We start from the raw sequence: 115045 nt of genomic DNA on the forward strand, positions 1-115045 counted from the left end.
TCACGCCGTCGATGACCTGGCACGATCATTCCAACGAGACCTCGGAGCCGATGTTCTGGCTCGATGGTCTCGATATCCCAATGGTGCAATTCTTCGATGCTTCGTTTGCTGAAGGGTCGAACGAGGACCAGCAGAAGATCTCCAAGCCTACCGGCGACAGTTTTGCGCGCTACGGCCACAATCTGCTGCCGGTCGACGAGAAGCGCAAATCCAAGACCTCGCCGATCTTCAACTATCCCTACAGCTACACCCGCGAGGCGCTGGAGCGCGCCAAGACGCGCGACGAATGGGACGCCTGCCACGGGCTGAAACTGAAATTCTCCAATCCCGAGACAGGCGATTTCGCGATGCCGACCATCGGCACCTTCATCCAGCTATTGCCGAAGGGTTTCAAGACCGCGCGCTACCGCTCGACCGATGCCACCGTGTTCGCCGCGATCGAAGGCAAAGGCCGCACCCGGATCGGCGATCAGACCTTCGAGTGGGGCGCGCGCGATCTGTTCGTGGTGCCGAGCTGGCACTGGGTCACGCACGAGGCGGATGTTGATTCAGTGCTGTTCAGTTTTTCGGATCGCCCGGTGCAGCAGAAGATCGACCTGTTCCGCGAAGACCGCGGCAATGCGTGAGGTTGTTGTCGTCCCTGCGAACGCAGGGACCCATAACCACCGGCTTTCATTGTTGCGAACGGCGTCTGCTATATCGGCTCATTGACAAATCACGCGGTATGGGTCCCTGCGTTCGCAGGGACGACAGCTCTACCGCCAGTGTAACAACCGCGCTTCCAGCACATTGATCGCCTTGCCCACCGCAAGCCCGAACAGCGACAGGATCACGACGCCGGCGAGGAGCTGATCGGTCTGCATCAGATTGCCGGCCTGCAGCACGTAGGCGCCGATGCCGAATTGCGCGCCGATCATTTCCGCGCTCACCACCAATAGCAGCGCCACCGACGCCGTAATGCGGAATCCCGCAAGAATCGAGGGCAGCGCGCCGGGCCAGATCACTCTGATGACGATGGCATGGAACGGCACGTTAAAACTCTGCGCCATTCGGATCAGGTTACGCGGTACCGCGTCGACGCCGCTATAGACCGAAATCGCCGTGGAGAAGAACACCCCTAACGCAATGGTCGCGATCTTCGGCTCTTCGCCGATCCCGAGCCAGAGGATCAGGAGCGGCAGCAGCGCGATCTTTGGGATCGGAAACAGCGCGGAAATAAATGTGATGCCGACGCCGCGCGCCAGCGTCGAGAGGCCGATTGCAAAACCGACGATCACGCCGGCCACCGTGCCGATCAGCCAGCCTGAGCCGATGCGAACGACCGAAGCGGAAACATGCTGCCAGAGTGCGCCACTGACGGCGAGCTTGTAGATCGCAACCGCAATCGCTGATGGCGCCGGCAGGAACAGCGGATTGACCCAGCCGGCGCTGCCGGCGAGTTGCCAGAACGCGATCACCAGCGCCAGCGCGATCCACCCGGAAGCGCGGCCACCGCCTGGCATAAAACCCGCGCCGCGGAAGGCGACCGGCCGCGGAACGCTCCCGTCCTGCCGGGTATCCTGCGAGGGCGCGCGCTCAAGCATTTTGAACCTCGCGCTCGGCATCGATCGCCTCCTCGCGGATCAGCGACCACAACTGGTTCTGCAACGTCAGCAACTTGCCGCGGGCGTCGATGCCGCCGCGTTCGGCACGCGTCATCGGGATGCTCACGACCTCGCGCACGCGGCCGGGCCGGCGCGACAGCACCACCACACGGTCGGCAAGCCGCACCGCCTCTTCCAGATTATGCGTAACGTAGACCGCGCCCATCGCGCCATCGGCCAGCAGGCGAACGAAATCCTCCATCAGCAATTCGCGGGTCTGAGAATCCAGCGCCGACAGCGGCTCGTCCATCAGAAGAATCGCCGGCCGCACCGCAAGCGCCCGCGCGATGCCGACGCGCTGGCGCATGCCGCCGGACAATTGCTTCGGATAGGCGCCGCGAAAATCAGACAGGCCGGTGCGGCGCAGCGCGTCATCGACGACGGCCTGGCGCGCGGCGGCATCGAGGGCGGTATGAACCAGCGGAAACGCGACATTTGCTTCCACCGTGCACCACGGCAGCAGCGCAAAGTCCTGGAACACGAAGGTCAGCGGATTGAGACTGTTGTCCGGTGGCGCGCCGCGCAGCTCTGCCCGCCCCTCGCTCGGCCGCAACAGTCCGCCCAGGATCGACAGCAACGTGCTCTTGCCGCAGCCGGAAGGCCCCACGATCGCGACCACCTCGCCGGAGGCGACGGTGAAGGAGACGTCATCGAGCACGTCGAGGCCGCCGAAGCGGTGACTGATATGATCGGCGATCAGGTCCATGAGGTTCTCTCTTTCGAGCCTTGCACCGCTGCGCACCCTCTCCCGCTTGCGGGGAGGGCTGGGGTGGGGGGTGTTTCCGCATAGAGGGTGTCGCCGAGTGGATAGAATTCCCTCACCCGCAAGCGGGAGAGGTAAGAACTCCCATCAATCCGCCTTCACATATTCCTTCGCGATGATCGCATCCGCCGCAAATCCCTTGTCGACAAAGCCCTGCTCCTGCAGCCACGCGATCTGGTTGTCGACGTTCTTGACGTCGAGCTTGCCGTCAGGATCGATATAGGCGCAATTGCCGACCACCTGCTCGACCGGCAGATTGGTGTATTTGGCGATGATCTCGAGTAGCGGTTTTGTCTTGTCGCTGATCTCGGCCTTGCCGTCCTTCACGGAGGCCAGGATCACGTCGTGATACTCGCGGTCAGCGCGCACCAGCGCGCCCAGCAGCTTCGTCACCAGCACCTTGTTGGCAAGCGTCTTCGGTGAAGCAAACACCGCGCCTAACTGCCACGGCGTCTCATCGCCGACCCAGCCGAGAAACTTGGCGCCACCGGAATCCACCAGCGCCCGTGCGGTCGAGATCGGCAGCAAGGCCGCATCGACGGTTTCGCCCTTCAACGCGGCGGCGGCATTGGACAGCGACTGCAGCGGCATCACCTTTACGTCGGCGAGTTTGAAGCCGTATTTGTCGGCGAGCAGTCCCAGCGAATAGTGAAAGCTGGAGCCGACTTGAGTGACCGCAATGCGCTTGCCGGCGAGATCCTTCGGCGTCTTCAGCCCCGCGGCATAGGCGTTGTTGCTGGCGAAATAGCCGATCAAGGGATAGCCGGCCTTCTCGCGGCTCATGCCGCCGATCACCTTCAGCGTGCCCTTGCCGGCGAGATTATAGAGCCCGGCGGTGAACGCGGTGATGCCGAAATCGACGTCGCCGGACGTGGTCGCCACCGCGATCGGCTGCGCCGCATCAAAGAATTTCAGCTCGATGTCGAGCCCGGCCTCGCGGAAATAGCCCTTGTCCTGCGCGATGAACACCGGCGCCGAGGATGACAGCCGCAGTACGCCGATTTTCGCCTTCAGCGCATCATCGGCCCGTGCGATCCCGCCCGCCGCCATCGCCAACAGGCCCGCCAGCGCGAGCCGCGCAAACTTCATCATCCGGTTTCCTCCGCGTCTTGTTATTTGCATGCTATCCACTCGGATCGTCCCTGCGAACGCAGGGACCCATAACCACAGGGCTCGGCAATAGCAAAAGCCGTCCACCCAATTGCCCAAAGCAAGGCCGCGGCGTATGGGTCCCTGCGTTCGCAGGGACGACATAAACATATTCATCCTCCGGAGTGCACGGCTTCATAATCCCTCGGGCACCGCCTGATCCCGCCCGATGAACGCGCCCTGTTGTTTTAGCATCTGTTGCAACTTTTCAACTGCAATGTCGCGCGGAATCGTATTGCCTGATAGCGCCAATACCGCGGCGAGACCGGCCGCCTCCCCCATCGCAAAGCAGGCGCCGGAGACCCGCGCCGCCGACTGGCCCTCATGGGTCATCGAGGCGCAGCGCCCGGCCATCAGCAGATTGTCTATGCCCTCAGGCACCAGCATGCGATACGGCAATTCGTTGAAGCCGCGCGATTCCGGGATCGGCGGAAACTTGAAGACGACATCGCCGGCGACATGCTGCTCCATCGGCCAGCCATTGACGCCGATGGAATCCTCGAACGAGGCGCAGCCGAGCACATCCTCGCCCGACAGCATATAGCCGCCGACCACCCGGCGCGTCTCGCGGATGCCGAGCTGCGGCGGCAGGTCGACGATGTAGGATTTTTCGAAGCCGGGCACGGTGCGCAGGAATTCGAACGCCTGTACGGCCTGACGGCGGCCTTCGATCTCGCCGCGTGTCATCTGGTCGGGGTCGATGCCGCTGACCGCCGTGCCGTCCTCGCGCGCGAGCTGGGTAAAATTCACCCGCCACTCGATGCCGGAACGCTGCGGCCGCACGATCGCGGACTTGCGCGGAAAACGATGCGTGCCCGCGGCTTCGGCCTTTTCCATCAGCGCCGGAATCGTCCGCCACGCCTCGCCCGCCCTTTCCGGATCGATGCCGTTGAGGCGCAGCATCATCGATGGGTAAAGCATACTGCCGGCATTGTCGCCAACTTCGAAAGGTGCGCCCGCCCAGGCCGCGAGATCGCCGTCGCCTGAGCAATCGATGAATATGCCCGCGCGCACCGCCTGACGCCCCGCCTTGGTTTCCACCATCAGCGCGTGGATGCGCTTCTCATCATCCATCACCACACCGGCGCCAAGTGCGTGAAAGAGGATATCGACCTTATGCGCGGCCAATAGATCGTCGGCCGCGATCTTGTAGGCCGCGGTGTCATAGGCCTGCGCAAAAATCTTGCCGAGGATCAGATGCGGCGCATTGAGCCCATCGAGCCGGTCGATCCGCGCGAGCAGGTCGGACGCAATCCCCTGCACCACCCGGCGCATCTCGCCATGCACGTTGGCATGCAGTCCGCAAAAATTGGTCACTCCGGCGGCGGTGCCCATGCCGCCGAGAAAGCCGTAGCGTTCGATCAGAAGCGTGCGGCGGCCTGCGCGCGCAGCGGCCACGGCGGCCGCGATGCCGGCGGGCCCGCCACCGAGGACGGCAACATCATATTCGCCATAGACTGGCACCCGGCGCGCAGGTTCTTCGATCGTTTTCGCCGACACTGGTCGCCTTCCGTCCCTGTTTCTCGTTGCCGGCACTATGAATTGACACGTAACGGACTACAATCCGGCAAATTGCGCGATCAGCTTTCTCGAATCGTGAAAAGTGGATGGATACGCTCACCAATCTCCAGGCCTTTTTGGCCTCCGCCGAGGCCGGCGGCTTTTCGGCCGCGGCCCGCAAGCTCAATGTTTCGACCTCGGTCGTGTCGAAGCGAGTCACGCAGCTCGAGGACCAGATCGGCATCGCGCTGTTCCGCCGCTCGACCCGCCAGTTGCGATTGACGGAAGCGGGGCAGCGATATCTGCATCGCGCGCGCGGCGTGGTGGCCGATGCCAGCGACCTTCTCGCGCGCATGGGCGAGAAGGATCGCGACCTCGTCGATCACCTTCGCATCAAGGCCCCCACCTCGCTCACAATCGCCCGGCTTGCCGATGCATTCAGCGCCTTCCAGACGCAAAATCCGCGGCTGAAGCTTGAAATCGTGCTGATCGACCGACCGGTCGATCCGGTGACGGAAGGATTTGATATCGCCATCGGCGCGTTCCCGCATTCTTTCGGCGGCGTCGTTGACGAGCCGCTCTGCTCGCTCAAGCGGCTGCTATGCGCCTCGCCCGCCTATCTCGCAGCCCATGGCGTGCCCCAGCACCCGCGCGAACTGGTCGATCATCATTGCCTGAGCTTTCTCCCCACCGGATCAGAATGGACGTTCGACGGGCCGCGTGGCCGAACCAGCATCCAGGTGCGCCCGCTGTTGAGCTCAAACGAAGGCCATGTGCTGGTGAAAAGTGCGATCGCAGGCAACGGCATTGCCTTGATCTCGCACTATCTCGTGGCCGATGCGCTGCGCAGCGGCACATTGCAGGCGGTGCTGCCGGATTTTGTGATTCCCGAACTGTGGGTCAAGGCAGCCATTCCCGAGCGGCGGGTGAATGCCGCAGCCGTGCAGGCGCTGCTGCAGCATTTGAGACGCGCGCTCTCGCCGGCGCTGTAAGACGCGGGAGGCGCTTACGTTCCGACCTGCAGCGGCGAAGTGAGCTTGCGCAGCGCCGCGATCACCGAGAGCGCGGTGATGCGGCCGGTCTTCGGATTTTCCGAGGGGATGTTCTCGATCGACATCGTGAACGAGGCCGAGTCGGATTCGACCCTGATCTGGTGGCAGTTCCGCGTCACCGCCGGATCGGCCCAGATCTCGATCGTCGTGCGATCGGGCCCGATGCCGGCCAGCGACAACGCCGCCACCACGTTCACATTGGCGGGAAAGGCGGCGGCCGCATCGCGCGCCGAGCCCTTGAAGACACGCAGCGCGGATGTCAGGCCCTCCATGGAGATCCCGTTCTCGACGAGATAAGGCGCGCCGGCGAGACCTCGGGGCGGCTTGCGCGTGACCATCTGCACCGAATGGATAATGCCTTCGGCGGCGGCCGAAACCGCATCAAATCCGATCAAGGCGCCGGTCGGCACGATGATCTGGCCGCCATGCGCCCGGGCCAGATCGACGAGATCGGGACGCGGCAACAGTGCGCTGGCGCTCAGCACCATCACCTGCTTGCCGGCGGTTAGCATCGGCCGGCAGATATGGTCGAGAATTTCAGCCGGGGCGCATTCGACAACGAGGTCGGCATGATCCGGCAGCTCATCGAGCGAGATCAGCGGGCAGGAAATGCGTTCGCGATCGAACCATGCTCGCGCCTTCGCCTGATCCCTCGTCGCGATCGCCGTGAGCGAAAGGCCCGGCATCCCCTGCGCAAGCTTGCGCGCCACCGTTCGGCCGATCTCGCCCAGTCCGGCAATGGCGATGCGTTTGGATGGCAAGCTGTGGCGCTCCTGTGATCGCGTCGTCATTCACGTTCTCGATCCTGGGCCGCATGGAATACGCCGAGGATCAGCACCTCGTCAGGATCGGCCGTTCCGGTTTGATAGACAATAATATAGGGTAAGCCGCGTACTACCCACTCATGGGTACCAGGTACACGACCGGCATGTCCCATGCGCGGAAATTCCGCCAATCGCTCGGCGGCCAAACGGATGCGGCCGACCACCTGCGTGGCTGCAGCAGGATTGCGATCTCTGATATAGCTATAAATCGCGGCAATATGTTCCCGCGCTTCCGAGGTGAAGCGCAAGCTTACAGGCCGCATGACTTCCAAAGCGCCGCCATCTGCTCATCGGTTGCGAGCTTTCCTCGACCTTCGCGGATATCGCGCTGGATGCGGGCGACCTCTTCGGCTTGAGCATCAGTCAAACGATAGCGGCTCGCGTCCTGCCGCTCCATTTCAAGCAAGACTTCCGCCGCGTCCTCCTGGCGCTCCTTGGGCCAGTGGCGGACGCGCTCCATGAGCGTCTCAAGGTCCTTCGCTGTCATGGCTCCAATATAGCAAACTCTTCCGCATCTGCCACTGTTGTTCAGATGGGTAATGAAACAGCTATTTTGCCGTCGCCCCCCATCTCGCCGCCCGCTTCTCCGCAAACGACGCGAGCCCCTCCGACGCTTCCGCCGTCTGACGCCGCGCCGAGTGCATTTTCACCAGCCGCGCGTAGGCCTCGTCGTCGACGCCCATGCCGCCGAACGAGCTCTCCATCGCCAGCCGCTTGGTTTCGGCCAGCGCTTCGGGACCGTTGGCGAGCAGTTGCTCGACCACCTTCGCGCCTGCCATTTCCAGCTCCGCCAGTGGCACCACCTCATGCACCAGCCCGATGCGGCGGGCCTCTTCCGCGCCGAACCGTTCGCCGGTCAGCGCATAGCGGCGGACCTGGCGGACGCCGATGGCGTCGCAGAGTTGCGGAATGATGATCGCCGCCGTCAGGCCCCAGCGCACTTCGGTAATCGAGAACAGCGCATTGTCGGCGGCGATCACGACGTCGCAGGCCGAGATCACGCCGGTGCCGCCGCCGAAACAGCCGCCCTGCACCAGCGCGACCGTCGGGATCGGCAGCGTATTCAACCGCTGCACGGCCTCGAACGTCGCGCGCGACACCGCCTCGTTCTCATCGGCCGATTTCGGCCGCACGCCGTTGATCCATTTCAGGTCGGCGCCGGCCTGAAAATGCTTGCCATTGCCCTTGAGCACGACGACGCGAAGATTTTGCTTCCTGCCGAGATCATCCATCGCCGCGAGCACGCCGCCGATCAGTCCGCCATCATAGGCGTTGTTCACCTCGGGGCGATTGAGCGTGACCGTTGCGACGCCGCGCGCGTCGAGATTCCACAAAACCGGATCGGCAGTCATTCGGCGGCCCTCTGTTCGGCATGTCGTTTATGCCGAACCATAGGCCGGGATCGCAGGCGTTGTCACCGCCGACGATCTATCGGCGGCTGCGCCGCTGCATCATGTCTGCCCTGTTGGCAACGGACGTCCGCCGCGGTCCGATCGCCTCGAACTGGGCCTTCTGCTCGTCGTTCAACGTCGCATAGAATCCATCGAGGAAGGTGCGCACCTGCTTGACCGCCTGCAGCATGACGTCGAGCCGCTTGCCTGCCGCCGCAAGCCGCGCGGACGGCGTGGCGGCTTCCTCGGGCCGGCACGATGCGCTCAGCATCTCGCTGGCTTTGGCGCCCGCGTCCTGCAGGGCCGTGAGCTTGGCGCGCTGCGCATCCGTCGGATGCAGCCGCGCCTCGATCTCCTCGGTCGGCCATCGCAGGCTAGACGATTGCGTGACGTCGCAGGCCCGCGTCAATGACCTTCTGCCGCGCCGCTCGGCTTTCCTTTCCTGCTCCTCGGCGACCGCGTTCAGCCGCGCCTTCTGCTCGTCATTCAGAAGAGCATAGAACTTGTCGAGCGCCGGCTGCACGGTCGCGACGCCCGCGATCATCGCCTCGATGCGCTGTTGCATCGAAGCGAGCCGGCCAGACGCTGTCAGCGAAATCGAAGTCGGGCACGCCGCCTTGATCTTTTGCGCCGATGTCACCGACGCATTGGCGAGATCGTCGAGCGCCACGCGTTGGGTCTCGGTGGGCTCGATCACCTGTGCGATCAGGTCGATCGGCAGGCCAGCAATTTCACGGCTGTCGTCACCGCAGAATTGCGCCAGCCGGTCGTCACCGGAAGAGCCACGCGGCGGCAAATAGCCGGCCAAGCCTTCGTAATCATAGGGTCCGAAGAGGCCGGCATAGATGTCGTCATAGCCATAGTGCCAGAACGGCGCGCCGACGCCCGGTCCCCACAGCGTATAGTCGTAGATATCGTTGTAGGCGAAAGGCCAGAACAGCGGCCCGACCCAGCCATATCCGCCATTGCCGTGCTGCCACCAGCCACCGCCCCGGGGCCGGCCATATTGCCAGCCCGCCAGCGCCGCGCCCGCGGTCAGGCTGGCGCGGGCGGCGGGATTTCTCAGGACGGCAGTGCTGCGAGCGAGCGCACGCGCGTTCATCGCGCGGCCGCCGGCCGCGGCGCGGTTGATGCGAGGAGCGTGGAACGAGCGGAAACGCGCCGCTCTGCCGTGGAAATGGCCGCCGCCATGATGGCGCGCCCCGAAATGTTTGTGGCCATGACCGCCGCCATGATGTCCATGCCCGCCACCACGACCGCCGCCATGGCCGCCTTTCGCGACGGCATATCCGGCCGCCGACAGCGCGGTCGCGAGAACAATGATGGCAATTCCCAGCCCGAGTTTTGACATGGCACGCCCCACCATCGTTGCGTCACGAACCCTAACGCGCGTTGATGAACGCCAGTGGAACAGCAAGGTTCCCTCTGGCCGGGGCCGCGCGATCGCGCAACCCACCCTGTCGAACCGAGCCGGTTGCGCCCGAACAAGGCTTGTGAAAACTAGCAACGGCATTCCTTCCCCTCCCAGCAGGATTTTCCATCCATGCGGATTTGTGTTTTCGGTGCGGGCGCGGTCGGCAGCCATTTTGCGGTGCGGCTCGCACTGGCAGGACATGACGTTTCCTGCGTGATGCGGGGAGCGCATCTGGATGCCGTGAAAGCCAGCGGGCTGACGCTGCGGGTTGGAGATGGCGAGTTCGAGGCGAAGGTCAGCGCATCCAGTGATCCCGCCGCGCTGGGCCGGCAGGACGTCGTGATTTGCACGTTGAAAGCGACAGGCCTCTCCAGCCTCGCCACCGGGCTGCAGCCGCTGCTCGGCAGTGACACCGCCGTGGTGTTCGCGCAGAACGGCATTCCCTGGTGGTACGATATCGGGCTCTCGCCAAGCCATCCGCCGGTGCCGGATCTGGCCTTCCTCGATCCCGGCGGACGCCTGCGTGCGGCGATCCCGAGAGAGCGCATCGTCGGGGGCGTGGTGTTCTCATCGAATGAAGTCATCGCGCCGGGCGTGGTCGCAAACCTGTCGCCCGAGCGCAATCGGCTCCTGATCGGCGAGTGCGACGACCGCGCCAGCGAGCGCGTCGCGAAGCTGCGCGCAGCGCTGAACGCAGCTTCGATCGACTCACCCGAGGTCACGCAGATCAGGGAGACGATCTGGTCCAAACTCCTGACCAACATGTCGATGTCGGTGCTGTGTTTGCTGACCGGGCAGACTGCGCGCGCCGTACGCGACGATCCTGATCTCGCCGACATCGTGCCGCGCCTGCTCGACGAGGCCAACAGCGTGGCGCAACGCTGCTTTCCACAAGTCAAGCGCGTGACGCGATCCGGCCCCGCGCCCGACCACAAGCCGTCGATCCTGCAGGATTACGAACTCGGCCGCGCCATGGAGATCGACGTTTTGGTCCGCGCGCCCGCCGCCTTCGCCCGCGCCGCCGGACTTTCGACACCGATGCTCGACATGATGGCCGCGCTCGCGATCCGACAGGCGCGCGACAAGGGGCTCTACAAGACTTGAGAACAGCAAGTGGAAACCGCATCATGCATGTCAAAGACAAGGTCTGCGTCGTCACGGGAGCCGCGAGCGGCATCGGCGAGGCGGTGGCGCGCGCCTATGCGGAGGCCGGCGCGCGTGGCGTCGTGGTCGCCGACCTCAAAACCTCGCGCGAGAAGCTCGCCAAGGTCGCGGGCGACATCGACGGGCTGGCGATCACGGCCGACGTCGGGCTGGAGGAAGACATCAAGGCACTGATCGCGGCGGCCGAGGACAAGTATGGCCCGGTCGACGTGTTCTTCTCCAACGCCGGGCTCTCGCGCAAGGGCCAGGAGACCGCGTCTGACGCCGACTGGGAGGTGAGCTGGCGCGTCCATGTCATGAGCCATGTGTTCGCGGCCCGCGCGCTGGTGCCCGGCATGCTCGCACGCGGCTCCGGCTATCTCCTCAACACTGCTTCCGCCGCGGGCCTTCTGGCGTCGCTGAACTCGATGCCTTACGGCGTCACCAAGAACGCCGCGGTGGCGCTCGCCGAGCATCTCGCCATTCAGTATGGCGACCGCGGCATCCGCGTCTCTGTGCTGTGCCCGCAATCGGTGCAGACCGGAATGACAACGCCCGGCCCCAGCGCCGCGCGGATCGACGGCGTGTTGCAGCCACCGGAGGTGGCGCGCATGGTGATCGAGGCGATGGCGGAAGAACGCTTCCTCATCCTGTCGCACCCGCAGGTCGCCGAATACATCCAGCGCAAGGCCTCCAACCGCGACCGCTGGCTCGCCGGCATGCGCCGGCTACGCGACAAGATCTACGGCGCGCCGCAACAATAGCGTTTTCGAGCGAAGTGGGTTCCGGTTCGCGTAAAGAAAACGCGTCAAAATAAAGAATCTAGGGCTTCGGTTCGATTGGATCAGAACCGAAGCTCTAGCCTGAGGCTTTCGGCGCGAACGGCTGCAATATTCCGGTGTAATTTTTAACGACCGGCGACGCATACGAGCCGCGCCGGGAGGTCGTCAGCTTCAAACCAGCCAGCGCCTCGGCCTGCTTGACCGCTGCCGCCACACCGTCGACGACCGGCACGCCGAACTTCCGCGACAGTTTTTTGCGCGAGATCGGCCATGCCCGCACAGCCGAGCACGACCGCCTCGGCGCCCTTCTCGAGCGCACGGGCAATCTCGGCTTCAAGCTTGGCTTCCGCGCCGGAACCCGGCTTTTCGAGATCGAGCACCGCGACGTCGCAAGCGGTGACCTGCACCCTCTCCGCAAAACCATAGCGGCGCACCAGTTCTTCGAGCGGCACGATCGAGCGCGGCAGTGTGGTGACGATCGCGATGCGTTTTGCGATTTGACCAGCCGTTATCAGGGCGGCCTCGCAAATACCGACCACCGGAAAGGGCGCGGCGGTGCGGGCCGCATCGAGCCCGGTGTCGTCGAAGCAGGCGATGATGCCAGCGTCAGCATCCCGTGCATTCATCAGCGCCTGGATCAGGCCGGGCACGGCAAACGCCTCGTCGTAATAGCCTTCGATCGAAACCGGCCCCATCGCCGAGGTCACAGCGGATATTTCGGTGCCTGCAGCGGCTGCAGCGCGCGGCGGCGCCGATCGTTTCCGTCATCGAAGCAGTCGTGTTCGGGTTGACGATCAGGATTTTTGTCATGACGTATCGTAGCCAGGATGATGCGCAGCGCAACTCCCCCGTCGTCCCGGCCTTGAGCCGGGACCCATACGCCGCGGCCAGCGGAAAGTGCATGAAGGGAGACGGCTTCTTTCAACAACGCACAGTCGGGGTTATGGGCCCCTGCGTTCGCAGGGACGACACCGGAGAGATTAACGCACGACCTCGTCTACCCATGCCGCAAACGCATCCAGCGCCTCGTCCATCACCTCGCGATCGTTCCGCCCCGAACTCTTCAGCACATGGAAAGAATGATCGGCGCCATCAAGCAAATGCAGCGCCGCGCGCGATCCCAGGCTCTTCACGACCGGCTCGAGCAGACTCAATTCCGCCAGCGCGTCGCGCGTGCCTTGTAAGAACAGCATCGGGGCTGTGACGTCGGCGAGATGCCTAGCCCGTTCGCTGGAAGGTTTTCCAGCCGGATGCAGCGGAAAACCGAGAAACACCAACCCGCGAACGCCCGGCAACGGCGAAACCGCCTGCGCCTGCGACGTCATCCGCCCGCCAAACGATCGGCCGCCCGCGACCAGTGGCAGCGAGGCAAAGCGTCGCCCGGCTTCCGCCACGGCCGCTCGCACCGTTGCTTGCGCAACCGCAGGCGGATCGGGCCGCTTGCCGCCTTTTTCCATGTAGGGAAACTGATAGCGCAGCGTCGCAATGCCGCGCTCGGCAAGGCCTGTGGCAACCGTCTCCATCGACTTGTGTGTCATGCCCGCGCCGGCCCCGTGCGCAAACACGTAACAGGCACGGGGATGTGGCGGCTGCACCAATAGCCCCGAAACGGCCTCGCCGGGGTCGTTCTCGAGTCTCAAGCGTTCCGCCGCTTCTGCCGTCATGTGATCTGTCCGACACTTTTCTGCATGATGGAGACTCTATACTGGAAAACGCCCGGCGAATAATGACCGGCGCGGACCGCATCCCACGGCTCAAGGATTTGGATTCATGGACAGACCTACGGCGCCACTATAAGGTGGCATCATATTCAACCGCACGCCGAGGGTGATTCGCCTTGCGGCGTTTTTTGATAACAGACCGATATTGCGCGCCACGGGCGCGGTTTTAGCGAGGGCAGGCCATGCGGGGCAAAAGGATTGCGAAAATTGTGATCGCGCTGGCGGTCGTCGGCATCGGTTACGCCGCCGTCAAGGACGACATCGCCAAGCTCTGGCAGGATCTTCACGTCAAGATCGTGGAGCATCCGACACCGAAGAAAACCGTCTGGCTCGACCAGGGCATTCCTAAGGAAAAGCTGAGCTGGTTCTATCACGCCGATCAGGGAACGCGGACCTTCGGCTTTCCCTACGAATGGTTCATGGCGCTGGAGCAGCCGACGATTTCGTGGCTGCCGTTCACCAAGGTCGGCCTCTTCAGCGACCCCTCCTATCTCGACCACTACGGTTTCATTGCGGACACCATCATCCCCGGCAAGGAGGCGCTTCCGATCGGATTCGCGAAAGGCGGCCCGATGCTCGACCCGACCGGCGCGCCGTGGAAGAACCCGCGCAACAAGAAGGATATGACCGGCGTCGGCCTGACCTGCGCGGCCTGCCACACCGGCAGCTTCACCTACAAGGACACCGCCGTCGTCATCGACGGCGGCCCGGCGCTCACCAACCTCTTCGCGATGAAGCAGGGCATGGGCATCTCGCTGTTGCTCACGCGCTACTGGCCTGGGCGGTTCGACCGGTTCGCCGAGCGCATCCTTGGTTCGGACTCCACCGTCGACGACCGCGAGACGCTGAAGAACCAGCTCGACCAGGTCCTTGCCCAATACAAGCAGGTCAAGAATCTGGAAGAACGCGTTGCCTCCCAGAGCATCGTGGAAGGATACGGACGGCTCGACGCACTCAACCGGATCGGCAACCAGGTGTTTTCGATCGACCTGAAGAAGCCGGAGAACTATGCCGGCTCGTCCGCGCCGGTGCATTTTCCGCGGATATGGAACACGCCGTGGTTCGACTGGGTGCAGTACAACGGCTCGATCATGCAGCCGATGGTGCGCAACGCCGGCGAGGCGCTTGGCGTATCGGCGGAGCTCAATCTGACCGAACCGTCAAAGGGTCTGTACAAATCGAGCGTCGACCTGAAGTCGCTCGACGAAATGGAGCAGATGATCAAGGGCAAGAAGCCGCCGAACGCGAAGGACGGATTCTCGGGCCTGAAATCCCCGAAATGGCCGGGCGACATCCTGCCGCCGATCGACCAGAAGCTGGCCGACAAGGGCGCCGAACTCTACAAGACCCATTGCCAGGAATGTCACCGGCCGCCGGTGACGAGCGAGGCGTTCTACGATTTCAACAACAAGGACTGGTGGACCAAGAACGAGGCGGGCGAGGCTATCCTCAAGGTCGAGAACGTTCCGATCTCGCACATCGGAACCGATCCCGCGCAGGCGGCGGACATGATGGCCCGCACGGTCGCGGTTCCCGACCACCTCGGAATCAAAAGCAGCGGTTTTGCGTTCGCACTCGGCGAACTCGTCGAGAAGACCGTCAACACCATCTTCGATCAGCAGAAGCCGCCTGTGAGCGCTCCGGAGCGGAAACGGATGGATGGCTACATGCCGAACGAACTCCGGGGCGAACTGGCCTACAAGGTCCGTCCGCTGAACGGCGTGTGGGCGACGCCACCCTATCTGCACAACGGCTCAGTGCCGACCATCGACGATCTGCTCGGCGACCCGGAAAAGCGGCCGACGAAATTCTATCTCGGCAGCCGCGAATACGACCCCGTGAAGCTCGGTTACAAGACCGACCCGATCGCCAATGGATTCGAATTCGATACATCCATTCGCGGCAACTCGAACAGGGGGCACGAATTCAGGAAGGACTACGACAAGAACAAGGAAATCAAGGGCGTGATCGGACCGGCGCTGTCGGCCGACGATCGAAAGGCGCTGATCGAATACCTCAAGACGCTCTGAGTCATTCGAGCTGAGTCATTCGAGCGCCTTCGCGGCCGGGCTTCGCCCGGCCGTCGCCACCTGCGCGCCGGCCCGCCGCGTCGGAATCTGCCGCGTCGGAATCTAACGGCTGGCCACCAGCCGCAAATGCGGCTTGATCGTTTCCTCAAGCTCGGTCCTGAGCTGGTGCACGCGCGGATCACCCGAGCGCGCCGCGCACAGCTAATATTGGTTGACCGAGCGCGCCAGTGCACGCCGCTCGTCGGCGGTCCGCGTCACTTCCGGGCTGGACAGTTTCAGCACCATCCCGCCGAGTTGCACGAGCATTTCGTCGAGCGCCCGATCCATTCCGGCAATTTGATCCATCGCACCACTCCCTCTGGAAGGAGTAATGATCGGCGCGCCCGGCCGTTCCCAGCGCGCGATCGGTTAGGGATAACCAGAAGTAAACGGACCACGATTCTATCGACGCCGCCCGCACATCGGCTTGAAGGAATCATTATCAATTGAAGGATGCGGGCTCCGGCCTGCTCTGGAAAACGCCGTAATTGCGGCGGCCGCGCCCGTTACCTATGCTGCCGTCCTGTTCCGCATGAGGCCCGCATGATTCCGCCGCTTGATCCCGTCGTCGCCCAGATCATTCCGCTGCTGCCGTTGCGCGATCCCGCGACGATGACACCGCAGAGCGCGCGCGATGCGCTCCGCGCATTGGCAGCCTCGCGCGCGGCAGTTCCGCCGCCTCCGGTGATGAGCACGGAAGACATCAAGGTGAAAGGCGCGGCCGGATTCCTTGCGGCGCGGGTCTATCGGAACTCGAACGAAAAATCGCCGACGGTCGTGTTCTTTCACGGCGGCGGCTGGGTTGCAGGCGATCTCGAAACCCATGACCGGCAGGCGCGCTGGCTCGCGATCGAGACCGGCGCCGTCGTCGTCTCGGTCGATTACCGCCGCCCGCCCGAGGTGTGCTTTCCCGGCGCCTTCGAGGATGCCTTCACGGCCACGCAGGACGTCATCGCCCGCATCGCCGAATTCGGCGGCGATGCCGCGCGCGTCGGCGTCGCCGGCGACAGCGCGGGCGGCAATCTGGCCGCCACCACCGCGATCGCCTGCCGCGACGCCGGCATCAGGCTATCAGCGCAGTTGCTGGTCTATCCCGTCACCGACGTTGCCGGAAATTTCGCGGACGCGACCGAAAACGCCCGCTTCCCCTCGCGCAGCGAGAACGCAGAAGGCTATTTCCTCACCCGCGCCACCATGGAATGGTTTTGCGGCCATTACCTCGAAGACAAAGCCCACGGCACCGACTGGCGCGTCTCGCCGCTCCGCGCCAGGGACCTTGCAGGCGTGGCGCCGGCGATCGTCTGCACCGCGTGGTTCGATCCGCTCCGCGACGAAGGCAAGGCCTACGCCGATGCGCTGAAGGCCGCCGGCGTGCCGGTCAGCCATTACGACGGCCTCGGCCTGATCCACGGCTATTTCGGCCTCGGCGAGGCGTCGGAGACCGCGAAGCGAGAAGCACAGCGGGCGCGGGCGGATTTCAAGGCGCTGCTGGAAGCGTGCGTCTAGCGAGGCGTTGCGCTATCCGGTCGAAGGAGCACTCACGCTGCGTTGTGGTCGTGCGTGCTGGCGATCCCGGGAAGACTCGAACTTCCGACCTACGGTTTAGGAAACCGTCGCTCTATCCGGCTGAGCTACGGGACCGCGGACCCGCATGGCAAGGCAGGTGCTTGGGACGCTTCATAGCAAAGCAGGCGCGGCATCGCCAGCCCCTCCGGGCCGCCCCGCTTTGGGCCCCGCAAAGGGATTCCCGCGTCGATCCAAGACCAAAAAGGAGCCGCCCGCCGACGGCTCCAGTTGCGGCTTTTCTGCCCCGTGTACCGCCGTTACCTTGTTTGCGGCCATACCTCTTCAACATACGGCTGATTCGACCTCTCGCACGTGGCCCGGGGAGCGACACAGTCGAAGAAACCCGACGCCACACCGCATCCTCAAGTCATGCCGAAACTTCCCCCGAATGCCGTGGAACGTTCGCGCATGCGTTCTGTTCTAGGGAAACACGTCGACTTTCCGAGGAGGACAAAATGCAGAAACTCCTAGCCGCGGCTCTTTTGAGCGCCGCCGTCTTCAGTGCTCCCGCCTATGCGCAGACCGCGCAAACGGCTCAGCCCGCCGCCCCCGCCGCGACGGCCGGCTCGCAGGAAAAGATGGAGCTCAAGGGGAACTGGCGCGCGTCCAAGCTCATGGGCCTCGACGTCTATAATGACGGCAATGAAAAGCTCGGCGAGATCAACGAGCTGATTCTCGACAAGGAGGGCAAGGTCAATGCGGTCGTGATCGGCGTCGGCGGCATCCTGGGCGTCGGCGAGCACGACATCGCCGTTTCCATGGACAAGCTCAAATTCGTCGAGGAGCCGGTCCGCACCAGCTCGACGGCGCCCGGAGCGACTACAGGCACGCAGCGCGAGACCACGACCGGCGCGGCCACGACAGGCACGGCACGCAGCGGCGATGCGAACGATTGGATGCCCGATCACGCCGTGATGAGCGGCACCAAGGAGCAGCTCAAGGCAATGCCGCAGTTCAAATATTCAGACTAGAACTGAGGCACCGGGATGACCGCGTGCGAATCGAAGGTCACGAGAAACGTCGCACCGTCGGGCGCGCGACAACGGTTCACTCTTGCGTCTTACCGCCGCGGAGCTCAGTGGTCGTCATGCGCTGTGGAGAAGATGGTTGATCGGAAGCAAATTAAGCTTCGGTCGTCCTCGCCGTGCGGCGCGTCGCTTTGCTGTTGTACACGATCGGTGGAACGGTTGATTTGCGAGCTTTTGGAATTCAGCTGCTGCCGGAATCTCCAGTTGCACTTGTAAGCCCTGCTATGGCGCGCACAGGGCGTCCCTTGTGCGTACTTGGCTCCCTGCCTTAAATTAACATTCAACCTGGACCACTCAGCGGCGCTGATCAATTCGGCTTGAACTTAACCTTAACAGAAGGGCCGTCGTTTGTATAAGAGTCAAAACAGTTGCGAGAGCCCAGCTTGCAGGAAATATTTTTGCAAAAGGTCTTTTGAAACGATTCCCGTGCCCGGGTTGTTTTAAGCCGCGTAGGCCTTCCGTTCAGCTTAGTAATATCACAACATCGTAAGCTAGATTCGCTGACTCTAACGCACTGCGGTCCTGGATCCCCGGCTTCCACATTGTAAATGCTACATGTTACCAGTGGCGTCCGCCCATCAAAATAATCATCCGGCATACCACCACAACCAGGCTTTACAGCTTTCAAACGGACCTTATACTTTTCTTCAAAGCCCTTTAATAGTTTGACAAAGCATGTCGACATAGCGTCTTGAGTGTCGCTATCAGAACACTTCCAAATAGCGACATCTGAAAGACATCTCGCTCGCTCCCGTCCATTAGTGTACTTGGCGCAAACATCGATCGCTGATGCATGGACGCTCCAGATGCAGCTACTTACAAAACCGACCATGCTGAGGCGAGCATATTTGCGAAGCATGGCTTCCTGCCTCCTTACCGACGATTTCAATCGTGGATCCCGCTTTAGTTCCCAGTCCGGACGCGCCGCTAAGGATGTTTTTAATTCTTTTCCATTTCTCGAGCTCGTCTTTCCAGTATATTGATCTGATTGCGAGCAGCCCCTTCTTTCATCCCGCAATGAGCAGAGTCCCGGATTGATTTGAGCCCATTTGGCTCAGTGAAGCAACGGGACGGGCGCGGAGCCCCCGGTGCAGCGCAGCGTCCCGTCCCGTTGCGTGTCGGGGGCGCCGCGATCAGCGTCAGCGGCCGGCGTGAGGTTGCCAAGGCCGCTGTGCGGTCGGACAGTGTTGTAGTGGTCTTTCCAGAGCGACAGGGCCTCTCGGGCATGCGCGAGAGAGTTGAAAAGCGTTTCGTTCAGCAGCTCATCACGCAGGCGGCCGTTGAAGCTCTCGATGAAGGCATTCTGCTGCGGCTTGCTCGATGTCCGCTATGCCCGATAGCGACCAAATTCTGCAGCGCAGCGAAATGACGCTATGGGGTCAGAAGCGGCCGTGAGCAACTGCAACAATTCCCGCGCAACGGCATCGTTCGTAACCTGAAGTCTCGGCCCCTTCCATCTGCACGGAGAGCTGGGTTAGATTTGGCGAGCTGTTAGCGGGGTACCGAATCCGATCATTGCGCCCGCCGATAGCATAAGTACCGCAAAATTCTCACGCCTGGAACGCGGCTTATAAGATGACGCAGCTAATTAAAGTTGCTCGTTGGAGCGATGGCGTCCGGCTCAATGTTGTATTTGTTCATGGGTTGGGGGGCACGCGTACGGTACTTGGCGACGTGGTGCAGATAGCAGCGCGTTTTGGCCGACGTGGCTCGCGCGGGACATTCCAGGGTTGGCTGCCTGGACACTCGACTACGAGGCGCCTCCAACGAACTGGTTTGGCACGGCCATGCCGATTCAAGACCGCGCCAAAAATGTATTGGAGTGCCTTCTTGGTCGCCGCGAATTGAGAGGCACGCCACTCGTTTTCGTGTGCCACAGCTTGGGCGGCCTGGTGGTGAAACAGTTCCTGCGGGCCGCTGACGGACGGCGCGCATATAGCGCGGAAACGCAATCCCTTCTCGATTCGGTAAAGGGAGTCGTCTTCCTGGCGACGCCTCATACGGGATCGATGCAGGCTACGCTGCTCGATAAGTTGCGGCTGATCGCCTGGCCCTCTGCATCGACACTAGATCTTGTAAGGAACAACGCCAATCTGCGTGACCTCAACGTTTGGTACCGGAACTGGTCAGGTTCCATTCGTCACAAGGTCTTCTATGAAAAGAAAGGAACCACGGCCGGTGTCATCGTTGGAGACGATAGTAGCGATCCCGGATTACTGCACGTAGACCCGGTCGGCATCGACGCGGATCATCTGGATATCTGCAAGCCTGCCGACTTCAGCAATCTGGTCTACATCCGAACTCGGGATTTCATTGTCGATGAGATCGTTCCAGATGTCGGTTTGAGTGCGGGCTATGGCACATTTCAAGCCTCTGATCTACCCACATTGCCTCATTCACGATCGAGCAAGTTCGCACCAATCGCGCTGCGACTGGCGATTATCTCTATCGTGGGCCTACTCTTCTTTAAGGGAATCGAGGCCCTCCTCTTTCCACCGGATGTTTTGGGCGCAGCAACCATTGAACAGATTACGGCTGCTGTTCGAGCCAAATCGCCAACATTGACCCAGCAACAGAGCGACCGGTTCATTGAAGTGCTTAAGGAAACACGCGGCGAGCCGACTTTTAAGAGTGCTGTCGAAGCAGCTAAGAAGGGCGACACCCGCGTTGCAGAGGGGATTTGGCGCCAAATCTATGAAAACCGGGAAAAGGAGGAGAATAAATCACGGCAAGAGCGAGCTGCTGCGGCGCGCAATGTCGCGGCCAGCGCTATTGCCAACAACAATGCGGAAGGGCTGCTGTGGTATGAAAGAGCGACCAGGCTTGATCCTGATAACATGGCCGGTTGGCTTGGGCTCGGCAATGCCGCCATGGTGGGGGAACCCTACAAGACGCTTATGAGGCATTTCAGCACTTCCTTGAGCTCGCTCGTCGTGCCGGAAACGAAAGCGACATAGCTCTCGGCTTGACGGGGCTCGGCGACGTGCTGGTGATGCAGGGCAAGCTCGACGAAGCACTCAAGCGCTATCGGGATAGCCTCGGCATTCGTGAGCGCCTGGCCGCCCCTGACCGCACCAATACCGGTCGGCAGCGCGATCTTTCCGTGTCATACGAGAGAATCGGTATCGTCTTAGTAGCGCAAGGCAAGCTCGACGAAGCACTCAAGAGCTACCAGGAGGGCCTCGCTATTGCCGAACAACTTGTCGTCTCTGATCGCAGCAACACCGCTTGGCGGCGGGATCTCGCGGTGTCCTATGATAGCATCGGCGATGTGCTGGTTGATCAGGGCAAGCTCGAGGAGGCGCTCAAGCGGTACGTGAATAGTCTCGCCATCAAGGAGAGTCTCGTCGCCTCGGATCGCGCCAATATGGGGTGGCAGAGCGATCTCGCGCTGTCGAACGAAAGGGTCGGCGACGTGCTGGTGGATCAGGGCAAGCTCGACGAAGCGCTCAAGAGCTACCGGAATAGCGTCGCCATTCGTGAGCGCCTGGCCGCCTCCGATCGCAGCAATATCGGCTGGCAGAGCGCTCTCTCGCTGCCCTACCAGAAGGTCGGCGATGTGCTGTTGGCGCAAGGCAAGCTCGACGAGGCACTTAAGAGCTACGGAGATAGCCTCGCCATTCGTGAGCGCCTCGCCGCCTCCGATCGCAACAATACCAACTGGCAGCGTGCTCTCTCAGTGTCATATGACAAGGTCGGCAGTGTGCTGGTGGCTCGAGGCAAGCTCGACGAGGCACTCAAGAACTATCAGGATAACGTCGTCATCTTCGAGCGCCTCGCCGCCTCCGATCGCAGTAATTCCGGTTGGCAGCGCGATCTCGCGGTGTCGTTAAACAAGGTTGGCGACGTGCTGGTGGATCAGGGCAAGCTCGACGAAGCGCTCAAGAGCTACCGGAATAGCCTCGCCATTCGCGAGCGCCTCGCCAGCTCCGATCGCAGTAATGCCGGTTGGCAGCGCGATCTCTCGGGGTCGTACCATAGGATAGGCAATGTGCTGGTGGCTCAGGGCAAGCTCGACGAGGCCCTCAAGAGCTACGGGGCTAGCTTCGCCATTATTGATCGCTTGGCCGATTCAGATCGCAGCAATACCGCTTGGCAACACGACTTGTCCGTTAGTTACGCGAAATTGGCTTCGGTGCATAATAAGGCTGGCAACGTGAGCCGAGCCTTGATGGCGTTGCGCAGTGGACGAGACATCATTGCGACGCTCATCGGACAAGGCTTCGTACAATGGAAGGGCGACCTCGCCTGGTTCGACAAAGAGATCGCCGCACTTAAAGGACGAACCCAAGAAGCGGAGAAAAATTGAATCGCTTACTGTCAGTGCGTTGGAGCAATTGCGCCGATATCAGCATCAACGCTGCTGCGTTGATGCGGTGGTGAGCGAAGAATGCAGGGTTAGTGAGGGAGGCAATCGTGTTTTGCAAGTTTGTCAGCTTAGCGACACGCGGTTGCGTACTAAGTTGCTTATTGGGCGCCCATGCTTCAGCAACCGATGTTTGTAGCAAGTATACCGGCGGCCAGCGAATCGCGTGCCTTAATGATGTTGGAGCTTGGGAATGCTCTGACAGCGATAATCAAAAGGCCATGTCCGCCTGTTTTGTCGGCTTGCTAAGGGCCTTTGAAGACAAGTACAAGGTCCGCTTGCGGGCGATAAAGCCTGGTTGTTTCGGCATGGATGATCGTTTTATCGACGGACGGACGCGCCTGGCAGGATGCCTCGTCTACAATACGGGAGAGGGCGAACCAGGTGAGGAGTGTGTTAGGGTCACCGCGTCTACCTTACGATGTTGTGATTTGGCTCAGACTTACGACAAAAATGGAAAACGCCGTTCAGGAGAATCGTTTCGAAGGACGTTTTGTAAGAATGTCTCTTGCGAGCTGGGATCTCGGAACTGCCGGGGCGATTACACGACGGTTAAGTTTCGACCGAGCTAGGCCGTGGTGGTCGTGCTCGTCGTCTTACTCGTAACGTTCGTCCCCGTGGTGACTGCGGACGCGTCGATGGGCGATATTTGAGCCGCATCGTGCAGCGTCATAACAGCGAGGTCGTACATTCTCGCACCGGTAAACGTTATCTGGAATGTGCCGGAGGTCGAGACGCAAGATATGAATAGAACTATCCGCCTTGGCCCGACGTACCGTTGAATTGGGTGAACGTCGCGAGACCCACTCCGTTTTGCGTAGCAGTCGGAAGACTATAGTCGTTTTGTCTGACTATAACGAGCAACTTATTCGAACCGCCGGAGGGCACGGTGTACGTAAATGAATCGGAGCTCGCGGTCCCTGAGTGCTGCGTTAAGTTGAGCGTATCTAAAGGGTTGGATAGGTACCCCCAGCAGATGAGGTAGCTTCGGAAGCAAGTTCTCCGTCAACTGAAGAAAGGAAGTATGGCGAATTACCGTAGAGCTCCTGTGATCCAGTTTTGTTAAGCCGTTCGATATACGGGATGGATAAGACCACCCAAAGCCGACTATACTGTCCAGCGTGCGTTGACCTGTGTAGTCGAGCGAGACGTCTGGCTGCAACCGTTGCGCCCCGGAGGAAGATCGAGCGAAATACGTTGCGCGAATGCTTCCGATCCGCCGATTTTTGGTATCTCAGTCTGATCCGAATAGACGTTGGAGTTGGGGACCGTGGGCGAGCCGCCACCCACCAAACGCAGCGAATGCCGGCTGAATCGGCATGAGCACCATGAGTGCAAGAATGAAAAGCGAAATTGCTTTCGATTGGACTGACCCGAGCTTCCAACGAGAATCTTTCACAAATAATAACTTCACGGACACCAGCACAATAACATGCGCGACAACTGTGCAGCCGCGCTTGAAATCGTCATTGTGGATAGTCGGCCTCGCCTCTTGGATGATGTTTGCGTCACATCTAGCGAAGTAACGACAGGCCTTTTTTATTCTGCCGGACTACTTGCTGTAAAAACTCTTTGCCTTGTCATGCTCTTTAAGATTCGATGGGCGATAGTCTTCGTATCGGTCATAGTTCAACACTCTACCTGCCTGCAATCTTTCTAGGACCGAAGGGTGAAGAGGGTAATCATTTTCGAGGCGCCGACTACTCCGTTTTGCATACTTGAACACGCTACTGCGGGTCTCATCGTGTTGGGGGCCGGTGGGATCGGGGTATAAGTGCAGAGAGGAAGCATCATATTTTAAGCCCACGGCTACGGCTGCGTCGAGCATCCACTTCAACGAGATATCCGAGAGACGAGACTCGCTTTCTTTATAGCTGCCTCCGATATCCGCGTGATTTCCTGGGAACCACAACTGCTCAAACCATTGTGGTTCAGAGTCCTTCCAGACCCCCGGTTCGCCCCATTGCACTCGTTGAAACGATTCTCTCGCCTCGTCGATTGAAAGCGCGTGTCGCGCGAAATTGACGTTCTTGTTGAGGGTTCGATCGTAAAAAATCATGCGGGTTTCGGTGAGGTGCAGCGTCTCATACCAAGGGTAGCCAGGCAGATCGAACGCGACTCGGATTCGCGTGAGGAAGTTCGCAAAATAGCCAATTACGCCGATGGCAACGGTTAAGCTAGCGAACCACAGCCACCATGATGTGGCAATTTCAAAGAAGTAGGAGAGCCCCCACCAGATGAGTAGGCTCAATAACGCAGTTAGGACGGGCGCCAAGGCGATCAATCCGACTAACGCGATCGGGTTCGACAACGAGGCGACCGTATCGAAGACGCCGACGAAGTACGGGTAGACGTTCGGCTCCTCGCCGTTCGCTGAACCGTACTGTTCGCGGAATCGCTTCGCGATGGCCTCTCGTTGATCGAGCAGTTCAAGTTGCCGTTTGGATGCCTGCGCCTTTTCCCAAGAACTAGTGTGTTGATAGACTTTGCGAACCGCCTCCCTCGCGATTTTCTTCGACGATGCTTCGTCGTGCAAGAGTGGAGATCCGTCCTTCATTTGCGTAGGAATTCCGCATTTGCATAACGTCGCCGCAAGACACCGGATGGTGTAGGCGCCACGACTGAAGCCAAACAGGAATATCCGATCACCTGGACGCCAAAGACGAACGATGGCTGCGTAACAGTCGATGATATTGCCTGTGAGGCCAAGTCCCAAGGCTTGGCTGACCAAGTTGTAGAATCGGGTCCAAAGTGACGCGAGCCACCCACTACCCGGTGGTAAAGTCCCAATACCCGGATCGTAGAAGGCGACCTGTTCCGCTGGATTGACGCATAGGTCAGGGCCGCACCGTGTCGCTCGGTATAACTTGTAGATATTGCTGCGATCTTCATCGACCAACACTCCGCCACGCTGGCCTGTCCCGTCCGAGTAGATGACGATATTCCGGGTGCCCATACTGCTCGCCCTCACAGCCATCGGTTGCGCAAGCAATGTAACTGATTCGTCGGATTGTGGTCTGGTTTGCGTTGCCCAACGTCAAAGCATTTCTGCTCCAAGGCATCGGCTTGTCAGATGAATTCGTTCCGAGATCGGCAAGGCAGTGGCAGCGCTGTCGATGGCAGAGCCGCTTGAATAGTATGACGCCAACGCGAAGGACAACCTGCCTCGATAAAAGCCTTGGCGGAAGTCCGGCACGGGGCGACCCGGGAGGGGTGGTGCTACCCGCACGTCCAAGCGATCATCGTGGCCATCGATCAGTACGCGGAAGCTGCCACCGGCAACCGCAACTACTTCCTCAACAAGCGTCAGAGTACTGGATGACGCTGCGCGACGCACCCTGCGAGCGATTACTTCTCGCTCACGCAAACAACTTTAAAGACCTGGTAAGGGCACTTGGCCGTCGGTCTGGTTTCTACATGGATTATTCGATATCCTAACTTCACGTCGCCATCGGGCTTGTGAACAGTACAGATGTTTTGTGCCACGACTTCCTGAGTAGAATCGCAAGTGTAATAGCCGTCAATTGGCTGTGACGGACAATTGTCCTTGAATTGACCGATGCAGATTTTATGGTCAGCCAGTGCCGGGGATCCAGCAACAAAGCTCGCAGCGATAACTAAAGCACCGCACCGACGCACTTGCTCGTCCCTCGCACGTGCAAAATATTAAACTACAACTACGGTCCGATAAATGCAATAGTCGCTAGAATGGTGACGTTTGAGCTTCGATCGATAGGTTAGAACGCGCATGACCGCAGGCAATTTTCCGAGAAATGGGCGGACGAAATCATGTGTCGCTTGCGGCGCATTGATGCCTGAAGCGGCCACTAAATGCACAAAATGCAACAGCTATCAGAATTGGCATAATCGACTCACGATCAGCACTACGGTGCTCGCGCTTCTCACTGCTCTCGTATCGGTCATTGGGGCCACCATTCCGAATTTGTGGAGTTGGTACAAGTCTGGAAACTCGCATGTCGTCGTCTCTTTTGCACATGATGACAATCAAGGGGGGTTCTCTCTGGCAGCAACAAATGACGGCGACCGGATAGGTTCTATTGCCAGCGTAACTGTCGAATTCGTCGTGAAGGAAAAACCGTACTCAATCGCCGCCACGCTCGATCAAAGGGCGAATCCGAGCGTTGAGCCCGGCAAGAGCCAAAAAATCAGATACGAGTTGGATGTTGGAACAGAGCTCGTTGCGTACTCTCCTAAGGATGTGGTCGGAGAGTGTTTGCTGAAGGTCGAAGTCCGTGAATTTGCGGGGACCAGAAGCCCAACGCTTCGCAGGAAATGTACCGAGCTTCGCCCACTCGATTTTGGCCTGAAGTGAAGGATTATTCGAGATGCGCGATAACTTCATAGTAGCGCTGACAAGTGTGCTTGTAGCGTCGTCCATTCATAGCGCGCCCGTTGTTGCGCAAACGGTCCGCGTTTGCGTCGGACAGTATGAGAGCAGGTGCCCTCCTCATGACCTTTACTTGGGTTGCGGAGCCGATGTGGAAGGAAAAGCACGCGAGATTTGCAAATCTCGTAGTAGCCCGAGCCAGCCAGATTTCAATATTGTGAGAGGATCGGACGTTCCGGGAAATCGATGCGGCTACGCGTCGATCCTTGTTATCTGCAGAGGCGACAACCCTAATGCACCGCCCAGATAATTAAGGCTTCATCCCGCAGGAACTACTACGATACGCGATCGATTTCTCGTGCCCCGTGAATAGCCGGGAACGAGGCGCAAAGTGAGACTGCCCACTCAGCGCAGGCGGCGATATGGGTATTGCACCCATTCGCCAATCGCCCAGACGACGGCACCGGCCCTTCGGGCGATGCCGCGGCATTCAAAGCTTGGCTTACACAGATCAGTCAAAGCACCGCTAAAAGCGGCCAGCGAGGGCGGTGGTCTATTCGGAATTGGTGACGTTTAAGTAAGTGAGCCGAAAAGGCGACGCTTACGGCAATTTCAAACGCCTTAGGAACTTGAAAGGCTGTGTTCGGCCGATCACAATACGACCGAACAACCACGCGATGTCACAATCCGACGTCTATCGTACAGAGACATGCGGGACTACTAACGCCTGGACTTCTTGCCCATCTTTTTTGATGATTTTGTCGAGCCCTTCTTGGCAGATTTCTTCGGCGTTGCTTTCTTTGCGGTTTTTTGGCCACCTTCTTTGCGGTCTTCTAAGCGGTTTTTGGAGCCTTAGCAGCCTTCGCCGCGGTCTTCGCTGCCTTCTTGACCGATTTAGGAACGCGCTTGGCAACGGCCTTTTTTGGCCTTTTTCACTGCGGTCTCGGCAAGCTTTCCCGCCTCTTGCGCTGCGAGGTCCGCCATCTGGTCGATGATAGGCTTGTTTCCTCAGAGGTATCGTTGCCTTGACCATTAGTAACTTGCTTCTCGGTATCCATGACCGCCTCCGGGGTTGAGACTCTGCAATGCAATACCGCTTTTCGCTTCAACTGCGCCCTGGCATTGGGGGCAGGCGTCCCAGCTGGCGGTCGAGACGTCGGGCTTGGCGATCAAGGTCGCGATTACCGGCGCTAGCTATGCGAGTGTTGAGGGAGTGCGAAATTGACCCTGTCCTTTTCAACTCATTCAATTTACTCCGGATTTACTTGGATCCCAGATCCGGCCGGGTCTCTTGCCTAAGTCCCATTCCCACTACAAGGAATTCCTAGACCTCAGGGGTGACGGCCGGGTCGTGCTCTACAAGAGGGCCGACCATCAGAATCCAAAATGGACAGTCCGGCTTAAGATCCCGACCGTCGAAGGCTTCGTCGTCAAATCCGCCAAAACCACCGACGACTTTGAGGCACGAAGGTTTGCGGAGGACCTGTACTACCGGCTAGAGGGCAAAGCTCGGAGGGGTGAGCCCATCAACTCACCAACTTTCCGAAGGGTCTTTACCGAGTGGGCAAAGGTACCAGTGGCTGAACAGGTGGTTCGATCGGCTAGGTATGTGAACGGCAACGTCAGGCGGGTCGAGATTTGGGCGCTCCAGTACTTCGCTGACATTACCATCGACAAAGTCACCGAAGCCATGTTGGCGGACTACGTGGACTGGAGGCTCTCGCAGCCTAGACGACCTGCCATAGTAACGCTCAAGAACGAACGGACGGCGATACGCCAGCTGCTTAGGTTCGCCAAACGGCGCGGGTATATCTCCGAGGTGCCCGAGTTCGCCATCAAGTCGGGCAAGAACAACGCCCGTCCCGATATCCCGGAGGTCGAATGGAATAGGCTGGTCCGCTTCCTGCCCGGATACGTCGACCGAACTCAGGACAGGCGACGGCAGAGGGAGAGGTTTTACCTAGTCCTCTACATCCTGATCATGGGTAATACCGGCATCCGGATTGGAGAAGCCCGGAAACTCAAGTGGAGGGATGCCTCGACCACCAGAACCCTCACCGACGAGGTCAGGGCGATATTGTCGGTTCGGGGCAAAACCGGAGAACGGGAGGTGGTCTGTAACCGCGGTGTCGAGCGTTACTTGGATGAGCTGCGGTCATTCCGGACCGAGGAGTTGGGACATTCCCCGTCCGACCAGGAATGCGTCTTCTGTCATCCGTCTGGGGCACCTGTCGGGTCGTTTAAGGGGGCTTCCAGAGGGCCCTGAAGGAAGCCGGCGTCTTGTTTGCATCGGACGGGAAGAAGCGTGTCCCCTACTCGCTCAGACACACCTACGCCACCATAAGGATATCCGAGGGAGTAAGTGTCTTTCAGCTGGCCGCCAACATGGGTACATCAGTCGAGATGCTAGAGGACTTCTACGGCAAGAAGCGAATGCGGGATCCGAAGATGGCGACCGAGGTTACGAAGGATCGGAGACGCGAACGCATCTCTTGAAGTTGACAAGCCATGGCCTTTTTACTCGGTAAAAACCACGAGCTTGAGCCAAGGCTGCCCTTTGCGATCCAGTTGGGGCCGACTGATGTTTTTCCTGCTCAAGTATGCAGAAGCATCATCAATTTTGCTAAGCGTTCAGCCGAGCCGTCCTTGGAAGGCCAACCGGGTCAATGCTTTGCCGAAACTGATGATAGAAGAGATCTATCATCGGTCGGCCGGGGATGGCCGAAGTGAGAAGGATAAACCAGCGTTTATGTTTGACGGCTTGCTTACCCTTGCCGCGAATCCCAGGTGTGCACGCAACAGAACGCGGCACCAGACTGGAGCGGTGGAGTGCTTGCTGCATGGCGCTGATTCTCCCAAATCAAAGCGCCAGACATCCACAAACTGCATCAAAGGTGAGTCAGAGCCAAATTTGAACACCAATTGACAGATAAGAAGACACACAGGCCGTTAAGCGTGGACGACGGAGTCACCGACGACAAGATTATGGTCGCGCGGTTGCAGTGGGGGAGAGCTGGTGGGGTACTTGTGGGGTCCCGCCTTCCACAGGGGGCCTGCGCACTTGTTTATTGCTCGGCAGGCTTGGCGCCCTCAGGGTACGTCAAGGATGTGAGGGAGATGAGGCGATCGAGCATGTCCCTCAGATATTCTCCCGAGATAAGATGATAGCTCCTGGCATCGCCCTCCTGGAAGGGCGCCTCTCCATCGGGCCATTGTGACGGAGGCGGCATCCGCACTTGCTCGCTGTCCATCGTGCCGTCGAGGTATCCTTCCTTGCCGGCCCAATTCTCGATTTCCCCCTTACCGCCGTGATATGCTTGGTAGACCACAGCACCTGGGTCGGCGATGAGAAGGCCTCTCCCCACGATGCCGTGCGCCACGACGAAATGACCGGCCGGCGCGCCGATACCGACGATCACTGGCCCCAACTCGAGCATCGTCCGGATGAGCTCCATCCAACCTCCTTCGGGCCGGCTCGTCACGTAGTGAGCCTTCGGTGGCGACGGATCTATGACATTGCCTCCTTCTCTCCGCTCGAACTCCCCTGTCTTCAGGTAATGCGCGGCGACTGAGTAGATCTTGCGGAAGTGGATCCTGCCTTCGGGGGTCAGCTCCACTTTCCCGGGTGGGTCGGCCTCGGGCCAGAATGCCTCTGCCATCCGCAGCGGATACCAGCTCGGGTCGATGGCGCTATCGGGCTTGGTAGGGAACGGGATGCTTCCCGCCGTACAGTCCTCCGCGAACCAGCGGAGAATAATTGCGGCCGTCGACGCATTGCACCCGTTTGCGCGCCAGTCCAGCATCCGCCCTGTCTTGGGCCCGCCGATCCGCTCATGCGCCCATCGTCCGTCGTATTGGGCTAGCAACCGCACCGGTGGATCGAGATATATGTCATCGCCATCCATGGTGGCGAGCGACGCAGTCGTTTCGATCTCAGGCATGGGTCTCTCCTTGCGCCAGCGTGGCGCTCGACGTCGGCGATCACCGGCCGTGAATTAAGCGCTCGCGGACGTGATAGCGGATAAGATTAGGGTCAAAGGTCTTCACGACGACTTTTGCGGGCTGCGTCACGATCCTCACCACGGATCCTTCGGGGACGGAGGTTCTGGCTGAGGGCGACACGTCCAGCACCTTGAATGCCTCCCCTGGTTCGACGCTGGCCTGGACCTGCTCCGGCACCAGACCAACGCCAACGACGGCCGCGTTGCACTCGTCCCAGTTCTTGCAGCCGGAAAGGTCCGGCACGGCGACCAGCTTTGCCCCCTTCGTCTCCGGAAGAGCCGGTAGCGATGCCTTCGGATAATCCGAGCCGATATTCTTGGCGTAGATCTTCGGGAATGCCGCTTGCTCGGGCGAGCGAAGGGCGGTGCGCGCGCACTCGGCGACCAGCTCGAGGTCGGCCTGAAAGTCGTCCAAGGCCTTCTGCAGCCCGTTCGGATCGGCACCGCGGATGAAGTCAAATCGGCTTTGGTTGTCGAGGATGTACTCGAGCAGGTTTACCTTATCGAGGTTACGGCTGCGTGCCTTGGAGCAGGCGACGAGAACGTCCTGCGCGTGCTCCAGGTCGGCCGAATTCGGCGGCAGCGGCCCCTGCGCGATCGCGATCGGCGCCAGCGTGACGAAGTAAGGCACGGCGAATTTGTCGGGTTCGGTGTTGAAGCTATCGAGGAAGCGGTTCGCATTGTCGAGCAGCTGCAGCGGATTGGTCAGGTCGGCGATTTTCAGATCGATCGGCCCCCCTTCATGATACATATCGATGTAGGTCGAGCTTTTGTATTTCTTCTGCATCTCGGAGAATTTCGCCTTGATGTCCGCTGAAAACAGGCCGTAGGACCCTTTCAGCTCCGCCGCGATGTCCAGCGATTCCTCGGAGGACTGTGTCTCCATGCGCATCGTTCCGACAAAGAGTCCGCCGCGGCCGATGCCGCGCACAAACATGTTGCCGTAGCGCGCCTTGAAAGACGCGGGGTTGCTCACCAAATCCCGCGCGTCCTGGCTAAGGACCGGCTCGTCGATCGAGAGGAATGCAAGGTCGACGCGCGTCGAGACCAGCATGAACAGCGAGTTGCTCTGGACCTTCTGCTTCTTGGCATAAGAGAGGCGGGCCGATACCTTCGGGCCGAAGGAGCCGGACCCGTAGCTCGCCTCGGCATCGATCCCGAGCGCTCTTTCTAGCTCTTCCGTCGATTGAATGCGCTGAACGTCGAAAGCGACGGTCGCGCCGGCGGCGCGTTGCACCGAAGCTTCAGCACCAGTAACCACTCGCCCCATCGGACTGCCCGTTGCGAGATCGGCGCCTACTCCGAAGGCGTAGCCAGGCAGGAAGGGCACAGTAACTTGACCGATTGCCATTGTAGTATCCTCCCTAAAACTCGGATGCATCGTGCCTATAGTCTATAAACTTCTTCCCATGGAGGCGGACCGTCGAACCGTGATTTGACCCAGGTAGCATAGGCCTCTCGTTGCGACTTAAGGGCTTCGTGCTCCCAGGTGATGGGATTCAACTCATCGTCCCTCAACCCGGCCACCCCTTGCGTCCGCAACAGCTGGGCCCGTACTGCTTGATACAAACCGAAGAATGGATTTTCGAGGGCTTGTCGCACCGGATAGACGGTGTTCTGACGCGTGGGCAGTGGGAACCCCATCCAATCGACGAGCTCACTGACGTACTCCGGGTCCGTTGATGCGCTGTCCACCCACGTCATTCCATCTTCGACGGCCTCAGGCAGGCCCTTTCGGATCGTCGATGCGGCTTCCGTCGTGCGCTCCCGAGCCGCCTGTACAAGGGCCGATACCGAGTTGTTCAACCGTGATTTAGCAGCCTTGAGGCCGCCCTCAAGCCTCTGGCTATAAGAAGATTGGAGGCCGCCCATCACTGTCTTGACAACAGTGTGTGCCATCTTCATTGGCGGAAAGAAACCTATGACGGTTGTGGCGAAGGACGAGAGAACAGGATCGAATCGGTATGTCGCGTCGTGGTTGTATTCGAGTTGGTCTATGTGAGCTGCGGCGGCAGACTCAAACTCGCTCACCGCGTCCAGCACGAAGGTTGTCCATAAATTTACGTTGTCCGCCGCAAGGGTTTGCGCCGCCGCGCGGACCTTGCCTTCCGTATCATTAGGGTCCGAATAGTGCCCCGCGTACTGTGGCGGCATATCGATTTCAGGCATTTTAGCCTCCTCGCTTGCGCGCTATGGTGTTCTGGGTATCGCTCGACATTTCATCGCGGCGACCTTGTAGATGGGTTCCTGGGCGGTTGAACGGGTGCGACGCCAGCGCGCTCGCGTGGCCTGCCGCCTAACGTTGCGGCCGCGGCCGCCGGGATCTTCGTTCACCGTGGCGCTGACCCGGCTGTGAGCAATGGGCAATACCCATTTTACATCAGAGGTTTTCATAGTGATTGCAGCGCAGATAGTAATGTGACACCTCCACCGAAGGGCTTGTGTGAACTAGATCACAAGAATGAGTGACCAAAAGCCGCAGCTGCAAAGGGGTTCATTACGGTCATACCGCGTGTCGCCATGGTTGTTCGTTGACTAACGGCAAGGCGCATTCTCTTTGCGCGGAGTCGCGCGAAAAGAGCAAAGATGATCCACGCGCTCGGCCCAGAGATGATTGCCGGTTTTCGGCCTCGATCAACTGCACGTTCACGCGGAGGCGTTTGCCGCCACGTTGCGTCGAGCCCTCCAGCACATAGCGGACGTTCAGCTCTCGTCCTAGCCTCCTAACGTCGATAGCTTTGCCCTTGATGGTGAACGCGGTGTTGCACGCTCACGAACGCGCCACTGATGCGCGACAAGTCCGTGGTCAGGGTTTCGGTCACGCCATCCACGAAGTACTCTTGCACGGGATCGCCGCTGATGTTCGCGAAAGGTAGAGCCACGAAGGACAGACGCGGAGCCGAAGATGGTAGTGGGGCGGTTGATAAGCATTCGCGCTCAGCCAACGGCATAGGCACGTATCGGACGGGTGATGTTCTTGAGGGTCTGCTCGCCAAGATCACTGAAATCGACCGCGACCTTGCCGCGAACCTGTTCGTAAGCGGATGACGAGATACAGATGCCACCCGGCTCAGCAATGCCTTCGAGCCGCGCCGCAACGTTGACCCCATCCCCGAGAATGTCATCGCCCTCGATCAGGATGTCGCCGAGGTTGATCCCGATCCAGTACAGCATACCTCATTGCAATGTTTGATTGTTTTATTATGATACGCTACTCTTGGATCTGTGGACAACTCTTTGCGTCTGAGCGGAGGAAACCATGGCACCGACGACTCCACAACTACGCAAGCTCTGGGCGCAATTCGAATGCGACGAGAGCAGGATGGTTGTCATCCCGTTTGGCCCAGACAAAATTCGGGTGGCTCCTCCGACGGCCCCCGTTTGGGAAGCATTGGCTGCCGTCCTGCAGCATCATGGGTATGAGATCAGAACAAAAGATACCGACAGTTATAATTGCCGAAGCATAAAAGGGACCACTGAAAGAAGTCTTCATTCCTACGGAATCGCCCTCGACGTGAATTGGAACACGAATCCCTTCATTGACCACGCTGGCAATCGAAAAGTTCGATTCTCGCCGAAATCTACACAGGCCGAACGTGCTGAGGACGTTCGGCTCGGACTTGCCGATACCGACATGACCGAGCAAATGATCTCTGACGTCGTAAAGATCCGTACGACTAACAACAAACAGGCATTAGCATGGGGAGGGAGTTGGAATTCAGTCAAGGACTCCATGCATTTCGAGATTAATGTGGGTCCCGCCGATCTCGAAGGCGGTATCGACGAGAGCACGGTGGTCGGCTTGAATTCTTTCATCGCCGCTGCCGCAGCGAGAGCTCCGTTCGCGGCCGTCACTACGGTAGCGGTGCCCACAGTAGTTGCTCCGGCATCCGGTAATCGATTTGTTGTCATTGCGCGCGATGGCTTGAAGCTTCGCAGCGGTCCATCGACGGAGTTTGGCGTGGTGCGCACCATAGCTGCAGGCACCGCCGTAAATGTTCTGTCGCGCCATGACATGTGGGCCCTCGTTGACCTTGAGGGTGACGGCAAGGCTGATGGCTTCATGAGCTTTCCGTTTCTGCGCGCCACCACAGCTGACCTTACGGTCGGTGCCAGTGATTTGGCAGCTGCCGCGCCGGCATTCGGGGACATTACAGGCCTTGTCACTCCCGAAATGGTGAAACGGATGTTCCCGGAGGCGACCAAACTCGCAAACATTGCGGCAAACCTTCCGTTTGTTTTTTCCGGGCTTCGGGCGCGCCAGCTTGGTGACCGTGCCATGGTGCTGATGTCGGTAGCCACAATTCGTGCCGAAACGGAGGGGTTTGTGCCCATTGATGAAGGCATCAGCCGTTTCAACACACTTCATTCGCCATTCGATCTTTATGAAGCGGGAACGCGAATAGGCACGAACCTCGGCAACACCGATCCAGGCGATGGCCCGCGCTTTAAAGGGCGTGGCTATATACAATTGACGGGACGCGATAATTACCGACGCGTGGGCCAGCAGATCGGATCCAATTTGATTGATCGGCCACAATCCGCTAACGACCCCGCAACAGCAGGTCTCATCCTTGCCCAGTTTCTCAGGAATAAAGATTCCGCAATCCGCACGGCCCTCGCGAACGGCGATCAATTGAGGGCACGTAAGCTGGTAAATGGCGGCAGCCACGGCTTCGACCGATTCAAAGACACCTTCGATCGAGGATTGGCAATATTACCGCACTAAGTTGCGCCGCGCTATCGAGACCTTCCAGGATCTTCCCCTCGATGAAGGCGGCCACGCGATCCGCGACCTCGCCGTGAGTAACCATCGAAAGAGATGATCGCAGACGGAGACCAAATTGATGGAGGCCGCAAAGACGGCCCGAAGATGCACCGAAAAATCCTTAAAGACATCGTCTACGATTTGTCGTTGCAGATGCCCTTATAATCAGACGTTACAGCGCCCAAGGTCCGTCGTGCTGCATCACAATGGAAGTTGACAGGCTAGGCACAAGGCTCTGCAACTAACGCAGATAATAACAAATATCTGCCTCAAGATCTCGGCCGAGCAGGCGGGTAACTCAGGTTAGTTAGGACGATCCGGCTTTCGCAGCGCCAGACAGTGTCGGCTTTTTCATCCGTTGAGATCGCAAATTCCAGCAGTACAGATAAACGGAACCTGCGATATTACCTTGTAGGTGCACTGCGTAACAAAGACGAGTAGTATTAGAACATTAATTCAGAATCTTCGTAGTTAGGAGTCTTCTGGTGGCCTACTCGGTAAGGCGGCATTTTCTGCACAAAGGCACCGCGCGTGTCGACTTCGTTGAGACGCTCTTTAATGGTGGGCAGTTCGTAACGCCACCGAGAATACTTGTGATGCATTTTACATACGGGGCCAGTGCCCGTTCCAGTGCGAATTGGTTTCGCGATAGGACGAACCCAGGCTCATCAGCTCACGTCGTCATTGATCGGGACGGTTCTGTCGTACAGTGCGCCGACTTCCAAACAGTTTGCTGGCACGCAGGAAGATCACGACTTCGCGACATTATCGGATTGAACGCTCACGCGCTTAGTATAGAGATTGCGAATTGGGGTTATCTGCGACAGGCTGGAGCTGGCTGGAAAAGTCATACTGGTGTAGCGATCGCAAATCCCGTTGTAGCGACCCACAAGAATGGAAACCCAGAGGGCAGCCCATCGCCTTGTGGATGGGAACCGTACCCGGAGGTGCAATTTTTAAATGCCGCCGCTGTCGCTCAAGCACTCGTTGCGGAGTATGGCGTTACTGAGATAGTCGGACACGACGACATTTCGAGAGGACGCAAATGGGATCCAGGTCCCGCGTTCGATATGTTGCGCTTTAGGGCGCGAGTATTCGGCGACCGGGGCATAGCTGGGGATAATAGATTGCGGGTAATGGCATCGGAGGGCCTAAATCTTCGAGCTGGCCCCGGCACTCAGTACAGCGCGCTCGAACTCCTACCGGTTGAAACCATACTTGACGTTCTTGCACGGGATGGCCAATGGCTCAGCGTGAGCGTTATCGGCCCGAACGATAGGCCGCGCGCTACGGGATGGGTCCATTCACATTATGTCGCCGACACCTAGTCATCTGAAGGCGATCTTTGGGGATCAAATGGTAGTCCTTGAGGGCGTTGTCCTGCTGCATACGAGCCACGCAAGGCCTGTTAGTCCATGATCGCTCGTCGGCGCCTTTAGTCATTGTAAGCCAACCCTGATCAAATCGATCTTGCCTTCCATCAGCTGTGAGTGTTTCGAAGCGCTAGGATAATTGACCGACCGTAACAGGCTACTCGTCTATTCGAAATAATAAGTGGATTCCCCGCGGTCGGTTGATATGACGACTTTCACAGGCCTGCACGCCGTAAAGCCGTGTAACCCTAGACCAATCCGTTGCGTTTCGCCCAACACCATTGGAGTGCCGTCTTTTCTTGGAATGGCATTCGAGAGTCTGACGCACTTTGGATCATCGTTCATCAAGATGCTTTTGACGATTATTGGCTTTTCTTCGCGTGATTGGACATTGAGAATGTCATAACGCTCATTGTTCGGCGGAATGCGAGTCTGCTCCATCCAGACTTTGAAATCAGGAGAGCTGTCCAAGAATCGAAGGGCTTCGGGATGCTGCGCCGCGTAAATTACGCCACCCGCTATTACAAGCACGAAGAAGTACCGAAACATTCTCTCCCCCACTAATCCAGGTAACCCATGCCGTTTGAGGCTTTAAAGCCGTGGGCGAATAAACCACAGGTTGGTTGGGTCCGTACATGGACCTACGCCAACTTTTTGCGATGAACCTTCGCCGCCTCCGACATGAGAGGAAGGTTTCGCAAGAGCAGTTGGCCCACGATGCCGAGGTGGACCGGGCCTACCTTAGCCGGGTCGAACGGGCCGTGACCTACGTTGGATTGGAAATCATCGAGAAACTGGCGACCATCCTGGGGGTGGATCCGGCCGAGTTCTTCCGGCGGCCTACCCGGTCCGGCTCCCGCAGGAAGGCTGACTAGGCCCTCTGCCGGTCTCGCTGAGCTCGTAGGTCGGGCTGCCCCAACATGTCCGTCGCCGCGACTTCAGTTTATGGCCAGCTTCCTGGACGAATAGGAGGGCCGGATGGACATCGACCGCAGGAAGCTATTGGCCGGTTCGGCTTGCCTGGTCCTGACAGGTTTGGTCGAACCTGTAGTAGCTTATTGCCGGGCCGACATTACTGAGCGCGACGAGGCGCCTCCGTGGCACCCCCTCACCCTATCACTTCTAAGCCGAGCGCAGCGAGCCAACACGATCGACGGACGAGCCAATATGGCTAGCATCGAGCACCTCGTCCGTGTGACGGCCGCCATTCAGGGCTGGACCGAACCTCCCATTATAAAATGGCTCGCTGATCCGGCCGAAGCTATCGCCCTGTTGAACGGGCTCGGTCTGCATGCCCTGCTCCAGATGGGTAACGCGCAACTGTGGCGCCGTGCTGGGCCGGCCGTGGACTTGGACGAGGATCGCTTAAATTCCCACCTCGTCCTAGGCGGACTGATTGGCAATATCGTGCGTGCGTCGGAGTATGACCGTGTCCTGATGGCGCCAAAGCTGCTCTCAAAGGCTCGGGTGATGGCGGAAAGCGCATCGGTCGAAGCAATTTTCGAGGTCAGAGCCATCGCGGCTCAGATCGGCTGGCTGGAAACCTGCCTGCCAATCGCTGCGGCCAAGGCTGTTGCTGATATCGAACTGTTTCTGTCCTCGGGCGGCTCTTCGAGCACGACGAGCCAATATATCATCAGTTGAAGGTGTTCGAGGCCTACGAGCTCCGACTTCTTGCTACGTGGGAGACGCCGACGATCATTATTTGCGTGCCGCGACCGATTGCCGTCTAACTAGACACGTCAAAACCGAACGTTTTTCGTGCGCCGATGGCTGCCGTGAGAAAGCTAACCGCCTGATGCTGACCACGTCTTTCCACTAGGGCCGTGCCAAATCCCGCTCGAAATACAGCGGGGATATTCAGATCTGCACATTCCGGCGACCCAATCTCTTCCAGCTGCTTTTGCAAGACACACGGCTCGCCTATGACTGCAAAACGAACGATATTCGAGCGAGGATGGCGTTCGAAGAGCCTGTTTCGAAGTTTCCGGGATGCCTTGGATTGAAGCAACCTTAGGTCGTTCAGATTTCAGGTTCTTACCGCTGGTCGCTTTGAATTTGCCGTCGCTCTCGACAGTTTTCACCTGAACTGTAGCGTCTGGCGCTTGCTGCGTCTTATCAGCGGTCCCTTGGCCCAGCTTGACTGTTAGCTTGTTGCGTTGGGCGTTCGCTAACCCGACGTAGTAAGAGTCGCGGTGGTTCGCGATAATGTATCCCATGCCTCCGTGGTCCCAATCCGCTCGGCAAGCTCATAATTCCTGCGTATCTCGGTAGTCTGATCGACTCCTGCCTTACCGTCGAAGGGACTGGGAACGAGGGACACATCTGCACCCCCTAGCGATCCATATACGAAAGGTTCCTGGCTATCGTTGGTCGCTGTCAGCACTTCGTCTCTAACCCTGCCGAATGCTTTGCGAAGGTCGAGACCCGGGGTGGTCAGGTGCCGCAGCAGGGCGGTAGTGAACGGACTGTGTGCACCGTCCCCATCACTAGCAGTCGAGCCGGCTTTGGCGGCAAAAGCGATCAGCGTGTTTGGTTTGGCTGGCTCAATGCCGACTAAACCTCGCGATATCGCGCGGGAAGAGAAGGTTTTCTTCATTGATTTTGCAAATGGGTTATCGCGGCAAGCGTCAAGAATCACTAGCCGGAGCTTTTTTGCCGACTCCACAGCTTGCAAAACGCGATCTAGAGAAATCGCCTCGTCGTAAACGTCCCGATCACGAACCAAAGCAGCGTCAACAGGAATCAAATAGTTTACGCCGTCAACCTCAATTCCATGACCCGCATAGTAGACTATAGCAACTTCAGCATTCGTAGCTTGATCGAAGAACTCGCTTACTGCTCTCCTCAAATCCGAAACACTCAAGTTCTGACGCAATTCTACGGAATCGAATTTGGCTTCCTGCAAAAGGTTAGCAACCACGGCTGCATCCTTAGCCGGATTGGATAGGGGAAACTCCCTGGTAGGCCGAATTTCCGATGACAAGCGCGACCCGCCTACCTGAAGCGTGAGCCTCGGCTCCCAAGCCGACCAGCACGAATATCAGAAGTAACCGGAATCTGCGTATCCTGCTCGCCCCCAGAAGCGCGCCAAGCCTATCATCAGACCCGAAACACAACAATTGGGCCGAGCTGTTGACGCCACTGAAAAGGCAAGCGCAAAGCCTCTTGGGGAGGTCGAGCGATCAAAAACCCTTGGCCGCTCGACCGGATCGCCCCTAGGCGGCCTTGCGCGGCTTGCCGATGGTGCCGGTCTTGGCTGCTTGGCTGAACAACTCATCCAGCTCCCCGACACGGACAGCGGCGATCAGGGTATCGATCACAGTCGGGAGCTTGTCCTTGGACGGGACGGCGATGCCGGCCTTGCCCTTCTCGAACTCGATGGCCTTGGCTCCGAACTTGATGGACATCACCACCTGGCCCAAAGGGTCGGTCTTCCACCAGGGCCGGACTACCTGCTGCTTGGTCGTGGCCTGACGATCGCCGTTGACCTTCATCCATCGCTGGACGGTTGGAAAAGCGTTGATAGCAGGGCTGATGCCCGCCCATGACGAAAAGCGAGTCTCCGGGTTATGCCGCTAAGCCTTGACGACCTGGCCCGAGATGCTGGTGTGCTTGGCGAAGAACGTCGAGAACTCCCTGCCGTCGGCGAGCAGCATCATTTGCTGCGTCTCCTGCAGGTTGGCCGCCACCGCCGGTTCGCTCAGAATCTCCTTCACCGATTTCGCCATGCTGGCGACGATGTCAGACGGCGTGTCCTTGGGCGGCGAATACAGCCCACCAGCCAGCGTCTCGAAATCAAGATAAGCCGCCTCGATTGCGGTCTGCGTGTCCTTGAGCACCGGCATCCGCTTGCGCCCCACTGCAGGATCGGACGCAGCATGTTGAGGAAGGATGTCAAAGCCCGCAAGCTTCATCCAATTTCAGCTCTTGAGGTTGAGAGCAGAAACGTCTCCGCGTAGCTCGTCTTGGTATTGCAGTCGCTCTGGATCTGCACATCCTTGCTGTCGACGTCCGTGGCGCGCGTTGCGACGCTCTTACGGAATAAAACGATATTGAAAAACGGCTTCTGCGTTCAAGTCCGTCTTTGTTGCCGTTTACGAACCGGCCGTTATCGTAGAGCTCGATGGTGCGGAGCGTTTCATACTGCGAGAAGTCGTAACCCTCGGGGATTTCAATGGTGTCTGACCGGTAGCTATCCCGCTGTTGACTACGAAACCATAAATCGATTGCATTGCCATCAAGATAGCACAAGAATGCAACCAGAGCTGGATGGTGGGGAAGAATAAAGATGGTCCAGGCTGACATCCTCGATTTTTCGTTCGTACAAGGCATTGTAAGCAAAGCTATAGACAGCCTCGGCATGGCGGGCTTTGTGGTGTCGATACTTTTCTTTCTTTCGCTCGTCCTCGTTCTAACGTTTCGATGGACCCATCTGGCACAGAGCCAGCGATTCATTCTCGTGATGACGCTTCTGGGGATGGTGTTTGCTCTAGCGGCTTACACCGTCATTGTCGGCGACCCGAATGTCAGGCGAAACGCACAGCCGGCCCCACCGGACAAGCGAGTGATCGCGCCCGGCTTCGACCCGATGGTCGTAACAACGAAGACGCCTTTTGAATACTTCTCGAAGCAACTACCAATACCTATTCACGATAGAAGACTCTCAAATAAAGAGGATACTTTTTTCGCACCGTTCTATTCCTCGTCAGACAAGAAAAACCATGAAGGACAACCGGTGCGGCATTTGATATACGACACGACGCTTTACATCGTGAGCTTGATTGCTCTCGACCGAAAGGACCTATTTATGCCACTGGCTATTGGCGTGGCGGCCAAGGACTTTTCGTTGTCGAACGAAATGCTCAAATCAATTGGAATGCCATTCGATGCAAGTACCCCAATAGAAGTCGCAATCGAAAGGCTACATAAGAAAGAGGCAGAACAGGAAAGCCAACCGCTTGTCGCACTTTTGATACCCAATCTGGCAATAGCGGCAGTGCGAGCCAGTGATAAGTCACTTCGGCGTACTTATGTCGGATTCAAACTTGCCGATAAACTGGTCACCACCGGCGGTTGCGCGAAAGAGGGCTACGCACTCTATTCCGCAAGTGAAACAAAAGTTTGCAACTTTCCAAAATCTCGGCCCTTTGCATTTTCTCGTTTGCTTTCATCCGTTGATCCGTTTCCAAACGAAAAGGCCCTCAACGGAGAACTATTAGTCAGAGCTCAAGAGCAGACGTCGGGCCTACTTATGGCGGGAGAGAAGTTTTAAGAGCCAATCGTTTTACCTCGCTCCATTCTTCTGCTGCTTCCGCCTCGTCACCTAACCTCTACAGCCTGCATTGCGCCAGACCACGCCGTCCAAAACTGCAGACGCAGTCGTTTTGACGAACCATGAGACTTTCCGAAGGAGTTGGCCTTGAACTGGCGGCCAATATGGCAATGTCAGTCGAGATGCTGGAAGAGTTTTGCGGCAAGAAGCGGATGCGTGATCCCGCGACAGGGCTTACGGCCTAATACCACCGGATGATCTCGCCAATCTCGTTGTCCGCGCGGGCTTCGTGGTCGAATTCCTCGTGTTGGACCAGGGTTCTGCTTACCTCTGGGCGAAGGTGCCGGCAGACGTTCAAGGCCCCGTTCGCTTCTCGATCCAGGAGACTCCTGAGAATTTCCAAATACGTGCCTCCCCGTAAGCCGATTCCGGCTTGAGCGGATTCCCTAGAACTCTAGCTCTCCAACGATGTGCAAATGGGCCGAGTTCTTCTGCAGGCCTACGAGAAGCCCGGCTAGATTTATCGGTGCCCGCACCGTCACTTTTACCGAGTAAAACCGGTGTGACCCGACCGATTGCCGTCTAGAGACGACAAAGCCGGGCTGTGGACGCAACCACAGCCCGGCTCTTACTATCATGCCGCCCTTCGGGTCTTGCCGATCGAACCGGTCTTGGCCGCTTGGCTGAACAACTCGTCCAATTCTCCGGCGCGGACTGCCGCAATCAGGGTATCGATCACGGTCGGGAGCTTGTCCTTGGACGGGATGGCGATACCTGCCTTGCCCTTCTCGAACTCAATGGGCTTGGCGCCGAACTTGATCGACATCACCACCTGACCCGATGGGTCAGTCTTCCACCAGGGCCGGACGGCCTGCTGCTTCGTGGTAGCCCGTCGCTCCCCGTTGACCTTAGTCCATCTCTGGACGGTTCGAACGTGGTTGGGATCTTTTAGGAGCAGTTTCTGCTCCTCGAGCTTGGTGACGAACTTGACGCGGCGCTGTTGGACGGGATCGTTTGTCGTTTTGGGAAGAGCGGTGAATGAGAGCGACTTGAGGACGGGCATCGAGGTTCTCCATGGTTGGATAAAACCTCGCTGATCCTAATCACGTGCATGACACTGTACATGCCAAGTTCGCCGAGCGCGGCGTGATCAATAATCTTGTCTCAAGCAACGGCTGCGATCGCTGTCCAGCAGGACTCTGCCGCTTCCGCTGCTTACCAGCACTACCTGCTTTATAAGCATGCGTATGGCCGGTTAGCCGCACGAGTTCTGGTCGCTTCTGCAGGGAACAGACAAGCTTTGGCTGAACATGCAGCTTGGGAAGCTCTCCCGCACAGACCTTGCGTGTCGCGAGGACGTAGGCATCGAGATTGGGCAGAAGGCGCGGCGGCTGAAGGAAGCATCGGCGCAACGTCAACGGCAGCCAAAGCGGGCCTTCTCATTCCGATCGGTGAAGAGTTGATATTCGTATCCGCATCCGGCTGAGCCGCAGGATCTGCTCTCTCCCAACCAAGCGGGAATCTTTTCTTGCAGGTTAATAGCGTACACTGTCGAAACGTCTTTGCGACAGGCCTTGTCTTCCGACAGAAATCCCCTGTCACCGAAGCCACTAAACTCGTTCGACCAGACATCGTTGCTAAGGCCAATGACCAAGGCTCCATTCCTTGCTCCAAGCATGGTGACCTTCCACCTCACCGGCTTCCGCGTCCGTTCAAGAATAGTGTGAGTTGGCTTACCGTCGACCGTAATGATGACATCGCCGGTGCGGCTAAACGGTGCAGTCCAGCTTGAGGACATTGTATCCATTTTGACATCGCTCAGATTGGGGCCACTCTTGAGCCCGGCGTGATGCCATTTGATCGGAGAGCGAACTGCCGGATCCCACGCCATCGTGTAGGTCGCGCTTGGAATGAAGTTCTGATCCCTGTCGGGCAGATACATGCCAAGCAGCGCTTCGATGGAAATTTGATCGCTGCCCGCGGGGAAGAAGTCTCCAATGATGGAGGATTCATACCAGGGCGTCTGCATCCCTTGGCTGTCCTTGGTGACCCCCGCACGCGTGGATTTCAGAATCGTCTCCAGCGTCGTGTTTGGGCTGGCGATGTATCGCTTGAGGTAACTAGTATACGGGCTGTTTCGACCGGACCCGTCTGCCGCCACAGAATTCGGGGCCGTCGAGTAAGAAATTAGAACGCCCTCCAGATTCGCTGGTGTACCTCCGGGCGACTTTACCTGGTCGGCAGCTCTTGATGCCCGAGGAACAGTACGAGCCAGCCCCGATTCGATGCCCTCGATCGTGGAAAACGGCGAGTTCCGGCATGCATCAAGAAGTAGGACTGTGATGGCCGACTTGGCTCCTTCGAGATCACGGAGCAGATCGCTGACGGCGATCGCCGCCCGGTCAAGGTCACGAGGCGCGGAAACCTGACCGATCGCGTCTACCGGCAGCAGATAGTTCTGACCGCCATGCTGCACTCCGTGCCCGGCATAGAAGACGAACGCGGCCGCTCCCACCGGCAGTGAACTGACAAATTGCTGGATGGTGAGCCGCATCTGGCGCACGTCTAGATCTTTGCCCAACGTGACCTTGAAGCCCACACTTCGCAAAGCGCCTGCCATATCTGTGGCGTCGTTAACCGGATTGCTGAGAGGCGAGCTTCGGTAGGCACCATTGCCAATGACGAGCGCATGCCGATTGTTGAATGGATCGATCGTCGGCAGCGCCGGCTGAGCGCTGGCCGTCGTCATCCATAAAAGCCCCAAAACAAGCATCGGGAGGATCGCATGGAAGGTCGAAATTCTGATATGCACAGGTGTCCCCCACGCTGGCGAAAAAGGTAATGCATGGAGCGTATGCAGCAAAGCAAACAAGGTCGCATTTTGCAATCTCGACTTTGATCCTCTGCACAGGAGCGCAATCGACTTACCTTTTCGTCAGCTCCTCGGTATGGGTCGAATGACGCGAGTGACTACGAACGAATTCTGGTCATTTACATATACACCAAGAACGCTATCGAATTGCTGCTTGAACGTCAGCTCCACGTCGAGCGCGTCGCCGGAGCCAAACAGTATTTCTCGGCGGTCCAGCTTGTCGAGAAAGGCTGTATCACGGATCGGCGCAGACATCGGCACACCATTCCACTCAAAGGACCATTTGCGTTTTGCATGATTGAGCCACGCCTTGAGCACAATGAGACGCGCGCGCATCGTCTGCACGCGCTCTTTTGGCTGTTCTTCTGGCAGCGTCGTAAATGATACGTTCTTCGGAAATTCGGCGCGCGGGATTTTGATGGGTGGGTCTGGGTCGTGGATCGAGATCGGTGATACCGAAGTCCGTCACGGTCTTGTCTGCTTCCAACGCGGCGAACGTACGGCTCAATCCGCTTTGCACGGCCGGGTTCTTTTCGGCGTTCTTCGCGTGCTCGTACACCGTGCGCGGCACGATGATCGTGTCGTTGCCGTGCTTAATGATTACCTCGTCGCTCTTGACGGTGATTTCGGGCTTCGGGTCGGTTTTTAGCGTTGCGTCGTACACCACGTTAGACACAACGCCCCAGAATACGGTGCCGGTGATCGTAATGAGCCCGCCGTAGTCCTTTTTGACGCGCCGGAGCTGTGTACGGTAACTGCCCGGGCCCGCCGCTTCGACAACGATTTCGATTTCGGTGCCGGGCTCGATTGTCTCGCTGATCGCTCGCGCGGTATCGGCAAAACCAATCAAAGCCTCCGCGAGCGTATAGGCATCGATACTTTCGGCCGGTCCGCCGAAGTGCAGGACGATTGTATCGTCTTCGAATCTGTCGAGCCGAATTTCTGCCATGAAAGCCCCCTAGGACATCCTAGAGGTTGCACCTACCGGCTGACAAGTTCGATCAGTGTACTAGCAGATCGGATCCATACGAAAGATACGATTTGCACTTCTATCACGTCGGCCAGTATCTGTGACTCCAAAGTAACGGGAAGGATTTCCGGAGGAGCCGATGTTTTCCCAACGTGCCGCTACATGGTTTCGGATCGTGCCTTCAATCGCACCCCGGGAGCCGATACGGCTCCGCGAGTTCAGATAGCGATCGATCGAGCTATCGGGGCACCACTCTTTGTCAATATTCCCCAACTTGATGACACCGTTGCGCGCGCCTCTCTTAACTGCAAGAGCGATTTGGTGCTTAAATACGCGCTCAAAGCCCGCAAATTGGTCGACTCCACTGCAGCATGCCTCACCGTCAGAGAGAAATTGGAAATCGTTATCTGCGGCCCCAAATGTCATCTTGTAACGATGAGTAAGCGCCCGCAACTGCAGAATAGTTGACTGCTTTTGGACCGACGGAAGTACGTACTCTCGACCGTCCCTCCATGCGCCTCGTTCCTGATATTGACGTTTCAAAGCAGGCATTGAAATGCCCGCTCTTGTGCTCGCCCAGCCTCTGTCCTCAAGAGGGACCTTTAGATGCTCCAGGGAAAGATGAAATGCGCCTGCATCCGCAATGCGTCGAACATATAGTTCCGGGTGCTCCGCGAGTGTCTCGATAAATGGTTGCCAGCGCGCGGACACACGGACTCCCATATTGGCCAACTGCTCCATTGACTTCAAGACAAGCGAAGGCGGCGTAGCGTGCGGCTCTAGTTGAACCGCTCTTCTGTCTTCAGTACTCGTCAATGAGAATTGAACGACAACATGCCAACCGCTCGCGAGAAGGTTGCTATACGGTGACTCTGAAACCATCGCACTCTTAGTGCTAATTACCGTTGGATAGTTTCTGTTCCGCAGCTCCCTCATAAAGCTAAGAGATACGCCTTCACGGCGCTCTCTTGGTTGAAAAGGGTCACTCATCCCTCCGAAATGGACGGGCACCCGGCGTGCGAGGAATTGACGAATTGTGCTTTCCACATGACCTTTATCGATCTGACCAAATATGTTCGTCAGATAGTTAGGATTCGCAGTGACAATCCGCTGCGACGGAGAATTTCCGCCGCGAGCACGCGCAAAGCAATAATTGCACGCGAAGCTGCACCCTCTATATGCGTCAAGACGGAGTGGGAGGCTGCAGTGTGAGAATTGACTCGTAATGTTAAGCGGCGAGTCTAGATGTGCTTGGATCATTTGATCGCTTTTTCAGATCGCGCGGAATATGTATTGCAAAGCAGCCCAAATGTTTTCGCAAATTATGTAAAATGTTATAAGTCCAGCGCTCAAAAGTAGCCCTTGGATCGTTCGGGCAAAGAGCGGGCGAGACTTTGCCCATCCCCCAAGAACTTCCCAAAAGACATCTTGCTCCCACACTCGTTGACGTCCATCGATATTTTCGGCCGGTGAGCCGAAGCGATAGTTTTGGTTCTCGTGTCGGAAAACAACGTAAGTACTCTCTGCCGTTACTACGGGTTCTGATGTAGGAGGTTCGCTAGTAGGTTCGGCATATTTCTTGGTAATGAGTCGACGTTCAACAGCATTGCGGACACCATCGGGCGTATCCGTATCCGTATCCATGTAATGAAACTCCCACACGATCCAACGGACTGCGTGGCCGATTGAAAGGTAAGTTGTGTAGTTTGGATAGCGTTTGATGAATCCGGGACAAGCAATCGAGTAAATGGCAAAGGCCATGAAAAATAGGAATGACGCAAACCAAAGCAGTTGCCAGTTAAATGGAAGTGCGATTGGAAATTCCAAGAATGCACAGCGGCTCTCGGCATTCGCCCAGTTCTTGGAAGGGGTTTTCGTCGAATCGTCTGGACCGGAGATTGGGCCTAGTTCAACGGTCCAGTTGCAATTTTGTGGAACCTTTATCGTATCGGGCGCTTTCGATAGCAGATGCGCAGCCACGGGGACGACTGCAAACCATGTGATGAACAACTTTGCTACTGTCAGGGAAAAGAAGGGCCGCATAAACTGCCAATGACGCAGAAACGGCGGACTCGAGATCAGATCATAGAGTCGGACGGTCGCGGCTTTTAGCCGGTCAACGTGTCGGGGGAAGGGCTTTTTAATATCGGACAGGAGCGCAAGCCCCTCCAGCAGAACCACCAAAAATAGGGCTACGAAGGCCGGGTACATAATCAGCTCATTGTGAGATGCGCCGTTTCCTTTCCTTGTTAAACATTCCAAGTAGCACGCGGCAAGCGTCATCAAGTTAAAACACAACTCACTTGCGATAGCGTTTAAAATCGCGTGGTCATGAACGTTTCCTTGGCGTTCGCGTATGATTATGATGGGAATATTGAAAGCGTTCGCCCAATGGATTTCGCCGACCGATCCGATTGAGACGCGGTCCTTCGTATGAAGAAAGTTACATAGAAGCACATCGCTCTTCGCTAGCTGATGACGATTGCGATCTGCAATGAATTTGCCATGTCTAAGCCGTTCTAGGTCTTCGGATGGTGTTGAAGACTGCAAATAGCCGACACGTCTATCGGGCGATTGAAGTGATGGATCAAAGAACGCAAAGGCAGGAGACAATTTGCGCCGCGCAGCGACCCGCCAATTGTCCTCGCGTGCGGAAGTCCCAGTAATAGGTCCTGAAAGGTAGATGAGAGGCATTGGCTTTGATTCCATGGAGCTTGCCAGAATAGCTCCATTGTGCACGTTTGGAACGGCAAATGTATGTTGCTGCGCGACTTAGACAATCACCAGCGGTGTCCTGCCCCAAATGTCGTCCTGAACTGGGAAGTGCCGCCTGCAATGGGCGGGGGATCCGCGCGCACTCCGCAGCGCGGACAGTCGAGCGGACACAGTTGATCCCCCGCACTTCGACGGCGCCGCTTAGCTGAGGTCAGAGAGCCCGCGTCGATCAGTGCTAGCGTCAACACCGAGGTCAGACCGAAACTGATGATAGAATTACTCTTGTATAATCAGTCCGTCCAAGCCGTTGGACTTCCAACTAGTATTTTCCGGTCGGCATGTACGACCGCTCCCGACTGATTATAGTCCAGCGCCCTGCTGCCGATAAATAACCGGTTTGGAGGACGTAGTGGGACTAGGAAAACAAGCGAAGACGTTGACTAGGGGGCAGGTCGAGGCCGTCCTGGGCTACTTGGCCAAAACGCGGTGGCCGACGAGAAACCGGGTCATTTTCCTGCTTTCGGCAAAGGCCGGCTTAAGAGCTAAGGAGATTGCCAGCTTAAGCTGGAGAATGGTCACGGATGCCAGGGGTCAGATCGGGCAGGCCATCTACCTGGAGAACACAGCCAGCAAGGGTCAGTCGGGCCGAGTCATACCGATGAACGATGATCTTAGGACCGCGCTTGCCGCATATGCCAAGACGACCATCATAGCCAGTAGCAGTTACCTAATCGAGAGCGAGCGATCCGACAGGATGTCGGCCCAAGCTATCGTGAACTTGTTCTGGCGATGGTACCAGCACATCGGCTTCGACGGCTGCTCCAGCCACAGCGGTCGGCGCACATTCATCACTAATACCGCACGGAAGATCTCGACCGTTGGTGGTTCGCTGCGGGACGTCCAGATGCTTGCCGGACACACGAACCTTCGGACTACGCAACGGTACATCGAGGCCAACCCGGAAGCGCAGGTTCGGATAGTTGAGCTTGTCTAGGAGATCTGATTCAGGGCTGGATCAGCTTCGTCAAGTCGGGCGCGGTGGCGCCGCGCTGAAATGCCAACAGATCAAGGGCCGGGGGCTCGCCACCGGTCAAAATCGACAAGCAAGCATGGGCCTGCCCGCGATGATGGGTCTGATGATTGAACAAATGCAGGAGTATGTCCTCAACGGCTTGGGAGTGGGGCATGCCCGATGTCGTCCTGTAACTGTGGATGCTGGCCAGCGCAGCGTCGTCATACGAATCGACTGTGCGGATGAGCCTTTCATCCTCAACTATGCGCGCTCGAACAAGCTCGGCGCGATCTTCGAACAGGATAGCATTCAGTCGGCTTGGATGGTCGCCCTCACCGGTCAGTCGTTTCAGCCAGATACGATCCGTCAGTAGCAGATGGTTCAAAGTGCCATGCACACTGGAGAAGAACACGCCGATGTGCAGCCGGTAGGCCTGATCCGACAAATCGAGAGCGGCGGCGTACAAGCGGGCGTTAGCCCACCGGTTATAGGCAGCAAGCTGTTGAAATATACGTTTGTCATCAGTTTGGTCCGGATAGCCGGACGTCAGTATAGCCGGATCGTCACCAGACGATTGCTGAAAAAATTGAAACCCGCCGGTGCCTGCCAGCGGGCCTCGGTCAGCATACGGAGGAAGCTTACCCTCGCGTGTCGAGAGACACACCAAGATTGGATGCCTTCACAGCGGTCGCTGCGACGGTGCGCTTCAAGACTCGCGCAATTTTATCTACCCCAGCCTTCTTTTTGGCGAGGCCCTTGAGTTTATGAATATCCGTCGCGGTCCACTCTCGCCGTTCCGTTGTTTTCTTCTTAGCCATTTGCACTCCAAATTTTAGGAGTGACCTTCTACCATTCCATTCCGCTTCCGCAAGCTAACGATCGCTATCGCTAAGTCGTCTTGGTTCCCTTGTCGGTTGACAACATGCGCGCTGGTCGTCTGCTTGAACTGCTCGGCAGCGGCTCCAACTGTGATCTAAGGATCCGGACTGAAGTTACAGTACTCCGCTGAAATCCTTGGCTGCGGACGTCAAACGGTCCCCCTGCTCTCGTCTCCTTTTCCCCTAACAGCGGACATCGCGCACCAGGATTCGATGTCTGAAAAGTGCCAAAAGCCGACGAATCCACTAGCAATGCAGAACAAGCGACTCTCATTCCGGCAGCCCAGCTTGGCGAAGAGCGTCGGCCAGATGTTTACTATCGCTCGAAAGCCTGTACGGATCCTTCGGCATAAAGCGCGAGATTGAGAACTCAGGCATGAGGCGAAGGACCTCGGCAGCATGATATTTGGACCGATCGATGTTGCCCGTCAAAGCATAGCAAGCCGTCAGGTACACCTCTCCCCAATACATTGTACTTGGGTAACGAGCGAAGGCCGTGATGGCATCCTCATATCGATGTGTCACGAAGTACGCTCTGCCCACTGCCCCCCAATACCATTTCGGAGCAAAGAAGGGATCGACAACTTTCGCTTCCTTCAAGTAATCGATGCCTTTTGCGGCGTCTCCGAGACGGACGTACAGATCACCTAAGTTCGCCAAGACAGTCGGGCTGTTCGGATTCAGCGCGAGCGCTCTTGCATAATAGTGCTCAGCAAGCTCGTACGATTGGCGATAGATGTGCACAAAACCCAAAGCCCCTAGACACGTTTCCTGGCCATCGTCGAGTTCGACGGCTCTCTTGGCGAGCTCTAACGCTTGGTCCAATGCGGCATTAGATCCACTCATGTCGACGTACCATTCGCGACAAATGGCAAACGCGAGCAGCGCATAAGCTTTTGCGTACCCGGGGTCGAGTTCGATAGCTCGTCTGAACAGACGGCGCGCTTCGGCCTCACTAACCTCGTTGTATACGGGCAGGGCATCGCCGCGCAGCACACATTCATACGCGACGAGGCTGGTGGGTGGCTTGCGCTTGGCACGATCAACACGGTCGGCCTGCAGCCGTCCTACGAGAGTACCCACGATTGTCCGAACCACCTGATCCTGGACATCGAATAACTCTTCCAGAGGCCGATCAAATCGATCTGCCCACACATGGTGACCCGTTGACGTGTCAATAAGTTTGGCAGTGATGCGAATGCGTTCTCCAAGTCGCCGGACGCTACCTTCCAATATGTATTGAACGCCAAGTTCTCGGCTGACCCGACCGACATCGACATTTGGTCCGCGAAATTGGAACGAGGAATTGCGTGCCAAAACGCGCATTTGTCGAAATCGTGACAGCTCGGTAATGATATCATCGCTGATTCCGTCACAGAGGTATTGCTGTTCTTTTCCGCTGCCCATGTTGTCAAAGGGCATTACTGCGACCGAAGGCTTGTCGGCCACAGCTCGGTCTACGGTTATTCCGACGCTAGGCGTGCCACCAATGCGATAGGCCCGCACTGGCTCGGCGATGTTTTTCAGAGTTTGAGCACCGATATCGTCGAACCCAACCTGCACCTTGTTCTTGACATAGTCATAGGCGTTGACGGAGACCACGATGCCGCCGGGCTCGGCGAGGGCTTCGAGGCGCACGGCGATGTTGACCCCATCGCCGAAAATATCATCATCTGCGATGATAATATCACCGACGTGAATGCCGATGCGGAGTTCGATCCGCTTGTCCTGCGGCACATCGACATTTTGTTCTGTCATGCAGCGTTGGATTTCATCGGCGCATCGCACGGCGTCGACCACACTGGCGAACTCAACGAGGGCACCGTCGCCTGTATTCTTGACGACACGTCCATGGTGCTCAGAGATTTTGGGATCGAAAAGCGTCTTCCTAAGAGCTTTGAGTTGCGCCAGCGTGCCTTCTTCGTCGATCCCTATCAGGCGACAAGAGCCCACGACATCTGCCGCCAGAATAGCCGCCAGTCGCCGCTCAACGTGCTCACTGCTCACCACGCACCCCCGGGCCCGGGGAAATTAGAGAGTTATATAGCAGGATTGTGGGCCGATGTCCGCCATGTCCGAAACGGGTCAAAATGCGAAGAACTCAACGTGAGCAAATCGGGTCCGCTATACCCCGCTGTCCGGACCTCGACGAGGTGGGCGGACACTTCGCAGAAGGGCCAGCGCCGGACCTCCGCTAAAGCACGTACGCTAGTTCACCTTTGATGTCCGGCAAAGCTTAAGTGTCTGCGCACGATTCTCGGCTCCTTGATGACGATCTAACGCTTTGCGTCGATCAAGATCGCCTTATCTTCCGCGTTGACGGCCGCGCAGTTTACCGTGGAGGCGCGGCGCTCCCGGTGGTCGGCGCCGGAATCTTGTACTCGCCCCGGAGTTCGTCCCACAAGGCCGTGTCGCTGACCAGCACGACGTGGTACTCACCGCGGCCCGTGATCCCTGCATATTTTCCCGTGCCGCCAGTGAACTCGAAGGTGCCGCGGAACTCTTTCGGCTTCGCGTCTTTCAGGACGTACTTGGCAAAGACCTTGGATCCGTCGGCCTCTGTGAAGGTCTTGTGGCCGCCGCTGGTAGTGCCAGCATCCGTTAGATCAACCACCTGATAGCGGGCTTTGTCGAGGAAGGGCTTGCCGTCGGCATTGAACACGGCGCCGTCGAATTCCGTGACCGACACCGTATGGTCAGCCCGGTCTTCCACCTTCACGCTCTTGCTGGACAGGGTGACCAGAACGGCTCGACCGAACCATTGGCCCGCTTCTTCCGCCGCGGCCGGGATAGCGGCCGCCGGGGCTGCCAAAGCAAGCACAACACAACCACATATGCATGATGAATTGAGATCATACCTCATGGTTTCCTCCCAGATGGGTTGCAGGTTACAATTTTGTCGGAGCAAATGCCTCCATGATTGCCCTTCTAGAATTCTTACCTCGACCCTTTGGTTGCCCGTCTACTTAAACAAACGCCTCCATTTGTTGAGTAGCATTCACATACGCGCAACCGCAGCGGACCTCTTCAACGACTGGACCATCGACCATCAAGCCTCGCAAGCCGCCTTTGGCGACTGGCTCCCAAAGCGTGACTTACCTGCATACCAGCAATCCGGACGAGGAGCGTGGGCCGCGTTGCACGCAGGAAGCGGAAAGCAGCAGCGAACACGACCAGTCGTCTGATTCTTGATTGACGCATAACAACAGTCTGTCCCCTTTCTTTAATCCAGGTTTGACAATTTCCGGTTTGGGTTAATCGCGTCGGTTTGACCGGACCACGGCGACTTCCGGTGTACCCCGGTGAACGGACATTCTCAGGATAGGCGGACAAGTCTCAAAGGTGCCGCCAACAACGGAAGTAGCCCTCTCACTTGATCACCCCGTCGGCGAGCGCGAGATGCGTCGGTGGGATCGTGACGGTGAGCGTCGTTCTCCGGGAGTCCTCACGGGCTCGCTCCGGGGTTGATCCGCGGGTTCCAACGCTTCACGGGCCAAAAAAAGTGTCTCGTCTCATGGGGTGGGGTAAACTGGCTTTCTCATTCTGGTGCGATGGTCTGATCCGCGAGCGGCTCGACCGACGACGCACGGCTAACGGACCGGCCGACGTGGCGGCGGCTATAGCCAGTGGATGAGGCGGCCAAGTGTGCGGTGAATGGCATGGATATCTCTGCCTGGCTGCGCGGCCTCGGCCTGGAACGCTACGAGCAGGCATTCCGGGAAAACGCGATCGACGAGGCAATCCTGCCCAAGCTGACCGCCGAGGACCTCAGAGACCTCGGCGTGACGGCGGTCGGCCATCGCCGTATTCTCCTCGATGCGATCGCCGCGTTGCGAGCCGAAAGTTTTCGCGACACGACCGAACATTCGGTCGGGCCCGACCGCTCCGGCGCCAAGGCTCCCGAAGCCGAACGCCGCCAGCTCACCGTCATGTTCGCCGACCTCGTCGGTTCCACGGCATTGTCGGCGCGGCTCGATCCGGAAGAACTGCGCGACATCATCGGCTCCTATCACCGCCGTTGCGCCGAGGTAATCACCAGGTCCGGCGGCTTTGTTGCCAAGTATCTCGGTGACGGCGTGCTGGCTTATTTCGGTTACCCGCAGGCACATGAGGAGGACGCCGAACAAGCGGTGCGCGCGGGCCTTGCCTTGATCGAGGCCGTGACGAGCCTCGATGCGGGCCAGGCGAACTCGTTGCGGGTGCGTGTCGGCAATCGCCACGGGCCTCGTGGTCGTCGGTGATCTCCTCGGTGAGGGCGCCGCCCAGGAACAATCGGTCATTGGCGAGACCCCTAACCTTGCGGCACGGCTTCAGGGGCTTGCCGAACCGAACTCGGTTGTCATCGCAGACAACACGCGCCGTCTGCTTGGCGGCCTGTTTGATTATTGCGATCTCGGCACATTGCCGATCGCGGGAATTCACTATCCGGTGCGTGTCTGGCGGGTCGTGGGCGCGAGCCTGGTCGGTAGTCGGTTCGAGGCCCTACGCGCCGCCAGCACGCCGTTGATCGGTCGCGAGGAAGAGATCGCATTGTTGACGCGCCGCTGGGAGCGGGCCAAGGCCGGCGACGGTTCCGTCGTCCTGATCGTCGGTGAGCCGGGCATCGGCAAGTCGCGCATCGCACAAACCCTGCTGGAGCAGTTGGGCCAGGAGCCGCACACGCGGTTGCGTTATTTCTGCTCGCCACATCATCAGCACAGTGCGCTTTATCCCAGCATCACCCAGCTCGAGCAGGCGGCCGGATTTCGCCGCGAGGATACGGCCGAGACCCGCTTGGATAAGCTTATTGCGGTGCTGGCTCTGGCCAACCAGGAGCTGAGCGAAGCCGTCCCGCTCTTGGCGGACTTGCTGTCGATACCGACCGGCGACCGCTACCCGCCGCTCAATTTCACGCCGCAGAAGCGCAAAGAGAAAACGCTTCAGGTGCAACTTGCGCAGGTCGAAGGACTCGCGGCGCAGCAGCCGCTGCTGATGCTATGGGAAGACATCCACTGGAGCGACCCCACCACGCTGGAGTCGCTGGATCTGCTGATCGACCGCGCCGCGACGCTGCGGATCCTGATAATTCTCACGTTTCGACCGGAGTTCACGCCCCCCTGGGTCGGCCGTCCGCATGTGACTTTGCTCAGTCTCAGCCGCTTGCCACCCCGGCACCGCGCCGAAATGATCGCGAACGTAACCGGGGGCAAGACATTGCCCACGGAGATTGCGGATCAGATCATTGATCGGACAGATGGCGTGCCATTATTCATCGAGGAGCTGACCAAGTCCGTCGTCGAGAGCGGATGGATGATCGATGCTGGCGACCATTACTCCGTGACCGGGCCGCTGGTTCCTTTGGCGATCCCAACAACGCTCCAGGCCTCGCTTCTGGCCCGGCTCGACCGATTGGCACCAACTCGAGAAGTGGTGCAGATCGCAGCGACGCTGGGGCGTCAGTTTTCCCATGAGCTGATCAGTGCCGTCGCCGAAATGTCGCCACCGCGGCTGGAGGGCGCTTTGGAGCAGCTCATACGCGCCGAGCTGGTGTTCCGGCGCGGCGCGCCGCCCGATGCCACGTACACCTTTAAGCATGCGCTGGTGCAGGACGCCGCGTACAGCACCTTGCTGCGCCCCCGGCGGCAGCACCTGCATGGCCGGATTGCCATCACGCTGGAACGCCAGTTTCCGGAGATTGCAGCGGCTCAGCCTGAGCTGATGGCACAGCATTGTGCCAAGGCCGGCCTCGTTGAACAGGCAATCGAGTATTGGGACAAGGCTGGGCGCCTGGCGGTCCAACGTTCGACGATGGCCGAGGCCGCTGCGCACTTTGGCAACGCGCTCAACTTGCTTGCTGGCCTGCCGAAAAGTCCGCAGCGACGGTCCAGCGAACTTTCTCTTCAGCTCGCGCTTGCCGGGGCCCTAGTGGCGGCCAAGGGATGGGCATCGCCCCAGGCTGGTGAAACGTATGCCCGTGCCCGCGAGCTGTGCCGTGAGGCCCCGGAGGGGCCCCAGCTTGCGATAGCTCTGAGCGGCGCCTGGTCGTTCTTGCACAATCGCGCGGAGATCCGCGCCGCTCATCAGCTGGCGGACGAGTTAGCGGTGCTTTCCGAACGCCGAAATGACAGCGACACCAAGCTGATGACGCATCGGAACCTGGGCATCAGTCATCTGTTTCGCGCCGACTTCAGTCGTGCGCTCCACCATCTGAGGCAGGCGCTCACCTTCTATGATCAGGCTGAGCACCGACCTCCGAGGCTGACACCCAGCGACATCTGCGTTACCTGCGAGAGCTTCGTCGCCTGGTCACTTCTGCTGCTAGGACAAGCGGATCAGGCGCTGGCGCAAAGCCGACGCGCGCTGGCTTGGGCGCGCGAGCTGTCGCAGCCTTATACATTGGCGTTCGCTCTGCACGTCAACTGTGTCTTTCACCAACTTCGCGGCGACGGCGCGATCCTTGAGGAACGAGCCGAGGAGCTGGTGGCACTCGCCACTGAGCAAGGTTTTCCCCACTTCGTTGGAACAGGGACCTGTTTCCGAGGATGGGCCATACTCGCGGTGGGAGGATCCATCGAGGAGGCCATTAGCAGGATGCGGTGGGGTCTGGCGACGAAGCGGGCGACGGGTGCCGAGATCAAGGTGCCTTACTATCTTGGTCTTCTGGCGGAAGCGCACAGGCGAGCGAACCGATCCGCTGAAGCGATCAGCCTGTTAAATGAAGCACTGGAGCTGGTCGAGCGAACCGACGAGCGGTGGTACGAGGCGGAGCTGTATCGGCTCATGGCCGAGGCGCTGATCACCAAGTCGGATCGACACGATGCCGAAGGCTGGCTGCGCCGCGCGCTACGAACAGCGCAGAAACAGGACGCGAAGCTTTGGGAATTGCGAGCCGCCACCAGCGTCGCCCGCCTCTGGCGCGATCGCGGCAAGCGCACCGACGCCCGCTACCTGCTCGCGCCGATCTATGGCTGCTTCACTGAAGGCTTCGATGCGCGCGACCTGAAAGAAGCCGCCGCGCTACTTGCTGAGTTGGCCTAGTGAGGCACTGTTAATCGGCGGATCGGACGTTTATTGGTGCGGTGTAAAGGTCGGCTATGGCCGCTATCGCGCCGCTGAACAGGAGGCGGCTTGATCCAACCTTTCATCGGTCTTTGCTCATACGCCAATGCCGCCGACGCCTTGTCCGGCAACGTCGCCATGAGCAAATCCCGGCAGTGTCTCGAACACGAAGTCGGCGAGCGAGCGCGGATAGGCCATGGCCGCGAGCTTGCCGTCGAGCGCGAGATGGGCAAATCCAGGAACAGTGGACCAGTAGCGGCATGGCCGCGCAAGGGCCGCTTCAGTTCGGCGTCAACCACCTTGCCCATTTCCCTCATTGTTCCCGTTGGCAGGATCCTTGGAGTGGTTGTCATTGCTGACATGGGTCCGAGATGAGATGATAAGGAGGTTCCGGCGAGTATCCCGGAGACAGGAGGCGGCGATGGCTATGCCGCGTGTGGTAGTGGTCGCGATGCCCTGCAACGAGGTCGTTGACGTGGGTGGCATCCTCGACATCTTCTATGCCGTCAACGAGCATGCCAGCCATACCGGTGCATCCGATGCGGGCTACGCCGTCGAGGTGGTGTCGCCGGTCGAGACTGTTTGTGCCTGGCCGGGGTTGCGGATCGTCGTCGATCGGTCGTACCGCGCCGTCCGTGGTCCCGTCGACACTTTGATCGTCACCGGGGTCGACGGGCCCGACGACGCGAGGCGCGACCCGGAGCTCGTGCGCTGGCTGGCGCGCATGGCACCGCGGACCCGGCGAGTGGTCGGGCTCTGTACGGGATCGTTCGTCCTGGCTGAGGCGGGGCTCCTGGAGGGCCGCAGTGCGACGACGCACTGGGCCTTTTGCGGCGAGCTGGCGCGGCGCTTTCCTGGCGTCAGAGTCCAGCCGAATCCCATCTACGTTCGGGACGGCAGTGTCTACACATCAGCTGGCGCCACGGCGGGCATAGATCTCGTGCTGGCGCTAGTGGAGGAGGACTTTGGCCGTCGCGTGGCCCTGGCAGTGGCCCAGTGGATGGTCATCTTCCTCAAGCGGCCGGGAGGCCAGGCGCAGTTCAGCGTCCAGCTCTCCACGCAGATGGCTGATCGCCAGCCGCTCCGCGACATGCAGGCCTGGGTCCTCGACCATCCCGGCGCCGACCTTTCCGTGGAAGCGCTCGCGCGTCGGGTGAACATGAGCCCGCGCAACTTCTTCCGCGTGTTCGTGCGCGAGGTGGGCATGACACCGGGGTGTTTCGTGGAGCGCGTGCGCGTGGAGGCGGCCCGGCGGCTCCTTGAGGAGACATCGCGCGGTGTTCCGGACGTCGCGACCACGTGCGGGTTCGGGAGCCAGGAAACGATGCGCGTGGCCTTTCGGCGAACGCTGGACGTGAGCCCGAAGGGCTACCGGAGCCGCTTCCGCACGACCGCCGTGTCGTAGGAGATTAAGGAAAACAAAGATGATCAAGCAATGCGCGCTCGACGACTTCCGCTCCAAGCTTCGCGGCGATATCCTGCTTCCCCAGGACGCCGACTACGACGCTACGCGTCGGATCTTCAACGCCATGATCGACCGGCGGCCAGCCCTGATCGCCCGCTGTGCGAGCGCGGCCGATGTGGTCGCCTGCATCGGGTTCAAGCGGGCGGAGGCGCTCGAGATCTCCGTGCGGGGCGGTGGGCACAACGTGTCCGGCAAAGCGGTGTGCGACGGCGGGCTGATGATCGATCTCTCGCGGATGAAGGGCTGCCGCGTCGATCCCTTGAGGCGGAGGGTCCGCGCTGAGGCGGGCTTGACCCTCGCAGACCTCGACCGCGCCTGTCAGGCTTTCGGCCTAGCCACGCCCACCGGCATTGTCTCCGCAACCGGGATCGCCGGTCTGACCCTGGGCGGCGGCATCGGGTGGCTCGGAGGCAAGCACGGTCTGTCGTGCGACAATCTCGAATCCGTCGACATCGTGACCGCCGACGGCCGCCTGCTGGTCGCCGCCCCCACCGAACATCCCGACCTCTTCTGGGCGGTGCGCGGCGGGGGTGCCAACCTCGGCGTGGTCACCTCCTTCGAGTACCGCCTGCACGAGGTTGGGCCCGTGGTGGGCGGTGGGATCGCGTGGCCGCTTGCCCGCGCCAAGCACGTGCTGCCCTTCTACGACGAGTTCGCGCGCGCCTGCCCGGACGAGCTGAGCCTCAACGCCGGGTTCTTCACCGCGGAAGACGGTACCAAGGTGGTCGGCGTCAACGTCGCGTGGATCGGTCCGCTAGACGTCGGTGAGCGGCTGCTCAAGCCGCTGCGGTCACTTGACCGTCCGGTCGCCGACGGCATCGCCCCCATGGGCTTCGTGGATCTGCAGCGGGGCGGTGATGGCGCGTTTCCACGCGGTCGCCGGCATTACTGGAAGGCGAGCTTCCTCCGCCGTCTCGAGCAGGGCGCGATCGACGTGCTGGTCGAGTTTACGGCCACCTGCCCCTCGCCGTACACACAGGTCGGTCTCCAGCAGATGCACGGGCAGGCGGCGCGGGTGTCCCCGACAGAGACGGCGTTCGCGCATCGTCACGACCAGTGGGACCGTCTCATTCTGACGCAGTGGGACGATTCCGCCGACGACGAGCGCAACATTCGCTGGACGCGCGAGCTGCACGCCGCACTGCGGCCGTGGGTGGAGGACGCGGTGTACGTGAACAACCTCGGTGACGACGAGGCCGACCGCGTTCGCTCCGCCTACGGCGCGAACTTCGACCGGCTCGTGGCCGTCAAGGCGAAGTACGACCCGGACAACTTCTTCAGGGGCAACCAGAACGTCGCGGAACATCGCATCTGATGCACGAGAAGTATGCATTGGCCTACAAGGCAGCAGTCCAGTCCTTCCTGGCAACGCACCGTCAGGCGACCTGAGGCACGACTCATGGCCAAGGTCGAGCGCGTGCTGATTGTCGGTGGCGGACTGGCAGGCTTGGCGCTGATGATCGCCCTGCATCAGCGGGGGCTGTCGGCCGCCATCGTCGAGCGGGGGAGCGACCGGACAGCGCCCGGCACCGGTCTGTACCTCATCGGTAGCGCGACGCGCGCCCTGCAGGCCCTGGGAGTCGCCGACGACGCTGCACGCAACGGCTGCGTCATCCGCACGCAACGCTTGTTCAACCATCGAGGCACGCGCCTCGCCTCGATCGACGCCGGAGCATTCTGGGAGCCATGCGGCCCATGTTTCGGGATCGCGCGCAGCGATCTGCACAAGCTGCTCACGCAACGGGCGGCAGGCTCGCACATTCGACTCGGCGTGACGGTGCAATCGCTTCGGCAGCATGAGGATCACGTCCGGGTTCAGCTGAGCGACGGCTCCTGCGAAACCTACGACCTCGTCGTGGGCGCGGACGGCATCCGGTCGTCCATTCGGCAATTGGAGTACGGAGACTTGGGCGTCGAGTTTCGCGGCCAGGTGGGATGGCGTTTCATTGTTCGTCGACCGCCGGGTCTCGAAGGCTGGACGGTGTTTCTCGGCCCGCAGTCCGCATTCTTGATGCTGCCAATCGGCAATGAACTGGCATACTGCTACGCGGACAAGGCCAGTGCCCGGTCCATCCATGATCCTGCGCAAAGGAGCATCGAAAGACTCCGTGAAAATTTCGCCGCCTTCGCCAGTCCGATTCCCGAGGTTCTTGCCCGGCTCGAGCCGGCCGACCCGATCCATTTCTCGGCCATCGAGGAGGTCGCGCATCCATGCTATGGCCAAGGACGCGTCGTGCTGATCGGCGATGCAGCCCATGCGATGTCGCCCAACATGGCGTGCGGCGCGGCGATGGCCTTCGAGGATGCACTGGTCCTGGCTGAGATTGTTTCGCGCGCGGGCGCCGCATCGGAAGTCGTCCCCGAGTTCGTCCGCAGGCGATCGGCGCGTGTGGGCTGGGTGCACCAACAGACCGATCGCCGAGACCGTCTGCGCAGTCTTCCTCCGACGATGCGCGACGTGTTCGTGCGCCTGCTGTCGGGCCGGCTTTACAGGGCCAACTATCGGCCGCTGCTGGCTCTTCCATAACCCGTGAGATGCCGCCTCCCGCGAGCCTGGCTACGTCAGCGAGATTCCGTGGTCGGTCGTCCCGCAAATATTCGTGGTTAGGGCGCTATGCTATTCAGATGGCGAGAATCGACTGGATTAGAGTGCTAGAGCGTAGACGTAGTGCCCATCATCGTCGGGCGTGGCCTGCCCGAAGAGATTCGAACTCCTGACCTCCGGATTCGTAGGCTGGTGCCCCGTGTCAGAGCTTTGGACCTTGGTCTGCGACTTCTGCTCCGGGTCAAAGTGAGAAGTCCGGGTGTTCAACCGGGAGGTCGGCTTTACCCCCAACTCCGGACGTGGCCTTACACTGCGCAAATTGACGCTTTGTGCCACAACCGGACTCATGTATCGCAGCAATGAGCATCCTTGCCCAATCATCTTGTCGGTGCGAGCGTGCACGGTTCATTCGGGAAGGCCTGCTTTGCGGAGCCCTTCAATCAACAGGTTCGAGTTCGTTTGCCCGCCCCGAGCGATGAACGCCGATATCGTAAAGGCGGGATCGACCTCGAGCAGACGCGCCGCCGCCTCACGCGCCTCCGCATCGCGTCCGAGATGGGCGAAAGCGGATGCGAGACAGCGGTAAGCTCCCACATAGGAGGGATGCTGACGTTGGGCTTTCTTCCCTGCGACGATGGCCTCATCAAAGCGACGAAGCCCGATTAAGGCATACCCCATCCCCACAAAGGTTATGTGTAGCGCCGGGTCTACCGGGCTCATGCGCAAGGCACACTCGAAGCTCCGGACCGCTTCCTCCGGCAGCCCCGCGATTCTATAGACCCAGCCCCTGCGGGTCCACGCGAGATATGAATTTGGGTTGAGCGCGACCGCCCGGTCAGCCATTTCGATCGCACTTTCGCAATCGCCGACCATGAACGCCGAGATTGCGGCAGCCATTGCTAACGTGTCCGGATCACCATCGTCGACGCTCAAGGCCAAGTGAAGAAGCCGAATTGCTTCCTTACGGTCGAATTGAGCATCGGCAGCATAGCCAAAAAGAACGTTTTGCATGTGGCAGATACCTGCCAGCGCAGCGACAAGGCCAAACCGAGGGTCTAGCTGCAAAGCGCGGTGAGCCAGCCTGATCGCCTCGGCCAAGCCTTCGCGGGTTGTCAGGTAATACTGCTGCATAGCGCGAAGATAGAAATCATAGGCGGTGAGGTTCTCTGGTCGCCGCCGCGTCGCCAAACCGATTTCTGTTTGAAGCAATCTTGGCTGAATGGCGGAGACAACGGCTACCGTTACTTCATCCTGGAGAGCGAAAACGTCTGTCAGGTCACGCTCGAACCTATCCGCCCAAATGTGCGCGCCCGTCACCGCATCAATCAACTGCCCAGTGATGCGGACTTTCCCCGACGCTTTGCGCACTGACCCCTCAAGGACATAACGCACGCCAAGCCTGCGTCCGACCTCCTTCACATCGACGGCTTTGCCTTTGAACGTAAAGCTCGAATTGCGGGCGACCACGAACAGCCATTTGAACCGCGAAAGCGCTGTAGTGATCTCTTCCACCATCCCATCCGCAAAATACTCCTGCTCGGGATCGCCGCTCATGTTCTCAAACGGCAGCACGGCGATGGAAGGCTTGTCCGGGAGTGGCGGGGCCGCACTTAACTTCTCGCTCAGCGCGCTATGCGCTCCGGCGCGTACAGCAAAAGCGCGAACCGGCTTGGAGATGTTCTTGAGCTGCTGTTCTCCCCGGTCCTCGAAGCCAACGTCCAGCTTACCCTCGACCTCGCTGTACACCTTTTCGGAAATCAGAATGCCGCCTGGATCGGCGGTCCCCTCCAGCCGGACAGCGATGTTGATCCCGTCGCCGTAGAGATCGCCGTCAGCCGCGACGATAACCTCCCCGAGATTAACCCCAATGCGTAGCTTAAGGGAGATTCGACCTGACGCGATGCTTTCCTGTATCTCCACCGCGCATCGCACCGCAGCCGACGGACTTGCGAACTCGGCCAACGCGCCGTCACCCGTGGTCTTGATCAGTCGCCCGTCGTGGCGGGAGAGGCCAGGCACGATTACTTCGCGCTTCAGCCGCTCAAATTCGGCGTAGGTGGCTTCCTCAGCGCGTTGCATCAACGCAGAGTAACCGACCACGTCGGCAGCCAAGATCGCCGCTAATCGCCTTTGAACCCGCTGCTCGGTCATAGCGCCCCTCCGAACGGTCAGACTAACCACGCCGCTGGGACAAGGAGGAGCCTAGCACGTTGCCAAAGGCCGTGAGCGGTAATTGCAGGAGCGCCCAAATTGCCTTTGCGGAGCCCTTGGCTACGGCGGCAATGAGCGTGCGTCAACTCGGGAGGTCCGAGTTGGGTCCAGGCTGTGTGAAAACCCCCGTCGATGCTATGATTCTCTTGCTGAATCGGCGGGGGAAGTGATGCAGGGTTTCGTTCAAGGTGCGGATCGCCAGCAGACGACGCTGTTGCCGGAATGCCTCGATGATTGGGTCGACGAGAGCAATTCTATTCGCGCGGTTGACGTGTTCGTGGATGCGCTGGAACTGCGCGACCTCGGGTTCGATGGTGTTGATCCTGCGGCGACCGGCCGGCCGGCGTACTATCCTTCGCCGATGCTCAAGCTCTACATTTACGGCTATCTCAACCGGATCCAATCGAGCCGGCGGCTGGAGCGCGAGGCTGGCCGCAATCTCGAGGTGATGTGGCTGACCGGACGGCTCGTGCCGGATCACAAGACCATCGCCGACTTCCGCAAGGACAATGGCCCAGCGATCAAGAAGGTTTGCGCGCAATTCGTCGAGTTGTGCCGCAAGATGGGCCTACTGACGAAGGCCAGCGTTGCCATCGACGGCAGCAAGTTCAAGGCCGTGAACAGTCGCGACAACAACTTCACGCAAGGCAAGATCCAGCGCCGCCAGAAGCAGATCGAAGAGAGCGTGGCGCGCTACATGAGCCAACTGGACACCGCCGACCGCCAGACTGCCGCAGGAGAAGAGCCGTCGGAAACGGTGCAGCTGACCAAGACGCGGCTTAAGGAAAAGCTGGCGAAGCTCGAAGAAGAAGTGAAACGACTGGCCGCGATTGAAAAGGCATTGCTCGCCTCGCCCGACAACCAGATATCGCTGACCGATCCCGATTGCCGCTCGATGGCAACGAGCGGGCGCGGCTCAGGCATGGTCGCCTACAACGTACAAAGTGCGGTCGACACCACGAACCATCTGATTGTCGCGCACGAGGTCACCAACGTCGGCACCGATAGATCGCAACTGGCGACGATGGCGCAGGCGGCGAAAGCCGCGCTGCGCAGCGATAACTTGGACGTCGTTGCGGATCGGGGCTACTTTAAAGGTGAGGAAATCCTGGCATGCGAACAGGCCGGGGTCGCGGTGACGCTACCCAAGCCACAAACTTCGGGAGCCAAGTCGGCAGGCCGCTTTGGGAAACCTGATTTTGTCTATTTGGCCAAGGACGACGTCTATCGCTGCCCGGCCGGCGAGAAGCTGGCGCACCACTTCACCGCTGATGAAGATGGCCAGAAAATGCGGATTTACTTGACGAAGGCGTGCCGCACATGCCCGTTCAAGGATCAGTGCACAACGTCCAACGAGCGCCGCATCAAACGCTGGGAACACGAACACGTCGTCGAGGCCGCGCAGACGCGGCTCGATCAGAACCCGCAAGCCATGCGTGTGCGCCGCGAAACCGTCGAACATCCGTTCGCCACACTGAAGATGCGGATGGGTGCGACACACTTTCTAATGAAGCGGTTGCCCAATGTCGCGACCGAAATGGCGCTGAACGTACTCGCCTACAACCTCACGCGCGTAATGAACATCGTCGGCATCAAGCCGCTCCTGATGGCAATCCGGGCGTGAAGAGCTCGTGCTGTTATACGCATCGTGTGACCGTTCAGGTCGCTCAGCGTAGCCCGAGGTTGCGCCCGGGCTGACTCCAGACTCCATACAGCAAAGATACGCTCAGACCGTCGTATCGACGCGGATCGTCCCTGGTTGCGTGCAGTTTTTGGGGGCGAAAAAACGTTCTCACACAGCCTGGGTCAAAAGCGGAAGCGATGCCTGCTCGCGAATACCAGCGGCGTCGCAAAACTGCGATTGTGCGAAGCATCAAGAAATGGCTCTGTTGAGCCGGTTCTCTATTTTCGACTATTGCGTGGGTCTGCAGCGCAGTAAGATTGGATCGACGGCAGTACCCAGCAGTCAGATGGAGGAGGTCATGAGGGCCTTACTTGCCATAACCGCATCGATGTTCATTGCCGCATCGGTGTTCGGCACGTTCGATTCTGTCCGAGCGCAAGAGAAAGCCGGTCCCGAAGCCAAATTGAAGGCGATGGGAATAGATGTCACGAAATATGAATCACGACCTGTAGCGAACTACAGCAACGGCGTTCAGGTCGGCAATCTTTTGTTTATGTCGGGCGTTGGCCCCCGAAACCCCGACGGCACGGGGATCATCGGAAAGGTTGGAGCCGAGCTTACAACTGAGCAGGGATATCAAGCCGCTCGGCTGGTCGGTTTGGTCACGTTGGCTAACGTTCGCCAGACGCTCGGCAGCCTCGATCGAGTGAAAAGGGTCGTGCGTGTCCAGGGCATGGTAAACGCAACACCCGACTTCAAAGAGCAAGCGAAAGTCGTGGATGGTTTTTCCGATCTAATGGTCGAAGTCTTGGGCGACCAGGGTAGAGGCGCACGACTAGCGCCAGGAATGGGGTCCTTGCCCTTCCAAGTTGCAGTGATATGTGAGGCAATTTTCGAAGTCGAATGACTGCGGCTTGGCCATTTTGCGGCGCGACAGCGACCGTTCGTCAGAAGGCGCGACTTCCGGTATGGGTCATTTGCGGGAGTCAGGCGATTGCTCGGCCGACGTCCGATCCTGCGCTGTGAGCAGACATCATGTAATTGGGGATTGGAAGCTTTGGAGTTTCGGCTCTTAGCAAGCCGGGGGTAGCCGATTTAGGGATCCCCCTCAAGGAGAACGCCCGGGACCCAAGAGTTTTCGTTCGACTCGGAAAAATACCAGATGCTCCTTGCAAGCCCGCCGAGGCAATTTCACGCACCGAAAATAAAAGCTTGGTCCTATCCACTCTGGACGCCCTAAATACTCAACATCTCAGTATCGGCGCACTCATAATAGCGCCCTGCGCCCTTCCGAATAGGTGAGTACGTGCGGAAATCCCGGTGGACTGAGACACCGGTCGGAGCATCTGGGTCACCCGGCCTGACGCATCCTGGCAATGAACGACCAAAGCAGGCACGGTCGCTAAACTAAGCCTGACGAGAGACGGGAAAGCTTTAAACCGTCGCGGGTGGCATGATCGTCGGACCGGTCATGCCGAGACCCTGCGCAGACAAGCAGAAGGTAATGGGACTCACCGCACTGCCGGTCCCGACCATGAAGATGGTTCTTCTGATCCGATGGTACCGAAAGCCGTAATACGCACGGATCACTTTGCTGGATAGCAAAGTGATGACCTCCATCCGCAACCGCACACGTAGTTTGATGGTTGGCTTGTGTCAGTTTCACAAAATCTTGCGTTCGGACCATTGGTCGCCCGAAGGGCGCCCGAACGAAGTGAGGGTGAGGCCGCTGCTGAACATCGGTAAACACCGATTAGTAGCGTCTCGAAAGTGCTGTGGTATCGACTTCCTTCGATGGATTCGGCGCGTGATCAACCGCAATCGTGGCCTGCTAAAGTGAATCAAATCGCCACCATCTTTTCAATATGAAGTTTTGTCCTCCAGGTTGCCACTCGAAGATCGGCATACTTGAATCGTTCCGCCTCAGGCTTTTTGGTAGATAGTTTCCGCGGCCCGATCCAAAGTTGGCAAGTTTTCGGCGCTGAGCGGGGCACGAGTTTTAGTGGACCTGATTTGATACCAGTTCCATGTATCTCGCGAATTCTTTGCCTTTCCTCATCAGTCCAACGCCTCTCGTCTGAAAGATACTTGCCGCGAACGATCGACTGAAATGCCTTAGCCGATCCATCGTTACTATCTAGTTCGCGGATGAGCAGACCGGCGTATGTAACGTCGTCAGCGAGTACGTTTCTGGACCCCGCGGTGATATCAATTCCAGAATACTGGGGAGCACGGAAATTGCCGTTCTTATAGCAGTGAACGTACCAGTTTCCCGTTTCGGCTTGAGCAGCTGAGCAATGGGTGGTGCAATCCCGCCAGACATTTGAGGCGGTGTACAGGTATAGTTCTAAAGCAGTTATCCCCCAGGAAGTATCACGATAGACCAACTCGTGGTCCATCATGATCGACCGTGCGGCTTGAGCTAGAATGCGACGGATCTCTGTAAAGTCAGCGGCTTTTGAAAAATCTGGAATCATCTGACATCCTATGGTTATGTTACTTGCTACGTTTCAGTTCGAAGCCGCGCCAATTCCTGCTCGCTGAACTCGAACTGGGCCTGATCCAGCCGCCCCCGAAACAGCTCATGCCTGAGCCAAAGCCGGTACGTGTTGATCACGTCGGACTTGCAGTAGTCCGCAATCTCCTGAATACGGCCCGCGTTAAAATAAGCTTCCACCTGGCTGCCGTTGATCCCGTCTGGCTTACCCGGCAAACCCATGATCCGGCTCAACTCGTCCAGCTTCACCTTAGCGCCGAAACTGAAGGAGGACAGCACGTCGCATAGGTCAACGTTGTCGTCGGTGTACCGATGATAGTAGGCCCGGTTGTGCATACCCGGCGCGAAGACCTCGTGGATCATCGCGCGGTAACGCAAGACCGGCAGGTCGAAGCCGCCACCATTGAAGGTCACCATCTGCGGCGAGATTTGAGCGATCTTGTGGACGAATGACTCGATCAGTTCCTTTTCGGTCCGCTGACCGATGTGCGGCGCTCCGACCGCTTGAACCTCGTAGCCGTTCGCCGTTCGGTTGGCTACCAATGCACCTATACAGATGATCGAGTGATAAATGAGCTTGGGAAAATCAGCACCCATCGCCGTCCTGATTTCCGCGGGCGATCTTCCAACAAGGTTGTTCGATTTCGCGAACCCTTCCAAATCAGGGACTGTTTCCAGATCCCAAACCATGATGCTATGTGACACTTTCTACTTTCCGTTCACCAAAATGACGATCTACGTATACGCATGATCAAGCGTGCAATGAACTTCGATCCCATCAACTGATAGCCACTAACCACGCACCCTTGCGGGTGCGTCCCCTTCGGGGACATTCGTGTTTTCTTGATTGATCATCCAACGATTCTATCTGTCGATCACAGATGATTAACAGCAATGATTATTTGCAGTTACGGTGAGGGCACACACTTTGCCTGTTAGGACAAAGTGCGTCTGAGCTTGCATATAACGGCTCGGATACATTTGGATTAGAGAACCCACTGGGTGGATGGGACAGGCGTTGCGGTTTGCCCCGTTAGTCTCTGCTTGTACGCGCAAGACTCTCGGTGCAACCAATCCAAACGATCGCACCAGTCTTCGACGGTTTAAAGGTATTCCCGTCTCTCGCGGGTTTGTCGATTGCCCGCTTCGGTCGTAGTCCGTTCAGGCTTGCCAGCCTGCCGGTGTCTCAGTCCACCGGTTAGTCCGCACTTGCCCCACAGTCAGGAGGGTTACGGGTTATCTTCAATGCTGAGATGTTGAGTTATTTATCCAACACGGACCCCTCAAACGACGCATGGACTGATTATTTTTTGACATTTCTTTTCCAAGAGCACGACAGGAGCTATTCGTCCCCCGCGCATGAGTACCAGGTCATTTCAAAGCCAACAGGCCAACAAACATGAAATTTCGCCAAATCGGTTCGATCTCCCGAAAGCCGACCTGACGAAGCGACCGCCTGAGCTCGGTTTCAGTCCAGAGCGTCATTTGCCCCCGCAGGCTCCGTTCCTTGTCGAGAAGCTCTTTCTCGCTGAATCCCTGCTCCAGTTTGTAGTCGTAGTAAGGAAATGCCAAAGCGTCTTGCAGCCTGGCGGTGCCGGCGAGCGTCTTCTCCGCGATGATCAACGCGCCACCGTCGACCAGACCGTCATAGAGCAGCCGCAGCAACGGCATTTTGTCGAGAGAGCGAATGAACTGGATCGTGAAGATGCTGTATGCAAGCGAGAGGTTCTTAAAGCCTTGGTATGAACAGGCGTCACAGACCTCAAACCTAACGTTCGCTTTCTCCAGCCTACCCCAGTGGACGCAGAAATTCGGCACGCGATCGAGGCCAAGGTAGTTGACGCCCGGACGCGCAGTCTGGTTGTGCTCTTGGGTTGAAGCCAGCAAGTGCCCCGTAGAGCAGCCGACGTCCACGACGGTCGTGCCGATTTGCACGAATCGACGGGACAGTCGAACGCAAGTTCGGACGAGTTCGTGGTAGCCCGGAATGGACCTCCCGATGTGGTTGTCGAAATCCTTGGCATGGTCTTGGAATGAAAAATCAACGACGTTCATGGATTTTCTCCTGGTACGGCTGCAAGACTTTCTCGTAGACGCCCTCTGCGATGGCTTTGGTCAGCAATGGCGGCACCATCCGGCAGACACGCTCCGCCGCTTGGCCAAGCGTTCCGGTCAGGATGAAGTCGTCCGGTAAAGCCGTGAGGCGTTTCAATTCCGGAAGGGTGAACTTCCGATCCCTGTCAGGATGGATAGCGCCGGTTAGTCCGTCCGGGCGCTGGCCCGAGACAACCATGGTCGGAGCCGGCTTGTCCCACGAGCACCTCGTCAGCGTGTAGTTCTTGGTGTAGCCGGGATAGAGATGCGCAAGCCGTGTCGGCTTGACGGGACTGTAGGGAAGCAGCCGCATCAAGGCAGAAAGAGAAGCGCTGGCCATGGCAGACCGCGTCCAGGGCCAGACGTCGTCCGCCGTTTGTTGAAGGTCGGTAATAGCAGACCGGATGCTGACGCCGACATGAGTCGGCGCGGGAAAAACATCGCGGATAGATTCGTCCGTCTCGATGCCGATGACCTCGCCGACGTCCTTTCGAACCCCGATAATGAACAACCGCGGCCTCTTCTGCGGCACGCCATAGTCATTCGCCCACAAGACCGCCCAGTGAGCGTAGTAGGCCCGGTCGTTGCCTTCACCAGGAAATCGGAGAGAGCGCACCACCCGATCAAAAACTTCCTTGCCTCGGGTAGCGAACGCAGGCACGTTCTCGCAGATGAAGACCTTAGGCCGGGCTCGCGTTACGAGGTCAACAAGGTCGAACGGGAGCGATGCAATATTGCTCTGCTTGACGTCCGAATACGACCGCAGCACATCTTGATCACCGATCCCCCTACCCGCGGTGCTGAACTCGCAGCAGGGCGGGGAACCGTCGAGGATGTCGAGCTCTCCTCGCTTCAGTCCGACACGGGACAGGAACGCCGCGACCGCTTCGTCACTCGCGCTGATCTCCCGGATGTCGCGCTGATCGACCACGCAATCTGGAAAATTGGTCAGGTAGGTCCGCGCGGCTTCAGGAACGAACTCGTTCGCCATGAGCACGCTGCCGCCGGCCAGCCTATAGCCGACGGACGAACCGCCGCCACCTGCGAACGTCGAAATGACCTTGAAGTTCTTGGATCCAGAAAGCCTCCGGACGTCCGCCATCGAGTACGATCGGTAACCGTCGGCCTGCGACCAGCGGACGTTCGCCCTCGGCTGCGGCGGCAGGGCGTCTAACTCTGCCGCGAAGGCTTCGGGATTTGCCTCGACCTCCTTGCCCCACCTCTGGCACAGGGCTGAAACCGTCGTGTATTTGGTCTCGAAACGGTTGATATCCGGATTTGCCAATAAAGTTCGAAACAACTCGTCTACGCAGCCGCCTATCTGCAGGCGCACGCCCTTAACGATGGCCGAATCCGGCAGTCCTTTCAGGTATTCGGCAAATGCTTGGCGCACGATCGGCTTACCAAGAGGCGACAGCTGATCATGGTCGAAGTCGGAAAAGTAAGCCCGAATCGCCGAATCGACGTACGGATCCAAGAGCTCCTTGCCGTGTTGCAAAGCTGACTTCTTCGCAAACCACCAACTATCCGACGAGCCCGGCCCGTCAAACTTGCGGTAAACCTCCTCGCGGTAGACATCAAAGAGCCTCTTGCGTTCCTCTGCGCATACGCGTTCGCGGATGAGGCGAGCATGATCAAGGAGGACTTGCCGCGTGTTTCCGTAGTGGTCGTCGGCATTGAAGCCCGTCCAGACTTCGTGTTCCTGCACTTCAGGAAACACGTAGAGCAACGGAAACAGGACTTCGAACTGCACCTTGGTCTTGCAGCCGTGCCGGATCGCCAGACGTTTGAAATCCGAAGCCAGATTCCGCGTCGGGACGGTAACGACGCTCAACGGCCATTGCAGATGGCGCGCCAAGGCTTCCGCCTTCCCGCGTTCGCGCGAGCCATAGCCGTGAAGTTCGTACGTGTACGCGTGAACCTTCTTCCCGACTTCCTCGCAAATGATGCCGGTAGAAACGCTATCGATTCCGCCGACATCATCAGCGCGACATTCTTGTCGCGGCTCGATCCGGTGACTATCCGACGCATAATTGCTCGCAGCTCAGTCATCGGCCTGACTCCAATTGGCCTCGCCGATCACCGAAATCCAGCCTTCCGAATGCCCAGTCGCGAACAGGCGCAGCTTGTTCTTCGTGTTGGGCACGAGCTGTTCGGCCAGCGAGATGGCGTCCATCTGCTCGCCATGGGGCAACCACGAAAATTCGGAGATCAGCTCGTTGTCACATCCCCGCAAGGCGACCACCGCCACTTGGGCCTCGGTCACGTCGGCACCGAGTGGCTGCTGAAGCAGCAGGATCTGCGAAACAACGAAACCTGCCAGCAGTTTGTTTTCGATTGCCGGGAGGTCGGCAATTCGCCCAACGACAACAGCAACCGAGCGCTCGGAGGCCTGTTCGTGCATACGCAGGCAATACGGTAGCAGGTCGACATAGTCGTCACTCAAGCGACGACGATCGCGACGATGATCCAAGGTGGCAAGAATCAAGTCGAAGCGCTGCCCCTTTTCCAAGGTCGCACCCAACTCCGAAACGGTCGAAAGAGTATTCGCCTTCTTGGCTTGCTGCGTCAGATCGCTAAACGCTTTTCGGGACGATGGCCGTTGCGCCCGGAGCGAAGCCACCACCTGTTCGAAACGGGCTTCTTCGTCCCCCTGTAGCGTGTTGTAGTAGACCACGAGCTGATAGACGACGCTGTAACCGGAACTGCCGGTCTCCAAGAAATGCTCGAGAATCTCGTCGCGACGGAGAAAGCGGGCATGGTCGCCTATAGTGTACAGCTTCGAAAGTTTCGGCGATGAGCGGCCAAGTCTGCGCTCATTCTCCGAAATGAATTTTCCTTCGGCCAAGGTTGCCATGAAGACATCTATCGCCTCAGGATCGTCTTGATACCGCTTGATTGTTTCTGTGGTGCGGACGCCAGCATCGATCACTGCCCGCGTTCCGGCACGAAGGTCTCTCAGGACGAGAGCACCTTGCATGGCTGCTTCACTTTTACCGAGTGAAAGAGGACTGTCTGATTCATCCTCGTTCATCCCGCTTGGGCGCGACAACAGCGCCGGCTCGATGACCAACTCAATTTTACCGGGCAAAAGAAGTTCGTTCGAAACGGCGTCAACGACGGTGTCGGCCGCGTGCGACGTCGGCGGTGAGATGGTGGCCACCGCCTGGGTGGTAAACATGGACATTGCCGTTCTCCTCTCGTGACCAGGATTGGCCGGGGAACGGCGTGAATACCTACCCACATTTTCCGGTGGGGCAACACCGTGGTGTGGGGTTTAATCGAACGAACAGACCGGAATAATTCCCACAACTCTCTTCTGAGGGAAAAGCGGGAGGACAGGGTCAGAGCGCTCTTTTTGGAAATGCGCGGTCGTGCTCATCACGATCAGTGATGTAATTCCTCAGCACCGTATCGACCGTCGATTCTGAAACTTGAAGGTCTGCAACCTTCAAGACAGTCCAGATGTATTCCGCGGGGGTGTCTGTTGCAGCACCGGCCGGTATTCGATTTTTCGATCTGGTTACGCAGATGCCGTGCGATGCGTACAAAATGAAATCGAGGTGATTGATTAGATCGTACAACGGGCCGTACGACGGTTGACCTCGACCTCGGGTCAATCTTTTTTCTGCCTCGGATAGGATTAATGACGCGCGCGAGATACTCTCGCAGGTCTGCTCTAACTCTTCGCGCTGCTGGAGAGGCGTGCGCTGATAGTATGCAACCGGCCCCTTGAAGACCCCCTCATTGTCGATTAATTCGACGAGCGATTCTAAGGCACCGTTTAACCGCTGCCTAGCTTCGGCTACAGCATCTCGCGCTTTGGGATCAATGGAGGTATTGAAACGCTCGAGCCAGTAGCGCCTTAGCGCTATGTTCAACTCGAATCTAGCACTGGGACGCAAGCCGGCCTTCGATTGTATCTCTTTCCATTGCTCCTCGGTGAGAAAAGCATACGGGACACCGAAAGCGTTTTTTAGCTTTTTGTTTATTTCTTTGCCCGCCCCTACTCCGCTGTGCACTTCGGCAAGGACGAGTTCAGTTTCGCTTGTGGTCGCGGGTGTACGGGGAGGCGGTTTAGGTCGTTTTGCCTTTTTGGTTTTCACAAAACTGACCTTGGTCTGGAAGTCAAAAGATTTACTTCGGATTTACTTAGACCAACCTTTCATAGTTGGCCAACCGGTTCAGGGCCTTGGGATGAATCACTATCTTAGGAAACCGTCGCTCTATCCGGCTGAGCTACGGGACCGCGGACCCGCGTGGCAAGGCAGGTGCTTGGGACGCTTCATAGCAAAGCAGGCGTGGCATCGCCAGCCCCTCCGGGCCGACCCCTTTGGGCCCCGCAAAGGGGTCCCGCGTCGATTGAAAACCAAAAAGGAGCCGTCCGCCGGACGGCTCCAGTTGCGGCTTTTTCTGCCCCGTGTACCGCCGTTACCTTGTTTGCGGCCATACCCCTTCAACATACGGCTGATTCGACCTCTCGCACGTGGCCGGGGAGCGACACAGTCGAAGAAACCCGACGCCACACCGCATCTCAAGTCATGCCGAAACTTCCCCCGAATGCCGTGGAACGTTCGCGCATGCGTTCTGTTCTAGGGAAACACGTCGACTTTCCGAGGAGGACAAAATGCAGAAACTCCTAGCTGCGGCTCTTTTGAGCGCCGCCGTCTTCAGTGCTCCCGCCTATGCGCAGACCGCGCAAACGGCTCAGCCCGCCGCCCCCGCCGCGACGGCCGGCTCGCAGGAAAAGATGGAGCTCAAGGGGAACTGGCGCGCGTCCAAGCTCATGGGCCTCGACGTCTATAATGACGGCAATGAAAAGCTTGGCGAGATCAACGAGCTGATTCTCGACAAGGAGGGCAAGGTCAATGCGGTCGTGATCGGCGTCGGCGGCATCCTGGGCGTCGGCGAGCACGACATCGCCGTTTCCATGGACAAGCTCAAATTCGTCGAGGAGCCGATCCGCACCAGCTCGACGGCGCCCGGAGCGACTACAGGCACGCAGCGCGAGACCACGACCGGCGCGGCCACGACAAGCACGGCACGCAGCGCCGATGCGAACGACTGGATGCCCGATCACGCCGTGATGAGCGGCACCAAGGAGCAGCTCAAGGCAATGCCGCAGTTCAAATATTCAGACTAGAACTGAGGCACCCAACTCTTGATGATAAAGGCCCTACCCTCGTGGGGCCTTTGTCATGAGCGGATACGGTGCCGGCGCTTGCCCCTACGCCTTGATGTTGTTCTCGCGGACCACCTGTCCCCAGATGCTCACCTGCTTGGCGAAGAAGGTGCCGAAATCCTTGCCGTCGGCGAGCAGCAGCGACATGTTCTGGGTATCGCGCAACTGCACCGCTACTGCGGGCTCGCTGAGAATCTCCTTCACCGATTTCGCCATGCCGGCGACGGCATCTTCCGGCGTTCCCTTCGGCGCGAAAATGCCCCACCAGGCCAGCGTCTCGAAATCGGGAAAGCCCGCTTCGATCGCGGTCTGCGTATCCTTCAGCACGGGCATCCGCTCGCGGCCCATCTGCAGGATCGGCCGCAGCCTGTTGGTGCCGAGTTGCGCCGTGATCAGCGCCGCCGATCCCACGATGAGATCGACATGTCCGCCGAGCACGTCGTTCATCGCCGGACCGCCGCCGCGGTAGGGCACATGCGTGATCTCGACGCCGGCCTTCTTGCCCAGCACTGTCATAGCCAGATGGCCGAGCGTGCCGATCCCGACGGAGGCATATTTCACCGCGCCAGGCGTTGCCTTGCAGGCCGCGACCACGTCGGCAAAAGTCTTGTACGGCCGCTCGGCATTCGCGGCGACGACATAGGGCGCCGTGCCGACCAGGAACACCGGCACCAAATCCTTCTCGACATCCAGCCCCGGCTTTTCGAGGATCGATGGGATGACCGCGTGCGAATCGAACGTCACGAGGAACGTCGCGCCGTCAGGCGCGCTCTTGGCGACCTGCACGGCACCGAGCGAGCCGGCCGCGCCGGATTTGTTCTCCACCAGCACGGTGCGGCCGAGCTTCGTCTGCAGATGAGACTGCAATAGCCGCGCCAGCGCGTCGGTCGATCCGCCCGGCGGGAACGGCACCACCAGTGTCATGTTCTTGGCCGGCTGCGCCAGCGCCGGCGTCACCGCGAACGCGGCCGTCGCCGCAAGCAAGTTGCGTCTTGTGATCTTCACCAGAACTCTCCTCCCGTTGTCACCCGCGATTTTTTTGTTTTTGTTCGCAGACTTGTTTTAGATCTTGATGCGATTAGGCGGAATCGCATCATGATCTCCTCTCCTTGTTTGAGCATGATCTTTTCGGAAAACCGGTTCCCACTTTTCCGGATCATGCTCTAGGTGCCGAAGCCAGACCCGGCCTTTTTGTATTCGGGGCGCGGCGGACTGAAGATGTCAAGCACACGCGCACCTTCCGGTCCAGCCCGCAAGGTGTGCGGCACGTTGCCGGGCGTCCGCCAGAAATCGCCCTTTTTGACCGGAATTTCCTCACCGCCCTGAACGCGGATCGCCGATCCCTCAAGCAGCACGCCCCATTGTTCTTCGGGGTGATGATGCAGCGTGCCTTGCGAATGCGGCGCCAGCGTCACCACCGACAGCATGGCGTGCTCGCCGGAAAAGATGCGCGTCGTGACGCCGGCGGCGAGCTCGCGAAACAGACCGTCATCCGGATTGTCGAGGTTGTGGAATTCTTCCTTCTGACTCATCGTTCCTCCCAAGCGCGCTGTCGTGCCCTATCAAGATTTGCCGTAGCTGCCCTGGTAGCGGCCTTCGCGGATCGCTGTGAGCGTGTCTTCCTCGCGCGCGACCTGGGCGCGGACCGCCTCGAGCAATGTGGCGGCCACAGCAGTGGGGAACGATACCACGCCGTCCTCATCGCCCACCACGATGTCACCGGGAGAAATCACCGAACCGCCGATGGAAACCGGCACGTTGATCTCGCCGGGCCCGCTCTTGTACGGGCCGCGGTGGATCGCCGCGCGGGCAAAGCAGGGAAAGTCGGAGGCAGCGAAGGCTGCGACGTCGCGGATGGCGCCATCGATCACATAACCCGCGGCGCCGCGGTATTCGGCGATATTCTTCATGATCTCGCCGACCAGCGCCCGCGTCTCGTCACCGCCACCGTCAACCACGATCACGTCGCCCGGCCCGACCAGTTCCAGCGCCCGGTGAATCGCAAGATTGTCGCCGGGCCGCGTGCGCACCGTAAAAGCAGGTCCGACCAGCCGGCCGGCGCGATGAAACGGCCGCAGGCCCACGGCGCCCGGCAGCCGGGCAAGGTTGTCGCTGATGATCGAGGTCGGCGCGTTCCTGAACGCCTCGATCAGCTCAGGCGCGGGCGTCGGCACGCTCGTCATGGCCGTGGTGATGGTCATAGGGACTGTTTCCTCTTGCTTCCTCTTGTGGCTCCGGCCCGCTCGGCGCGAGGGTCCAGATTAGCCGCCACATGATGGCTCGGGTTGCCGCAAAACAATTAGCATTCCGCTTGAGCAGGTATAATGGATTTGGATGGGTCCGGGACGGCGCGCCCGGGGGGACCCGCACGTCACGTCGGTGCTTTCGAAATCTTCGCCTCGGCCACACTTCTTAATGCGGCGTTAACCAGACCGGCCGACGCTGGCTGCGAAGATTCGCACCGCCCAGTTGTCTTACAATGCTATTTAAGAACCTTGCCCCCTCGCCGGCCCTTTCGATCATCCGGTTTTCCGACATCGACGCCTTCCGGCCGGTCGAATTCGTCGCCGATGCGCGCAGCGTCCCGCTGAATCTTGCGAACTTCCATACCGCGCGCGCGGCGGTGCAGTTGCCCTGTTGCCAGATCACGATGCTCCGCTCGTTTCCACGTATCGTCGATGTCAGCTACCGCGCCGCGCATGGCGTCGTCATCTTCCAGATCGAAGACGACTACGACGTAGCCGTCAACGGCATGTCCGTGAATCGTCCGGCTTTTGTCGGCATGCGCGGCAATGTGGATTTGCAGTTCGTCGAACCCCGTGGGTCGCTGCACGCGATCATCACCCTGGGCGCCGGCCTGCGGGATCGGGAATGGTTCGACACGCCGGACCGGCTATGCCCGTTCATGCTGGACCCTGAGGCCCTCGCAACGGTCAGATCCGTCACGATTGGTATTTTGCAGACGGCTTCCGCCACGCCGGAACTGTTGCAGGAGCCGCGTTCGGCGCTGGCCCTCCAGGAAGGCCTGCTGCTCGCCATCGACGAGATGTTCCGCAGCGGCCGGACGCCGGAAGTGGCGGGCAAGATTGCAAGCAGAGGCTACTGCCGCCTTGTTCGCATGATCGATGAGTATGTCGCCTTTCATGCCGCCTCGGCGATCTACAGCGCCGACCTCGCCGAACAATGCGGCGTGTCGGTCAGGACGCTGGGCACGGCGGTGGTCAGCGTCCGCGGCATGAGCCTGCATCGCTATTTGCGACTCAAGCAGCTTTGGTCAGCGCGCGCGCAGCTCGTGAAGGGATCCGACGCCATCACCGTGACATCGTGCGCCCGGGCCAACGGCTTCCATCACATGGGCGAATTCGCAAGACTCTATCGCGCGGTGTTCCATGAAACGGCGTCGCGCACGCTGGCTCGCGCGAGAGGCGCTGACTGATTGTTGCCACAATGTGGCGTGCTTATCCGCTCGCCCTCAGATGGTGCACTTAGAATCACTACAGCATCCTCTGCGGGAACTTGCGTTGCTGTTGAATTTCTTCAAGATTTTTAACGGCCTGACACTGTGTTCCATTGGTCACATGAACCGGTTAACGTCACAACGCCGGCGGGAACATCGTGCAGTTTCGGCGTGACAGCGCTGCCAAAATGATGACAATCGGCTCAATCAAAGTTCCCAAGAGTTTCGACCGGAGCAAATCGTCCGTGATCGCCTCACGTGCATCGTCACTGGTTTTTGCCGCCATCGGAGGGCTGTTCGTGCTCGCGCCGGTGGCTTCAGATGCGCAGTGGTGGCGTAGCGCACCGTTCGATTTCGAATCCTGCGCCGACGTGGCCGAGAAGGCGACGACCAAAGAAGAGAAGACGGCGAAACTCGCTGAATGCAACGCGAAATTCGCCGGCCGCCGCAAGCCCGGCGGCGGCTACACCTATTACGACTTCATGCAGGACCGAACATTCGACATCGCGGGTCCCAACCCGACGCCGGAAGAGCAGAAGAAGATCGACGAGCAATATACGGCCTATCTCGAGCGCGAGCGGCGCAACCACCTCGCCGCGACACAGGCGGCCAAGCTGCTACAGCAGGAGAAGGAGCAGGGGATACAGCAGATCTCGCTGCGCTCGGAGCCGATCCCTCCGCCGGTCGAAACCGAAAAGGTGCCGATACCGGTGGCGAGCCCGGTCAAGCAGGCCGCACGCATCAAGGCGGCCCAATGCGCCAAGAACCAGTTCTCGTGCGAATGGCCGCGGCTCTCGGAGAGCATCAACGAGCTTAAACGGCTGCTCAACCCACAGCAGCAGCAGCCGAGCAAGCAGAAGAAGAGCTGACCACTTCTGTCGTCCCTGCGAACGCAGGGACCATACGCCGCGGCGGTTATCTTGCCCCGCTGGGGTAGATATCCCTTTCAGACAATAACGCCTTGCGGTTATGGGTCCCTGCGTTCGCAGGGACGACGTGGCTGAGCGGTGCGCGCGCGGCGAATCAGCATCAGTGCGCACGCATCCGCTTGACGCGGCGCGACTTCATGACCGGCGCGACAACAGCACGCGACGCCGCCCGCTGTTCCTGCAGCCTCGCTTCATAGCCCGGCGACGGCGTCGCCGTCGGCGGTACGGCATAAGCGGGCAGCAATGACGCCCAGAAGATCAGGACGGCAACCGCCACCAGCGCGAGGCGTGTTCGTTTCATGTCGCTTCTCCCATCGGCCTACCTGAACGAAACTCGCGCGGGACCGGCGCCGAGGCAAATCAATTCACGGGGCGAATCTGCTCCGGCGTCAGGCCGGGCGAGCCCTTGCCACTGCTTTCGGCCTGCCGGATCAATTCCACGATCCGGTGCGACAGCGGCGCCTCAAGTCCGCGGCGCTCGGCGATTTCGGTGATGACACCCTGCAGATAATCGATTTCGGTGCGGCGGCCGCGCTGCAGATCTTCCCACATCGACGAGCGCGCCTCGGGATCGATCTTCATCGTCCGCCCCAGCAACACTTCGAAGACCCGGTCCGGCAGGCGCAACAAGGCCGGCATCCAGGCGGGCGGGATCGGCGTCGGCGACACCGGCTTGATGCCTTCGGCCTTGATCGCCGCGAGCGCTTCGGCGAGCTGATCGGCGAACAATTGCCGCCATGGGCGTCGTGCGAGCTGCCGGCGCAGCGGCAGATCGGCCAGCGCGTTGAGCGCGTTGTTGAGATTGAGCAGCAGCTTGCCCCATTGCACGCCGTCGATGTTGCCGGTCGGCCGCATTGTTAGTCCCGGCACCGACAATTTCTCCGCTGTGCGCGCTTCGTCCTGCTCGATGACAATGTCACCCGAGGTGGCGCGATGAAACCGCCCTGCGCGAAGCGCGATCACGTTGAACGGTACCATGCCGCCGAGCACGCGCCGCCCCGGCAGGCGGTTGCGCAGCACGGCGGCGTTGCCGACGCCGTTCTGCAGGCTGACGACGACGGCATCGGACGGCGCGTGGTGAGCGATGATTTCGGCCATCGCAGCGGTATCCGCGCTCTTGACCGTGACGAGCACGACGCCGGCATCTGCGAAAATAGAAGGATTTTCCGACAATGCGAACCGATCGTGCGTGATGGTCTGGTCAAAACCTTCAAAACTCGTCGGCCGCAGGCCGCCGCCTGCTTCGATCTCGGCGATCACGCGTGGACGCGCCAGCAGCGCCACGCGGCAGCCGTTGGCCGCCAGCATGCCGCCGACGAAGCAGCCGATGCTGCCGGCGCCTGCGATACCGATCGTTTGGCGCGAAACCATTTGTCACCTACCGCGTTGCAACCGGCTTCGAATAGCAGAGCGCGCGGGCTGTGCCTATCGCAGGTGGCACCGCCCGCGCCTTGTAACCGTCATGTGCCACCGTTATGTTTCACGCCGGGGCTACGCAGAGGAGACAACCATGGGTTTACTCGACGTACTCAACGGCATGATGAATGGACCGCGCGGCCCGAGCCGCCCCAGCTCACAATCCGAGAGCGGCGGAATGTCGCCCTTGACCATGGCGATCCTGGCGCTGCTGGCCTGGAAAGGCATCAAGCATTTCAGCGGCAACCAGACCGGCTCGGCACCGCAACCGGCGCCCGCGCCGGGCAATGTGAATGCCGGCATGCCCGGCGGCGGCATGGGCGGCGGACTCAGCGACATGCTCAAAGGGGGCTTGGGCGGGCTTCTTGCTGGAGGCGCGGCCGGCACCGTTTTGAGCGGCGGCCTCGGCGACCTCCTGAATCAATTGCAGCAGAAGGGCCTCGGCGACCAGGCGGACTCCTGGGTCAGCAATGGTCCCAACAAACAGGTTTCGCCCGGCGATCTCGCCAATGCGCTCGGCGCCGATCAGATCGATCAGCTATCGGCGCAAAGCGGATTGTCGCGCGACGATTTGCTGCAAGGCCTCAGCCAGTATCTGCCCGACGTCGTCAATCATCTGACGCCGGACGGACGGCTGCCGAACGAGAACGAGATATCGGAACGGATCTGACGCCGCGAGACGCGCGGCGCTCGAGAGGTGCCGCTCCGCTTTAACCATCGACGCATTGGAAAGGGACGGAAATGAGCGGCATTATCTGGATCATTGTCGTCGGCTTCGTCGCCGGCATCATCGCGCGCATCCTTTCGCCGGGCCAGAACAACCCGACCGGCTTCATCCTGACGACGGTGCTCGGCATCGCCGGCGCGTTCCTGGCGACCTTCGTCGGCCAGGCGATCGGCCATTACAGCCCCGATCAGGGCGCCGGCTTCATCACCGCTACCATCGGCGCCCTGGTGGTGCTGTTCATCTGGAACAGGCTGGTAGCGCGCGGCGTGATCTCGGATCCGGGGAACCGATAAGATCCGTGGGGTGGGCAAAGGCGCGCTTCGCGCCGTGCCCACCATCACTTGCTCGGTTGAGAATGGTGGGCACGCTTCGCTTTGCCCACCCTATAAATCCCGTCACAACACCAGATGCATCCCTGCATCCATGCGCACGAACTCGCCGGTCATGTTGCTCGACGCCGGCGAAGCGAGGAAGCAGACGAGCTGCGCGATATCTTCCGCCGTCGAGGCGACCTTCAACGGCACCTTCGCCACGACCGCGTCGCGCACCGCTTTCGCGCCGGCCTCGCCGCGGCCCTTGGTGAACCACGGCGTATCGATATAGCCGGGACATACCGTGTTGACGCGGATCAGCGGCGCCAGCGCCCGCGCCAGCGATTGCGTCATGGTGTTGAGCGCGCCCTTGCTTGCGGCATAAGCGACCGACGAGCCGCCGCCGGAAATGCCGGCGACCGACGACACGTTGACCACGGCGGACGGCAGGTTGGAGGCTTTCGCGCCCGCTTCGAGCAGCGCGCGCGCCGCGCGGATCATCTGGAACGGGCCGATCGTGTTGACGGCATAGATGCGCTGAAAGTCCTCGGCCGAAAGCCCGTCGAGATCGTGATGCGGCACGTGCTTGGTGGTGCCGGCATTGTTGACCAGCACGTCGAGGCGTCCCCACGGCACGGCCGCGGCAGCGATCTTCCTGCAGTCTTCATCGCGCGACACGTCGCCCTGCACGACCACGACCTCGGCGCCAGCGCTGCGGCAGAGATCGGCGGTCGCTTCGGCTTCCGCCTTGCTGTTGGAATAGTTGACGACGATGCGCGCGCCGCCCTTTGCCAGAATGGCCGCGGTCGCCGCTCCCAAGCCGGACGCAGAACCGGTGACAATCGCGCACAAACCATCCTTCGACATCCGCATTCCCTTTGTTGTTCTTGAAATAACGTTTTGACCGCCCGCTGGCGGGGCCGGGCGCTACCATATCGCGCGGCCAACGGCGTGCAAATCCGAAGAAGTCCGTTGCGCGGAATTTATTCTTTGCGCCGCGATCTTCATGCCGCCGCCTCATGCGGCCCTGCGGACAGCGCTTGTCACGGCTATGGCTTTTGCCCATCATAAAGCGCAAGAAAAGACCGCAGCCGGCCCGGCCATGTCAGTTGGGGTTGGCATGCCAATTTCAAATCGGGGAACGCTGTGGCGGAGAGTGAGAACATCGTTGCCGAGACTGCGGAGAAAATCTTCGCCGATCTCGCCGACGCCCAAACCATCAATCGCGACAAGAAGGGCGAGTGGAAAGCCCCACTCTGGCAGGCGCTGACCGATGCCGGCCTGCCGCTGTCTTGGGTGCCGGAGGATTGCGGCGGCTCGGGCGCCTCTCTCGCCGAAGGCTTTAGCGTGCTGAGCGCGGCCGGCCGCTTTGCCGTCGCGGTGCCGCTGGCCGAAACCATGCTGGCGGGCTGGCTGTTGGCGCAGGCAAAGATCACTTCGCCCGGCGGCAAGATGACGGTAGTGCCCGCGAGCCCGAAAGACCGGACTACCGTCAATGCCGATGGCAGCCTCTCGGGCAGGGCGCGCGGCGTGCCGTTTGCCAAGGTTGCAAAACACTTCGCGGTGCTCGCCAGCGATGCGAAGGGTGATTTCGCCGTCGCGCTGGTCGATGCCGGCAAGTGCCGGATCGAGAGCGGCCTCAATCTCGGCGGCGATCCTTCTGATGTCGTGACGCTGGACAAGGTGCCGCCGGTCGCGATCAAGCCGGCGCCAACAGGTTTCGACCAGGCCCGGCTGATGCTGATGGGCGGCGTCGCCCGATCCCTGCAGATCGCCGGCGCGCTGGAATCGATGCTGGATATCTCCGTGCGCTATTCCAACGAGCGTGTCGCCTTCGAGAAGAAGATCTCGAAATTCCAGGCGGTGCAGCACAATCTGGCGCGGCTCGCCGGCGAGTCGGCGGCCGCACTTGCCGCGGCCACCTCGGCCGCGGACGCCATTGCCAACGCGACCTCCTTCAACGACGAAGTGTTTCTCGAGGCAGTGGCGGCGAAAATCCGCTGCTCGGAGGCGGCGGAAAAAGGCGGCGGCATCGCCCATCAGGTGCACGGCGCGATCGGCTTTACCATCGAGCACATCCTGCACCGCTACTCGCTGCGTGCACTGGCATGGCGCGACGATTTCGGCTCCGAGAGTTTTTGGGCGGTCGAGCTCGGCAAGCTCGTGGCGCAAAGAGGCGCCGATGAGTTGTGGCCGCTCGTGGCCTCGCGCTGAGATCATCTCGATTGCCTGCATAGAGAACAACAATGACCGCAGCCCTACGTTTCGATCCGATCCGCCTGCCGAGCGAATGCGAGCAGTTGCGCAAGGAAGTCCGCGCCTTCCTTGCCGAAGAAATCGCCGCCGGCACCTTCGATCCGCACAAGCCGAATCGCGAAGATACCGACGTGCCGGAATTTTCCCGAAAGGTCGGCGCGCGCGGCTGGCTCGGCATGACCTGGCCGAAGAAATACGGCGGCCATGAGCGCTCGTTCCTCGAGCGTTATGTGGTGACCGAGGAAATGCGCGTGGCGAATGCGCCGACGCGGCGCTTCTTTGTCGCCGACCGCCAGAGCGGCCCAGTGCTTTTGAAATACGCACCCGAGCACATCAAGATGGAAATCCTGCCGCGCATCTGCCGCGGCGAGATCTGCTTTGCGATTGGCATGAGCGAGCCGAACTCCGGCTCCGATCTGTTCGCGGCAAAGACCCGCGCGACCAAGACCGACGGCGGCTATCTGATCAATGGCACCAAGATCTGGACCTCTTCGGCCCATATCGCCGATTACATGATCGCGATTTTTCGGACGTCACCGCCGACCAAGGAAAACCGCCGCCACGGCCTGACGCAGTTTCTGGTCAAGATGAAGCAGCCCGGCATCCAGGTGAACCCGATCGGCCAGATCACCGGGCAGTATGAGTTCAACGAGGTGGTGTTCACCGATCACTTCATTCCCGACGATCACGTGCTCGGCGAAATCGACGGCGCCTGGAAACAGGCGACGTCAGAACTCGCTTATGAACGGTCCGGCCCCGAGCGCTTCCTGGAGACTTACTACGTGCTGACCGAGCTGGTCCGCGCCGTCGGCAATAACCCGGACACCCGCAGCGCCGAAGGCATCGGCCGCCTGGTCGCGCAGGTGCACACGATGCGGCGCATGTCGGTGTCGGTCGCGGGCATGCTGCAGGCCGGCAAGGAGCCGGTGGTCGAGGCCTCTATCGTGAAAGACATCGGCACCATCTGGGAGCAGCAATTGCCGCATCGCGTGCGTGAGCTCGCCGCCTTTGTCGAGGAAACCGCTGGTAACCGCGAGACGCTGGAAAAGCAGCTCGACTTCGCCATCAAGACCGCGCCCAAGCTGACGATCCAGGGCGGCACCACCGAAGTGCTGCGCGGCATCATCGCCCGCGGGCTCGGTCTGCGCTAGCGCGCGGCCTGGTTTGCGCTAATTCAACGAGGAAACCGCATGAGCAAATACACTGATATCGGCGTCGAGAAGCACGGCCATGTCGGCCTGATCGAAATCCGCAAGCCGCCCTTGAATTTCTTCGACGTCTCGCTGATCAACCAGATTGCGGATGCGCTGGAGGAGTTCGACAACGACATCGAAATCCGCAGCTCCGTGCTCGCAGCCCAAGGCAAGGCGTTCTGCGCCGGCGCGGATTTTTCAGATCCGAAGCGGCAGGAGCAGGAAGCGAGCGCGCAGAATGATCCGGCCGCCAATCTGCCGATCAACCATCTCTACGTCCAGGCCGTGCGCATCTTCCGCAACAAGAAGCCGATCGTCGCCGCCGTCCATGGCGCGGCCATCGGCGGCGGCCTGGGACTAGCCGTCTCGGCCGATTTCCGCGTCACCTGTCCCGAGGCGCGCTTCGCCGCCAACTTTACAAAACTCGGCTTTCATCCTGGCTTCGGCCTGACCACGACGCTTCCCGAACTCGTTGGCCGCAACAACGCCGAACTGATCTTCTACACCAGCCGCCGCATCACCGGCGAGGAAGCCACGCGCATGGGTCTCGCCAATGTCTGCGTGCCGCAGGACCAGGTCCGCGCCGAGGCCATGAAGCTCGCCGCCGAAATCGCCGAATGCTCCCCGCTCGGCCTGATCTCGACCCGCGCCACCATGCGCGCCGGCCTCGCCGACCGCGTCATGGCCGCCACCAACCACGAGCTCGCCGAGCAGACCAGACTCCGCGCCACGGAAGATTTCAAAGAAGGCGTCAAAGCCACCGCCGAGCGAAGGGCGGCGAATTTCAAGGGACGGTGATCTAGCGCAACTCTCTCACCCCGTCGTCCCGGCCTTGAGCCGGGACCCATACGCCGCGGCCCGCGGAAAGGGCACAAGGGGGGACGGCTTCCCTCGCCATGGGCAACGGTGGTTATAGGTCCCTGCGTTCGCAGGGACGACGTGTTGATAGATCGTGCCTACGCTACCAACTTGAACGTCACGCCGCAAAGATCGAACCCGTCGCCCGCCACCTTGCAGCCCTTCGCCTTCGCCGCATCTCGCACCCTCGCGATATCGGCGACCCGGAACGTCAATCCGCTCATCAGGTCGCTCGCGCCGTTGACAAAGCGGAAGCTCGCATTGGGCAGTTTCAGCTCTGGCTCACCGGCCGCCCCCTCGCTCACGTCAATGCCCAGAATCTTCCCCCAGTGCTCAGCGAGCCCCAGCGGATCCGGGCTCTGCATCTCGACTTCCGTCAGCGCCACCGTCACGTCCTTGCGGATCGCCTTCTGCCAGTCCGGGCCCGCCGGCGGATAGGGCCCCAGCACGTCGTCGCTGCCGTCGGTATGATTGAACTCGATGAAGGCGGCGCGGCAATCGCGCGGATGCAGTTGCACGCCGTGATAGGGCGCGTGCGTGATCACGTTCGCGGTGCGCACGCCGATCGCATTGGCATGCTTGCCGCGCGCGTCCGGATCGTCGCAGCAGAAGATCGCCATGTAGCCGCCGCGGCCGCCGGTCTTGTCGAGGAAGCGCCCCGCCGCAGTGCCCGGCTGGATCGGCGCCACCACTTCGAGCAGGATCGTGTCGACCGGTAGCAGTGCGTTCTCCAGTCCGTACTTGGCGACATTGCCGTCGCGGTAACAGACGTTGAGGCCCATGATTTCGGAAATGTCCGAGATCACCGGCTCCAGATGCGGCGCTACCAGGCAGATCTGCCGTAGCCTGAGATACTCGGCCATATCAATGTCCCCGAAAGACGGGCTTGCGCTTTTCGACAAAGGCTTTTGCGGCCTCCTTGTGATCGGCGGTGTCGCCCGAGCGCGAATGATGGATCGCTTCGGCATCAAAACAGGCCTCCAGCGACATCGTCTCGGCATTGTTGATGTTGCGCTTGATGTAGCCCAGCGTCACCGACGGACCCTGCGCCAGCGACATCGCGAGATCGTGCGCCTCCGTATCGATGTCAGCGTCCGGCACCACCTTTGTCACCATGCCGAGATTGTAGGCCTCCGTCGCGCTCAGTACCGGCGAGGTCAGATAGAGCTCGCGCGCTTTCGCAGCTCCGAGCATCTGGGTGAGGAAATAGGTGCCGCCGTAATCCCCTGACAATCCGACCTTGGCGAACGCGGTGGTGATCTTGCAGGAGGCGCTGGCAACGCGCAGGTCGCATGATAGTGCGATGGAGAGACCGGCGCCCGCGGCGGCGCCATCGAGCTGCGCCACCACCGGCTTCGGCATCTGGTGCAGGATCCGCGAGACTTCCATGCCGCGGCGCAAGTTCGCCATCTTGGCCTCGAAGCCGAGCGGCGCCCTGCCCTCCGCCATCGACTTGACGTCACCTCCGACGCAGAACGTGCCGCCCGCGCCCTTCAAGAGTACCGCGCGCACCTCGTGATCATCAGCCGCGCGCCGTGCGGCTTCGACCAATCCGCGCGTCATGTCGGGATTGAGCGCGTTGCGCCGGTCGGGGCGGTTCATGGTGATGGTGAGTAAGCCCTGTTCGAACTTCTGGAGGACCATTTCGTTTGCGCTCATGGGGTGGTGCTTTCGTTGTTATTGGTTGAGATGGAATTCCGGCCTCTCCCCGTCATTGCGAGCGAAGCGAAGCAATCCATACTTTCTTTGCCGCTCTATGGATTGCTTCGTCGCTTCCGCTCCTCGCAATGACGCGGAAGCAGCGCTCTATTTCTTCACCAGCGGGCAGCGCGAGGCTTCCAGCGGCTGGAATGCCTCGTTGCCGGGGATCGTCGCCAGCAGCTTGTAATAATCCCAGCGCGTCTTCGACTCGGACGGTTTCTTGACCTCGAACAGATACATGTCGTGCACCATGCGGCCGTCGTCGCGAATCTTGCCGTTCCTGGCGAACATGTCGTTGACCGGCGTCTCCTTCATCACCTTCATCACCACGGCCGCATCCGTGGTGCCCGCGGCCTTGACGGCTTTCAGGTAATGCAGGACGGACGAATAGACGCTGGCCTGCGCCGCGGTCGGCGGCCGCTTGACGCGCTCCATGAAGCGTTTTGAAAACGCGCGGGTGTCGTCGTTAAGGTCCCAATAGAAGGCTTCGGCCAGCAGCAGACCCTGCGCCGTCTCGAGACCGACGCTGTCGATGTCGGTGACGAAGGCGAGCAGCGGCGAAAGCTTTTGGCCGCCGCTCCTGGTCAGCCCGAATTCCGCCGCCTGCTTGATCGCGTTGATGGTGTCGCCGCCGGCATTGGCGAGGCCGACAACCTTGGCCTTCGAGCTCTGCGCCTGCAGCAGGAACGAGGAGAAGTCCGACGTGTTGAGCGGATGCTTGACGCTGCCGAGCACCTTGCCGCCGGCCTTCACCACCACATTGCTGGTGTCCTTTTCCAGGTCCTGGCCGAACGCATAGTCGGCGGTGAGGAAGAACCAGGTCTCGAAGCCGCTCTTCACAGTGGCAAGCCCGGTGACGTTGGCCTGCGCAAAGGTATCGTAGGAATAATGCACGGTGTAGAGGCCGCAGGCCTCGTTGCTCAGTCGGATCGAGGCCGGGCCGCTATACATCACGATCTTGTTGCGCGCCTTCGCGATTTCGCCGGCAGCCAGCGCCGTCGCGGAGGCCGCCACGTCGTACAGCATCTCGACGCCCTGATTGTCGAGCATGTCGCGCGCGATGCTGGCGGCAAGATCGGCCTTGTTGAGATGATCGGCCGCGACGATCTCGACCTTGCGCCCCAGCACCTCGCCGCCAAAATCCGCCACCGCCATCTTCGCGGCCGTCTCCGAACCCGGCCCGGTGATGTCTGCGTAAAGCCCGGACATATCGAGGATGCCGCCGAGCTTGAGCGGCTTGCTCTGCGCCAGCGCTGCAGTCGCCGACATCGCCAGCGCGGCGGCGAAAACGCTTGCTGTTGCTCTCTTCACGGAGTCCTCCCTTTTCACGCGCCGCATTGCCTGCGGCTTTGAAATTTCGGCGCGATCATGCCGCATGGGGTCAGCAGCGGCAAGGCGCGGCCGTTTTCCGCTAAGCGGAATGATTTTTGTAGGATGGGTGGAGCGCAGCGATACCCATCAAATCCCTTCACAGCGACATGATGGGTATCGCTTCGCTCCACCCATCCTACGCAGCACACTACGCCAGCAATCCCTTCCCCGGCACATGATTGAGCTCGAGCCTTATGCCATCGGGATCCTCAAACAGGATTGAGTAATAGCCCGGCGCCCATTGGTCTTCGCGCGGCGCGCGGATGATTTTGGCGCCAAGTGTCTGGAGGAAGCCGTGCAGCTCATCGACATCTGCGCGGTCGCGCGCGCGGAAGCAGAGGTGGTGCAGGCCGACGCGCTGCTGTTCGAAGGCGGCGCCCTCGTGCTCTGGCGACGGCGCGCTGATGCCGACCGCGGTGCGGCCGCCGACGCAGTAATAGGTCGTCTCGGTATCGATGACCGGCTTCAAGCCAAGAAACGGCAGCAGCTTGCGATAGAAATCGCGGGAGCGTTCGTAATTCGAGGCGGTGAGGAAAATATGGGCGACGCCGTTGACTTCCATTGTCTCCCCTCACGTAGCAATCTAAGGTAGCAATGCCGTGGATAGTCGAGCATACAGGAACGAGCGGGACAGTGAGCAGCGTTATGATCGGTCCGGCATTGCGTTACAGCGCTGCGCTTCCGGCCTATGCCGCCTCCCTTCTAGTGCTGGCGTCCGCCGGCCAAGCCGACGCTGCGGATTGCGCGCTGGAGCGACAAGGCGAAGGCCGCGCCACTGCCGTCGTCGATGCGCGCGGCTTTCGCCTCGAGGACGGCCGGGAAGTCCGCCTCGCCGGCATCGAGCGGGCGGGAACCGACACGGCCAGCGGCAGGGCCGCATTGTCCGCCATCATCACCGGCCGCGACGTGACCTTGCATGGCGAGGATGACACGCCCGATCGCTACGGCCGGCAGTCGGCCTTTGTGTTCGTGACCGGCTCGGAACAATCGGTGCAAAGCGAGCTGCTGCGCCGCGGCGAGACGCTGGTTTCGAGCGATATATCCGACAAAAATTGCGCTGCAGCGCTGTCCGCCGCCGAGGGCGTGGCGAGAAATGCCAAATTGGGCATCTGGGCTGAAACCACGGCCATAAAAAACGCGGAAAGTCCGGGCGATATTCTGGCCGCGATTGGGCAGTTTACGGTGGTCGAGGGCAGAGTGTTGTCCGTTCGGCAGGCAGGGGCAATGACCTACCTGAATTTCGGGCGGAACTGGACACGGGACTTTGCTGCGACTATTTCAAGGCGCATCATACCGGCGTTCGAGAGCGCCGGCCTTGGACCTAAGTCGCTCGAAAATCGACGGATTCGTGTCCGCGGCGTTATCTCGTCGCGGGGAGGACCACGGATTGAAGTGCTTCGGGTGGGGCAGATTGAAGTGCTGGGCGAGAAATAGCGCTTGATTCGAAGGCTGGGCATCGGTCTTCGCCGGGGTCACGCGCAAAGAAGAGGGGATGAGATCACCGATCCCGATCGGATCGTGATCTTAGTGGCTGATTTGACGCATCGTGCACAACGGCGCGAAGGAAAGACGGGCCGCCGCCTTCTGGCCGCGCCGGCTCTGTTGTGCGCTGCGCTCACGCTCTCTTCCTGTGGAAATCTCGGGAAGATCGAGACGGCCGCACCGACGGTGCCCGCGCCGAAGCCAAGCCGCACCGTCGCGCAGACACCGGCGAGCGAGCGCGAGCACGAGCGCATTTTGGCCTCCTATGGCGGCGCCTATGACGATCCGAAACTCGCAACCCTGATCGGCAAGACGGTCGACCGGCTGGTAGCGGCGTCCGACCGTCCGGACCAGGCCTACCGGGTGACCATCCTCAATTCCGGCGCGGTCAACGCCTTCGCGCTGCCGACCGGCCAGCTCTATGTGACGCGCGGGCTGGTGGCGCTCGCCAGCGATACCTCGGAACTGTCCTCGGTGCTGAGCCACGAGATGGCGCATGTCATCGCAAAACACGCCTCGATCCGGGAAGACCAGGCGCGACAGGCGGCGGTGGTGACGCGTGTCGTCACCGACATGAGCAACGATCCGGATCTGACGGCGCTGGCGCTGGCGAAAACCAAGCTGACGATGGCGAGCTTCTCAAGGCAGCAGGAATTCGAGGCCGATGGCATCGGCGTCGGCATTTCGGCCCGTGCCCGCTTCGATCCCTATGGCGCGGCGCGCTTCCTCGCCGCGATGGAACGCAACGCGGCGCTGAAGGCCGGCAAGACCTCGCTCGATCCGCGCGCGCAGGACTTTCTGTCCTCGCATCCGGCAACGCCCGAGCGCGTGCAGAACGCGCAGGCCAGCGCGCGGCAATATACCTCGCCGCAGAGCGGCGAGCGCGACCGCGAGACCTATCTCGCCGCCATCGACAACATCGTCTATGGCGAGGATCCCAGCGAGGGCTTTGTACGCGGGCGCCGCTTTCTGCATCCGAAACTCGGCTTCACCTTCCAGGCGCCCGAGACGTTCACGCTCGACAACACGGCGCAGGCCGTGATCGGCGTGCGCGAGGGCGGCACGCAGGCGATGCGCTTCGACGTGGTGCGCGTGCCGGCCGAACAGTCGCTCGCCGATTACCTCAATTCCGGCTGGATGGAAGGTGTCGACAAGGGCTCGACCGAAGACCTGATGATCAACGGTTTCCCGGTGGCTGCGGCGTCGGCGAATGGCGATCAGTGGCAGTTCAAGGTCTATGCGCTACGTTACGGCAGCGACGTCTACCGCTTCATCTTCGCCGCCAAGCAGCGCAATACCGAAAGCGAGCGAAATGCGCGCGAGACCGTCAACTCGTTCCGCCGCCTGACGCTGGAAGAAATCCAGGCCGCGCGCCCCTTGCGTATCAAGGTCATCACCGTGCAGCCCGGCGACACCGTGGAATCGCTCTCCCACCGCATGACCGGCGTCGACCGCCCTGCCGAGCGCTTCCGCATCCTCAATGGCCTCGACCAGCACGCCCAGGTCAAGCCGCGCGATCGCGTGAAGATCGTGGTGGATTGACGCGCGGCCGAAACAAGATCACTCAGCGAGGCTGCTCGCCTTCCCCTCTCTCCTCGTGGGAGAGGTGGATCGAACGAGCGCACGCAGTAACCGCGCGAGGACCTGCCTCGTCCAAGCGGAAAAAAACGAGAGCCCCGCCGAAGCGGGGCTCAAGATGATCAATACTTGCGACCTGAACCGCCCTGATCAGACTGGCTCTTCGTCGCAGGTGCCGGCGCATTGTTGTTCTGGTTAGTCTGCCCGGACGGCTGGTTGGAGCTCGGCTGATTGCCGCCTCGCGCCGGGGCCTGTCCAGTCGTCTGACCAGCCGGAGGCCGTTGCGTGCCGGCCTGGCCGGTAGTTGCCGGCTGGTTTCGTCCAGCCTGACCGGTTGTCGTAGGCTCGTTCTGCCGGGCAGGCGCATTAGCCTGACCGGTATTCTGGCCGGTCACGTTCTGCCGCGCCGGCGGTTGCTGGCCGGCCGTCGTCGACTGGCTCTGAGTGGCACTTATCTTGTTGGACACTCCGAGCGCGGCAACAGTGCGTGTATCAATCGTGCCGCTGGCCTGCAGGCCCTGCCGCCGCTGGAAGACCATCAAAGCTTCGCGCGTCCGGGCGCTGAACACGCCATCCGCCCTGCCAGTCAGCAAACCGCGTTGGATGAGCACCCGCTGCACCACGCGGATTTCGTCGGGGCTCAGATCGAGCGCGGCGACGCTGCCACCGCCGATGCGGCCACGACCCGTGAACCGCGTCCTCGGTCCTGCCGGGACAACGTCCACGATCCTCCGGCTCCGATCCACGAACACGATCTCGTCCTCCACGACGAAGAAGCTGTAGTCGCGGTAGGCCGGGAACGTGTCGATCAATACGGGGAATGCCGCGACCGACACATAGGAGACATGCCGTGGCACCACGACGCCGGTGTTGATCCGGAAGTTGATGGAGTTGACGTTAACCCGCGCCACATTGCGCGAGCCAAGCACCGACTGCTGCAGCGTTGTCTGCTGTTGTGCAGTCACCGACACGCGGCCCGACATGCTCTGAGCGGCCGCACCCTGGCCTTCCGCCCGCGCATCGGTCTGTCCGCGGATGTTGGCGCCGGTCGTTGTGGACTGACCCTGCTGCGTCGCCTGGCCCTGCTGCGTGGTCTGACCTTGGGAAGGAGCGCTTGGCCTGGTGTTGGCGCCGGTCGTCGTACCCGGCCTTGGATTCGGACCCTCCGTTGCCGCACCGGTCTGGTCACGGCGCTGCTGGGTTGTCTCTGCGGTTGCCGGCTTCTGCTTTTGCTGCGCCTTTTGTTCGGTCTGACGCGTCTGGTCGCGCTCGCCACGGCCTTGCCCCACGGTCTGGTCCTTTTGCCTGCCATAGGACTGGTCCTGCGCCTTTCGTTCTGACTGACGCAGTTGATCGCGCTCGCCGCGGCCTTGCCCGACCGTCTGATCCTTTTGCCCGCGCTGCGACCGATCCGCGCCGATCTGTCGCTCGCCCCTATCCATCGCGCGGCCGCTCTCTCTCATTCCTTCGCTACGCTGCGCGCGCGATGGCGCAGCAGCAGGGCTTTCCGCCCGGCCGCCCGATCGGCCTTGCGTCATCCCTTCGCTGCGGGATGCGCCGCCTGCGCCCTGCGAAATTCCACCTCCCGACTGCCTCTGTTCGGCGGCACCGCCGCCAGCTCCTCCACCGGCGCTTATTCCGCCGCCGGCGCCTGCTCCTCCGCCGGCACCCATTCCGCCACCGCCGCCACCATCACGCATGCCTTGTGCCGCCGCCAGACTGACGCCGGCGAGCAGCGCTGCTGTGGTCAGCAGGAACCTGCTCTTTCTAATGCTGTGCATGTGAAAACCTCCTCCGTTTGCCTCGCAGCATTTTTTTCGACGCGGTACTTTCGAACTGCGCAGTTCAAGGCTCCGTTATGAGTGACGGACCTGCTGCAAACGAGCGCTCGTCCGAGTTTCCGATCTGCTGGGAAAACGAAGGCCCGATGCCATTCGTTCCCGTTCACGCCGTTGCGCCAGCAGAACCCACGGTTCCGGAGCGAAACTGGCTCACGGTTGTACGCTTGGCGCGAATGGACCTACGTCAGTCAGCGCCGACATGTTGCAGTGGCGAAGAAGCGAGATGACTCAATTGACGTACTCGGTCGAGCCGGTGCGGTGCAGATTGAATAGATGGGCGCTGCGGATGTCCGCTTCCACCGGCGTCGACCGCCCCACCGAGCGCTTCCGCATCCTCAACGGCCTCGGCCAGCACGCCCAGGTCAAGTCGCGCGATCGCGTGAAGATCGTGATGGATTGACGCGACCTGACGCATCGCCCCGTGCGAAGCACGTTGCTGCGACGAGGAGAGGCAGGAGCAGACACGTCCAGCCGGCCAAGTCGAAGAGATCGTCTCCGACGAGCGCGGCAACGAGGCCAATTACCGAAACGATCGCCAGCAGCGCCGGCGCTCGATAGGTAAGCCACAGGCCGGCTTCTTGTGTCCTGGACATCAGCCTTTGCCGTTTTCGGGGCGCAACCCGCCCCTGCGCCTTGCCAGCCACAGATAGAGGCCGCTGAGCAGGATGACGATCGCGGCCACGTCCATGAGCGCCCAAACGATCTTCAACGGAAAGCCGCCGTAATCGCCGAAGTGCAATGGCTGCGACAGCAAGACTGCTGAGACGTACCACGGCAGGTCGCGGGAATCCGCGAGGCTGCCATCCAGTGCATCGACCAGGACAGGCTTCAGCAAACGTGCCGTCAGCGGCGTGTCCCCCCGCATGAACACCACATAGTGGCTTTTGCTCGAGAACATCGAGCCGGGATAAGCCACGAAAAACGGAATCATGCTCGGAATTTTTGCACGCGCGGTCGATACCGCCTGATCCACCGATGCGAGCACTTCAGGCCGTCTGCGGTCCTTGAAGGGTCCGACCATCTCCATGAGCTGGCCGTTTTGCCACGCCTTGATGACCAGGTCTGCCCACGTGTTGATAACGCCGGTGGCGCCAACCACCACGACCCACGCGATCGTGACGGCGCCAAGCAGATTATGCACATCGAGCCATCTCACCAGGCTCGAGCGGTTGCGCCGCACCGTTCCGAACCGCAGCTTTCGCATGGAGATGCCGTAGACCACGACGCCTGAAACGGTTGCAATCAAAAACAGCAACCCCATGACACCAAGAAAAAGCTTTCCGTAGAGACCGACAAAAAAATCGGTATGAATTCGCAGCAGGAAGTACGTCAGCCGTTCGCGCGGCTTCGCTCCGCTGACGACATCACCCGAATTGGCATCGACTTTCAGCGTGCGATTGAGCGTAGGGTGCGATCCTGGCGCCGGTCCCATCGCGAAGTTGAGCTCGGTGGGATCGTCGTGATTCCAGAAGAAGGCCTGAATGAAGTAGCCGGGAATCTGCCGGAGCGCGTTCGCTGCGGCGAGATCCAAACTTGCAGGGGAGCTTAGTCCGGACTGAACGATCTTTGGCGGCCCGTCGTCGAACAGCGCGTCGATCTCATGGTGAAAGATCAACGGCAACCCGGTGACGCAGAGGATCAGCAGGAAGACCGTGCAGATCAGACTGGTCCATTTATGGACAAGGGTCCATTTGCGAACGGTGCGAGCCAGCATCCCTCGAATACTCTCTCTCGTTCAGGCATGGCGCGGAGTTGTGGCGACTGCTTGCGTTTGCCGAGCGTTACGAGCCCCAGCGATACGCAAGCGTTGCGAGGACCTTTCGTCCCTGCCCGAGAGCGCAGGCCGTGGCGTTCGCGCCGAAGCAGCCGGTGACGTAATACTTGTCGGTCAGGTTGAACATGCTGAGAGCGAAGCTGGCGCCCCGGAAATCGGGACGCAGCGCTCCGAAGTCATAAGCGATCCGCGCATCGAGCAGGGCGTAGGCCGGAATGCGCAACGTATGACTGTCGTCTTCGGTATCGCCGACATAGCGCACGCCGGCCGCCAGCTTTAGCCCGTTGAGCTGCCCTTCGAGAAACTGATACTGACTCCAGAACGCGGCCTGATGTGTCGGCGTTTCCGCCGGCCGCCGGCCGATTTCGGCCGGTCGCAGGCTGCTGGTGATCTTCGCATCGAGATAGGCATAGGAAGCAATCAGGCTAAACGATCGGGTCAGCTCGGCCTTGGCTTCGAATTCGACGCCCCGGACGTTGATCTCGCCCGTCTGCCGCCGAAAGCCGAATATGTCCGAGGTCAATACATTCTGCTGCGTCAGGTCGAACAGGGCCAGCGTGTAGAGACTGTTGGTTCCAACCGGCTGATACTTCACGCCCACTTCGTACTGCTCACCCGTCGATGGTGTGAACGGTGTGCCGGCGGCGCTGAGGCCGGGTACCGGCTGGAAGGACGTGGCGTAGCTCACGTAAGGCACGACGCCATTGTCGAACAGGTAGCTGACGCCGACGCGTCCGGTGGTCGCGAACTCGTTCTGATTGACGGTAAGACTGTTATTGAAATTGCTCACTCGGGAATCGACCCAGTCGGCGCGGCCGCCCAGTGACAGCAACCACGAACCCAATCTGATTTGATCCTGCAGATAGAGGCCGAGTTGCTGCTCTTTGGTGGCCGAATTCTCGGCAACGACGCTCGGTGCAGGAATGAACTGACCGTAGACAGGCGCATAGATATCCAGAAACGATGGACCGCCCTGCTTGAAGATGCGTCGGCTATCTTCGTCGCGATAGTCGAGACCAGCCACGACCGAGTGCGACAGGAAACCAGTGTTGAATTTCGCCAGAACCTGATTGTCGACCGTCAGCGCATCGGCGGAATCGTACACGTTGATCGGAACCCGCGTCGTGGTTCGCGAGTCGTTGGTGAAGAAGAAGCCGAAGACATTTGCAACAGCATCGACCTGGCTCTTCACTTCGCCATAACGCAGGTTCTGGCGCACGATGAGATCGTTGTTGAAGCGATGCTCGAAGGCGTAGCCGACGCCGTATTGCGACCGGTCGAGGCGGTCATAGCCCGGCTCACCGGTATTGGTGCTGCGCGGAATCTGCCCGAACGGGTTAGGCAGCAAAGATCCCCCTGGCGGCACCAGATTGAAGAAAGGCCAATTCGACTTCTCTTCGGAATAGTGGCCGAGGAACGTCAGGCTGGTCTGGTTGGTAGGCTGCCACGTCAGCGCCGGAGCGATGAAGCGGCGGTTATCTTCGGCATATCTGACCTGGGTGTCGGCATCGCGCACCAGGCCGGTCAATCGATACAGGAACTGCTTGTCGCTGGTGATGGGCCCTCCGGCATCGAAGCCAAGCTGCGCCCGATTATAGCTGCCGGTCTGCAACTGGATTTCGGCGAACGGCACCGGGGTCGGGCGCTTGCTGACCATGTTGATGATGCCGCCCGGTCCGCTCGATCCGTATAGTCCCGAGGCTGGGCCCTTCAGGACCTCGATGCGCTCAAGCCCATATGGCTCGATGGCGTAGCTTGCTGCGCCATCGCCGCGGATCGGAAGGCGGGTGCCATCGAGATACTGGTCGGCGCGAAAACCACGAATGCGCGTGTAAGCATCGGTCGGGGATAATGCGCCGAAGTTGTTTACGCTGACGCCGGGCGTATAGCCGAGCGCCTGACTGACGCTTTGCGCACCCTGATCCCTGATCTGATCTGCCGTCACAACATTGATCGACTGCGGAATCTGCACGATCGGCGTGTCGCTCTTGGTCCCGGTGCCGGCCACCGTTGCAACGTAGCCTCTCGCCTGACCGGGCGATGCCGCGGTACTGATCGCAGGCGCGGGAGGCGCTTCCACCACACGCGCGCGGGGCGCGACACCGCGAGGTGAACTCGAACGCACGGCTGCACGCCTTGCAGCGGCTCGTTCGCGCGGCGCCTCCACTGTCACCGGCGGGAGGTCGCTGCTGGCGGCGCGCGGTGAGCCGGATTGAGCAAGCGCCTGATTGTCGGCGGCCCACACGCCATAAACACAAAGCAACGCGGCGCACGATGCGCCGTACCAGAATCTATTGTTCATTCTCGGAAGCCCCATCCGAAGTGCGTCATCGACTCTGTCGCGACGCTGATCGGACTGAACTATGCACTTTTCAAAATCGGCAAACTGCTCCATTTAGGAGGCTAACACTCCAGAAGCGGCGAAACTTTTTAGATTGGCTCAAATGAGCGCTGTTGATTGGCAAAGCGAGCGCGAAAGATTTGAAGGGAACGTTGCGGCTCGATCGATGGAGCCGTACCGTGTGATCTCCAATTCCTCCGGCTCCATTCTGATCACGCGGGCCAGATTAGAAAGCTTCGAAGGTGAATACGCGGTCTCGCGCTGTTTGGCGGTGAGCCTTTGCCTTGAAGGCTCCGGCCGCTTCTTGCGATCCACAGATCTTGGCCGCCTTGAGGGCACGTTCACGCCTGGCAGGTTTGGCCTCGCGCTACCGCGCGCGAGGGGATCGGGCTTCACGCCGCGTGCCGATATGCTGGGGCTAAGAGTCGGTATTCCCGAAATGGCGGCTCTCGGGCTGGACCTGACGGAAGAGAGTTTCGCAGCCGCCGCCACCATGCTGAGAAGCGATCCGCTGGTATCGGCCGTTATGCGTGCAATCTGGCTGGAAGCGGAACTTCACGGGTCGTCGTCACTGTTCTTTGAGCACGGCGTTGCCGTCATTCTGCGACGGCTTGCGGAATTCCAGGACGCCAGGCCGCACGGTCAGTTGGCAAAGCCACTCGCAGGCCCGCGACTTGCACGGATTCTAGAATTGATTGAGAGTCAGATTGGCCGCGATCTCAATATCAGCGACCTCGCCGTCGAGGCGCGGCAGGACGTTCGAACCTTCACGCGAGCATTTCGAGCCGCAACCGGCCTTGCACCTTACGCCTATCTGACGACGCGGCGGATGGAGAAGGCGAAGCAGTTACTGTTAACTGAACGTTCCGTCACCGAAATCGCCATGGCGACGGGGTATGCGAACCCAAGCAAATTCGCGGCGGCGTTCCGGCGTCTGAACGACTGCTCGCCGCGCGAATGGCGCCTCAGAAATCGCTGACCGCTCCCTTTGCCCTCACGATCGGTCTACTCGATAGTCACGCGCGAACGCCACCGCGACTCAAAACTATTGTCATCGTCAAGCATCCGCGCCTGCGCATCCATGGGCTCGCTGCGCTTCTCTGTGACGATGCTTACCGGCTCGGCCTCGGCCTTCGCTTGCGCGGGTGCAGGCGCCGTTGCAGGCCACCGCAACAACGATTTCGAAATCACGGTCTTGCCGGCGTACCAGCATTTGCGCCCGTCGATCAGGCGCCAGGACCAATGCCCTTGCGCGCTTGACGGCACCGCGGCGCTGCATTCCCTGACCTTCGCGGCCGGCGCGCTGATCGGAAGCAGCGCGGCCATGACAATGGCGAGAAAGACTGACTGAACCTGCCCTTTCATCGAATCCCCCTTGCGGTAGATCTGGATGTGGGTGGGAGGTTCTTCCCCGATTCTGGTCACAAAAAGTCGAAAATTGGGCCACTTTCCGCGTAAGTGGCTGCAAATGCTGTCCAAAATCGCTGTTTCTCCCTTCTCCCACAAGGGGAGAAGGGACGAAGGATCCGCTGCAGGAATTCCTCACGCCAAAAACAAAAAGCCCGGTCTCTCGACCGGGCTTTTCGTTCAATCCTCGGGATTCTTTCAGGCAGCTTCATCCGCCACGGCAGCGTCGTCGCCGTCGGCGTCGACATCCGCCTCGTCGGCTTCAGCGTCAGCTTCGGTGGCTTCGGCCTTGGCGCCGCGGCGCGGGCTCTTGGCGAGCTGGCTCTCGATTTCCTTGACCGCTTCGGTCTCGGTCGAATGCTGCACGACGGCGATTTCGCGTGACAGCCGATCGAGCGCCGCTTCATAGAGCTGGCGTTCGGAGTAGGACTGCTCGGGCTGCGATTCCGAGCGATAGAGGTCGCGGACCACTTCGGCGATCGCGACGATGTCGCCCGAATTGATCTTCGCTTCGTATTCCTGCGCCCGGCGCGACCACATCGTGCGTTTCACGCGCGCACGGCCTTTCAGGGTTTCGAGGGCCTTCTTGACCAGCGCCGGCTCGGACAGCTTGCGCATGCCGACATTGGCGACCTTGGCGGTCGGCACGCGGAGCGTCATCTTGTCCTTCATGAAATTGATCACGAACAGCTCAAGCTTGGCGCCCGCGATCTCCTGCTCCTCGATGGCCAGGATCTGGCCGACGCCGTGAGCCGGATAGACCACGAATTCATTGGCCTTGAAGCCCTGACGCTGGGTCACGACCTTCTTCGGCTCCTCGACGCGCGGCGCGGCGGCGACCGGCTTGGCGGCAGCCTTCGGCGCGGCGGCTTTCGGGGGAGCAGCCTTCACAGGGGTCTTGACGGGATGCTTGGCAGCAACTTTCGACGCAGTGGTCTTCGAACCCGTCGCTTTCGCGGCGGTCTTGGCAGTCTTTTCTGGCATTGCGCTTCTTTTGTTCTTTGAGGACTTTGTGGCCGAAACCTTCTTGGCGTCCTTCATGGGCGCCTTGGCACGGCCTTTGGTTGCGCTGCGGCTGGCCGGAGCGGCTTTTTTCGTCGTCTTGGAAGCACTCTTTTTACGCGTTTTCTGTGACACAGCCTGCGCGCGGAACTGCCACGCCCCTGTTCGATGTTTTTACGAAACCCACCGGGGCCACAGGATACGCATGGCCAGGATCGGCTTAGAATGTGCCCAATATAGCACATTTTCCGCAAAAATCAATGATTTACGCCGGGTTCCGGGCCCTTACGGGGCGGTTTCCGTCATAAGACCGCTAACAGGGTTAAATCCGCTCACCGCGTTCGGTTCAGATTGAGGCTGAAATCAGGCTCGACGAGCCCTTAACTTATCCACAGGCTTAATCGCCGCTACCGGGTTCCTTGGAAAAATATTTCTCGAACTTGCCCTCGACACCTTCGAATTCCTTCGCGTCCGGCGGGGCGTCCTTCTTCTGGGTGATGTTGGGCCAGCTCTTGGCGTACTCGGTGTTGACCTCGAGCCACTTCTCGAGGCCCGGCTCGGTGTCGGGCTTGATGGCATCCGCAGGACATTCGGGTTCGCAGACGCCACAGTCGATGCATTCGTCGGGATGGATGACCAGCATGTTCTCGCCCTCGTAGAAGCAATCGACGGGGCAAACCTCAACGCAGTCGGTGTATTTGCACTTGATGCAGGCTTCAGTGACGACGTAAGTCATCCAACGCTCCGAAACGGATCAGTTTTCCGGGGTTTGCGTAGCGCATGCGGTGCGCTGCCGCAAGGGAAGCAGCGGGCCTCTAGCGGCCGTTTTTCAGGCGTCCCGGCGTGCCCTGCGCAGATAGTTATTGTTTGCCGTTCTGCAAATCGACATAGAGCACGCGCGCCGCCGCAGCGTCGCCGCGCCGCTCGGAAAATCCCACCACTTTCAGGATGCGCACGGTGCGGTCGAGCCCGATCGTCAAGACGTCGCCGACCTTCACCGAATGTCCCGGCGCCATCTCACGCACGCCGTTGATGCGGACGTGACCGGCCTCGACGAGGGCGGCAGCCGAGGTGCGGGCCTTCACTACCCGCGCATGCCACAGCCATTTGTCGAGACGCTGCCGCTCCAACTAATCTCTCGTAGTTTATTCTTCACGCATCTTCTTGACGCGAACCGGTACCCACTTCGCTTGAAGACGCTTTGGCTATTCCTTGCGGCCGGCGAGTTGCTCCTTCAGCGCCGCCAGCTTTGCGAACGGTGAATTCGGATCGACCGGCCGGTCGCGCTCGCGTGGGCTTGCGCTCGTCGCCCATTGACGATGCGAAGGGCCAGAGTCGCGCTTGTCGCGGCCGCCCTTGTCGCGTCCGCCGAAGTCACGGCCGCCGCGCTCGCCCTTGTCGCGGCCACCCTTGCGCTCGCCCTTGTTGCGATCGAATTTGTCGCGGCGCTCCTCGCGGTCGCGGCCCTTGCCCTCAAAACGCTCGCGCGGCGGACGGTCCTGACGCGCTTCTGGTGCCGGCGCGCCCTCTGCTGCGGCCGGCGCTGCCGTAGCATCGGCCGGCGCGCCCTCGCGCGGCTTTCTGAACTCGCTGTGGCGACGGCCACGGCGATGGCGCTGCTCGCGCTGCGCCCCCTCACCGCCTTCGCCGCTTGCCGCCGGCGCGCCCTCGCCTGCGCGGTGATGGCGCTGGCGGCTGCGGTCGTGATGCGGACGGCGCTCGTCGGAACGGCCGCCGGGCCGCCAGACTTCGACGAGTGCAGGCTCTGCCGGTGTCTCGGGCTTGGTTTCGGCCGCCGGAGTTTCGACCGGAGCGGCTTCCGCAGGCGCTTCGGCTTCGGCAGGCGCTTCGCTCGCAGTTTCGGGTTCGGCCGCCGCTTCCGCGGCGCTGACTGCTTCCGGCGTCTCCTGTTCCGGAGGCGCATCCGCGATCGCAGCTTCCGCCGGTGTGGTCTCGGCGGGCGCAGCTTCCGCCGCAGCAGCGGGTTCTTCGGCGGCCACCGGGGTCACATCCGGCAGCAGCGACGCCGACGACGGCGCGAGGCTCGTCGCTGACAGGCACTTCGGCCGCGACTTCTTCCGGCATCTCTGCCGTCGCCTCGGCGCTCGCCTCGACCGGCGGCGTTTCGGCGGAGACCGTCTCGACGACGGCCTCGGGCGCGGGCTTCGGCGGCAACGGCGGGCGGCGGTCCATGCGGTAGCCGAGCGCGCGCAGGATCGAGGCGAAATCCTCTCCTGCGGATCCCGTCAGCGAGGTCATCGCCTGCGTCACCACAAAGCCGCGGCCGTCGAACGCGCCGGCGGGCTTTTCGCCGGGCGACGTCTCGCGCCACGCCAAAGCGGGACGAATGAGATCGGCGAGACGCTCCAGGATGTCGACGCGTACCGCACGCTCGCCGCACTGGCGGTAGCCGAGCACGCGATAGGCATCGCGCGGCAACGCCTTGTCGACCGGGAACGAGGTCCGCCCCGAGCTCGCCAGATGCTGCGCGCCGGACAGCGCGGACATATCGACATTGTCCTGCTTCTCGGCCCACAACAGCGAGGCCAACGCGCGCGCCGCGGGCTTCAGAAGCCCCGGGAAATAGATGTGATAGGCGCCGAACCGCACGCCGTACTTTCTTAAGGTCGCGCGCGAAGCCTGGTCGAGATCCTTCATCTCGCTCGCGATCTTCGAGCGCTCCAGCACGCCGAGCGCTTCGACGAGCTGGAATGCGATACCGCGCGCAATCCCGTGATGTCCTCGGCCTTCGACAGGCCGAACAGCGGCCCCAACAGCTTTTCGATATGCGTCTTCAGCCACAGATCGAGCCGCGTTTGCACGGCCTCGCGCGGCGCGCCGGAGAGCCGCTCGTCAGAAATGATGCGGATGCGCGGATGCAGCGCATCGTCAGCCGCGACGAGTTTTGCGACCGCATCGCCGGTCCAGCGGATGGTGCCGTCGGAGGTCAGCACGAACTGGTCGTCGGGCGCGGCCGAGAGCTTTTCGCGCGCGCGTTGATCTCGCTCGCCAGCACCTGCTGGGCGGCCGCCTGCAACGCTTTCGCGTCCGAGCCGGCTTCCGCCGCATCGGGTGCAAAGGTGAATCCATCGAGCCGGCCGATCGCGTGGCCTTCCACAATCACTTCGCCGGTCTTGCCAATTTCCGTATTCAAAACTGAGTTCTCCCGCAGGCGGCGCATCAATACACTGGTCCGCCGGTCAACGAAACGCTCCGTAAGCCGTTCATGCAGCGCATCGGATAATTTATTTTCCACCTCACGGGCGATCCCCTGCCAGTGGTCGGGGTCGGACAGCCAGTCCGGCCGGTTGGCGACGAAGGTCCAGGTGCGGATTTGCGCGATCCGGCCCGACAGCGTGTCGATATCGCCGGTAACGCGGTCGGCCTGGTCGACCTGGGCGGCAAACCATGCGTCGGGTATCCGCCCTTTCTTCATCAGGAACGCATAAAGCGTGGTCACGAGCTCGGCGTGGGCAGCGGGCGCGATCTTGCGGTAATCCGGGATCTGACAGGCGTCCCACAGCCGTTCCACGGCTGGTGCGCCGTGGGCCATCTCCCTCACCTCGCCGTCGCGCGCCGCATGATCGAGCACGCGCAAATCTTCGGCAATCGGCGCGCGGGTCAAGGCGTCATGCCCGGGCGGCAGGGCCAGCGACACCTGCAGCGCGCCGAGCGAGGAGAAGTCCAGCCTCGAATTCCGCCATTGCAGCATCTTGACGGTATCGAAGGTGTGGTTCTGCAGCGCGTTCACCAGTTCCGGCTCGAACGGTGCGCAGCGACCGGTGGTGCCGAAGGTGCCGTTTCGCGTCGCGCGCCCGGCGCGGCCCGCGATCTGCGCGAACTCGGCCGGATTGAGCCTACGGAACTGATAGCCGTCATACTTGCGGTCGGAGGCAAACGCGACGTGGTCGACGTCGAGGTTCAGCCCCATGCCGACGGCGTCGGTAGCGACGAGATAATCGACGTCGCCGTTCTGGAACATCGCGACTTGTGCGTTTCGTGTGCGTGGCGAGAGCGAGCCGAGCACGACGGCCGCGCCGCCATGCTGGCGGCGGATCAATTCGGCGATCGCGTAGACTTCATCGGCCGAGAACGCGACGATCGCGGTGCGCCGCGGCTGGCGCGTGATCTTGCGGTCGCCGGCGAATTCGAGCTGCGAGAGCCTGGGCCGCGTGACGACGGAAGCGCCCGGCAGCAGCCGCTCGATGATCGGCCGCATGGTGGCGGCCCCCAACAGCAGCGTCTCGTCGCGGCCGCGCCGATGCAGGATGCGGTCGGTGAAGACATGCCCGCGCTCGAGATCGGCGGCGATCTGGATTTCGTCGACGGCGAGGAACGAGACGTCGAGATCCCTGGGCATCGCCTCGACGGTGGAAACCCAGTAGCGCGGGTTCTTCGGCTTGATCTTCTCTTCGCCCGTGACGAGCGCAACCGCCTCAGTCCCAGCGCGAGCGGCGACCTTGTTGTAGACCTCGCGCGCGAGCAGCCGCAGCGGTAGCCCGATCACGCCGGACGAGTGCCCCAGCATCCGCTCGATGGCCAGATGCGTCTTGCCGGTATTGGTCGGCCCGAGCACGGCGGTGACGCCCGCGCCGGGCGCGCGATCGTTCGCGAACTTGGAAGGAGAGAAAGCCATTCTGTGCAGGTGTTTCTTATTTAGGTGCGAGCGCCCAACCCGTCATTGCGAGCCACCCGGTCGGCGCAAAGCGCCGCCGGATGACGGGCTCCGCGAAGCAATCCATAGCGCCACACGTGTGGAGGCATGGATTGCTTCGTCGCTTCGCTCCTCGCAATGACGGAAAAACGCGGAGTTTCTCTTTCGTTTGGCACCAACTGCGCCGATTCTGTTTCACTTTGCGACGGTGATGCGGTCGCGGCTTAAACTCTGGAACGAGTCTGGAACGAATCGCGTCCGAATCGCTGACTCCTCCCGAGACCCGATACGTTCACCGCAACATCTCGCGCTGAAGCGCACCCGGCGGCACTAGATCAAGTTTAACGCGGCTCCACAAGCGACGGTTTCGGGACTAATTTCTTAAGAACATCGAGGCCGCGGAGTCAGATCAGAAGCGGGGAAGAGTCAAGGCGGATTCCGCTCCCCGGTCGTCCCTGCGAACGCGCACCCATAACCACAGGCGCTCGTTGGTTGGCGCCGGCAGCAACTCCGAGTCCCTCAATCTGCACGGCCGCAGCGTATGGGTCCCTGCGTTCGCAGGGACGACGGCAAAACTATAGGCTTCAATTCGTCTTCGCCACCCGTGGCGGCATGGCTGATGTCACGAACGACGTCGCTTCCAGCATCGCAAGGCCAAAAGGCGTCGGGATCGTCATGCGGAAGGGAACCAAAACGCGCGTCCCCGCAATTGGCACAAAGGTGATCTCGATCCGCCGTTCGTTCGCGAGATATTTGATCACGGGGCGATCGGGGATGTAGCCCGCGACGGGGTTGAAATAGATCGCGCAGACCAGCGCCGGCCCGTGATAGCCCTTTTCGGCTTTGACCGTTTCCATGCGCTTGTAATCGAGCTTGAGATCGTAGCGCATGCGTCCGTCGAAAATCCCGGCTCCGGTGCGGCAGGAATCCGGCGCCAGCACTTCACCATTGCCGGGGACGCGCAGCAGTGAGCCCGTCATGGGATCGAGCACGCTTTTGCGGTGCGCGTCGGTGACGGGAATGCGGCCGGGATCGACCGGCGGCGCCGGGTCGATCGAAAATTCCTTCACGCCGCCATTGGCCAGCGAAATCCGGATGGTCTCGGATTTCTTCTGCGTGGTGGTGGTCGCGGTATAGGCGTTCGCAACCAGCGCGCCGTTGACGATGCGGCCCTGGCTGGCGCCGGAACCGGTGCCGCCGGAAAACGCCTTCAACAGCCCGGCGGTGCCGCCTTGCGCCGAGGCCGAAAACACATCGTCGCCGATTTCGATGGTCCAGCTTCCCTTGCCGACCGGGATGCCCGCCAGCGTCGCCTCATAATGCGCATCCAGCCGCCCCTGCGCGAAAGCTGTCTGCGGCGCGAGTGAGCCCCACGCGGTGGCGCACAGGCCGACGGCGAGGCCGAACCTGGCGGAGAGAGTTTGGCGCGAAACGGCGCATCTGGCAGTCACGAATGAATAATCCCGGGATCGGCGCGAGCTGATGTTCATTTAGGCAAAAATATCCGGCAAACAACGCGGGTTATCGCGAAAACCGCTGCTTTCAAGGACCTTTCATCGCCGCCCGCGGCTCGCGGGAAGGCCAAAATCTTTTCTTAAGCGAAAGCCATGATGTCGGCGCGGATTGTGCCCTTTATATGATGGCTTAAGCGGCTGGAACCCCTTAGAAACCGGGCGATTCCACAAGGCGGACATAGCGTTTTCAAGCGAAGTGGCCTTCCGGTTCGCGTAAAGAAAACGCGTCAACAAATCAGAGGCTTGGAACCCCGGCACGGGGCTCCAAGCCCCCGCAAGAACCTTGACCCCGTGGCCGTCTCCCCCTATACGTCCGCGGTTCCTGGAAATGGACGCGATTTTGGACCCCCGCGGGCGCCTGCGAGAAGCGGCTCGGCTATGGCGGGGATGGAAGAGGATTTTTCGGAATGTCCCGGCGCTGCGAACTGACGGCCAAGGGCCCCCAGGTGGGCCACAAGGTGAGCCACTCCAACATCAAGACCAAGCGGCGCTTCCTGCCGAACCTGGCCAACGTCACCTTCATCTCGGACGCGCTCGGCCGCAACGTGCGCCTGCGCGTCTCGACCAATGCGCTCAAGAGCGTCGACCACAATGGCGGCCTCGATGCCTATCTCCTCAAGGCCAAGGCCGACGTCCTCTCCCCCCGCGCCCTCGACCTGAAGCGCGCGATCGAGAAGAAGGTCGGCAAGCCCGCGTTCGTGAAGAAGGCGAGCTGAGCGAAGCTTAAATCGGCGGATCGAAGTTCGGAGCGGCCGGGTCGGAAGACCCGGCCGTTTTTGTTTTTGGGGACTCTGATTTGCCAACATCTTTGGCAAACGGCGATCTGCTCTGCCGATTATTGGAGCTTGAGGACAAGCGTCGAAGCCTGAACCTCCCGGTAAGGGTGTATAATGCGATATCGCTCTCGCCAAGCGAGCCAGAGTCGAGCTACGCTTGTGCCTCACTTCGTTGAAAATGATTTGAGGCGACACCGATGAAGCTCATTAAGGCTCACGCCACCACGTATAGAAACATCATCGATAGCGGCGAGGTTGATATCGCTCAGACGACCTGCCTTGTGGGTAAGAACGAAGCCGGCAAAACAGCTTTTCTAAAAGCCCTAGAGGGGTTGCGCTCCACCAACAGCGCCTTCACCAAATACAACAAGATCGAAAATTATCCGCGCCGCTTCCTTGCCGACTATGACCAGCGTCATCCAGACGGACAAGCGCTAGTTATAGAAACGGTCTGGAAGCTTGAGCAGAAAGACATAGCTGCAGTTGAACTTGAACTGGGGCAAGGCGTTTTGACGAACGACCAGATCACCGTGACAAAGACCTACGAGGAAACGAAATCGATCTGGACCCTTCCACTCCCCGAGGAGAAAGCTCTGCACGGCGTTCTTGCGAATTTTCAGCTCAATGAAGAGGAGAAAGCTGCAATCAGCGCAGCCAAAACCACACAAAAAGCGGCCGAAGCGTTAGAGGGCATCGCAACTAGGACGCCAACCCAAGAAAGCTTACTTACTACGATCAAAAAGTTCAGGAAGAATTCGGCCTATCTCCGAGCGATTGACATCTTGAGTGAGCGCATGCCGCGCTTTATGTATTTTTCGCATTATGATCGAATGAGCGGCGAACTATCGATCAACAAGCTGACTTCTGACAAAAGCCAAAACATTGCAATCGAGAGCGGCGATCGCGTCTTTCTCGATTTCCTCGAATATGCTGGCACGACGCTCGACGATCTTATCGCCACCACGCAATTCGAAGAACTGAACGCCAAGTGCGAGGCAGCGGCACTCCGCATTACTGATCAAATCTTCGAGTACTGGACTCAGAACGACGAATTGAAGATCAAGGTCGTCTTCTCGGAAGGAAAGCCCGGCGATCCGGCGCCATTCAATGGCGGTCCTGTCGCTCGCGCCCGCGTGGAAAACGGCTTACACGGCGTGACCGTTCCGTTTTCGGAACGATCGGCCGGCTTCATTTGGTTCTTCTCATTCCTTGTCAAGTTTGCGCAGATTAAGAAGAGCTACGGCAATGTCATCCTCTTACTCGACGAACCAGGACTAACGCTTCATGGTACTGCGCAAAAGGACCTGTTGCGCTACTTTGCGGAGCAAATCGCTCCCAACCATCAGCTGATTTGGACTACGCACTCGCCGTTTATGGTACCTGCCGACAATCTTGCCAGCGTTCGCACGGTCGAGGATGTTGTACAACTTGATCGTCGAGGTCGAAAATCATCAATCGGAACTAAAATCCGCTCAGATGTTTTGACAACTGACCCTCAAACCAATTTCCCGATTTTCGGGGCCATGGGCTTCGAAGTAACCCAAACACTCGTTATCGGCACGAATACTCTACTAGTCGAGGGGCCGAGTGATATTCTTTATCTTCAGGCAGCTTCGGCCGCACTGAAAGCAACAGGCCGATCGCATCTTTCGCCAAATTGGGCGATCTGCCCATCGGGCGGGATCGACAAGGTCCTCCCCTTCGTACGGCTGTTTTACGGCAATAAGCTCAATGTCGCCGTCCTGACGGACTACGAGCGTGGACAGAAGCGCAAGCTTGATGACCTATATAAATCGGCGCTACTCGAACACGATCGCATAATTCTTGCGACCGAGATCGCCGAGAAGGAAGAAGCTGATATCGAGGATTTTGTCGATCCAACTCTGTTCGTCGAACTGCTGAATAGGACCTATCAACTTAAAAATGGGCAAGAACTTACGGTAGAAAAATTGGACGCGGCAGACATGACCACACCCCGCTTGGTCAAGAAGGCTGAAGCCTATTTCCGGATTCTACCGAAGGAGGTTCCAGAATTCAGTCACTTTGATCCATCGCTTTACCTTCTCCAACATCCCGACCTGTTGAAGGGCAAGGGAAAGCCAGTGCAGATGACGCTCGATCGCTTTGAGAGAGCTTTCGAGCGAATCGCTAGGTTCATTCCATGAACTGATCTTGAACCTTGTGCCGGACATTGTCGCGTTTCTCGATTTATTATTGCAGCTAACCGATAATAGTTTTCTAGAAGAGCAAATGGCAGGAGAATTGGACAATGCGAGAGCTTAGCCTGCGAACGATATGCGAGGGAATCATACGGGTCCGCGACAACGCCTCTGAACTCTTGGTAGATGCCAAGGTTCTTCGGCAGAACGGTAGAATAAGCCGAGCGTATTCTCTCGCATACTTAGCTTGTGAAGAAGCTGGCAAGTTGCCGATCCTTTTAGGAGCAGCGACCAAAATAGCACTCGACCTTCCCGTCGACTGGAAACTAACGCGCAAGCGGTTCAATTCGCACGGCTCAAAGGCAAGCCAATTTGTTGGAGTGGGAGGGATGATTCCAATCTTATTGCAAGCTGCCGCCACGGAGCAAAAGACGTTAGATTTGAGCGAATTGATACGCAAAGGCGCCTTTGGCGTCATGTTCGGGCCGGCGCTGTTCACAACGCGCAATGCATCAATCTACCGCGATTTCACTAGGGGCTCGTTCACTAGTCCGGAAGAACAGATCACGGAGCAAATGGCCGATGGAATGATCGAACACGCTGAAAATCATATCAGCGTTGCCAATACGATGTTTGGGCAATCTGCTGAACAAGCGATTGCAGCCGTCACTTCCCATGCGTCTCGAGAGCGATACGACAAGATAATGTCGCTCGTCGCCGAGACTGCTGAAACCGTGCATTCGGCTTTTCAAAAAGAAAGCTAGAATACCTCTTCCCGTACCACCTGCTCTCAACTCTCTCTTTTCGCCGCGAAGGATGACACCATCCCACTGACCCGAAATTTTCGCGACACGGTGCGGGCGCGCGCGGAGCGCGAGCCTGCTTTCCGGAAGGCGTTGTTTCAGGAAGCGGTGCAGGCGCTGCTGCTGGGCGAGACCGATCATGGCCGCGCGGCGCTGCAGACCTATATCAGTGCCACGATCGGATTCGACCGGCTGGGCGAGGTGCTTGGGTGTTCGCCCAAGAGCTTGATGCGGATGTTCCGGCCGGACGGTAACCCCACTGCCGAAAACCTGCTCGGCGTCATCGGCGCGTTGCAGGAGGAGACTGGAGTGCACCTGAAGATTCGCGCGGTCACCGAGGCGGCGTGACGCGGCGATAAGCCCCGCCATCCAAAATCCCAAAATTCCGCTATACTCGCTCCGGTAGCACCGGGGAGCATCGCCATGCGCAACATCATCATCTGCTGCGACGGCACCGGCAACGAGATTTCCGAGAACATCTCCAACGTGCTCAAGCTCTATCGCTGCCTGCGCAAGACGGAGAAGACCGAGCCGCGGCAGATGGTGTTTTACGATCCGGGCGTCGGCACGTTGGAGCGGCCGGACCCGTGGCACAAGCTGAAGCAGGATTTCAACGCCATCCTGGGGCTCGCCACCGGCTATGGGCTCGATGACAACGTGCTCGCGGCCTATGGCTTCCTGGTCCAGCATTATCGCGACGGCGACCAGATCTACCTGTTCGGCTTTTCCCGCGGCGCCTATACCGTGCGGGTGCTGGCGGGGCTGGTGCACAAGATTGGATTGATCAGGCCCGAGCAGGTCAATCTCGCCGGAAGCGGCCTGATCGCCTACAAGCAGTTCTCCTCCGACGAGGCGCCGAGGCTGCGCCGCGAGATGAAGCTGCTCAGCGATGCCGGCGACGCGCAAGGGCCGCTACCGCAGACGGCGTTCGATAACGCCGCGCAGTTCGCGCGCATCACCTCGACGCGCTGGCCAACGATCCGCTTCGTCGGCGTCTGGGATACGGTCGCGAGCGTGATCGTGCCGCGGGCCGATCGCTTCTATTGGCCGAGCCTGGAGGAGCTCGCGTTCACGACTGCGAACCCGAGCGTCGAGAGGTTCCGGCAGGCGATCTCGATCGACGAGCGACGCCGCATGTTTCGCCTGAAAAAGTGGGACGATCCGCAGACCTTCCGGCACAACCGCTTCAATGACATCAACGCCGAGCCGCAGGATATTCTGCAGGTGTGGTTCGCCGGCGTGCATGGCGATATCGGCGGCGGCTATCCGGAAAAGGAAAGCGGGCTTTCCAAATATCCGCTGCTCTGGATGATCGATGAGGCGACCAAATGCGGGCTCCGCGTCAACCAGGCCACCGTGAACCAGCTCGCCTGGGGCATCCAGCGCAAGGGCAGCCCGTTCTCCTATGTCGCGCCGGATGTGCGGGGCGAAGTGCACGAGTCGCTGCGCGGTGCGTGGTGGCTGCTCGAATATCTGCCGAAGCGCGCGACGTACAAGGAATGGCCGGCGCGGCAGAGCCATTTCGGCTATTACATCCCCGACGCCGAGCCGCGGCTGATCCCGGACGGCGCTGTGATCCACGAGTCAGCGCTGCAGCGCATGGACGCGCTGCCGAGCTACCGGCCGGTGAACCTGCCGAAGCAGTACGAGAAATTCCCGATGCCGACACCGCCGGCGCATGCGAGCGCGGAGGACGTCCCGGCGGAATGACGCTCGCTCTTTCCATCCGTCATTGCGAGGAGCGAAGCGACGAAGCAATCCATGCCTTGCGGGGAGGGAGAACGGCATCGCCGCGTCACTCGGCCACTGGCCTAGCACCCCCGCAACCTTACGGCCGCATTCTCGCCGCCGCGGAACCCAAATGGTTTACGAATCGTTCAACTCTGCTCCCTAATCTCACCTATCTGCTGCCAGAACCGGCTTGAAACGCTCAGGACGAGCGATGTTGGAACGATCGATCACCGAGGAGGTCGAGGCGGCCATCCAGGCCGGCTCGGCGGAAAAACATCTGGATGCGCTGAGGCAGGTCACCGACCTGCTTCTGCTGTCCGCCGACGGCTATTCCGGCGAGCAGATCGAGCTGTTCGGCGACGTGCTGGAACGGCTGATCCGGACCATCGAGCTGCGGGCGCTTGCCGACGTCGCCGCGCGCATCGCGCTCGCCGAATTGAGCACGCAGCTCGCTTCCGCGAAGCAGGCGCCGCCTCGCGTGATCCGACGGCTCGCGCACAATGACGAGATTTCGATCGCGCGTCCCGTGCTGACCGAATCGGCGCGGCTGACGGCCGACGATCTGGTGGAACTGGCGCAGACCAAGGGCGAGCAGCATCTGCTGGCGATCTCCGGGCGCTGGTGGCTGACCGAGATCGTCACCGACGCGCTGCTGAAGCGGCATTATCCCTCCGTCAGCCGGCGGCTCGTCACCAATCCCGGCGCGCGAATGTCGGCGAGCGGCTTTGCGATCGTGCTGAAGCAGGCGGAGAGCAATCCTGATTTGGCGGTCGAGACCGGCATCCGCATCGACCTGCCGGCCGAACAGCGCCGGCAATTGCTGCAGAGCGCAACGGAAGCCGTGCGCACGCGGCTGTTGTCGCGCGCGCCGCCGCATCTATTCGAGGAGATCCGGAACGCGATCGCCGCCGCCTCGACCGGCGCCAGCCGCGAAATGTCGCGCACGCGCGATTTCACCGCCGCCCGCCGCTTCGTCGCCGCGCTCGCCAAGCACGGCAAGCTGAACGAGCCGGCGCTCCTGGCATTTGCGAGAGAGCGGAAATACGCCGAGACGGTCGCAGCGCTCGCCGAACTATCGGGCTCGAGCGTCGAGGTGATCCGCCCGGTGATGCAGAGCCTGCGCGACGATGGCGTGCTGATCCCCTGCCGTGTCGCCGGGTTGAACTGGGACACCGTCGCCGCCGTGCTCGACAGCCGCTTCGCCGCCGGCTCGATGGGCCGGCACGAGCTCGCGAAAGCGAGGGAGCAATACGCAAAACTGACGGTCGAAAACGCCCGCCGCCTGCTACGATTCTGGCAGGTCCGCGCCATCGACGCGGCGCCGAAGCCGCCGCGTTGAGGAAGACCGCCGTCACATCCGCCGTCATTGCGAGGAGCGCTAGCGACGAAGCAATCCATCTCACCGCGGGACGAAAAGAATGGATTGCTTCGCGGAGCCTGCCATCCGGCGGCGCTTCGCGCCGACCGGGTGGCTCGCAATGACGCGGAAAGAGCGGAGCGTGCGCTCCCCTCTCCCCTTTGTAGAGAAGAGCCTTCACGCCGCCTTGGTGAGACCCGCGTCGAGATGCTTCAGCCGCGGCATCACCTCCTGCTTCAGCAGGCGGAGCGAATTGTGCCACGCCTCTGGCTTGTGCTTGTAGTCGAAGCCGAACACGAGCAGCGTGCCGAAGCCGCCGACCTCGTGGTAGATCCGCTCGATCTTTTCGGTGACGGTTGCGGGCGATCCGACGATCCAGTTGTTGCGTGCGCAATATTCGACCGTGACGTCGGAGTCGGCGACGTCAGGCGCCGCCTTGAGGTAGTCCTTGAAGCCGAAGTGGCCGAGCAGCGGCAGAAAATATTCGTGCATCATCCGGCCCATCATGTCGCCGACGGAAAGCCGCCACGCCTCCTCGTCGGTGTCGGCGATGAAGACCTCGCGCACCAGCCGCCAGTCGCTGCGCTTCGGCTTGCGTCCGGTTTTCGCAGCTCCAATCTCGACCGATTCCCAGTGGCTGCCGACGTAAGCCGGGTTGAGGTTGAGGCTCATCGGGATGTAGCCGCGCTCACCGGCGAGCTTGAGCGTATCCGAACCCTTGGAGAGACCGGCGACGCCGATCGGCGGATGCGGCGCCTGCAACGGCTTGATGTGGGGCTTGAGGAAGTCGAACATGGTGTCGGGCTTGTTCACGGTCCAGAACTTGCCGGTGTGGGTCCAGGGTGCGTCCTCGGTCCACATTTTCAGGATAATCTCCAGCGCCTCGCGCGTCATGTCGCGGTTCTGGCCGGACATGCCGTCGACGTTGAACATCGCCCAGTCGCTCGGCAGGCCCGAGGCCGCGACGCCGAAGTTCAATCGTCCACCGGAAAGGTGATCGAGCATCGCGACGCGGTTCGCGAGTTCAGCGGGGTGGTGATAGGGCAAGAGGAAGCCGCCGGGACCGAGGCGGATATTTTTGGTCTGCAGAAAAGCCTGCGCGAGAATGAGATCGGGCGAGGGATGCGG

At 60.1% G+C, this 115045-nt stretch carries 98 protein-coding genes, 1 tRNA gene and 5 pseudogenes (2 of these 104 cut by a window edge); 45 read left to right on the top strand and 59 right to left on the bottom strand.

The annotated features are described in order from the left end of the window. Positions 1–626 (top strand): annotated as a pseudogene (gtdA, locus tag ACFXS9_RS31955) (gentisate 1,2-dioxygenase) (it extends 416 nt beyond the left edge of the window). A gap of 129 nt (positions 627–755) precedes the next feature. Here gtdA and ACFXS9_RS31960 read toward each other — a convergent pair. The 4 genes from ACFXS9_RS31960 to ACFXS9_RS31975 all read right to left on the bottom strand — a co-directional run bounded on the left by ACFXS9_RS31960 (position 756) and on the right by ACFXS9_RS31975 (position 5055). Continuing rightward, positions 756–1583, bottom strand: coding sequence for an ABC transporter permease (locus ACFXS9_RS31960; protein ID WP_392695981.1), 828 nt, complete (start codon positions 1581–1583; stop codon positions 756–758). Continuing rightward, complete coding sequence (locus ACFXS9_RS31965) at positions 1576–2349, bottom strand: ABC transporter ATP-binding protein (RefSeq protein ID WP_392695983.1); 774 nt, start codon at positions 2347–2349, stop codon at positions 1576–1578. The genes ACFXS9_RS31960 and ACFXS9_RS31965 overlap by 8 nt, the downstream gene beginning before the upstream one ends. Before the next feature lie 144 nt (positions 2350–2493). Next, entirely contained in the window at positions 2494–3498 is a 1005-nt protein-coding gene (locus tag ACFXS9_RS31970) for an ABC transporter substrate-binding protein (RefSeq protein WP_392695985.1), read from the bottom strand. A gap of 192 nt (positions 3499–3690) precedes the next feature. After that, positions 3691–5055 (bottom strand): FAD-dependent oxidoreductase, encoded by a 1365-nt coding sequence (locus tag ACFXS9_RS31975; protein WP_392695988.1) that lies wholly within the window; start codon positions 5053–5055, stop codon positions 3691–3693. 107 nt (positions 5056–5162) lie between these two features. Here ACFXS9_RS31975 and ACFXS9_RS31980 point away from each other — a divergent pair, with 107 nt between their 5' ends. Continuing rightward, the gene (locus ACFXS9_RS31980; protein ID WP_028347601.1) at positions 5163–6047 is read left to right on the top strand and encodes a LysR family transcriptional regulator; all 885 of its coding nucleotides are present in this window, start codon (positions 5163–5165) and stop codon (positions 6045–6047) included. A gap of 14 nt (positions 6048–6061) precedes the next feature. On the opposite strand, the gene ACFXS9_RS31985 is transcribed toward ACFXS9_RS31980, so the two are convergent. The 5 genes from ACFXS9_RS31985 to ACFXS9_RS32005 form a co-directional block, all read right to left on the bottom strand. Further along, entirely contained in the window at positions 6062–6898 is an 837-nt protein-coding gene (locus ACFXS9_RS31985) for an aspartate dehydrogenase (RefSeq protein WP_392695991.1), read from the bottom strand. Next, a complete protein-coding gene (locus ACFXS9_RS31990) occupies positions 6895–7179 on the bottom strand; it encodes a type II toxin-antitoxin system RelE/ParE family toxin (protein ID WP_392695994.1) in 285 nt (94 codons plus the stop codon). The genes ACFXS9_RS31985 and ACFXS9_RS31990 overlap by 4 nt, the downstream gene beginning before the upstream one ends. A 2-nt stretch (positions 7180–7181) precedes the next feature. Beyond that, positions 7182–7391 (bottom strand): hypothetical protein, encoded by a 210-nt coding sequence (locus ACFXS9_RS31995; RefSeq protein ID WP_392695997.1) that lies wholly within the window; start codon positions 7389–7391, stop codon positions 7182–7184. 88 nt (positions 7392–7479) lie between these two features. Next, positions 7480–8283 (bottom strand): enoyl-CoA hydratase-related protein, encoded by an 804-nt coding sequence (locus ACFXS9_RS32000; RefSeq protein WP_392696000.1) that lies wholly within the window; start codon positions 8281–8283, stop codon positions 7480–7482. 76 nt (positions 8284–8359) lie between these two features. Beyond that, positions 8360–9673: a Spy/CpxP family protein refolding chaperone gene (locus ACFXS9_RS32005; protein WP_392696002.1), complete on the bottom strand. Its 1314-nt coding sequence runs from the start codon at positions 9671–9673 to the stop codon at positions 8360–8362. A 192-nt stretch (positions 9674–9865) separates the two neighbouring features. On the opposite strand from ACFXS9_RS32005, the gene ACFXS9_RS32010 reads away from it, so the two are divergent. Together ACFXS9_RS32010 and ACFXS9_RS32015 are read left to right on the top strand one after the other, a co-directional pair. After that, positions 9866–10840 (top strand): ketopantoate reductase family protein, encoded by a 975-nt coding sequence (locus ACFXS9_RS32010; protein WP_392696005.1) that lies wholly within the window; start codon positions 9866–9868, stop codon positions 10838–10840. A 23-nt stretch (positions 10841–10863) separates the two neighbouring features. After that, on the top strand, positions 10864–11643 hold the full coding sequence (locus tag ACFXS9_RS32015) for an SDR family oxidoreductase (protein WP_392696007.1): 780 nt from the start codon (positions 10864–10866) through the stop codon (positions 11641–11643). Positions 11644–11737: 94 nt separating this feature from the next. Here the strand turns inward: ACFXS9_RS32015 and ACFXS9_RS32020 are convergent. After that, positions 11738–12471 (bottom strand): annotated as a pseudogene (locus ACFXS9_RS32020) (aspartate/glutamate racemase family protein). Between the two features lie 170 nt (positions 12472–12641). Then, a complete protein-coding gene (locus ACFXS9_RS32025; RefSeq protein WP_392696009.1) occupies positions 12642–13325 on the bottom strand; it encodes an alpha/beta family hydrolase in 684 nt (227 codons plus the stop codon). Positions 13326–13564: 239 nt separating this feature from the next. On the opposite strand from ACFXS9_RS32025, the gene ACFXS9_RS32030 reads away from it, so the two are divergent. Next, on the top strand, positions 13565–15412 hold the full coding sequence (locus ACFXS9_RS32030; RefSeq protein ID WP_392696012.1) for a di-heme-cytochrome C peroxidase: 1848 nt from the start codon (positions 13565–13567) through the stop codon (positions 15410–15412). Positions 15413–15613: 201 nt separating this feature from the next. Here the strand turns inward: ACFXS9_RS32030 and ACFXS9_RS32035 are convergent, their stop codons facing one another. Then, positions 15614–15757 (bottom strand): hypothetical protein, encoded by a 144-nt coding sequence (locus ACFXS9_RS32035; RefSeq protein WP_392696015.1) that lies wholly within the window; start codon positions 15755–15757, stop codon positions 15614–15616. A 237-nt stretch (positions 15758–15994) separates the two neighbouring features. On the opposite strand from ACFXS9_RS32035, the gene ACFXS9_RS32040 reads away from it, so the two are divergent. Then, entirely contained in the window at positions 15995–16957 is a 963-nt protein-coding gene (locus tag ACFXS9_RS32040) for an alpha/beta hydrolase (protein ID WP_392696017.1), read from the top strand. Between the two features lie 58 nt (positions 16958–17015). Here the strand turns inward: ACFXS9_RS32040 and ACFXS9_RS32045 are convergent. Further along, positions 17016–17092 (bottom strand) — tRNA-Arg (locus ACFXS9_RS32045). Positions 17093–17472: 380 nt separating this feature from the next. On the opposite strand from ACFXS9_RS32045, the gene ACFXS9_RS32050 reads away from it, so the two are divergent. After that, positions 17473–17988, top strand: coding sequence for a PRC-barrel domain-containing protein (locus tag ACFXS9_RS32050; RefSeq protein ID WP_392696020.1), 516 nt, complete (start codon positions 17473–17475; stop codon positions 17986–17988). 1111 nt (positions 17989–19099) lie between these two features. Here the strand turns inward: ACFXS9_RS32050 and ACFXS9_RS32055 are convergent. Continuing rightward, positions 19100–19360 (bottom strand): annotated as a pseudogene (locus tag ACFXS9_RS32055) (transposase); the annotation flags it as partial. 415 nt (positions 19361–19775) lie between these two features. Here ACFXS9_RS32055 and ACFXS9_RS32060 point away from each other — a divergent pair. Next, positions 19776–21002, top strand: coding sequence for an esterase/lipase family protein (locus ACFXS9_RS32060; protein ID WP_392696021.1), 1227 nt, complete (start codon positions 19776–19778; stop codon positions 21000–21002). Beyond that, entirely contained in the window at positions 20891–22354 is a 1464-nt protein-coding gene (locus ACFXS9_RS32065; protein ID WP_392696023.1) for a tetratricopeptide repeat protein, read from the top strand. The genes ACFXS9_RS32060 and ACFXS9_RS32065 overlap by 112 nt, the downstream gene beginning before the upstream one ends. 1609 nt (positions 22355–23963) lie before the next feature. On the opposite strand, the gene ACFXS9_RS32070 is transcribed toward ACFXS9_RS32065, so the two are convergent. Beyond that, the gene (locus tag ACFXS9_RS32070; RefSeq protein ID WP_392696025.1) at positions 23964–25367 is read right to left on the bottom strand and encodes a phospholipase effector Tle1 domain-containing protein; all 1404 of its coding nucleotides are present in this window, start codon (positions 25365–25367) and stop codon (positions 23964–23966) included. Between the two features lie 792 nt (positions 25368–26159). On the opposite strand from ACFXS9_RS32070, the gene ACFXS9_RS32075 reads away from it, so the two are divergent. The 4 genes from ACFXS9_RS32075 to ACFXS9_RS32090 all read left to right on the top strand — a co-directional run bounded on the left by ACFXS9_RS32075 (position 26160) and on the right by ACFXS9_RS32090 (position 29685). Further along, entirely contained in the window at positions 26160–26744 is a 585-nt protein-coding gene (locus ACFXS9_RS32075; RefSeq protein ID WP_392696028.1) for a hypothetical protein, read from the top strand. A gap of 1306 nt (positions 26745–28050) precedes the next feature. Beyond that, positions 28051–29025 (top strand): hypothetical protein, encoded by a 975-nt coding sequence (locus ACFXS9_RS32080; RefSeq protein ID WP_392696030.1) that lies wholly within the window; start codon positions 28051–28053, stop codon positions 29023–29025. Between the two features lie 14 nt (positions 29026–29039). After that, entirely contained in the window at positions 29040–29255 is a 216-nt protein-coding gene (locus ACFXS9_RS32085) for a hypothetical protein (RefSeq protein ID WP_392696032.1), read from the top strand. A gap of 85 nt (positions 29256–29340) precedes the next feature. Further along, positions 29341–29685, top strand: a complete 345-nt coding sequence (locus ACFXS9_RS32090; protein ID WP_392696034.1) for a hypothetical protein — start codon at positions 29341–29343, stop codon at positions 29683–29685. 139 nt (positions 29686–29824) lie between these two features. Here ACFXS9_RS32090 and ACFXS9_RS32095 read toward each other — a convergent pair whose 3' ends face one another. From ACFXS9_RS32095 to ACFXS9_RS32110, 4 genes and pseudogenes are all read right to left on the bottom strand, one after another. Further along, complete coding sequence (locus ACFXS9_RS32095) at positions 29825–30700, bottom strand: hypothetical protein (RefSeq protein ID WP_392696037.1); 876 nt, start codon at positions 30698–30700, stop codon at positions 29825–29827. A 40-nt stretch (positions 30701–30740) separates the two neighbouring features. Beyond that, entirely contained in the window at positions 30741–32111 is a 1371-nt protein-coding gene (locus ACFXS9_RS32100) for a PASTA domain-containing protein (RefSeq protein ID WP_392696039.1), read from the bottom strand. 35 nt (positions 32112–32146) lie between these two features. Then, entirely contained in the window at positions 32147–32929 is a 783-nt protein-coding gene (locus ACFXS9_RS32105) for a hypothetical protein (protein WP_392696042.1), read from the bottom strand. A gap of 420 nt (positions 32930–33349) precedes the next feature. Further along, positions 33350–33922 (bottom strand): annotated as a pseudogene (locus ACFXS9_RS32110) (adenylate/guanylate cyclase domain-containing protein); the annotation flags it as partial. Positions 33923–34019: 97 nt separating this feature from the next. On the opposite strand from ACFXS9_RS32110, the gene ACFXS9_RS32115 reads away from it, so the two are divergent. Both ACFXS9_RS32115 and ACFXS9_RS32120 read left to right on the top strand, forming a co-directional pair. Beyond that, positions 34020–35489, top strand: a complete 1470-nt coding sequence (locus ACFXS9_RS32115) for a M15 family metallopeptidase (RefSeq protein ID WP_392696045.1) — start codon at positions 34020–34022, stop codon at positions 35487–35489. A gap of 524 nt (positions 35490–36013) precedes the next feature. Then, positions 36014–36856, top strand: a complete 843-nt coding sequence (locus ACFXS9_RS32120) for an N-acetylmuramoyl-L-alanine amidase (protein WP_392696048.1) — start codon at positions 36014–36016, stop codon at positions 36854–36856. A 210-nt stretch (positions 36857–37066) separates the two neighbouring features. On the opposite strand, the gene ACFXS9_RS32125 is transcribed toward ACFXS9_RS32120, so the two are convergent. Then, on the bottom strand, positions 37067–37450 hold the full coding sequence (locus ACFXS9_RS32125; protein WP_392696051.1) for a hypothetical protein: 384 nt from the start codon (positions 37448–37450) through the stop codon (positions 37067–37069). Positions 37451–37560: 110 nt separating this feature from the next. Here ACFXS9_RS32125 and ACFXS9_RS32130 point away from each other — a divergent pair, with 110 nt between their 5' ends. Next, a complete protein-coding gene (locus tag ACFXS9_RS32130) occupies positions 37561–37776 on the top strand; it encodes a helix-turn-helix domain-containing protein (protein ID WP_392700130.1) in 216 nt (71 codons plus the stop codon). Between the two features lie 103 nt (positions 37777–37879). Continuing rightward, positions 37880–38545 (top strand): hypothetical protein, encoded by a 666-nt coding sequence (locus ACFXS9_RS32135; RefSeq protein WP_392696054.1) that lies wholly within the window; start codon positions 37880–37882, stop codon positions 38543–38545. Between the two features lie 526 nt (positions 38546–39071). On the opposite strand, the gene ACFXS9_RS32140 is transcribed toward ACFXS9_RS32135, so the two are convergent. The 3 genes from ACFXS9_RS32140 to ACFXS9_RS32150 all read right to left on the bottom strand — a co-directional run bounded on the left by ACFXS9_RS32140 (position 39072) and on the right by ACFXS9_RS32150 (position 40818). After that, positions 39072–39887 (bottom strand): caspase domain-containing protein, encoded by an 816-nt coding sequence (locus ACFXS9_RS32140; RefSeq protein ID WP_392696056.1) that lies wholly within the window; start codon positions 39885–39887, stop codon positions 39072–39074. Positions 39888–40119: 232 nt separating this feature from the next. After that, entirely contained in the window at positions 40120–40398 is a 279-nt protein-coding gene (locus ACFXS9_RS32145; protein ID WP_392696059.1) for a hypothetical protein, read from the bottom strand. Positions 40399–40479: 81 nt separating this feature from the next. Further along, the gene (locus tag ACFXS9_RS32150; protein ID WP_392696062.1) at positions 40480–40818 is read right to left on the bottom strand and encodes a hypothetical protein; all 339 of its coding nucleotides are present in this window, start codon (positions 40816–40818) and stop codon (positions 40480–40482) included. 374 nt (positions 40819–41192) lie between these two features. Between ACFXS9_RS32150 and ACFXS9_RS32155 the strand changes: the two genes are divergently transcribed. Then, positions 41193–42176, top strand: coding sequence for a hypothetical protein (locus ACFXS9_RS32155; RefSeq protein ID WP_392696064.1), 984 nt, complete (start codon positions 41193–41195; stop codon positions 42174–42176). 122 nt (positions 42177–42298) lie between these two features. Beyond that, positions 42299–42421 (top strand): hypothetical protein, encoded by a 123-nt coding sequence (locus ACFXS9_RS32160; protein ID WP_392696066.1) that lies wholly within the window; start codon positions 42299–42301, stop codon positions 42419–42421. A gap of 389 nt (positions 42422–42810) precedes the next feature. Here the strand turns inward: ACFXS9_RS32160 and ACFXS9_RS32165 are convergent, their stop codons facing one another. The 5 genes from ACFXS9_RS32165 to ACFXS9_RS32185 form a co-directional block, all read right to left on the bottom strand. Further along, the gene (locus ACFXS9_RS32165) at positions 42811–43239 is read right to left on the bottom strand and encodes a DUF6641 family protein (protein WP_392696069.1); all 429 of its coding nucleotides are present in this window, start codon (positions 43237–43239) and stop codon (positions 42811–42813) included. Between the two features lie 351 nt (positions 43240–43590). Then, positions 43591–45063 (bottom strand): caspase domain-containing protein, encoded by a 1473-nt coding sequence (locus ACFXS9_RS32170; RefSeq protein ID WP_392696071.1) that lies wholly within the window; start codon positions 45061–45063, stop codon positions 43591–43593. Positions 45064–45319: 256 nt separating this feature from the next. Continuing rightward, positions 45320–45997: a hypothetical protein gene (locus ACFXS9_RS32175; RefSeq protein WP_392696074.1), complete on the bottom strand. Its 678-nt coding sequence runs from the start codon at positions 45995–45997 to the stop codon at positions 45320–45322. Positions 45998–46057: 60 nt separating this feature from the next. After that, positions 46058–46759: a hypothetical protein gene (locus tag ACFXS9_RS32180; RefSeq protein ID WP_392696076.1), complete on the bottom strand. Its 702-nt coding sequence runs from the start codon at positions 46757–46759 to the stop codon at positions 46058–46060. Positions 46760–47290: 531 nt separating this feature from the next. Next, positions 47291–48712 (bottom strand): hypothetical protein, encoded by a 1422-nt coding sequence (locus tag ACFXS9_RS32185; RefSeq protein WP_392696078.1) that lies wholly within the window; start codon positions 48710–48712, stop codon positions 47291–47293. A 430-nt stretch (positions 48713–49142) separates the two neighbouring features. On the opposite strand from ACFXS9_RS32185, the gene ACFXS9_RS32190 reads away from it, so the two are divergent. After that, a complete protein-coding gene (locus tag ACFXS9_RS32190) occupies positions 49143–49727 on the top strand; it encodes a tyrosine-type recombinase/integrase (protein ID WP_392696080.1) in 585 nt (194 codons plus the stop codon). Between the two features lie 10 nt (positions 49728–49737). Here ACFXS9_RS32190 and ACFXS9_RS32195 read toward each other — a convergent pair whose 3' ends face one another. The 4 genes from ACFXS9_RS32195 to ACFXS9_RS32210 form a co-directional block, all read right to left on the bottom strand. Continuing rightward, positions 49738–50295 (bottom strand): DinB family protein, encoded by a 558-nt coding sequence (locus ACFXS9_RS32195; protein WP_392700132.1) that lies wholly within the window; start codon positions 50293–50295, stop codon positions 49738–49740. 88 nt (positions 50296–50383) lie between these two features. Next, positions 50384–50563, bottom strand: a complete 180-nt coding sequence (locus ACFXS9_RS32200; RefSeq protein WP_392696083.1) for a hypothetical protein — start codon at positions 50561–50563, stop codon at positions 50384–50386. A gap of 330 nt (positions 50564–50893) precedes the next feature. Further along, the gene (locus ACFXS9_RS32205; RefSeq protein WP_392696086.1) at positions 50894–52630 is read right to left on the bottom strand and encodes an adenylate/guanylate cyclase domain-containing protein; all 1737 of its coding nucleotides are present in this window, start codon (positions 52628–52630) and stop codon (positions 50894–50896) included. A 325-nt stretch (positions 52631–52955) separates the two neighbouring features. Then, positions 52956–53486 (bottom strand): hypothetical protein, encoded by a 531-nt coding sequence (locus ACFXS9_RS32210; protein WP_392696088.1) that lies wholly within the window; start codon positions 53484–53486, stop codon positions 52956–52958. 763 nt (positions 53487–54249) lie between these two features. Here ACFXS9_RS32210 and ACFXS9_RS32215 point away from each other — a divergent pair. The 5 genes from ACFXS9_RS32215 to ACFXS9_RS32235 all read left to right on the top strand — a co-directional run bounded on the left by ACFXS9_RS32215 (position 54250) and on the right by ACFXS9_RS32235 (position 61653). Continuing rightward, a complete protein-coding gene (locus ACFXS9_RS32215) occupies positions 54250–54864 on the top strand; it encodes an adenylate/guanylate cyclase domain-containing protein (RefSeq protein ID WP_392696090.1) in 615 nt (204 codons plus the stop codon). Next, positions 54827–57640, top strand: a complete 2814-nt coding sequence (locus ACFXS9_RS32220) for an AAA family ATPase (RefSeq protein ID WP_392696092.1) — start codon at positions 54827–54829, stop codon at positions 57638–57640. Before ACFXS9_RS32215 ends, ACFXS9_RS32220 begins: the two co-directional genes overlap by 38 nt. A gap of 442 nt (positions 57641–58082) precedes the next feature. Beyond that, complete coding sequence (locus ACFXS9_RS32225) at positions 58083–59066, top strand: GlxA family transcriptional regulator (RefSeq protein ID WP_392696095.1); 984 nt, start codon at positions 58083–58085, stop codon at positions 59064–59066. Positions 59067–59085: 19 nt separating this feature from the next. Then, complete coding sequence (locus tag ACFXS9_RS32230; protein WP_392696097.1) at positions 59086–60441, top strand: FAD-binding oxidoreductase; 1356 nt, start codon at positions 59086–59088, stop codon at positions 60439–60441. A gap of 84 nt (positions 60442–60525) precedes the next feature. Further along, positions 60526–61653, top strand: coding sequence for an FAD-dependent monooxygenase (locus tag ACFXS9_RS32235; RefSeq protein WP_392696099.1), 1128 nt, complete (start codon positions 60526–60528; stop codon positions 61651–61653). A gap of 423 nt (positions 61654–62076) precedes the next feature. On the opposite strand, the gene ACFXS9_RS32240 is transcribed toward ACFXS9_RS32235, so the two are convergent. Further along, positions 62077–63822, bottom strand: coding sequence for a tetratricopeptide repeat protein (locus ACFXS9_RS32240; RefSeq protein ID WP_392696101.1), 1746 nt, complete (start codon positions 63820–63822; stop codon positions 62077–62079). Between the two features lie 229 nt (positions 63823–64051). Here ACFXS9_RS32240 and ACFXS9_RS32245 point away from each other — a divergent pair, with 229 nt between their 5' ends. Both ACFXS9_RS32245 and ACFXS9_RS32250 read left to right on the top strand, forming a co-directional pair. Beyond that, positions 64052–65506: an IS1182 family transposase gene (locus tag ACFXS9_RS32245; protein ID WP_392696104.1), complete on the top strand. Its 1455-nt coding sequence runs from the start codon at positions 64052–64054 to the stop codon at positions 65504–65506. A gap of 256 nt (positions 65507–65762) precedes the next feature. Continuing rightward, positions 65763–66413: a RidA family protein gene (locus tag ACFXS9_RS32250; RefSeq protein ID WP_392696106.1), complete on the top strand. Its 651-nt coding sequence runs from the start codon at positions 65763–65765 to the stop codon at positions 66411–66413. A 934-nt stretch (positions 66414–67347) separates the two neighbouring features. Here ACFXS9_RS32250 and ACFXS9_RS32255 read toward each other — a convergent pair. The 6 genes from ACFXS9_RS32255 to ACFXS9_RS32280 form a co-directional block, all read right to left on the bottom strand. Further along, positions 67348–67983 (bottom strand): hypothetical protein, encoded by a 636-nt coding sequence (locus ACFXS9_RS32255; RefSeq protein WP_392696108.1) that lies wholly within the window; start codon positions 67981–67983, stop codon positions 67348–67350. A 26-nt stretch (positions 67984–68009) separates the two neighbouring features. Next, positions 68010–68693: a ribonuclease H-like domain-containing protein gene (locus ACFXS9_RS32260; RefSeq protein ID WP_392696110.1), complete on the bottom strand. Its 684-nt coding sequence runs from the start codon at positions 68691–68693 to the stop codon at positions 68010–68012. 681 nt (positions 68694–69374) lie between these two features. Beyond that, a complete protein-coding gene (locus tag ACFXS9_RS32265) occupies positions 69375–70058 on the bottom strand; it encodes a hypothetical protein (protein WP_392696113.1) in 684 nt (227 codons plus the stop codon). Continuing rightward, positions 70045–71955 (bottom strand): DNA cytosine methyltransferase, encoded by a 1911-nt coding sequence (locus tag ACFXS9_RS32270; protein ID WP_392696116.1) that lies wholly within the window; start codon positions 71953–71955, stop codon positions 70045–70047. The genes ACFXS9_RS32265 and ACFXS9_RS32270 overlap by 14 nt, the downstream gene beginning before the upstream one ends. A 186-nt stretch (positions 71956–72141) precedes the next feature. Further along, positions 72142–73284, bottom strand: a complete 1143-nt coding sequence (locus ACFXS9_RS32275) for a hypothetical protein (protein ID WP_392696119.1) — start codon at positions 73282–73284, stop codon at positions 72142–72144. A gap of 157 nt (positions 73285–73441) precedes the next feature. Then, positions 73442–74203, bottom strand: coding sequence for a hypothetical protein (locus tag ACFXS9_RS32280; RefSeq protein WP_392696122.1), 762 nt, complete (start codon positions 74201–74203; stop codon positions 73442–73444). A 521-nt stretch (positions 74204–74724) separates the two neighbouring features. Between ACFXS9_RS32280 and ACFXS9_RS32285 the strand changes: the two genes are divergently transcribed. After that, a complete protein-coding gene (locus ACFXS9_RS32285) occupies positions 74725–75240 on the top strand; it encodes a PRC-barrel domain-containing protein (RefSeq protein WP_392696125.1) in 516 nt (171 codons plus the stop codon). A gap of 84 nt (positions 75241–75324) precedes the next feature. Here the strand turns inward: ACFXS9_RS32285 and ACFXS9_RS32290 are convergent, their stop codons facing one another. From ACFXS9_RS32290 to ACFXS9_RS32300, 3 genes are all read right to left on the bottom strand, one after another. Further along, positions 75325–76284 carry a Bug family tripartite tricarboxylate transporter substrate binding protein gene (locus ACFXS9_RS32290; RefSeq protein WP_392696127.1) on the bottom strand — a complete coding sequence of 320 codons (960 nt, stop codon included), beginning with the start codon at positions 76282–76284 and terminating at the stop codon, positions 75325–75327. Positions 76285–76442: 158 nt separating this feature from the next. After that, positions 76443–76811: a cupin domain-containing protein gene (locus tag ACFXS9_RS32295; protein ID WP_392696130.1), complete on the bottom strand. Its 369-nt coding sequence runs from the start codon at positions 76809–76811 to the stop codon at positions 76443–76445. 30 nt (positions 76812–76841) lie between these two features. Next, the gene (locus ACFXS9_RS32300; protein WP_392696132.1) at positions 76842–77480 is read right to left on the bottom strand and encodes an RraA family protein; all 639 of its coding nucleotides are present in this window, start codon (positions 77478–77480) and stop codon (positions 76842–76844) included. Positions 77481–77758: 278 nt separating this feature from the next. On the opposite strand from ACFXS9_RS32300, the gene ACFXS9_RS32305 reads away from it, so the two are divergent. Both ACFXS9_RS32305 and ACFXS9_RS32310 read left to right on the top strand, forming a co-directional pair. Next, positions 77759–78715 carry a helix-turn-helix domain-containing protein gene (locus ACFXS9_RS32305; RefSeq protein WP_392696135.1) on the top strand — a complete coding sequence of 319 codons (957 nt, stop codon included), beginning with the start codon at positions 77759–77761 and terminating at the stop codon, positions 78713–78715. A gap of 212 nt (positions 78716–78927) precedes the next feature. Further along, entirely contained in the window at positions 78928–79605 is a 678-nt protein-coding gene (locus ACFXS9_RS32310; RefSeq protein WP_392700134.1) for a hypothetical protein, read from the top strand. Between the two features lie 160 nt (positions 79606–79765). Here the strand turns inward: ACFXS9_RS32310 and ACFXS9_RS32315 are convergent, their stop codons facing one another. Continuing rightward, positions 79766–79966 carry a hypothetical protein gene (locus tag ACFXS9_RS32315; RefSeq protein ID WP_392696138.1) on the bottom strand — a complete coding sequence of 67 codons (201 nt, stop codon included), beginning with the start codon at positions 79964–79966 and terminating at the stop codon, positions 79766–79768. A gap of 59 nt (positions 79967–80025) precedes the next feature. Beyond that, the gene (locus tag ACFXS9_RS32320; RefSeq protein WP_392696141.1) at positions 80026–81036 is read right to left on the bottom strand and encodes a 2-dehydropantoate 2-reductase; all 1011 of its coding nucleotides are present in this window, start codon (positions 81034–81036) and stop codon (positions 80026–80028) included. Positions 81037–81175: 139 nt separating this feature from the next. On the opposite strand from ACFXS9_RS32320, the gene ACFXS9_RS32325 reads away from it, so the two are divergent. Both ACFXS9_RS32325 and ACFXS9_RS32330 read left to right on the top strand, forming a co-directional pair. Continuing rightward, on the top strand, positions 81176–81751 hold the full coding sequence (locus ACFXS9_RS32325) for a YidB family protein (protein ID WP_065746641.1): 576 nt from the start codon (positions 81176–81178) through the stop codon (positions 81749–81751). Between the two features lie 71 nt (positions 81752–81822). Further along, on the top strand, positions 81823–82101 hold the full coding sequence (locus ACFXS9_RS32330) for a GlsB/YeaQ/YmgE family stress response membrane protein (protein WP_392696144.1): 279 nt from the start codon (positions 81823–81825) through the stop codon (positions 82099–82101). A 102-nt stretch (positions 82102–82203) separates the two neighbouring features. Here ACFXS9_RS32330 and ACFXS9_RS32335 read toward each other — a convergent pair whose 3' ends face one another. Then, on the bottom strand, positions 82204–82986 hold the full coding sequence (locus tag ACFXS9_RS32335) for an SDR family NAD(P)-dependent oxidoreductase (protein ID WP_028347623.1): 783 nt from the start codon (positions 82984–82986) through the stop codon (positions 82204–82206). Positions 82987–83265: 279 nt separating this feature from the next. On the opposite strand from ACFXS9_RS32335, the gene ACFXS9_RS32340 reads away from it, so the two are divergent. Genes ACFXS9_RS32340 through ACFXS9_RS32350 form a run of 3 tightly spaced genes read left to right on the top strand, consistent with a single transcriptional unit; the run spans position 83266 to position 86366 of the window. Next, positions 83266–84333: an acyl-CoA dehydrogenase family protein gene (locus ACFXS9_RS32340; protein WP_392696148.1), complete on the top strand. Its 1068-nt coding sequence runs from the start codon at positions 83266–83268 to the stop codon at positions 84331–84333. 32 nt (positions 84334–84365) lie between these two features. Further along, positions 84366–85526 (top strand): acyl-CoA dehydrogenase family protein, encoded by a 1161-nt coding sequence (locus ACFXS9_RS32345; protein ID WP_065746638.1) that lies wholly within the window; start codon positions 84366–84368, stop codon positions 85524–85526. Between the two features lie 39 nt (positions 85527–85565). After that, positions 85566–86366, top strand: coding sequence for an enoyl-CoA hydratase/isomerase family protein (locus tag ACFXS9_RS32350; RefSeq protein WP_334371114.1), 801 nt, complete (start codon positions 85566–85568; stop codon positions 86364–86366). 158 nt (positions 86367–86524) lie between these two features. Here ACFXS9_RS32350 and ACFXS9_RS32355 read toward each other — a convergent pair whose 3' ends face one another. From ACFXS9_RS32355 to ACFXS9_RS32370, 4 genes are all read right to left on the bottom strand, one after another. Further along, a complete protein-coding gene (locus ACFXS9_RS32355; protein ID WP_392696152.1) occupies positions 86525–87289 on the bottom strand; it encodes a hypothetical protein in 765 nt (254 codons plus the stop codon). A 1-nt stretch (position 87290) separates the two neighbouring features. Beyond that, positions 87291–88085: an enoyl-CoA hydratase gene (locus ACFXS9_RS32360; protein ID WP_392696154.1), complete on the bottom strand. Its 795-nt coding sequence runs from the start codon at positions 88083–88085 to the stop codon at positions 87291–87293. Between the two features lie 147 nt (positions 88086–88232). Next, positions 88233–89396 carry an ABC transporter substrate-binding protein gene (locus ACFXS9_RS32365; protein WP_392700136.1) on the bottom strand — a complete coding sequence of 388 codons (1164 nt, stop codon included), beginning with the start codon at positions 89394–89396 and terminating at the stop codon, positions 88233–88235. Between the two features lie 250 nt (positions 89397–89646). Further along, on the bottom strand, positions 89647–90060 hold the full coding sequence (locus ACFXS9_RS32370) for a VOC family protein (RefSeq protein WP_392696157.1): 414 nt from the start codon (positions 90058–90060) through the stop codon (positions 89647–89649). A gap of 317 nt (positions 90061–90377) precedes the next feature. On the opposite strand from ACFXS9_RS32370, the gene ACFXS9_RS32375 reads away from it, so the two are divergent. Both ACFXS9_RS32375 and ACFXS9_RS32380 read left to right on the top strand, forming a co-directional pair. Continuing rightward, positions 90378–90932 carry a thermonuclease family protein gene (locus tag ACFXS9_RS32375; protein WP_392696160.1) on the top strand — a complete coding sequence of 185 codons (555 nt, stop codon included), beginning with the start codon at positions 90378–90380 and terminating at the stop codon, positions 90930–90932. Positions 90933–91034: 102 nt separating this feature from the next. Beyond that, on the top strand, positions 91035–92522 hold the full coding sequence (locus tag ACFXS9_RS32380) for a M48 family metalloprotease (protein WP_392700138.1): 1488 nt from the start codon (positions 91035–91037) through the stop codon (positions 92520–92522). 158 nt (positions 92523–92680) lie between these two features. Here ACFXS9_RS32380 and ACFXS9_RS32385 read toward each other — a convergent pair whose 3' ends face one another. Then, positions 92681–94339 carry a peptidoglycan-binding protein gene (locus ACFXS9_RS32385; RefSeq protein WP_392696163.1) on the bottom strand — a complete coding sequence of 553 codons (1659 nt, stop codon included), beginning with the start codon at positions 94337–94339 and terminating at the stop codon, positions 92681–92683. A 283-nt stretch (positions 94340–94622) separates the two neighbouring features. Between ACFXS9_RS32385 and ACFXS9_RS32390 the strand changes: the two genes are divergently transcribed. Next, positions 94623–94799 (top strand): hypothetical protein, encoded by a 177-nt coding sequence (locus ACFXS9_RS32390; RefSeq protein ID WP_392700365.1) that lies wholly within the window; start codon positions 94623–94625, stop codon positions 94797–94799. Positions 94800–94991: 192 nt separating this feature from the next. Here the strand turns inward: ACFXS9_RS32390 and ACFXS9_RS32395 are convergent, their stop codons facing one another. Continuing rightward, complete coding sequence (locus ACFXS9_RS32395) at positions 94992–96113, bottom strand: PepSY-associated TM helix domain-containing protein (RefSeq protein ID WP_392696165.1); 1122 nt, start codon at positions 96111–96113, stop codon at positions 94992–94994. Between the two features lie 67 nt (positions 96114–96180). After that, positions 96181–98475, bottom strand: a complete 2295-nt coding sequence (locus ACFXS9_RS32400; RefSeq protein ID WP_392696168.1) for a TonB-dependent siderophore receptor — start codon at positions 98473–98475, stop codon at positions 96181–96183. 205 nt (positions 98476–98680) lie between these two features. On the opposite strand from ACFXS9_RS32400, the gene ACFXS9_RS32405 reads away from it, so the two are divergent. Then, on the top strand, positions 98681–99493 hold the full coding sequence (locus ACFXS9_RS32405; RefSeq protein ID WP_392696171.1) for a helix-turn-helix domain-containing protein: 813 nt from the start codon (positions 98681–98683) through the stop codon (positions 99491–99493). 26 nt (positions 99494–99519) lie between these two features. Here ACFXS9_RS32405 and ACFXS9_RS32410 read toward each other — a convergent pair whose 3' ends face one another. The 6 genes and pseudogenes from ACFXS9_RS32410 to ACFXS9_RS32435 form a co-directional block, all read right to left on the bottom strand. Beyond that, positions 99520–99993 (bottom strand): hypothetical protein, encoded by a 474-nt coding sequence (locus ACFXS9_RS32410; RefSeq protein ID WP_392696174.1) that lies wholly within the window; start codon positions 99991–99993, stop codon positions 99520–99522. A gap of 126 nt (positions 99994–100119) precedes the next feature. After that, positions 100120–100905, bottom strand: a complete 786-nt coding sequence (locus ACFXS9_RS32415) for a CarD family transcriptional regulator (protein WP_156908614.1) — start codon at positions 100903–100905, stop codon at positions 100120–100122. Between the two features lie 415 nt (positions 100906–101320). Continuing rightward, the gene (fdxA, locus tag ACFXS9_RS32420) at positions 101321–101659 is read right to left on the bottom strand and encodes a ferredoxin FdxA (protein ID WP_057842040.1); all 339 of its coding nucleotides are present in this window, start codon (positions 101657–101659) and stop codon (positions 101321–101323) included. Between the two features lie 124 nt (positions 101660–101783). Beyond that, positions 101784–102053 carry an RNA-binding S4 domain-containing protein gene (locus ACFXS9_RS32425; RefSeq protein ID WP_392696178.1) on the bottom strand — a complete coding sequence of 90 codons (270 nt, stop codon included), beginning with the start codon at positions 102051–102053 and terminating at the stop codon, positions 101784–101786. 75 nt (positions 102054–102128) lie between these two features. Beyond that, positions 102129–105559 (bottom strand): annotated as a pseudogene (locus ACFXS9_RS32430) (helicase-related protein). 602 nt (positions 105560–106161) lie between these two features. Further along, the gene (locus ACFXS9_RS32435; RefSeq protein WP_392696180.1) at positions 106162–107067 is read right to left on the bottom strand and encodes a DUF3108 domain-containing protein; all 906 of its coding nucleotides are present in this window, start codon (positions 107065–107067) and stop codon (positions 106162–106164) included. Positions 107068–107498: 431 nt separating this feature from the next. Between ACFXS9_RS32435 and rpmB the strand changes: the two genes are divergently transcribed. The 6 genes from rpmB (at position 107499) to ACFXS9_RS32465 (ending at position 113899) form a co-directional block, all read left to right on the top strand. Next, positions 107499–107807, top strand: a complete 309-nt coding sequence (gene rpmB, locus ACFXS9_RS32440; protein ID WP_028347639.1) for a 50S ribosomal protein L28 — start codon at positions 107499–107501, stop codon at positions 107805–107807. 257 nt (positions 107808–108064) lie between these two features. After that, positions 108065–110032: an ATP-dependent endonuclease gene (locus ACFXS9_RS32445; RefSeq protein WP_392696183.1), complete on the top strand. Its 1968-nt coding sequence runs from the start codon at positions 108065–108067 to the stop codon at positions 110030–110032. A 104-nt stretch (positions 110033–110136) separates the two neighbouring features. Further along, positions 110137–110790, top strand: a complete 654-nt coding sequence (locus tag ACFXS9_RS32450) for an AbiV family abortive infection protein (RefSeq protein WP_392696186.1) — start codon at positions 110137–110139, stop codon at positions 110788–110790. Between the two features lie 90 nt (positions 110791–110880). Next, a complete protein-coding gene (locus ACFXS9_RS32455) occupies positions 110881–111177 on the top strand; it encodes a transcriptional regulator (protein WP_392696188.1) in 297 nt (98 codons plus the stop codon). Between the two features lie 75 nt (positions 111178–111252). Next, on the top strand, positions 111253–112539 hold the full coding sequence (locus tag ACFXS9_RS32460) for a DUF2235 domain-containing protein (RefSeq protein ID WP_392696191.1): 1287 nt from the start codon (positions 111253–111255) through the stop codon (positions 112537–112539). Positions 112540–112771: 232 nt separating this feature from the next. Continuing rightward, positions 112772–113899: a DUF2336 domain-containing protein gene (locus tag ACFXS9_RS32465; protein ID WP_392696194.1), complete on the top strand. Its 1128-nt coding sequence runs from the start codon at positions 112772–112774 to the stop codon at positions 113897–113899. Between the two features lie 195 nt (positions 113900–114094). Here the strand turns inward: ACFXS9_RS32465 and ACFXS9_RS32470 are convergent, their stop codons facing one another. Continuing rightward, positions 114095–115045 carry the 3' portion of an LLM class flavin-dependent oxidoreductase gene (locus ACFXS9_RS32470; protein WP_392696196.1) on the bottom strand. It continues 150 nt past the right edge of the window, so 951 of the gene's 1101 nt are visible here — the last part of the coding sequence; its start codon lies off the right edge, out of view; the stop codon is at positions 114095–114097.

It is taken from the genome of Bradyrhizobium sp. RDI18 (assembly GCF_043203335.1).
Taxonomy (GTDB): domain Bacteria; phylum Pseudomonadota; class Alphaproteobacteria; order Rhizobiales; family Xanthobacteraceae; genus Bradyrhizobium; species Bradyrhizobium retamae.

What these genes read in the sequence shown, in the direction of transcription:
- ACFXS9_RS31960 (WP_392695981.1), bottom strand. Translation starts at nt 1,583, where the DNA reads ATGCTTGAGCGCGCGCCCTCGCAGGATACCCGGCAGGACGGGAGCGTT.
- ACFXS9_RS31965 (WP_392695983.1), bottom strand. Translation starts at nt 2,349, where the DNA reads ATGGACCTGATCGCCGATCATATCAGTCACCGCTTCGGCGGCCTCGAC.
- ACFXS9_RS31970 (WP_392695985.1), bottom strand. Translation starts at nt 3,498, where the DNA reads ATGATGAAGTTTGCGCGGCTCGCGCTGGCGGGCCTGTTGGCGATGGCG.
- ACFXS9_RS31980 (WP_028347601.1), top strand. Translation starts at nt 5,163, where the DNA reads ATGGATACGCTCACCAATCTCCAGGCCTTTTTGGCCTCCGCCGAGGCC.
- ACFXS9_RS31985 (WP_392695991.1), bottom strand. Translation starts at nt 6,898, where the DNA reads ATGACGACGCGATCACAGGAGCGCCACAGCTTGCCATCCAAACGCATC.
- ACFXS9_RS31995 (WP_392695997.1), bottom strand. Translation starts at nt 7,391, where the DNA reads ATGGAGCGCGTCCGCCACTGGCCCAAGGAGCGCCAGGAGGACGCGGCG.
- ACFXS9_RS32000 (WP_392696000.1), bottom strand. Translation starts at nt 8,283, where the DNA reads ATGACTGCCGATCCGGTTTTGTGGAATCTCGACGCGCGCGGCGTCGCA.
- ACFXS9_RS32005 (WP_392696002.1), bottom strand. Translation starts at nt 9,673, where the DNA reads ATGTCAAAACTCGGGCTGGGAATTGCCATCATTGTTCTCGCGACCGCG.
- ACFXS9_RS32010 (WP_392696005.1), top strand. Translation starts at nt 9,866, where the DNA reads ATGCGGATTTGTGTTTTCGGTGCGGGCGCGGTCGGCAGCCATTTTGCG.
- ACFXS9_RS32015 (WP_392696007.1), top strand. Translation starts at nt 10,864, where the DNA reads ATGCATGTCAAAGACAAGGTCTGCGTCGTCACGGGAGCCGCGAGCGGC.
- ACFXS9_RS32025 (WP_392696009.1), bottom strand. Translation starts at nt 13,325, where the DNA reads ATGACGGCAGAAGCGGCGGAACGCTTGAGACTCGAGAACGACCCCGGC.
- ACFXS9_RS32030 (WP_392696012.1), top strand. Translation starts at nt 13,565, where the DNA reads ATGCGGGGCAAAAGGATTGCGAAAATTGTGATCGCGCTGGCGGTCGTC.
- ACFXS9_RS32035 (WP_392696015.1), bottom strand. Translation starts at nt 15,757, where the DNA reads ATGGATCAAATTGCCGGAATGGATCGGGCGCTCGACGAAATGCTCGTG.
- ACFXS9_RS32040 (WP_392696017.1), top strand. Translation starts at nt 15,995, where the DNA reads ATGATTCCGCCGCTTGATCCCGTCGTCGCCCAGATCATTCCGCTGCTG.
- ACFXS9_RS32050 (WP_392696020.1), top strand. Translation starts at nt 17,473, where the DNA reads ATGCAGAAACTCCTAGCCGCGGCTCTTTTGAGCGCCGCCGTCTTCAGT.
- ACFXS9_RS32070 (WP_392696025.1), bottom strand. Translation starts at nt 25,367, where the DNA reads ATGGGCACCCGGAATATCGTCATCTACTCGGACGGGACAGGCCAGCGT.
- ACFXS9_RS32075 (WP_392696028.1), top strand. Translation starts at nt 26,160, where the DNA reads ATGACCGCAGGCAATTTTCCGAGAAATGGGCGGACGAAATCATGTGTC.
- ACFXS9_RS32090 (WP_392696034.1), top strand. Translation starts at nt 29,341, where the DNA reads ATGTTTTTCCTGCTCAAGTATGCAGAAGCATCATCAATTTTGCTAAGC.
- ACFXS9_RS32095 (WP_392696037.1), bottom strand. Translation starts at nt 30,700, where the DNA reads ATGCCTGAGATCGAAACGACTGCGTCGCTCGCCACCATGGATGGCGAT.
- ACFXS9_RS32100 (WP_392696039.1), bottom strand. Translation starts at nt 32,111, where the DNA reads ATGGCAATCGGTCAAGTTACTGTGCCCTTCCTGCCTGGCTACGCCTTC.
- ACFXS9_RS32105 (WP_392696042.1), bottom strand. Translation starts at nt 32,929, where the DNA reads ATGCCTGAAATCGATATGCCGCCACAGTACGCGGGGCACTATTCGGAC.
- ACFXS9_RS32115 (WP_392696045.1), top strand. Translation starts at nt 34,020, where the DNA reads ATGGCACCGACGACTCCACAACTACGCAAGCTCTGGGCGCAATTCGAA.
- ACFXS9_RS32125 (WP_392696051.1), bottom strand. Translation starts at nt 37,450, where the DNA reads ATGTTTCGGTACTTCTTCGTGCTTGTAATAGCGGGTGGCGTAATTTAC.
- ACFXS9_RS32130 (WP_392700130.1), top strand. Translation starts at nt 37,561, where the DNA reads ATGAACCTTCGCCGCCTCCGACATGAGAGGAAGGTTTCGCAAGAGCAG.
- ACFXS9_RS32135 (WP_392696054.1), top strand. Translation starts at nt 37,880, where the DNA reads ATGGACATCGACCGCAGGAAGCTATTGGCCGGTTCGGCTTGCCTGGTC.
- ACFXS9_RS32145 (WP_392696059.1), bottom strand. Translation starts at nt 40,398, where the DNA reads ATGAAGGTCAACGGCGATCGTCAGGCCACGACCAAGCAGCAGGTAGTC.
- ACFXS9_RS32150 (WP_392696062.1), bottom strand. Translation starts at nt 40,818, where the DNA reads ATGAAGCTTGCGGGCTTTGACATCCTTCCTCAACATGCTGCGTCCGAT.
- ACFXS9_RS32155 (WP_392696064.1), top strand. Translation starts at nt 41,193, where the DNA reads ATGGTCCAGGCTGACATCCTCGATTTTTCGTTCGTACAAGGCATTGTA.
- ACFXS9_RS32160 (WP_392696066.1), top strand. Translation starts at nt 42,299, where the DNA reads ATGAGACTTTCCGAAGGAGTTGGCCTTGAACTGGCGGCCAATATGGCA.
- ACFXS9_RS32165 (WP_392696069.1), bottom strand. Translation starts at nt 43,239, where the DNA reads ATGCCCGTCCTCAAGTCGCTCTCATTCACCGCTCTTCCCAAAACGACA.
- ACFXS9_RS32175 (WP_392696074.1), bottom strand. Translation starts at nt 45,997, where the DNA reads ATGGCAGAAATTCGGCTCGACAGATTCGAAGACGATACAATCGTCCTG.
- ACFXS9_RS32180 (WP_392696076.1), bottom strand. Translation starts at nt 46,759, where the DNA reads ATGGAGCAGTTGGCCAATATGGGAGTCCGTGTGTCCGCGCGCTGGCAA.
- ACFXS9_RS32185 (WP_392696078.1), bottom strand. Translation starts at nt 48,712, where the DNA reads ATGCCTCTCATCTACCTTTCAGGACCTATTACTGGGACTTCCGCACGC.
- ACFXS9_RS32200 (WP_392696083.1), bottom strand. Translation starts at nt 50,563, where the DNA reads ATGGCTAAGAAGAAAACAACGGAACGGCGAGAGTGGACCGCGACGGAT.
- ACFXS9_RS32210 (WP_392696088.1), bottom strand. Translation starts at nt 53,486, where the DNA reads ATGAGGTATGATCTCAATTCATCATGCATATGTGGTTGTGTTGTGCTT.
- ACFXS9_RS32225 (WP_392696095.1), top strand. Translation starts at nt 58,083, where the DNA reads ATGGCTATGCCGCGTGTGGTAGTGGTCGCGATGCCCTGCAACGAGGTC.
- ACFXS9_RS32230 (WP_392696097.1), top strand. Translation starts at nt 59,086, where the DNA reads ATGATCAAGCAATGCGCGCTCGACGACTTCCGCTCCAAGCTTCGCGGC.
- ACFXS9_RS32235 (WP_392696099.1), top strand. Translation starts at nt 60,526, where the DNA reads ATGGCCAAGGTCGAGCGCGTGCTGATTGTCGGTGGCGGACTGGCAGGC.
- ACFXS9_RS32240 (WP_392696101.1), bottom strand. Translation starts at nt 63,822, where the DNA reads ATGACCGAGCAGCGGGTTCAAAGGCGATTAGCGGCGATCTTGGCTGCC.
- ACFXS9_RS32245 (WP_392696104.1), top strand. Translation starts at nt 64,052, where the DNA reads ATGCAGGGTTTCGTTCAAGGTGCGGATCGCCAGCAGACGACGCTGTTG.
- ACFXS9_RS32250 (WP_392696106.1), top strand. Translation starts at nt 65,763, where the DNA reads ATGGCTCTGTTGAGCCGGTTCTCTATTTTCGACTATTGCGTGGGTCTG.
- ACFXS9_RS32255 (WP_392696108.1), bottom strand. Translation starts at nt 67,983, where the DNA reads ATGATTCCAGATTTTTCAAAAGCCGCTGACTTTACAGAGATCCGTCGC.
- ACFXS9_RS32260 (WP_392696110.1), bottom strand. Translation starts at nt 68,693, where the DNA reads ATGGTTTGGGATCTGGAAACAGTCCCTGATTTGGAAGGGTTCGCGAAA.
- ACFXS9_RS32265 (WP_392696113.1), bottom strand. Translation starts at nt 70,058, where the DNA reads ATGAACGTCGTTGATTTTTCATTCCAAGACCATGCCAAGGATTTCGAC.
- ACFXS9_RS32275 (WP_392696119.1), bottom strand. Translation starts at nt 73,284, where the DNA reads ATGTCCATGTTTACCACCCAGGCGGTGGCCACCATCTCACCGCCGACG.
- ACFXS9_RS32285 (WP_392696125.1), top strand. Translation starts at nt 74,725, where the DNA reads ATGCAGAAACTCCTAGCTGCGGCTCTTTTGAGCGCCGCCGTCTTCAGT.
- ACFXS9_RS32295 (WP_392696130.1), bottom strand. Translation starts at nt 76,811, where the DNA reads ATGAGTCAGAAGGAAGAATTCCACAACCTCGACAATCCGGATGACGGT.
- ACFXS9_RS32300 (WP_392696132.1), bottom strand. Translation starts at nt 77,480, where the DNA reads ATGACCATCACCACGGCCATGACGAGCGTGCCGACGCCCGCGCCTGAG.
- ACFXS9_RS32305 (WP_392696135.1), top strand. Translation starts at nt 77,759, where the DNA reads ATGCTATTTAAGAACCTTGCCCCCTCGCCGGCCCTTTCGATCATCCGG.
- ACFXS9_RS32310 (WP_392700134.1), top strand. Translation starts at nt 78,928, where the DNA reads ATGACAATCGGCTCAATCAAAGTTCCCAAGAGTTTCGACCGGAGCAAA.
- ACFXS9_RS32315 (WP_392696138.1), bottom strand. Translation starts at nt 79,966, where the DNA reads ATGAAACGAACACGCCTCGCGCTGGTGGCGGTTGCCGTCCTGATCTTC.
- ACFXS9_RS32320 (WP_392696141.1), bottom strand. Translation starts at nt 81,036, where the DNA reads ATGGTTTCGCGCCAAACGATCGGTATCGCAGGCGCCGGCAGCATCGGC.
- ACFXS9_RS32325 (WP_065746641.1), top strand. Translation starts at nt 81,176, where the DNA reads ATGGGTTTACTCGACGTACTCAACGGCATGATGAATGGACCGCGCGGC.
- ACFXS9_RS32330 (WP_392696144.1), top strand. Translation starts at nt 81,823, where the DNA reads ATGAGCGGCATTATCTGGATCATTGTCGTCGGCTTCGTCGCCGGCATC.
- ACFXS9_RS32335 (WP_028347623.1), bottom strand. Translation starts at nt 82,986, where the DNA reads ATGTCGAAGGATGGTTTGTGCGCGATTGTCACCGGTTCTGCGTCCGGC.
- ACFXS9_RS32345 (WP_065746638.1), top strand. Translation starts at nt 84,366, where the DNA reads ATGACCGCAGCCCTACGTTTCGATCCGATCCGCCTGCCGAGCGAATGC.
- ACFXS9_RS32350 (WP_334371114.1), top strand. Translation starts at nt 85,566, where the DNA reads ATGAGCAAATACACTGATATCGGCGTCGAGAAGCACGGCCATGTCGGC.
- ACFXS9_RS32355 (WP_392696152.1), bottom strand. Translation starts at nt 87,289, where the DNA reads ATGGCCGAGTATCTCAGGCTACGGCAGATCTGCCTGGTAGCGCCGCAT.
- ACFXS9_RS32360 (WP_392696154.1), bottom strand. Translation starts at nt 88,085, where the DNA reads ATGAGCGCAAACGAAATGGTCCTCCAGAAGTTCGAACAGGGCTTACTC.
- ACFXS9_RS32365 (WP_392700136.1), bottom strand. Translation starts at nt 89,396, where the DNA reads ATGTCGGCGACTGCAGCGCTGGCGCAGAGCAAGCCGCTCAAGCTCGGC.
- ACFXS9_RS32370 (WP_392696157.1), bottom strand. Translation starts at nt 90,060, where the DNA reads ATGGAAGTCAACGGCGTCGCCCATATTTTCCTCACCGCCTCGAATTAC.
- ACFXS9_RS32385 (WP_392696163.1), bottom strand. Translation starts at nt 94,339, where the DNA reads ATGCACAGCATTAGAAAGAGCAGGTTCCTGCTGACCACAGCAGCGCTG.
- ACFXS9_RS32390 (WP_392700365.1), top strand. Translation starts at nt 94,623, where the DNA reads ATGACTCAATTGACGTACTCGGTCGAGCCGGTGCGGTGCAGATTGAAT.
- ACFXS9_RS32395 (WP_392696165.1), bottom strand. Translation starts at nt 96,113, where the DNA reads ATGCTGGCTCGCACCGTTCGCAAATGGACCCTTGTCCATAAATGGACC.
- ACFXS9_RS32400 (WP_392696168.1), bottom strand. Translation starts at nt 98,475, where the DNA reads ATGAACAATAGATTCTGGTACGGCGCATCGTGCGCCGCGTTGCTTTGT.
- ACFXS9_RS32405 (WP_392696171.1), top strand. Translation starts at nt 98,681, where the DNA reads ATGGAGCCGTACCGTGTGATCTCCAATTCCTCCGGCTCCATTCTGATC.
- ACFXS9_RS32415 (WP_156908614.1), bottom strand. Translation starts at nt 100,905, where the DNA reads ATGCCAGAAAAGACTGCCAAGACCGCCGCGAAAGCGACGGGTTCGAAG.
- fdxA (WP_057842040.1), bottom strand. Translation starts at nt 101,659, where the DNA reads ATGACTTACGTCGTCACTGAAGCCTGCATCAAGTGCAAATACACCGAC.
- ACFXS9_RS32435 (WP_392696180.1), bottom strand. Translation starts at nt 107,067, where the DNA reads ATGAACATCAGCTCGCGCCGATCCCGGGATTATTCATTCGTGACTGCC.
- rpmB (WP_028347639.1), top strand. Translation starts at nt 107,499, where the DNA reads ATGTCCCGGCGCTGCGAACTGACGGCCAAGGGCCCCCAGGTGGGCCAC.
- ACFXS9_RS32445 (WP_392696183.1), top strand. Translation starts at nt 108,065, where the DNA reads ATGAAGCTCATTAAGGCTCACGCCACCACGTATAGAAACATCATCGAT.
- ACFXS9_RS32450 (WP_392696186.1), top strand. Translation starts at nt 110,137, where the DNA reads ATGCGAGAGCTTAGCCTGCGAACGATATGCGAGGGAATCATACGGGTC.
- ACFXS9_RS32460 (WP_392696191.1), top strand. Translation starts at nt 111,253, where the DNA reads ATGCGCAACATCATCATCTGCTGCGACGGCACCGGCAACGAGATTTCC.
- ACFXS9_RS32465 (WP_392696194.1), top strand. Translation starts at nt 112,772, where the DNA reads ATGTTGGAACGATCGATCACCGAGGAGGTCGAGGCGGCCATCCAGGCC.